This window comes from Bacillus inaquosorum (assembly GCF_023238325.1).
Lineage (GTDB): Bacteria > Bacillota > Bacilli > Bacillales > Bacillaceae > Bacillus > Bacillus inaquosorum.
Genome location: NZ_CP096592.1, coordinates 2,073,809 through 2,189,151 on the forward strand (window position 1 = coordinate 2,073,809; position 115,343 = coordinate 2,189,151).

At 39.4% G+C, this 115,343-nt stretch carries 105 protein-coding genes, 1 tRNA gene, 19 pseudogenes and 1 riboswitch (2 of these 126 running past the window's edge); of the genes and pseudogenes, 34 read left to right on the top strand and 91 right to left on the bottom strand.

Features of this window, described 5'->3' with window-relative positions; all coding sequences use genetic code 11:
- The 5 genes from M1M80_RS10085 to M1M80_RS10105 form a co-directional block, all read right to left on the bottom strand.
- A protein-coding gene (locus M1M80_RS10085; protein WP_060398945.1) for a non-ribosomal peptide synthetase crosses the window boundary here: on the bottom strand, positions 1-21 show its beginning. 7,659 nt of this gene lie to the left of the window's left edge; only the first 21 of its 7,680 coding nucleotides appear in the window; its start codon is at positions 19-21; its stop codon lies off the left edge, out of view.
- A gap of 24 nt (positions 22-45) precedes the next feature.
- On the bottom strand, positions 46-7,731 hold the full coding sequence (locus M1M80_RS10090; protein ID WP_134980948.1) for a non-ribosomal peptide synthetase: 7,686 nt from the start codon (positions 7,729-7,731) through the stop codon (positions 46-48).
- Positions 7,732-8,101: 370 nt separating this feature from the next.
- Positions 8,102-9,580 (bottom strand): D-alanyl-D-alanine carboxypeptidase/D-alanyl-D-alanine endopeptidase, encoded by a 1,479-nt coding sequence (gene dacB / locus M1M80_RS10095; protein ID WP_060398738.1) that lies wholly within the window; start codon positions 9,578-9,580, stop codon positions 8,102-8,104.
- Between the two features lie 34 nt (positions 9,581-9,614).
- A complete protein-coding gene (galM, locus tag M1M80_RS10100; protein WP_060398739.1) occupies positions 9,615-10,592 on the bottom strand; it encodes an aldose 1-epimerase in 978 nt (325 codons plus the stop codon).
- A 132-nt stretch (positions 10,593-10,724) separates the two neighbouring features.
- Entirely contained in the window at positions 10,725-12,116 is a 1,392-nt protein-coding gene (locus M1M80_RS10105; RefSeq protein WP_060398740.1) for an MATE family efflux transporter, read from the bottom strand.
- A 286-nt stretch (positions 12,117-12,402) separates the two neighbouring features.
- On the opposite strand from M1M80_RS10105, the gene iseA reads away from it, so the two are divergent.
- Complete coding sequence (gene iseA / locus M1M80_RS10110; RefSeq protein ID WP_003241937.1) at positions 12,403-12,948, top strand: DL-endopeptidase inhibitor IseA; 546 nt, start codon at positions 12,403-12,405, stop codon at positions 12,946-12,948.
- An 88-nt stretch (positions 12,949-13,036) separates the two neighbouring features.
- Here iseA and M1M80_RS10115 read toward each other — a convergent pair.
- The 3 genes from M1M80_RS10115 to M1M80_RS10125 all read right to left on the bottom strand — a co-directional run bounded on the left by M1M80_RS10115 (position 13,037) and on the right by M1M80_RS10125 (position 14,254).
- Positions 13,037-13,109, bottom strand: a tRNA-Arg gene (locus tag M1M80_RS10115).
- 52 nt (positions 13,110-13,161) lie between these two features.
- Complete coding sequence (locus M1M80_RS10120; protein ID WP_060398741.1) at positions 13,162-13,707, bottom strand: site-specific integrase; 546 nt, start codon at positions 13,705-13,707, stop codon at positions 13,162-13,164.
- A gap of 316 nt (positions 13,708-14,023) precedes the next feature.
- Positions 14,024-14,254 (bottom strand): excisionase family DNA-binding protein, encoded by a 231-nt coding sequence (locus tag M1M80_RS10125; RefSeq protein WP_019258566.1) that lies wholly within the window; start codon positions 14,252-14,254, stop codon positions 14,024-14,026.
- A gap of 184 nt (positions 14,255-14,438) precedes the next feature.
- Here M1M80_RS10125 and ggt point away from each other — a divergent pair, with 184 nt between their 5' ends.
- On the top strand, positions 14,439-16,202 hold the full coding sequence (gene ggt, locus M1M80_RS10130; protein ID WP_060398742.1) for a gamma-glutamyltransferase: 1,764 nt from the start codon (positions 14,439-14,441) through the stop codon (positions 16,200-16,202).
- Between the two features lie 190 nt (positions 16,203-16,392).
- Here ggt and yofA read toward each other — a convergent pair whose 3' ends face one another.
- Positions 16,393-17,256, bottom strand: a complete 864-nt coding sequence (gene yofA / locus M1M80_RS10135; RefSeq protein ID WP_060398743.1) for a LysR family transcriptional regulator YofA — start codon at positions 17,254-17,256, stop codon at positions 16,393-16,395.
- Between the two features lie 122 nt (positions 17,257-17,378).
- Here yofA and M1M80_RS10140 point away from each other — a divergent pair, with 122 nt between their 5' ends.
- A complete protein-coding gene (locus tag M1M80_RS10140) occupies positions 17,379-18,368 on the top strand; it encodes a zinc-binding dehydrogenase (protein WP_003241927.1) in 990 nt (329 codons plus the stop codon).
- A 57-nt stretch (positions 18,369-18,425) separates the two neighbouring features.
- Here the strand turns inward: M1M80_RS10140 and gltD are convergent, their stop codons facing one another.
- Together gltD and gltB are read right to left on the bottom strand one after the other, a co-directional pair.
- Complete coding sequence (gene gltD, locus M1M80_RS10145; RefSeq protein WP_003241925.1) at positions 18,426-19,907, bottom strand: glutamate synthase small subunit; 1,482 nt, start codon at positions 19,905-19,907, stop codon at positions 18,426-18,428.
- A 16-nt stretch (positions 19,908-19,923) separates the two neighbouring features.
- Positions 19,924-24,486: a glutamate synthase large subunit gene (gltB, locus tag M1M80_RS10150; RefSeq protein ID WP_060398744.1), complete on the bottom strand. Its 4,563-nt coding sequence runs from the start codon at positions 24,484-24,486 to the stop codon at positions 19,924-19,926.
- 146 nt (positions 24,487-24,632) lie between these two features.
- Between gltB and gltC the strand changes: the two genes are divergently transcribed.
- Positions 24,633-25,535, top strand: coding sequence for a glutamate biosynthesis transcriptional regulator GltC (gene gltC, locus M1M80_RS10155; protein WP_003241922.1), 903 nt, complete (start codon positions 24,633-24,635; stop codon positions 25,533-25,535).
- A 54-nt stretch (positions 25,536-25,589) separates the two neighbouring features.
- Here gltC and proB read toward each other — a convergent pair whose 3' ends face one another.
- The 4 genes from proB to M1M80_RS10175 form a co-directional block, all read right to left on the bottom strand.
- Positions 25,590-26,705: a glutamate 5-kinase gene (gene proB, locus M1M80_RS10160; RefSeq protein WP_003241920.1), complete on the bottom strand. Its 1,116-nt coding sequence runs from the start codon at positions 26,703-26,705 to the stop codon at positions 25,590-25,592.
- Entirely contained in the window at positions 26,702-27,595 is an 894-nt protein-coding gene (gene proC / locus M1M80_RS10165) for a pyrroline-5-carboxylate reductase (RefSeq protein ID WP_080030916.1), read from the bottom strand. The genes proB and proC overlap by 4 nt, the downstream gene beginning before the upstream one ends.
- A 148-nt stretch (positions 27,596-27,743) precedes the next feature.
- A complete protein-coding gene (gene rtp / locus M1M80_RS10170) occupies positions 27,744-28,112 on the bottom strand; it encodes a replication termination protein (RefSeq protein ID WP_003220337.1) in 369 nt (122 codons plus the stop codon).
- 298 nt (positions 28,113-28,410) lie between these two features.
- On the bottom strand, positions 28,411-29,127 hold the full coding sequence (locus M1M80_RS10175; protein WP_060398745.1) for a 3-ketoacyl-ACP reductase: 717 nt from the start codon (positions 29,125-29,127) through the stop codon (positions 28,411-28,413).
- A gap of 150 nt (positions 29,128-29,277) precedes the next feature.
- Here M1M80_RS10175 and M1M80_RS10180 point away from each other — a divergent pair, with 150 nt between their 5' ends.
- The 3 genes and pseudogenes from M1M80_RS10180 to M1M80_RS10190 all read left to right on the top strand — a co-directional run bounded on the left by M1M80_RS10180 (position 29,278) and on the right by M1M80_RS10190 (position 31,001).
- Positions 29,278-29,583 (top strand): DUF948 domain-containing protein, encoded by a 306-nt coding sequence (locus M1M80_RS10180; protein WP_060398746.1) that lies wholly within the window; start codon positions 29,278-29,280, stop codon positions 29,581-29,583.
- Positions 29,584-29,651: 68 nt separating this feature from the next.
- Positions 29,652-30,424, top strand: a pseudogene (locus M1M80_RS10185) (hypothetical protein).
- Positions 30,425-30,467: 43 nt separating this feature from the next.
- Positions 30,468-31,001, top strand: coding sequence for a GNAT family N-acetyltransferase (locus tag M1M80_RS10190; RefSeq protein ID WP_060398748.1), 534 nt, complete (start codon positions 30,468-30,470; stop codon positions 30,999-31,001).
- A gap of 259 nt (positions 31,002-31,260) precedes the next feature.
- Here M1M80_RS10190 and M1M80_RS10195 read toward each other — a convergent pair whose 3' ends face one another.
- The 3 genes from M1M80_RS10195 to M1M80_RS10205 form a co-directional block, all read right to left on the bottom strand.
- Positions 31,261-32,505 (bottom strand): MFS transporter, encoded by a 1,245-nt coding sequence (locus M1M80_RS10195; RefSeq protein WP_029316838.1) that lies wholly within the window; start codon positions 32,503-32,505, stop codon positions 31,261-31,263.
- 94 nt (positions 32,506-32,599) lie between these two features.
- Positions 32,600-34,063, bottom strand: coding sequence for an FGGY-family carbohydrate kinase (locus tag M1M80_RS10200; protein ID WP_060398749.1), 1,464 nt, complete (start codon positions 34,061-34,063; stop codon positions 32,600-32,602).
- 17 nt (positions 34,064-34,080) lie between these two features.
- Entirely contained in the window at positions 34,081-35,106 is a 1,026-nt protein-coding gene (locus M1M80_RS10205) for a 2-hydroxyacid dehydrogenase (protein ID WP_080429019.1), read from the bottom strand.
- Between the two features lie 92 nt (positions 35,107-35,198).
- Positions 35,199-35,290: riboswitch (SAM riboswitch) on the bottom strand.
- A 147-nt stretch (positions 35,291-35,437) separates the two neighbouring features.
- Between M1M80_RS10205 and M1M80_RS10210 the strand changes: the two genes are divergently transcribed.
- Positions 35,438-37,480, top strand: a complete 2,043-nt coding sequence (locus M1M80_RS10210) for a molybdopterin oxidoreductase family protein (protein ID WP_060398751.1) — start codon at positions 35,438-35,440, stop codon at positions 37,478-37,480.
- A gap of 109 nt (positions 37,481-37,589) precedes the next feature.
- Positions 37,590-37,883, top strand: coding sequence for a hypothetical protein (locus M1M80_RS10215; RefSeq protein WP_060398752.1), 294 nt, complete (start codon positions 37,590-37,592; stop codon positions 37,881-37,883).
- Between the two features lie 112 nt (positions 37,884-37,995).
- Here M1M80_RS10215 and M1M80_RS10220 read toward each other — a convergent pair whose 3' ends face one another.
- Both M1M80_RS10220 and M1M80_RS10225 read right to left on the bottom strand, forming a co-directional pair.
- On the bottom strand, positions 37,996-38,295 hold the full coding sequence (locus M1M80_RS10220) for a hypothetical protein (RefSeq protein ID WP_060398753.1): 300 nt from the start codon (positions 38,293-38,295) through the stop codon (positions 37,996-37,998).
- Between the two features lie 85 nt (positions 38,296-38,380).
- Positions 38,381-39,307, bottom strand: a complete 927-nt coding sequence (locus tag M1M80_RS10225) for a sugar phosphate isomerase/epimerase family protein (protein ID WP_060398754.1) — start codon at positions 39,305-39,307, stop codon at positions 38,381-38,383.
- Positions 39,308-39,633: 326 nt separating this feature from the next.
- Between M1M80_RS10225 and M1M80_RS10230 the strand changes: the two genes are divergently transcribed.
- Entirely contained in the window at positions 39,634-39,756 is a 123-nt protein-coding gene (locus tag M1M80_RS10230; protein ID WP_003241887.1) for a hypothetical protein, read from the top strand.
- Between the two features lie 57 nt (positions 39,757-39,813).
- A complete protein-coding gene (locus M1M80_RS10235; protein WP_003241886.1) occupies positions 39,814-40,107 on the top strand; it encodes a YozQ family protein in 294 nt (97 codons plus the stop codon).
- Between the two features lie 112 nt (positions 40,108-40,219).
- On the opposite strand, the gene M1M80_RS10240 is transcribed toward M1M80_RS10235, so the two are convergent.
- Positions 40,220-41,905 (bottom strand): methyl-accepting chemotaxis protein, encoded by a 1,686-nt coding sequence (locus tag M1M80_RS10240; protein ID WP_060398755.1) that lies wholly within the window; start codon positions 41,903-41,905, stop codon positions 40,220-40,222.
- Between the two features lie 310 nt (positions 41,906-42,215).
- On the opposite strand from M1M80_RS10240, the gene hpaB reads away from it, so the two are divergent.
- The gene (hpaB, locus tag M1M80_RS10245) at positions 42,216-43,667 is read left to right on the top strand and encodes a 4-hydroxyphenylacetate 3-monooxygenase, oxygenase component (RefSeq protein ID WP_060398756.1); all 1,452 of its coding nucleotides are present in this window, start codon (positions 42,216-42,218) and stop codon (positions 43,665-43,667) included.
- A 51-nt stretch (positions 43,668-43,718) separates the two neighbouring features.
- Here the strand turns inward: hpaB and exlX are convergent, their stop codons facing one another.
- Both exlX and M1M80_RS10255 read right to left on the bottom strand, forming a co-directional pair.
- Positions 43,719-44,417 (bottom strand): expansin ExlX, encoded by a 699-nt coding sequence (gene exlX, locus M1M80_RS10250; protein ID WP_060398757.1) that lies wholly within the window; start codon positions 44,415-44,417, stop codon positions 43,719-43,721.
- 272 nt (positions 44,418-44,689) lie between these two features.
- Positions 44,690-45,367 carry a YoaK family protein gene (locus M1M80_RS10255; protein ID WP_032732316.1) on the bottom strand — a complete coding sequence of 226 codons (678 nt, stop codon included), beginning with the start codon at positions 45,365-45,367 and terminating at the stop codon, positions 44,690-44,692.
- 173 nt (positions 45,368-45,540) lie between these two features.
- Between M1M80_RS10255 and M1M80_RS10260 the strand changes: the two genes are divergently transcribed.
- Entirely contained in the window at positions 45,541-46,578 is a 1,038-nt protein-coding gene (locus M1M80_RS10260; RefSeq protein WP_060400026.1) for a polysaccharide lyase family 1 protein, read from the top strand.
- Positions 46,579-46,804: 226 nt separating this feature from the next.
- Here M1M80_RS10260 and M1M80_RS10265 read toward each other — a convergent pair.
- The 3 genes and pseudogenes from M1M80_RS10265 to M1M80_RS10275 all read right to left on the bottom strand — a co-directional run bounded on the left by M1M80_RS10265 (position 46,805) and on the right by M1M80_RS10275 (position 48,985).
- Positions 46,805-47,406: pseudogene (locus tag M1M80_RS10265) on the bottom strand (SDR family oxidoreductase).
- 272 nt (positions 47,407-47,678) lie between these two features.
- On the bottom strand, positions 47,679-48,071 hold the full coding sequence (locus M1M80_RS10270) for a hypothetical protein (protein ID WP_050556908.1): 393 nt from the start codon (positions 48,069-48,071) through the stop codon (positions 47,679-47,681).
- A gap of 194 nt (positions 48,072-48,265) precedes the next feature.
- Complete coding sequence (locus M1M80_RS10275) at positions 48,266-48,985, bottom strand: NPP1 family protein (RefSeq protein WP_060398758.1); 720 nt, start codon at positions 48,983-48,985, stop codon at positions 48,266-48,268.
- A 241-nt stretch (positions 48,986-49,226) separates the two neighbouring features.
- On the opposite strand from M1M80_RS10275, the gene M1M80_RS10280 reads away from it, so the two are divergent.
- On the top strand, positions 49,227-49,898 hold the full coding sequence (locus M1M80_RS10280; protein WP_060398759.1) for an SOS response-associated peptidase: 672 nt from the start codon (positions 49,227-49,229) through the stop codon (positions 49,896-49,898).
- Positions 49,899-50,285: 387 nt separating this feature from the next.
- Here M1M80_RS10280 and M1M80_RS10285 read toward each other — a convergent pair whose 3' ends face one another.
- From M1M80_RS10285 to M1M80_RS10295, 3 genes are all read right to left on the bottom strand, one after another.
- Positions 50,286-50,588 carry a hypothetical protein gene (locus tag M1M80_RS10285; RefSeq protein ID WP_060398760.1) on the bottom strand — a complete coding sequence of 101 codons (303 nt, stop codon included), beginning with the start codon at positions 50,586-50,588 and terminating at the stop codon, positions 50,286-50,288.
- Between the two features lie 208 nt (positions 50,589-50,796).
- Positions 50,797-51,975: an oxalate decarboxylase gene (gene oxdD, locus M1M80_RS10290; protein WP_080429020.1), complete on the bottom strand. Its 1,179-nt coding sequence runs from the start codon at positions 51,973-51,975 to the stop codon at positions 50,797-50,799.
- A gap of 83 nt (positions 51,976-52,058) precedes the next feature.
- Complete coding sequence (locus M1M80_RS10295) at positions 52,059-52,547, bottom strand: DUF4944 domain-containing protein (protein WP_060398762.1); 489 nt, start codon at positions 52,545-52,547, stop codon at positions 52,059-52,061.
- A 236-nt stretch (positions 52,548-52,783) separates the two neighbouring features.
- Here M1M80_RS10295 and M1M80_RS10300 point away from each other — a divergent pair, with 236 nt between their 5' ends.
- The 3 genes from M1M80_RS10300 to M1M80_RS10310 all read left to right on the top strand — a co-directional run bounded on the left by M1M80_RS10300 (position 52,784) and on the right by M1M80_RS10310 (position 54,559).
- Positions 52,784-53,899 (top strand): Rap family tetratricopeptide repeat protein, encoded by a 1,116-nt coding sequence (locus M1M80_RS10300; protein WP_060398763.1) that lies wholly within the window; start codon positions 52,784-52,786, stop codon positions 53,897-53,899.
- The gene (locus M1M80_RS10305; RefSeq protein WP_032732313.1) at positions 53,896-54,018 is read left to right on the top strand and encodes a PhrK family phosphatase-inhibitory pheromone; all 123 of its coding nucleotides are present in this window, start codon (positions 53,896-53,898) and stop codon (positions 54,016-54,018) included. The genes M1M80_RS10300 and M1M80_RS10305 overlap by 4 nt, the downstream gene beginning before the upstream one ends.
- A 178-nt stretch (positions 54,019-54,196) precedes the next feature.
- Positions 54,197-54,559, top strand: a complete 363-nt coding sequence (locus M1M80_RS10310; RefSeq protein ID WP_060400027.1) for a hypothetical protein — start codon at positions 54,197-54,199, stop codon at positions 54,557-54,559.
- Between the two features lie 97 nt (positions 54,560-54,656).
- Here the strand turns inward: M1M80_RS10310 and M1M80_RS10315 are convergent, their stop codons facing one another.
- From M1M80_RS10315 to M1M80_RS10325, 3 genes are all read right to left on the bottom strand, one after another.
- Complete coding sequence (locus M1M80_RS10315; protein ID WP_003241855.1) at positions 54,657-54,851, bottom strand: hypothetical protein; 195 nt, start codon at positions 54,849-54,851, stop codon at positions 54,657-54,659.
- Positions 54,852-54,893: 42 nt separating this feature from the next.
- Positions 54,894-55,388 carry a hypothetical protein gene (locus M1M80_RS10320; protein WP_060398764.1) on the bottom strand — a complete coding sequence of 165 codons (495 nt, stop codon included), beginning with the start codon at positions 55,386-55,388 and terminating at the stop codon, positions 54,894-54,896.
- 103 nt (positions 55,389-55,491) lie between these two features.
- A complete protein-coding gene (locus M1M80_RS10325; RefSeq protein ID WP_060398765.1) occupies positions 55,492-56,403 on the bottom strand; it encodes a VanW family protein in 912 nt (303 codons plus the stop codon).
- A gap of 371 nt (positions 56,404-56,774) precedes the next feature.
- Here M1M80_RS10325 and M1M80_RS10330 point away from each other — a divergent pair, with 371 nt between their 5' ends.
- From M1M80_RS10330 to M1M80_RS10340, 3 genes and pseudogenes are all read left to right on the top strand, one after another.
- Entirely contained in the window at positions 56,775-57,257 is a 483-nt protein-coding gene (locus M1M80_RS10330; RefSeq protein WP_060398766.1) for a DUF2975 domain-containing protein, read from the top strand.
- A 10-nt stretch (positions 57,258-57,267) separates the two neighbouring features.
- A pseudogene (locus M1M80_RS10335) lies at positions 57,268-57,524 on the top strand (helix-turn-helix domain-containing protein).
- 91 nt (positions 57,525-57,615) lie between these two features.
- Complete coding sequence (locus M1M80_RS10340; RefSeq protein ID WP_060398767.1) at positions 57,616-58,389, top strand: DUF817 domain-containing protein; 774 nt, start codon at positions 57,616-57,618, stop codon at positions 58,387-58,389.
- 171 nt (positions 58,390-58,560) lie between these two features.
- On the opposite strand, the gene M1M80_RS10345 is transcribed toward M1M80_RS10340, so the two are convergent.
- The gene (locus M1M80_RS10345; RefSeq protein WP_060398768.1) at positions 58,561-59,433 is read right to left on the bottom strand and encodes a LysR family transcriptional regulator; all 873 of its coding nucleotides are present in this window, start codon (positions 59,431-59,433) and stop codon (positions 58,561-58,563) included.
- A 101-nt stretch (positions 59,434-59,534) separates the two neighbouring features.
- Here M1M80_RS10345 and M1M80_RS10350 point away from each other — a divergent pair, with 101 nt between their 5' ends.
- Both M1M80_RS10350 and M1M80_RS21680 read left to right on the top strand, forming a co-directional pair.
- Positions 59,535-60,413: a DMT family transporter gene (locus tag M1M80_RS10350; RefSeq protein WP_060398769.1), complete on the top strand. Its 879-nt coding sequence runs from the start codon at positions 59,535-59,537 to the stop codon at positions 60,411-60,413.
- Between the two features lie 344 nt (positions 60,414-60,757).
- Complete coding sequence (locus M1M80_RS21680; RefSeq protein ID WP_019258611.1) at positions 60,758-60,988, top strand: membrane protein; 231 nt, start codon at positions 60,758-60,760, stop codon at positions 60,986-60,988.
- Between the two features lie 182 nt (positions 60,989-61,170).
- On the opposite strand, the gene M1M80_RS10355 is transcribed toward M1M80_RS21680, so the two are convergent.
- From M1M80_RS10355 to M1M80_RS21685, 4 genes and pseudogenes are all read right to left on the bottom strand, one after another.
- On the bottom strand, positions 61,171-61,623 hold the full coding sequence (locus M1M80_RS10355) for a YoqH family protein (RefSeq protein WP_019258613.1): 453 nt from the start codon (positions 61,621-61,623) through the stop codon (positions 61,171-61,173).
- A gap of 329 nt (positions 61,624-61,952) precedes the next feature.
- Positions 61,953-62,858 (bottom strand): CPBP family intramembrane glutamic endopeptidase, encoded by a 906-nt coding sequence (locus M1M80_RS10360; protein ID WP_060398770.1) that lies wholly within the window; start codon positions 62,856-62,858, stop codon positions 61,953-61,955.
- A 270-nt stretch (positions 62,859-63,128) separates the two neighbouring features.
- A complete protein-coding gene (locus M1M80_RS10365) occupies positions 63,129-63,761 on the bottom strand; it encodes a type 1 glutamine amidotransferase family protein (protein ID WP_060398771.1) in 633 nt (210 codons plus the stop codon).
- A gap of 101 nt (positions 63,762-63,862) precedes the next feature.
- Positions 63,863-63,940: pseudogene (locus tag M1M80_RS21685) on the bottom strand (nucleotide-binding domain-containing protein); the annotation flags it as partial.
- A gap of 180 nt (positions 63,941-64,120) precedes the next feature.
- On the opposite strand from M1M80_RS21685, the gene bla reads away from it, so the two are divergent.
- Complete coding sequence (gene bla / locus M1M80_RS10370; protein WP_080429103.1) at positions 64,121-65,044, top strand: class A beta-lactamase; 924 nt, start codon at positions 64,121-64,123, stop codon at positions 65,042-65,044.
- A 53-nt stretch (positions 65,045-65,097) separates the two neighbouring features.
- Here bla and M1M80_RS10375 read toward each other — a convergent pair.
- The 6 genes and pseudogenes from M1M80_RS10375 to M1M80_RS10395 all read right to left on the bottom strand — a co-directional run.
- Positions 65,098-65,352, bottom strand: a pseudogene (locus tag M1M80_RS10375) (SMI1/KNR4 family protein); the annotation flags it as partial.
- A 171-nt stretch (positions 65,353-65,523) separates the two neighbouring features.
- On the bottom strand, positions 65,524-66,144 hold the full coding sequence (locus M1M80_RS10380; RefSeq protein ID WP_003241828.1) for a lytic polysaccharide monooxygenase auxiliary activity family 9 protein: 621 nt from the start codon (positions 66,142-66,144) through the stop codon (positions 65,524-65,526).
- 1,226 nt (positions 66,145-67,370) lie between these two features.
- Positions 67,371-67,473: pseudogene (locus M1M80_RS21690) on the bottom strand (PEP-utilizing enzyme); the annotation flags it as partial.
- 706 nt (positions 67,474-68,179) lie between these two features.
- Positions 68,180-68,692, bottom strand: a complete 513-nt coding sequence (locus M1M80_RS10385) for a GNAT family N-acetyltransferase (RefSeq protein WP_060398774.1) — start codon at positions 68,690-68,692, stop codon at positions 68,180-68,182.
- Between the two features lie 309 nt (positions 68,693-69,001).
- Positions 69,002-71,614: a phosphoenolpyruvate synthase gene (gene ppsA / locus M1M80_RS10390; RefSeq protein ID WP_060398775.1), complete on the bottom strand. Its 2,613-nt coding sequence runs from the start codon at positions 71,612-71,614 to the stop codon at positions 69,002-69,004.
- Positions 71,615-72,089: 475 nt separating this feature from the next.
- A pseudogene (locus M1M80_RS10395) lies at positions 72,090-72,416 on the bottom strand (hypothetical protein).
- A gap of 100 nt (positions 72,417-72,516) precedes the next feature.
- Here M1M80_RS10395 and M1M80_RS10400 point away from each other — a divergent pair.
- On the top strand, positions 72,517-72,867 hold the full coding sequence (locus tag M1M80_RS10400) for a DUF2200 domain-containing protein (protein WP_060398776.1): 351 nt from the start codon (positions 72,517-72,519) through the stop codon (positions 72,865-72,867).
- A gap of 67 nt (positions 72,868-72,934) precedes the next feature.
- Here M1M80_RS10400 and M1M80_RS10405 read toward each other — a convergent pair.
- A pseudogene (locus tag M1M80_RS10405) lies at positions 72,935-73,092 on the bottom strand (T7SS effector LXG polymorphic toxin); the annotation flags it as partial.
- Between the two features lie 92 nt (positions 73,093-73,184).
- On the bottom strand, positions 73,185-73,739 hold the full coding sequence (locus M1M80_RS10410) for an SMI1/KNR4 family protein (protein WP_060398777.1): 555 nt from the start codon (positions 73,737-73,739) through the stop codon (positions 73,185-73,187).
- A 143-nt stretch (positions 73,740-73,882) separates the two neighbouring features.
- Between M1M80_RS10410 and M1M80_RS10415 the strand changes: the two genes are divergently transcribed.
- The gene (locus M1M80_RS10415; RefSeq protein ID WP_134980950.1) at positions 73,883-75,319 is read left to right on the top strand and encodes a flavin monoamine oxidase family protein; all 1,437 of its coding nucleotides are present in this window, start codon (positions 73,883-73,885) and stop codon (positions 75,317-75,319) included.
- Between the two features lie 159 nt (positions 75,320-75,478).
- Here M1M80_RS10415 and adhP read toward each other — a convergent pair.
- A pseudogene (adhP, locus tag M1M80_RS10420) lies at positions 75,479-75,662 on the bottom strand (alcohol dehydrogenase AdhP); the annotation flags it as partial.
- A gap of 385 nt (positions 75,663-76,047) precedes the next feature.
- Entirely contained in the window at positions 76,048-76,689 is a 642-nt protein-coding gene (xynA, locus tag M1M80_RS10425; RefSeq protein WP_060398779.1) for an endo-1,4-beta-xylanase XynA, read from the bottom strand.
- A 293-nt stretch (positions 76,690-76,982) separates the two neighbouring features.
- Here xynA and M1M80_RS10430 point away from each other — a divergent pair.
- Positions 76,983-77,577, top strand: a pseudogene (locus M1M80_RS10430) (ATP-dependent DNA ligase); the annotation flags it as partial.
- A 65-nt stretch (positions 77,578-77,642) separates the two neighbouring features.
- Here M1M80_RS10430 and M1M80_RS10435 read toward each other — a convergent pair.
- A pseudogene (locus tag M1M80_RS10435) lies at positions 77,643-78,026 on the bottom strand (hypothetical protein).
- Between the two features lie 721 nt (positions 78,027-78,747).
- Positions 78,748-79,488 carry a tyrosine-type recombinase/integrase gene (locus M1M80_RS10440; protein WP_248596942.1) on the bottom strand — a complete coding sequence of 247 codons (741 nt, stop codon included), beginning with the start codon at positions 79,486-79,488 and terminating at the stop codon, positions 78,748-78,750.
- A gap of 674 nt (positions 79,489-80,162) precedes the next feature.
- Here M1M80_RS10440 and M1M80_RS10445 point away from each other — a divergent pair.
- Complete coding sequence (locus M1M80_RS10445; RefSeq protein ID WP_060398780.1) at positions 80,163-81,179, top strand: hypothetical protein; 1,017 nt, start codon at positions 80,163-80,165, stop codon at positions 81,177-81,179.
- A 318-nt stretch (positions 81,180-81,497) separates the two neighbouring features.
- On the opposite strand, the gene M1M80_RS10450 is transcribed toward M1M80_RS10445, so the two are convergent.
- The 5 genes and pseudogenes from M1M80_RS10450 to M1M80_RS10465 all read right to left on the bottom strand — a co-directional run bounded on the left by M1M80_RS10450 (position 81,498) and on the right by M1M80_RS10465 (position 82,651).
- Entirely contained in the window at positions 81,498-81,890 is a 393-nt protein-coding gene (locus tag M1M80_RS10450) for a hypothetical protein (RefSeq protein WP_248596943.1), read from the bottom strand.
- 42 nt (positions 81,891-81,932) lie between these two features.
- Entirely contained in the window at positions 81,933-82,055 is a 123-nt protein-coding gene (locus M1M80_RS21545) for a hypothetical protein (protein WP_266131951.1), read from the bottom strand.
- A 17-nt stretch (positions 82,056-82,072) separates the two neighbouring features.
- A complete protein-coding gene (locus M1M80_RS10455; RefSeq protein ID WP_060398781.1) occupies positions 82,073-82,204 on the bottom strand; it encodes a hypothetical protein in 132 nt (43 codons plus the stop codon).
- Between the two features lie 10 nt (positions 82,205-82,214).
- A pseudogene (locus M1M80_RS10460) lies at positions 82,215-82,429 on the bottom strand (hypothetical protein).
- A 3-nt stretch (positions 82,430-82,432) separates the two neighbouring features.
- Complete coding sequence (locus tag M1M80_RS10465) at positions 82,433-82,651, bottom strand: hypothetical protein (protein ID WP_060400029.1); 219 nt, start codon at positions 82,649-82,651, stop codon at positions 82,433-82,435.
- 26 nt (positions 82,652-82,677) lie between these two features.
- Here M1M80_RS10465 and M1M80_RS10470 point away from each other — a divergent pair, with 26 nt between their 5' ends.
- Positions 82,678-82,857: a DUF8096 family protein gene (locus tag M1M80_RS10470; RefSeq protein WP_003231000.1), complete on the top strand. Its 180-nt coding sequence runs from the start codon at positions 82,678-82,680 to the stop codon at positions 82,855-82,857.
- A gap of 132 nt (positions 82,858-82,989) precedes the next feature.
- Here the strand turns inward: M1M80_RS10470 and M1M80_RS10475 are convergent, their stop codons facing one another.
- From M1M80_RS10475 to M1M80_RS10525, 11 genes and pseudogenes are all read right to left on the bottom strand, one after another.
- Positions 82,990-83,397, bottom strand: coding sequence for a UPF0715 family protein (locus tag M1M80_RS10475; RefSeq protein ID WP_060398782.1), 408 nt, complete (start codon positions 83,395-83,397; stop codon positions 82,990-82,992).
- 97 nt (positions 83,398-83,494) lie between these two features.
- Complete coding sequence (locus M1M80_RS10480; RefSeq protein WP_060398783.1) at positions 83,495-83,770, bottom strand: hypothetical protein; 276 nt, start codon at positions 83,768-83,770, stop codon at positions 83,495-83,497.
- Positions 83,771-83,812: 42 nt separating this feature from the next.
- Complete coding sequence (locus M1M80_RS10485) at positions 83,813-84,166, bottom strand: hypothetical protein (RefSeq protein WP_026014427.1); 354 nt, start codon at positions 84,164-84,166, stop codon at positions 83,813-83,815.
- Between the two features lie 118 nt (positions 84,167-84,284).
- Complete coding sequence (locus tag M1M80_RS10490; RefSeq protein WP_060398784.1) at positions 84,285-84,926, bottom strand: DUF3885 domain-containing protein; 642 nt, start codon at positions 84,924-84,926, stop codon at positions 84,285-84,287.
- 193 nt (positions 84,927-85,119) lie between these two features.
- The gene (locus M1M80_RS10495; protein WP_060398785.1) at positions 85,120-85,347 is read right to left on the bottom strand and encodes a helix-turn-helix domain-containing protein; all 228 of its coding nucleotides are present in this window, start codon (positions 85,345-85,347) and stop codon (positions 85,120-85,122) included.
- Between the two features lie 91 nt (positions 85,348-85,438).
- Positions 85,439-85,875: pseudogene (locus tag M1M80_RS10500) on the bottom strand (hypothetical protein).
- Between the two features lie 89 nt (positions 85,876-85,964).
- On the bottom strand, positions 85,965-86,348 hold the full coding sequence (locus M1M80_RS10505; RefSeq protein ID WP_060400030.1) for a UPF0715 family protein: 384 nt from the start codon (positions 86,346-86,348) through the stop codon (positions 85,965-85,967).
- 96 nt (positions 86,349-86,444) lie between these two features.
- Complete coding sequence (locus tag M1M80_RS10510) at positions 86,445-87,386, bottom strand: bacteriophage abortive infection AbiH family protein (protein WP_060398786.1); 942 nt, start codon at positions 87,384-87,386, stop codon at positions 86,445-86,447.
- Between the two features lie 125 nt (positions 87,387-87,511).
- The gene (locus tag M1M80_RS10515; RefSeq protein ID WP_248596945.1) at positions 87,512-87,667 is read right to left on the bottom strand and encodes a hypothetical protein; all 156 of its coding nucleotides are present in this window, start codon (positions 87,665-87,667) and stop codon (positions 87,512-87,514) included.
- Between the two features lie 389 nt (positions 87,668-88,056).
- Complete coding sequence (locus tag M1M80_RS10520) at positions 88,057-88,278, bottom strand: hypothetical protein (RefSeq protein WP_060398787.1); 222 nt, start codon at positions 88,276-88,278, stop codon at positions 88,057-88,059.
- Positions 88,275-88,727, bottom strand: coding sequence for a hypothetical protein (locus M1M80_RS10525; protein WP_154599140.1), 453 nt, complete (start codon positions 88,725-88,727; stop codon positions 88,275-88,277). The genes M1M80_RS10520 and M1M80_RS10525 overlap by 4 nt, the downstream gene beginning before the upstream one ends.
- Positions 88,728-88,731: 4 nt before the next feature.
- Here M1M80_RS10525 and M1M80_RS10530 point away from each other — a divergent pair.
- Positions 88,732-88,875: pseudogene (locus M1M80_RS10530) on the top strand (phage holin); the annotation flags it as partial.
- Positions 88,876-88,930: 55 nt separating this feature from the next.
- On the opposite strand, the gene M1M80_RS10535 reads toward M1M80_RS10530, so the two are convergent.
- The 8 genes from M1M80_RS10535 to M1M80_RS10570 form a co-directional block, all read right to left on the bottom strand.
- Positions 88,931-89,377, bottom strand: coding sequence for a disulfide bond formation protein B (locus M1M80_RS10535; protein ID WP_060398789.1), 447 nt, complete (start codon positions 89,375-89,377; stop codon positions 88,931-88,933).
- Entirely contained in the window at positions 89,374-90,642 is a 1,269-nt protein-coding gene (locus M1M80_RS10540) for a SunS family peptide S-glycosyltransferase (protein ID WP_060398790.1), read from the bottom strand. Before M1M80_RS10540 ends, M1M80_RS10535 begins: the two co-directional genes overlap by 4 nt.
- Complete coding sequence (gene bdbA / locus M1M80_RS10545; RefSeq protein ID WP_060398791.1) at positions 90,642-91,055, bottom strand: disulfide bond formation protein BdbA; 414 nt, start codon at positions 91,053-91,055, stop codon at positions 90,642-90,644. The genes M1M80_RS10540 and bdbA overlap by 1 nt, the downstream gene beginning before the upstream one ends.
- Positions 91,052-93,172 carry a sublancin transporter SunT gene (gene sunT, locus M1M80_RS10550; RefSeq protein ID WP_060398792.1) on the bottom strand — a complete coding sequence of 707 codons (2,121 nt, stop codon included), beginning with the start codon at positions 93,170-93,172 and terminating at the stop codon, positions 91,052-91,054. The genes bdbA and sunT overlap by 4 nt, the downstream gene beginning before the upstream one ends.
- Before the next feature lie 57 nt (positions 93,173-93,229).
- A complete protein-coding gene (gene sunA, locus M1M80_RS10555) occupies positions 93,230-93,400 on the bottom strand; it encodes a bacteriocin sublancin-168 (protein WP_009967544.1) in 171 nt (56 codons plus the stop codon).
- A gap of 298 nt (positions 93,401-93,698) precedes the next feature.
- Positions 93,699-94,016: a sublancin immunity protein SunI gene (gene sunI, locus M1M80_RS10560; RefSeq protein WP_060398793.1), complete on the bottom strand. Its 318-nt coding sequence runs from the start codon at positions 94,014-94,016 to the stop codon at positions 93,699-93,701.
- Between the two features lie 101 nt (positions 94,017-94,117).
- Complete coding sequence (locus tag M1M80_RS10565; RefSeq protein ID WP_060398794.1) at positions 94,118-95,362, bottom strand: Y-family DNA polymerase; 1,245 nt, start codon at positions 95,360-95,362, stop codon at positions 94,118-94,120.
- Positions 95,355-95,687, bottom strand: coding sequence for a YolD-like family protein (locus M1M80_RS10570; RefSeq protein WP_060398795.1), 333 nt, complete (start codon positions 95,685-95,687; stop codon positions 95,355-95,357). The genes M1M80_RS10565 and M1M80_RS10570 overlap by 8 nt, the downstream gene beginning before the upstream one ends.
- Positions 95,688-95,797: 110 nt before the next feature.
- On the opposite strand from M1M80_RS10570, the gene M1M80_RS21695 reads away from it, so the two are divergent.
- Positions 95,798-96,199, top strand: coding sequence for a hypothetical protein (locus M1M80_RS21695; RefSeq protein WP_409196892.1), 402 nt, complete (start codon positions 95,798-95,800; stop codon positions 96,197-96,199).
- Between the two features lie 370 nt (positions 96,200-96,569).
- Here the strand turns inward: M1M80_RS21695 and M1M80_RS10580 are convergent, their stop codons facing one another.
- Together M1M80_RS10580 and M1M80_RS10585 are read right to left on the bottom strand one after the other, a co-directional pair.
- The gene (locus M1M80_RS10580; RefSeq protein ID WP_248596946.1) at positions 96,570-97,403 is read right to left on the bottom strand and encodes a hypothetical protein; all 834 of its coding nucleotides are present in this window, start codon (positions 97,401-97,403) and stop codon (positions 96,570-96,572) included.
- A 351-nt stretch (positions 97,404-97,754) separates the two neighbouring features.
- The gene (locus tag M1M80_RS10585) at positions 97,755-98,003 is read right to left on the bottom strand and encodes a hypothetical protein (protein ID WP_248596947.1); all 249 of its coding nucleotides are present in this window, start codon (positions 98,001-98,003) and stop codon (positions 97,755-97,757) included.
- Between the two features lie 593 nt (positions 98,004-98,596).
- On the opposite strand from M1M80_RS10585, the gene bsrG reads away from it, so the two are divergent.
- Positions 98,597-98,713: a type I toxin-antitoxin system toxin BsrG gene (gene bsrG, locus M1M80_RS10590; protein WP_060398796.1), complete on the top strand. Its 117-nt coding sequence runs from the start codon at positions 98,597-98,599 to the stop codon at positions 98,711-98,713.
- A gap of 656 nt (positions 98,714-99,369) precedes the next feature.
- Here the strand turns inward: bsrG and M1M80_RS10595 are convergent.
- A pseudogene (locus tag M1M80_RS10595) lies at positions 99,370-99,498 on the bottom strand (SMI1/KNR4 family protein); the annotation flags it as partial.
- Between the two features lie 270 nt (positions 99,499-99,768).
- Here M1M80_RS10595 and M1M80_RS10600 point away from each other — a divergent pair.
- Entirely contained in the window at positions 99,769-100,377 is a 609-nt protein-coding gene (locus tag M1M80_RS10600; RefSeq protein WP_060398797.1) for a tail fiber domain-containing protein, read from the top strand.
- A gap of 100 nt (positions 100,378-100,477) precedes the next feature.
- On the opposite strand, the gene M1M80_RS10605 is transcribed toward M1M80_RS10600, so the two are convergent.
- The 8 genes and pseudogenes from M1M80_RS10605 to M1M80_RS10635 all read right to left on the bottom strand — a co-directional run bounded on the left by M1M80_RS10605 (position 100,478) and on the right by M1M80_RS10635 (position 107,257).
- Positions 100,478-100,669 (bottom strand): immunity protein YezG family protein, encoded by a 192-nt coding sequence (locus M1M80_RS10605; protein ID WP_248596980.1) that lies wholly within the window; start codon positions 100,667-100,669, stop codon positions 100,478-100,480.
- Between the two features lie 330 nt (positions 100,670-100,999).
- Positions 101,000-101,598: pseudogene (locus M1M80_RS10610) on the bottom strand (SMI1/KNR4 family protein).
- A gap of 55 nt (positions 101,599-101,653) precedes the next feature.
- Complete coding sequence (locus M1M80_RS10615; protein WP_060398798.1) at positions 101,654-102,112, bottom strand: YrhA family protein; 459 nt, start codon at positions 102,110-102,112, stop codon at positions 101,654-101,656.
- 12 nt (positions 102,113-102,124) lie between these two features.
- Positions 102,125-102,928 (bottom strand): annotated as a pseudogene (locus M1M80_RS21700) (HNH endonuclease signature motif containing protein); the annotation flags it as partial.
- 540 nt (positions 102,929-103,468) lie between these two features.
- Positions 103,469-104,010: pseudogene (locus M1M80_RS21705) on the bottom strand (T7SS effector LXG polymorphic toxin); the annotation flags it as partial.
- 94 nt (positions 104,011-104,104) lie between these two features.
- Positions 104,105-104,356, bottom strand: a pseudogene (locus tag M1M80_RS10625) (SMI1/KNR4 family protein); the annotation flags it as partial.
- A gap of 134 nt (positions 104,357-104,490) precedes the next feature.
- Entirely contained in the window at positions 104,491-105,432 is a 942-nt protein-coding gene (locus tag M1M80_RS10630; RefSeq protein WP_060398799.1) for an EndoU domain-containing protein, read from the bottom strand.
- Positions 105,404-107,257, bottom strand: coding sequence for a S8 family serine peptidase (locus M1M80_RS10635; RefSeq protein WP_060398800.1), 1,854 nt, complete (start codon positions 107,255-107,257; stop codon positions 105,404-105,406). Before M1M80_RS10635 ends, M1M80_RS10630 begins: the two co-directional genes overlap by 29 nt.
- A gap of 196 nt (positions 107,258-107,453) precedes the next feature.
- Here M1M80_RS10635 and M1M80_RS10640 point away from each other — a divergent pair, with 196 nt between their 5' ends.
- Positions 107,454-108,338, top strand: a complete 885-nt coding sequence (locus M1M80_RS10640) for an endonuclease I family protein (protein WP_060398801.1) — start codon at positions 107,454-107,456, stop codon at positions 108,336-108,338.
- A 26-nt stretch (positions 108,339-108,364) separates the two neighbouring features.
- A complete protein-coding gene (locus M1M80_RS10645; RefSeq protein ID WP_080429024.1) occupies positions 108,365-109,360 on the top strand; it encodes a S8 family peptidase in 996 nt (331 codons plus the stop codon).
- A gap of 398 nt (positions 109,361-109,758) precedes the next feature.
- Here the strand turns inward: M1M80_RS10645 and M1M80_RS10650 are convergent, their stop codons facing one another.
- The 7 genes from M1M80_RS10650 to M1M80_RS10680 form a co-directional block, all read right to left on the bottom strand.
- A complete protein-coding gene (locus tag M1M80_RS10650; protein WP_060398802.1) occupies positions 109,759-109,968 on the bottom strand; it encodes a bacteriocin-like WGxF protein in 210 nt (69 codons plus the stop codon).
- A gap of 13 nt (positions 109,969-109,981) precedes the next feature.
- Positions 109,982-110,602 (bottom strand): ATP-binding cassette domain-containing protein, encoded by a 621-nt coding sequence (locus tag M1M80_RS10655; RefSeq protein ID WP_060398803.1) that lies wholly within the window; start codon positions 110,600-110,602, stop codon positions 109,982-109,984.
- The gene (locus tag M1M80_RS10660) at positions 110,599-112,770 is read right to left on the bottom strand and encodes a DUF1430 domain-containing protein (protein WP_060398804.1); all 2,172 of its coding nucleotides are present in this window, start codon (positions 112,768-112,770) and stop codon (positions 110,599-110,601) included. The genes M1M80_RS10655 and M1M80_RS10660 overlap by 4 nt, the downstream gene beginning before the upstream one ends.
- A 93-nt stretch (positions 112,771-112,863) precedes the next feature.
- Complete coding sequence (locus tag M1M80_RS10665; protein ID WP_060398805.1) at positions 112,864-113,121, bottom strand: lactococcin 972 family bacteriocin; 258 nt, start codon at positions 113,119-113,121, stop codon at positions 112,864-112,866.
- Between the two features lie 534 nt (positions 113,122-113,655).
- Positions 113,656-113,988: a chaperone CsaA gene (gene csaA, locus M1M80_RS10670; RefSeq protein ID WP_060398806.1), complete on the bottom strand. Its 333-nt coding sequence runs from the start codon at positions 113,986-113,988 to the stop codon at positions 113,656-113,658.
- A gap of 64 nt (positions 113,989-114,052) precedes the next feature.
- Positions 114,053-114,778, bottom strand: coding sequence for an AraC family transcriptional regulator (locus M1M80_RS10675; protein WP_080429025.1), 726 nt, complete (start codon positions 114,776-114,778; stop codon positions 114,053-114,055).
- A gap of 14 nt (positions 114,779-114,792) precedes the next feature.
- Positions 114,793-115,343, bottom strand: the 3' portion of a protein-coding gene (locus M1M80_RS10680) for a GNAT family N-acetyltransferase (protein WP_060398808.1). 193 nt of this gene lie beyond the right edge of the window; the window shows 551 of its 744 coding nt (coding positions 194-744); its start codon lies beyond the right edge, outside the window; its stop codon occupies positions 114,793-114,795.

Sequence of the window (115,343 nt, forward strand, 5' to 3'; positions counted from 1 at the left end):
AATCTGTGCCGCTTGTGCCATCAATTCCACACACCTTTTCAAAAGTTAAAGATCTTTCACGAGATCTTCGATGCTAGATAATGCAGACAACGTTAATTCCTTATTGCTGAAATCACTCAGCGTTTTTTCGCGTATTTTTTTCTGAGAACAATGCTCAATCATCTCGATAAGATGCCTGTGAAAACGATCCATAAAACACTTAATTGAGTGTTGGCTGAACACTTGGGTGTATACCGCTTTTACTTGAAGCCGTCCGTCTGTAATAAGAGCATTGATGTCCAGCTCATACTCTCGTTCTCTCCCACCCGCTATTTCGTAACGAGGCCGGTAAAATGATAATTGAAACGTTTCAGCTTCCTTCTCTTCGCTGAATTGGCCGAGATAATTAAAGCTGACCTCAGGCTCTTTATACTGCAGTTCTCCTATCTGTGTTAACAATCCGTAACCAGTTCCTTTGTTCGGTACCCTTCTCAGCATATCTTTTGTCGTCTTAATTCGGTATGCGAGCTGATCCTCGAAAAGCTCGGGAATACTCATGTCCAGCAGAATAGGATAAATGGAAGTAAACCATCCAACTGTCCGTGAAATATCAATGTTTGGCACATGCCCCTCTCTACCGTGTCCCTCAGTGCTGATCACGATTTGGTCATGCCCTGTCCATTCAGAAAGCGCCATTCCTAACGCCGTAAGCAAAAGTTCGTTGGCATCAGTGCCATAGGCTTGCTGGGTTTCAAACAGCAATTTTTCAGTCCAGTCCCCGGATAGTACAAACGCCGCTGTATCGCTGTTCATTTGCAGTCTTCCCGGCACATTTTCCGTGTCCTTAGGCAGAAAAGCAGTGTGAGCGTCCAAAATTGATTGCCAATATGATTTTTCTGCAAGCAATTGTTTGCTTTCAGCAATTTGTGCAAGACCATTGGCGTAGGACAAATAAGAATCCGTTTTTGGCGGTAATTGGATCTCTTGTTTTTCTAAAGCCTGCTGGTATGCTGCAGCTAAATCCTCAAGCAGTATTCTCCAAGAAACGCCATCTATCACAAGATGATGAAGCGCAATCAGCAAATGGTCCCCTTCTGCCGTTTTAAACAAACCTGCTTGCAGCAGAGGCCCTTTTTGTACATTCATTTTGCTTTGAATGCCGATTTCCTCAGCGGCTAGTTTTTCATCAAGCTGAGTCCTTTCCAGTGATTCTTTTGTCCAGTCTGCTATGTGAAGGCCGAACAGTTCATGATCCTTGTGATTCATTCCGCGATTATACTGAACGACATGGCCGTTTTGATTTCGTTGAAAAACCATGCGAATTGCATCGTGATGCTCGGTTATTTTACGCAGCGCCCGACGAAGTGCATTAGTATTGAATCCTTTTTCACTGAAAAGTATGACGGACTGGTTGTAATGGTAGTGAAAAGCATGAACCTGTCCGAAAAATCTTCGCTGAATCGGAGCGAGATCAGCTTCACCTTCAGCAGGTCCCTGATCAGCTTGAGATGCCAATGGTGTGATATGTCCGCTTAGCTCCTGAATCGTTGGATAACGGAATAAGTCACGTATTGTCATGCTCCAGCCTTCAGCGGCCAGTCGCGCTGCCACTTGTAATGCTTTTATTGAGTCTCCACCAAGCTCAAAAAAGGAATCGTGAATGCCGACTCGAGCAATGGACAGGACATCTTCCCATATTTCCGCTATCGTTTTTTGTATGTCGTTAACTGGTGCCGTATATGGACGTGTGAACACATCATTTGGAGCCGGCAAGGCGTTTTTGTCCAGCTTTCCGTTTAGGGTCAGCGGCAGTTTTTCTATAGGAATCAGATGCGCGGGAATCATATATGCCGGCAGCTCCTTTGTTAAAGCAGCACGGAGAGTATTCGTATTGACGTCTGAAGGCACAATATATGCTGCTAAACCAGCATGTCCATTCTTATCATGCTGAACGGCAACAGCAGCTTCTCTGACCAGCCCGGTTTGAAGCAGAACACTTTCAATTTCTTCTGTTTCAATTCTGTATCCATTTATCTTCACCTGATAATCCATTCGGCCAAGAAGCTTGATCGTTCCGTTTGGAAGCCAGCAGGCTCGATCACCGGTTCTGTACAGCCTTTCTCCGGAGACAAATGGATTTTCTGTAAATTTCATTTGCGTTAAGTCAGGTTTATTATGATAGCCTTTCGCAACACCTGCTCCGCTGATGCATAGCTCGCCGGCAACGCCAATCGGCTGAATTTGATCAGTCTGGCTGAGTACGTACATGTGTACATTCGGTAGCGGGCTGCCAATTGGGACGTTATCTCCCGTATACTCTTCTCCCATCCTTGTTTCATAGCAGCTGGAATCGATCGTTGCTTCTGTGACGCCATAACTATTGATAATGCGCATGCTTTGTCCAAAGCGTTCTGTCAATGTTTTGAAATCTTGAGCTTTCACCATGTCGGAACCAAGAATCAATATGTCTAAATCAGGAAGCTTGAGCTTGTTACGGTATACATACTCCATAATTGGGATAATGAGAGCCGGCGTTGACTCCATTATCGTGATTCGCCGAGAGTTCATGATTCCATATAATTCAGCAGGTTCCAGCCGCTTTTCATCCGGGCAAACGATTAGAGTCCCGCCGTTGATCAATGTTCTCGCTAAATCTCCTGAAAAGACATCAAATGAAAAGCTCGCCATTTGAAGCAGTCTGACAGGCTTCTGATCCAGTTCATAAATTTGCCGCCAAGCAAGAGCTGCATGGGTAAAGTTCCGATAGGTGACAATAACGCCTTTAGGCGCGCCCGTAGTTCCTGACGTATAAATGATATATGCTACATCCTCAGGAGCAGGAGATAAGTCAAGGTTGCAGCTGTTTTCTTCATAAGAGCTCTCATCATCAAGGCAGATGTGAGATATATCACATTCAGATGAGTTTGAAATCAAATGCTTCAACTCCTGCTGCAAAAGAAGAATGTCTGCTCCGCTATCACGGAGAAGGTATTCAATTCTAGCTTTTGGATAATGTGAATCGATTGGGATATACACTCCGCCAGCTTTCATCACTGCTAGGATTCCAACAATTGCATCAATGGACCGCTTGGCTAAAACAGCCACAGTTGGCTTCGTCCCTTTTCTTTTTTGCAACGTCCGTGCCAGTCGATTGGCTCTTTCGTTTAGAAGCCGATAACTAATCTGTGTTTCGTCATCAATAACAGCTATATGTTCTGGTGTTTCTTCAGCTCTCGCTTCAAATATGCGATGAAAAGGAACATCTTTTTGAGAAAATTCAATTTGAGTTTTGTTGAATTCAAAGACTATATTTTGTTTTTCTTGATGACTAAGAATGTTTATTTGTGAAAGGTTTGTTTCAGGATTAGAAAGTGCCGCATGCAGAAATTCGATAAAATGAGCTGCCCAGCGCTCAATCGTAGCTTTCAGGAATACTTCCGTACTAAATTCCAATTCGCAGCAAATGGCTCCATCTGTTTCCGTTGCTATTAGTGTGATATCGAATAAAGAAATGTGATGTGCGAAATTGGCGGGCCGGACTTTTATCTCTTCCAGATCCATGTCCTGCTTTTCCATATTTTGAAGGATAAACATCGCATCAAAAACTGGATTCCGGCTCATATCCCGCGTCAATTTAAGCTTGTCGACGAGCTCTTCGAACGGATAATCCTGATGCTCGTAGGCTCCCAATGCTGTCTCGCGCACTTCCTGCAAATACTGCACAAACGGCTTCCCGCCCTCCGGGCGTGTCCGCAGCGCCAGCGTGTTCACAAACATGCCGAGTATCGGCTCAAGATCCTTGTGCGGCCGGCCGGCGATTGGTGATCCGACGATGATATCTTCCTGTCCGCTTAAGCGGGACAATAACGCTGTGTAAGCCGCTAGAAGCACCATGTACAGTGTGCTTCCGTTTTCCCGTGCCAGCTTATGAAGGCCTGATGCGGCCTCTTGATCAAGCGTAAATGAGACCTTGTCACCTGCGAAGCTCCGCGCCGGCGGGCGGGTATGATCAGCCGGGAGATCCAGCACCGGCAGCTCGCCCTCGAGCTGCTTCAGCCAGTACGCCTCCTGCGTCTGGTACGCATCTCCTTTTTTAAATCCTTCCTGCCATACGGCGTAGTCTTTATATTGAATGTGAAGCGCCGGAAGGATCCGGTTGTTGTAAAGCTCTCCGAATTCCCGAATCAGAATATTGACGGAAACACCATCTGAAATAATGTGATGCATATCAACCAGCAACAGGTGCCGCTCATCTGATACCTTTACGATTTGGGCACGGAACAGCGGCGCTTGGCTGAGATCAAACGGCTGAATAAACGAGGCTGCGGCTTCCTGTTCGGTTTGTTCGCCGAGGACTGCTGTCTGTAGTGTAAACGGCACCTCGTCATGGATGCGCTGCACCGGCTCGCCGCTTTCGTCCTGTTCGAAGGATGTCCGAAGCGACTCGTGGCGCTCGATCAGCTCTTTGAAAGCCCTGTCCAGCCTTTCGGGGTCCAGCTTCCCTTCCAGCTCTAACACAGCCGGCATATTGTAGCCTGTCCCTCCGTCCTCCAGCTGCTGAAGGACATAGATCCGTTTTTGCGCGGAGGAAACCGGATAGGCCTCGCGCTTTTCAGCCGGTTTCATCGCTTCATATGGACTGTCCGTTCCTTCACGGATAACGGAAGCCAGCCCTTCTACCGTCGGATGGGCAAACACATCTTTCAGCGGCACCTGTACATCGAATTCTTTGGCGATCCGTGAAACAAGCGCGGTTGCTTTTAAGGAATGTCCTCCGCGATCAAAAAAGTTGTCGTGAATCCCGACAGGGCCGTTTTTCAGCACGTCCTCCCACAGCTGGGCAAGCTTCATCTCTGTCACATTTCTCGGCGCCGTGTAGGTCTCCTCATCTGCCGCTCCGTCAGGAGCTGGCAGGGCGTTTCGGTCAAGCTTTCCGCTTGGCGTAACCGGCCACTGTTCCATCTCTATCATATGAGCTGGGATCATGTAGCTCGGCAGCAGTCTTTCAAGCTGCGTCCGCACTTCGTTTCTTCTTAGTCCTTCTGTATAGGCGCATAATTCCGGGTCGCCGCTGTCTGTCCGAACGGTAACGGCTGCCTCTCTGACGCCTTCAATGCTTCTAAGCGCTGCTTCAATTTCTCCAGGCTCGATACGGTAGCCCCTGATTTTGACTTGATCATCCAAACGGCCGAGGAATTCAACATGTCCGTCAGGAAGACAGCGCGCCACATCCCCGGTTTTGTACATGCGTTCACCCGGGTAAAACGGGTCCTCAAGAAAACGCTCCTCCGTTAATGCCGGCCGATTCAAATAGCCTCTGGCCACACCCGATCCGGCAATGTACAGTTCGCCGGCGACCCCGCAAGGCTGTACGGCTAAATGCGGATCTAAAACATACAAACGCGCACCGGGTACGGGTTTTCCAATCGGAATCCGCAAGCGATCCCTGTCCCGCTCTGGGTCCAACACGTAAAATGCCGCGTCAACCGTCGCTTCTGTCGGCCCGTAGCCATGAATCAGCGATACCTGCGGCAATAAAGAAGCAAAACGGGCTGCCACATGGGGCGCAAGCGGTTCACCTCCGGCGAATACACGCTTCAGGCTTGTCCCGTCACTCAGCCTTTCGATTTCCGCTTGATCCAGAAAGCTGTTCAGCATAGCCGGAATAAAATGGGCCGTTGTAATACTTTCCTGATGAATGGCTTGTACGATCAATGCCGGGTCTTTTTCCCATCCGGGCGGAAGCAGATAAGCCGAAGCGCCGGAAAGGGACCACCAAAACAGCTGCCACACAGACGCATCAAAGGAAAAAGAGGTTTTCACCATGACAATGTCATCTTCCTGAAGCGGAAACTGACGCTGCATGCCAGTCAGAAAGGAAACAGCCTGGCGGTGCTCAACGGCTACCCCTTTTGGCTTCCCGGTGGAGCCCGACGTATAGATGACATAGGCGAGAGAACCGCCGTCAGCAGGAGTAAACACATCGTTTTCTGCTTTTTCGCTCGCAAGAGATGCCATGTCCACTTCAAGCATCTCTCCGGAAAAGCTCGGTGCGGAACATCCCGGCTGCGTCAGCAAGAGCGCGGCCCCGCTGTCTTTCAGCATGTAGCTCAGCCGCTCCTCTGGATATGCAGGATCAAGCGGCAAATACGCCCCGCCTGCCTTCAAGACAGCAAGTACAGCTATCAGCATTTCAGGTGACCGTTCAGACAGGACACCGACGATGCTTTCCTTCGTGACGCCGCGTGCCGCGAGGCGCGCAGCCAGCCGGCTGGCATACATGTCAAGCTCAGCGTACGTCAGCGAACCGCTGGAAAAGCGGATGGCTGGCCGCTCCGGTGTGAAAGCCGCCTGTCGTTCAAACAGTCCGTGCAGGGTCGGGGCTTCAGGCGAAACAGCTTCCGTCTTATTAAACTCATACAACAATTTTTGTTTCTCTCTTATATTAGTCATATCTAATTCTTTTATGAAACTGTGCGGATGTTGAAGGGCGTTTTCCAGTAACGTAAGCAGATGGTTCTGTATTCGCTTAATATCATCAAGAGAAAACAAGGTATTTTGATAGTCGAAATTTAATTGAATAGTTCCTGTGTCTGTCCGTTCCTGTATTTGAACAGAAAGCTCGTTCGCGGTGTATCCGCTGAAATAAAGCGCCGTTTCATAGTCAAAACCGTCTGCATTGTGCCATTGGAGCGGTTGATACTGCATAGATATACCGATAAGGTTGTGTAAATCCTTCTGTTCTTTTCTTAATTCATTTACCAGCAAATTATAAGGAAACCGTTGGTGACGCATAACGGAAAGCTGTTCCCTGCCTACTCTGCGGACAAAGGATAGAAAGTCCGCGTCAGGATCAACCGTTATTCTGATGGGAAGAGAACTGACGAACATGCCGAGCATTTCTTTTTCAGCCTTTGACCCTCTGTTGCCATAGTAGGTGCCGATGGCAAGGTCTTTTTTAGAAGTGATCCGGCTGATGCATATGTAAAATGAAGCCATAAATAAGGAAATGATATTGATCTTTTGTTCTTCGCAAAAGATTCGAATCTTTTGCCCTAGATGAGGTGAAAGGGTGATGGTATCTCTGGATGCGGATGTGCTCTGTTTTTGTAAAGACGTCTGGCCGGCTAACGAGTGGTATTCCGGCGGATTCTGAAAGGTTTGAGTCCAAAATAAACGGTCCTTTGCAAAACGTGAAGACTGTAAATATTGACTCTCTTTTTCGATGTAGCTCAAGTAAGAAGGTTCAGGCTGATCGGGTAAAGGATCTTGCTTTTTCATTTTTTGATAAAGATCTATAATTTGATTTCCCATCACGTTTAAGGAGATGCCGTCCATTATAATATGATGGAATTTAGCAAACAGCCAAACCTCATGATTGTGGATTCTAAGGAGATAAAATTGATAAAGAGGCGAGTTGAATAGTTTAAATGGGATTCTCGCTTGTTCTTGTATCCATTGCTCTATTTCTATCATTTCAACATTTGAAAAATCTATTATTCCCAGTGAAGTATATTTATATTCAGTAAGGTACAATCGCGGCTCAAGCTCTTCTCCTTCTAACAGATGAAACCTGATGGCGTCGTTGCGGGAGATGGAATGATTCAGCGCGCCCTCTAGAACATCAAGATCAATATTGCCTCTGAATTTCACACAGGCCGTAAGATTGCAAATGCTGGTACCTGGCTCCAGCAGTTCGGTAAACCACACTCTCCTTTGGGCATGGGTTAAAGAATAAGTATGTTGGCTCAACGGATTCCCTCCAGTTCTCATAATAAGAGAGTAAGAAAAAAGTAGAAAAATAACAATAAAAGAAATTATATGACTATATAATCCATATATGCACTATATTAACGGATATTTTTTAAAGTACAATAAAAAATATTAAATTTTTATAACATTTTTTTGAATATAGTATTATTTCTTTAGTTTTGGTTTCTTTCTTCATCAAATTTTTTAATATAAAGTGATAAAAGTATCATTCTGATTCGGGTCTTACACACTAATTTTTCAATTGTGCTAATTTGCTGTTGCGCGTAATCTTTCTATTTGTTGGCAGATGCGACCGGAATATTATTGAAGACATAAAAAAACCTGTTTTCCTTGGAAAACAGGTCTGACGCTATGATTGATTTGCCAAGATGACAGCGATTTGATCCTCGATATCTTTTCCATCCTCGTCATCAATCAATCCGTTCAAAAGAATAGAAAAAACAAGGGTTTTTCCGCTCTTGGTTTCTGCGTACCCGGATAAAGAGCTGACTGTGCTTAACGATCCGGTTTTTGCCCTTACCTTTCCTTGTGCAGGAGTGTCTTTCATCCGGTTCCTCAGTGTTCCGCCTATCATCCTGTCACTATTGCCCGCAACCGGCAGAGAATTTAGATAAGCTGAGAACCATTTCTCATCTTGAATGTCATATAACAGCTGTGAGATTTGATCTGAGGATACAGCATTAATATGGGAGACACCTGATCCGTCTCTTAAGACAAGTGATTTGGGATCAACACCAAATTCCGGAAGCGCATTGTTTAATACTTCAAGTCCCTTTTCCCAGCTTCCTTCTTCTTTTTTCACTTTCCCCATCTCTTTTACGAGCACTTCGGCATGTCCGTTATTGCTTAATTTCATAAACGGCACAAATAGTTTTGACAGAGGCATTGAGCGATGAGAGATTAACACGTCTGAAAAACCGGGCGCAGTGCCTGTCTTGACGTGCCCTTTTACAGTAATTCCTTGTTTTTTTAGTGCCTGCTTAAATAAATCCAAAGCGTATCCAGCCGGCTCCCAGACAGCAATCCATTCCTTTGTCTTGCTTGCGTCAACCGGTACGCTCCCTTCAATTGTGATCGTGTTTGTTCCATGCTCTCTTTCGATCGTGAGGTCTTTCTTTTGGCCAGCCGCAGTCGTTTCGGCATCGTTCTTAATCGTTACATAATCCGTCTTCGGAGATACAGAAACGGCAGGCTTTTCCCCCTCTTTTTTACCCGGGGTGATCTCTACAATCACAGTGCCTGCATCATAATCTTCATTCGGAGACGCTGTTAAAGCGGAGATTTGCGCGCCGTAATATGTGTATTCATCACTCCACGGCATATCAGGCGATAATCGGATGTCATCATACCACGTATCATCACCGATCAGATTGCCTTTGATCTCTTTCACGCCGGATTGTTTCAATTTCTCAGCCATTTCTTCAAAATCAGATGGTAAAAGTGTCGGATCTCCTTTCCCTATCAAATAAAGGTTTCCATTCAGCTTTTTCCCTTTAAATTTGCCATCCGTCCGGACCTCGGTTGTAAAGGAATAGTCCTCTCCGAGAATAGAAAGTGATGCGGCCGCTGTCAAAAGTTTTAAAGAAGAGGCGGGCCTCATTCGGATGTCTCCTGAATGCTCATATAGAACAGCGCCTGTTTCCGCAGAACGAACGGTGATGCCGGCCATTGCGCCTTCGAGTGCAGGATGATCAGCTAAAATCTTATCGATCTGCCCGGCAAGTGCACCTTGTTTTTCAGCCGCTTGCGCAGCCTGATGCATATAAGGTACCGAAGCAACGACGAAAAGCAGCAAAACAGCAACATAAAGCTTTATGCTTTTTTTCATTTTTTTACCCCGCCTCTCTGCGCCTCATCATGGGCTATTGATGATTCAGTTCAATGGTGATACTGCTTTTGGCTGTCGTTTCTTCTCCCGGCTCCAGCACTTGTACACCAGTGAGTGATGGAGACACATTAAGATTCACAGCGTTTGTCACCCATGTGTAAGGTTCAGGGCATAAATATCCCTGCTTTCCGTCCGCGTTGTATACAACCCAATGTTTAAATTGTTCATCTGCCTTATAAATAATGCTTATATGTGCATGCTGATGATAAATGACTGCCTGATTTTCTCCACCTCTTTTCTGATAAGAAGATAAAAAGACATCATCCAGCTGCTGGCTGCGTAAATCCATCCCTTCATGCAAGGCTTCTTTATTCGGTACATCCATCAGTTTCCCGGTCGGCAGCAGGCGCTCATCCAACTCCCATTGCTGATCTGCTGTCAGGGAGAATAACGAGCTTTCTTCTGGAAAAACAAATGTAGTATGATAGCCGATTCCCCATGGAAACGCTTCCTTTCCATTGTTCATGACCGTCGCATGTTTAAATAGAGTATTCCCCTTTAGCGTGTATGTCATCCGAACGACGGCATGATGCGGAAATTGCTTATACACATGGGGAAGCTCTGAAAGGTCAATTTCAGTTTCAACGATCACTTCTTCATCAGTTTGCTTCATGGTCACTACGTTCCATTTTTCCTGATAAAGAAACCCATGAAGATGGTTGTGTTTATCCTTTTCATTGATATCAAAATGATATGTTCTGCCCCGGAAACTGAATGTACCGTCACTTATCCGGTTAGGCGGAAACAGGATCGGAATGCCATACAATGTTGGTGTATCATGAAAGCTTTCTGCTGTTTCCGGTTCACGCAAAAGCTGAAGCTGTGTCGTTTTGTCCACAAGAGAAATAACGTTGCTCCCCCACTCGGGAACGACAATCATTTCTATATGTTCGTTGCCTGCTTTGATGGCAGGTGTTCCTAAATACGTAATCTTCTCAATATCGTTTGCCATGTGTACTCAACCTCTCCTTGATTCATTGCTTGTATAAGAATTCAATGTAATGTGCCATATTTCCTCCATTTATGTTTTCTCTTTATCAAACAAAAAACACCGTTCAAATGTTGAACGGTGTGATTCGGGATGCTATTGGATGAGACGTGTAATCTGTTTCTTTTTCCAAACGAATTGATAATACCCATAAATCAACAGCAAGCTGACGGCAAACGCAGCCGGATAGCCAACCCAGACGCCGAGTATTTCAAGATTTGTGTAGTGGGAAAGTACGAACGCGACAGGCACCTCTACTCCCCAGATGGCAAAAATACTGATAACGGTCGGCCATAAAACCGTTCCGCTTGCCCGCATCGTCGCAGAAATAATTTGGGCATTTCCAAAGAGTAAGTAACTCCACAATGTAATCATCAAGAGACGGTGCGCAATGTAAAGCGTCTCTTGTTCTGTTAAAAATAATCCTAAAATCTGATGTGAAAAAACATAGATCAGAATGATCAGCACACCGCCAATGATATAATTCAGCCAAATCCCGACACGAATTACCTGTTTTAGGCGGCCAAACTCGTTCGCTCCGATCGATTGCGCGGCGAATATAGACACCGCAATACCAAGGCTGACGGCCGGCATCTGCACATAGCTGGCTACCTGGTTGACCACGCCGTATGCAGCTGTCGCACTAGAGCCATAATGGTTGACGAATGAAATAACCGCTATCTCTGATAATGAGACGAGAATCATATTGATGCTTGATGGAATCCCGAGGCGCAGCAGGAGAGCCAGCAGTTCTTTATCCATTTTCAAATAACGGCGCACTGTTTTATCAAATTGCAGCGGATGGTTTCGTTTTCGCAAATACACCATTAACACAATAAAAGTCGCAATCGTGGAAATAACGGTTGCATATGCGGAGCCGTATATGCCCAGTTTCGGAAAACCGAACATGCCAAGGATCAAGACAGGCAAAAGCGCTATGTTAATGACCGTGCTCACAATCAGCGTATAAAAAGGTGTCTTAGAATCCCCTGTTCCGCGCAAAAATGTTGTATAAGCGAAATATAAAAACATAAACGGCATCGCGTAAAATAAAATACGTGCATAGCTGGCGCTGACATGAATTACATTTTCAGGCGTGCCCATTAAACGAAGAATATCCAAGGTGAAAATACTGCCGATGACGGCTAACACAACTCCTAATAAAAACGTAAACGTGAGCGTCGTCCCGACAACAGCCTTTAACCGTTCCTCATTTTTCGCCCCGTAGGCTTGTCCGATCAGGATTGAGCTTCCTGAACCGATCCCAATTGTAAATGAGATTAAAAGAAAAAATAACGGGAAAAAGGATGATACAGCTGCAACCGCATCAACACCAAGCCATCTGCCTACAGCCATCATCCCGACTAGCTGGCCGACTGATTGCAGTACATTGCTTAGCAGCAGCGGAACTAAAAAGAGTGACATAGACCGCCAGACAGATGGATTGCTTTTCTTCTGAGTTAAAAGTTGTTCTTGTGATGTTTCCATATTGAAAGCTCCTTTATTTGCATTCGTTTGTAAACATGATCCTATTCTTTTGACAAAAACAGGATATGTAACATGATATTATTCATCACTGTACATATGAAACCCTTCCCGATTCTTCTAATTTTACACATCTTTTTAGCTTATGAAGAATAAACTAGCAAGTAACAGCCTATTTCCTTGTGAGTAAAAGAATAAAAAATAATTTATGCAAAAGTATTGTAATCTATCCGTAATTATTGTAACATTTGTAACATAAGAGAAAGAGATTTTGAAGGAGTGAACTACAATGAAAAAATGTTTTCTATTTCTAACAACTATTGCACTTATTCTGTCATTAAGCACAAATGCATTTGCGAAAAATACTTCAGGTGATTTATCACAAAAACAAGCACTGCAGCTGGCGTTATCAGCAAGAGAGCATTTTTGGAACACAATGAGCGGCCACAATCCAAAAGCGAAAAAAGCAGTTTGCCCATCAGGCACTTTTGAGTATCAAAATCTTCAATACGTGTACATGTGCAGTGACCTAGGCACTAAAGCAAAAGCAGTGAATTACTTAACTCCTATTTTCACAAAAACAGCAATCGAAAAAGGCTTTAAAGACTATCACTTCACTGTTTCAAAAGGAAAACTAGCCGTGCCAATCGGCGACGGTGACAACCTTTTAAATTGGAAAAAATCAACTGCTAAACTGATCTCTAAAAAAGGCGGCACAGTCACATACGAATTTACCGTTCCTACTTTAGACGGATCACCTGCAGCGAAACGGAAAGTGACATTTGTAAAAGAAAATAAAAAATGGAAAGTCAATCAATTTGACGCAGTTATATAAGAAAAAACGCCCTGCATAAGCGGGCGTTTTTTTATTTGGCATAAAGAAAGACAACAGGCCAAAAGCCCATTGTCATTTTGTCATATAACGCTCTAGGAGAGATTCGAACTCCCGACCTGCAGTTTAGGAAACTGCTGCACTATCCGCTGTGCTACTAGAGCTTTTGGTATTTATATAGTAGCTCTGATGATAAATATTTTCAAGCGGTTTGTATTAAAGTCCTCCAAAAACCTTATACGCGGCCCTTGTCGTATCTTCATCAATACCGATATACCGCATTGTAATCGAGGGTGATGAATGATTTAGTATTCTCTGCAGCTCGGCAATGTCTTTTGTCCGCTGATAAAAATGATAGCCGAACGTTTTCCGCAGCGTATGCGTCCCTATCTCCTCGAGTCCGCACGCCGCGGCGGCCTCTCTTAAAATTCTGTAGGCCTGAATGCGGGAAATCGGCTTCCTGGTCCGGACAGATTTAAAAAGATATTCGTTTTCCTTCATGTCTTTCGTATACTCGTATATTTCGTGTTTCAGCGATTCTAAAATCAGAATCTTCCTTTTCTTTTTCGTTTTGCTTTCAGTCGCCCATAAATGATCTTTATTTTTAACATCCTTCACTTGAAGCGGCAGAATATCAGAAATGCGGAGCGCGCTGTTGATGCCGAAAATAAACAGAAAATAATCCCGCTTGTTTTTGTTTAGCAAATACTGTTTTACATCTTGAATTTTTTCTAAACTGCGAATCGGCTGTACAATATGCATCCAAAAACTCCTTAAAAACCGTTATGTAACGTTTTGAGGTCTATGTTACTATTATAGCTGAAAAACGTTGAAAGTCAAAGTACGGAAGCGTTTATGTAACATAATATACATAGTGTTACATAGGCTGATGAAAAAGCTTTTCAGAACCTCCTCCCTTCTAAATGAGTTTTAAAGCCTCTTATAAAGCTTTTAATCTATTTGATACATATTTCCCTATCTATCATCAAAAAGCCTCTTAGAACAAAATCTGACGCTTCGGTTTTTTCGCTGTTTTGAAAAAAGATATACAAAAAAAGACACAATTTGAAATTGTGTCCTAGTCCTCATCCTTTACATCGATATCTTCCGGGATTGGTTCATTTAAGATTTCCTGCACGAGTGCTTTGTAATTCTCCAGCTGTTCGATATGTGTTTTGAACTGCCCCTTATAAATCAAAAATTGCTCACCGTCATGAACGGCTCTGATTTTTCCTCCCTGCACCAAACTTTTAATATAATCCTCTGAAAGATTTGTATATTCTGCTGTTTCTTTAATCGTTAAATACATATAGCAGTCCTTTCTTAATCCGTATGCTGATTCTAATATAGCACATGGCTCATAACAATATAATCAATTTCACACAGAAAAGCGGGTGAATGTTCTATATAATATACCATTTGTCACTTGTGAAAACGCTGTAATTTTTTTACGCTAAGATTGTAACATAACAGCTTCATATAGGAGGGAGAACATGAAAAGAACGTGGAACGTCTGTTTAACAGCTCTGCTTAGTGTTCTGTTAGTCGCTGGAAGTGTCCCTTTTCACGCGGAAGCCAAAAAGCCGCCCAAAAGCTATGACGAGTACAAACAAGTAGATGTTGGGAAAGACGGCATGGTTGCTAGCGCACATCCTCTCGCTTCGGAAATCGGTGCTGATGTACTGAAAAAAGGAGGAAATGCCATTGACGCGGCAGTTGCCATTCAATTTGCGCTCAATGTAACAGAGCCGATGATGTCAGGCATTGGCGGCGGCGGTTTTATGATGGTGTATGACGGAAAAACAAAGGATACAACGATCATTGACAGCCGTGAACGCGCTCCAGCAGGTGCAACTCCTGATATGTTTCTCGATGAAGACGGCAAAGCGATTCCTTTCTCTGAACGTGTGACAAAAGGTACTGCCGTCGGTGTTCCAGGTACGCTGAAAGGGCTGGAAGAAGCTCTGGATAAATGGGGAACCCGTTCAATGAAGCAATTAATCACCCCTTCTATTAAACTCGCTGAAAAAGGCTTTCCGATTGATTCGGTGTTGGCGGATGCGATTTCTGATTATCAGGAAAAGCTGTCACGGACTGCCGCAAAAGATGTATTTTTGCCAAATGGCGAGCCGCTTAAAGAAGGCGATACACTGGTTCAAAAGGATTTGGCAAAAACGTTTAAGCTCATTCGCTCAAAAGGCACTGACGCTTTTTATGAAGGAAAATTCGCCAAAGCGCTTTCTGACACTGTACAGGATTTCGGCGGATCAATGACGAAAAAGGATTTAGAAGATTACGACATTACAATTGATGAACCGATTTGGGGAGACTATCAAGGCTATCAAATCGCCACTACTCCTCCTCCAAGCTCTGGCGGTATTTTCTTATTGCAAATGCTGGAAATACTTGATGATTTTAACCTTTCACAATACGATGTCCGCTCATGGGAAAAATATCAACTGCTTGCTGAAACGATGCATTTGTCTTATGCCGACCGTGCGTCTTATGCAGGTGATCCCGAATTTGTAAACGTTCCTCTCAAAGGCCTGCTTCACCCCGATTATATTAAAGAACGCCAGCAATTAATCAACTTAGATCAAGTCAATAAAAAACCGAAAGCCGGTGATCCTTGGAAATACCAAGAAGGATCAGCAAACTATAAGCAAGTCGAACAGCCGAAAGACAAAGTAGAAGGCCAAACAACCCACTTTACAGTTGCCGACCGCTGGGGAAATGTTGTTTCCTACACGACGACAATTGAACAGCTATTCGGAACGGGTATTATGGTCCCTGATTACGGCGTCATTTTAAACAATGAACTAACAGATTTTGATGCGGTTCCAGGCGGAGCCAACGAAGTACAGCCAAACAAACGGCCTTTAAGCAGTATGACCCCGACCATTTTATTTAAGGATGATAAGCCTGTCCTCACCGTCGGATCTCCTGGCGGGGCCACCATTATTTCGTCCGTTTTGCAAACCATTCTCTATCACATCGAATATGGCATGGAATTAAAAGCAGCTGTTGAAGAGCCGAGAATTTACACAAACAGCATGAGCTCTTACCGCTATGAAGACGGAGTTCCTGAAGATGTTCTCAGCAAACTAAACGGCATGGGCCACAAATTCGGCAAAAGCCCGGTGGATATCGGAAACGTACAAAGCATTTCTATCGACCATGAAAACGGCACTTTTAAAGGCGTAGCTGATTCAAGCAGAAACGGCGCGGCGATCGGCATTAATTTAAAACGGAAATAAAAGGAAAAAACTGTACTCACTTCAATTGAGTACAGTTTTTTTGTATGCGACCTTTATATAAGAACGGAAATAACCTCCTCCTGCCTGATAACAATCCGAACGCCTTTAATACGGTTTGGTGATACTCCATATGCCGGCTTTCTTGACAATCGGCTACGTTCTTAGTTCAGCTTATGCAGCGTAACAGTCTTCATCTTTTCATTTCGTTTACCTCATCAATAAATGTCTGAAACGCACTCGTCATAAAAAAGTCTTTTCTGTATATAAATACGATCTCTAAGTCTTGATACGCTGCTGGCAGCTGATGAATATACACATTTGCACCATGGGTAGAGCAGTCAACAGCGGACTTCGGAAGCAGCGCCGTACCCAAACCGGCGGATACTCCTCTTAAAATAGCTTCCAATGTGCCAAACTCTATGATTTTTTGATTTTGAATACCTGCTTCCTTCAGCAATCTCTTGACCCTGGCACGATGAGAACAGCCAGCTCCAAAAAAGAGCATCGGCTGCCGAAGCATGTCTTCTGCCGTCCCCTCCCGTGATGAAATCAAAACCAATTCATCACGGGAAACAGGGATTTGTCTGATATCCGTTTGCTCAACCGGTCCGTATACAAAAGCGCCATCAACCTTATGATTAAGAACCTGTTGAATCAAATTGTGTGTATCAGCTGTGTTCACTGATAAATCAACTTCAGGAAAACGCCTGAGGAAGGAGGCCGCATGCTCGGGCAGATGCGTTACCGCTGTTGTTTCCAACGATCCGATCCGCAAAGGCCCTTTCGGATGCTGGCCCACCTGTGCCGATTTTTCAGCTTTGTCCAGCAGTGATAATACTTGCTCTGCGTATTGCAATAGGTTTTCTCCGGCAGCTGTCAGCTTCATCCCGCGATTCGTTCGATGAAAAAGTTTGATCTTCAAATCTTCCTCAAGGTTATGTATTCTGGCTGTCACATTGGATTGAACATAATTCAGCATTCGGGCTGCTTTCGTTATACTTCCTTCACGGGCAACAGCCCGAAAAATCCTTAAATCTCCGCTTTCGACAGGCACTCACCTTCTTGCTATGATAAAAAGTGATATCGGCTATCATATTTGTTCATTTTACTCGAAGAAAACCGCTATGTAAAATATGTAAAGATATGAAAATACAATTCAATGAGGAGGCAGACAGCATGAAAGCTGTAATTCACAACGGAAAAACCGGACTTCAGGGGTTATCCTTTCAAGACGTTCCATCAAAAAAGCCTGGATACGGAGAGGTAAAAGTCAAATTAAAATCTGCAGGTCTAAACCATCGCGACCTGTTTCTTATGAATAACAAATCTGAACGAGATCCTCATGTGATACTGGGCTCTGACGGCGCCGGTATCATTGAAGAGGTTGGTGAAGGCGTGAAAAACGTTGCTGTTCAAACAGAAGTAATCATTTTCCCGACATTGAACTGGGATTTGACAGAGAATGTGCCGCCTGTTCCGGAGATTTTGGGCGGCCCTTCTGACGGAACGCTTGCTGAATACGTGATCATCCCTTCACAAAATGCAATCAAAAAACCTTCTTATTTATCCTGGGAAGAAGCAGGCGTTTTGCCTTTATCCGCTTTAACCGCATATCGGGCCCTGTTTACAAAATCCCAATTGAAAAAAGACGAGCATCTATTGATACCCGGCATCGGCAGCGGTGTTGCAACCTACGCTTTATTCATGGCTAAAGCGATCGGGGCGAAAGTAAGTGTGACCTCTCGCAGTGAGAAGAAAAGAAAAAAAGCGCTGCAATTAGGTGCTGATTACGCATTTGACAGCTACAGCAATTGGGATGAACAGCTGCAGGGAGAAAAGGCTGATGTTGTTCTTGACAGCATAGGCCCCGCCCTCTTTTCGGAATACTTCCGCCATGTTAAACCGAACGGCCGTATTGTCAGCTTTGGGGCAAGCTCAGGTGACGACCTCAGTTTTCCGGTGCGCTCTTTATTCTTTCCTCAGATCAATGTATTGGGAACCTCGATGGGGAGCTGTGAAGAATTTCATGATATGCTCGCTTTCATTGAAAAACATCAGCTGCGCCCTGTACTTGACCGCACATATCCTTTAGAAAAAGCGTGTGAGGCATATACCAGAATGCAGGAAGGCAGACAGTTTGGCAACATCGGAATCGTAATGGAATAAAAAAAAGAAACCGGCTGGCAATCAGACCGGTTTCTTTTATATAATAATCCCCTTTATTTACGGAAGAACTGAACTCCCCATCAAATATCGATCCACTTCGCGCGCTACTTCACGGCCTTCATTAATCGCCCATACGATTAAGCTTTGGCCTCTTCTTGCATCCCCTGCGGCAAATACGCCATCGATATTTGTTTGATAATCCCCATATGCTGCGCTGATTTTGTTATTTACAGAATTGACACCGAACTGTTTCAACAGCGGCTGTTCTGTGCCTTCAAAGCCGATAGCGATAAAGACAAGCTGAGCAGGCCATACTTTTTCCGTCCCGGGCAGCTCGCGGAACTCGTATTTTCCGTGCTCATTTTTCACTTTTTCCATTTGGATGGTATGAAGCTCTTTCAGCTTTCCGTTTTTATCCGCAACCATTTTTGTCGTTTGAATGGAGTATTCTCTCGGATCTCTTCCGAATTTTGCTTCCGCTTCTTCATACGCATATTCAAGCGTAAAGACGTGCGGCTGTTCAGGCCACTGATTGTCATTCGTGCGGGCTGGCGGAAGTTTCGGGTGTTTGCCGAATTGGTGCACACTTTTAGCTTTTTGTCGCAGAGCAGTAGCCACGCAGTCAGCTCCTGTGTCTCCGCCCCCGATTACGATGACATCTTTTCCTTTTGCATCAATAAACTTCTTGTCTTTAAAGTTAGAATCTAAATAGCTTTTTGTTGCGAGTGTCAGGTAGTCCATCGCGTAATGGACTCCTTTTGAGTTGCGTCCTTCAATTAATAGATCCCGTTGTTTTTGTGCGCCTGTGCACAGAATCACAGCATCAAATTGCTCTTTCAGCTCATCAGCTGTAATGTCAACGCCAATTTCTGTGTTCGTGACAAAATCAATTCCTTCTTGCGTCAGCAATTTAACCCGGCGTTCTACAATGCCTTTCTCAAGCTTCATGTTCGGAATGCCGTATGTTAAAAGGCCGCCCGCTCTGTCTGAGCGTTCAAACACAGTGACGGAATGCCCCGCTTGATTCAGCTGGTCAGCACTCGCCAGTCCGGCCGGGCCTGATCCAACGATGGCCACTTTTTTGCCTGTTCGTTTTTTAGGAATTCTAGGCTGAATCCAACCATTCTCAAATCCTTTGTCGATAATGGTCCGTTCGATATTTTTAATGGATACGGCCGGGTCTGAAATCGCTAATGTACATGATCCTTCACAAGGAGCGGGACATACCCGCCCTGTGAATTCAGGAAAGTTGTTTGTTTTCAAAAGGCGTTCCAATGCTTCTTTCCATCTGCCCCGGTAGACAAGATCATTCCATTCAGGAATTAAGTTGTAAATCGGACAGCCGGATGTAAATCCGTTAATGTCTGCACCGATCTGGCAAAACGGTGTACCGCAATCCATACACCGCGCCCCCTGCCGTTTCGATGCTTCTTCTGAAAAAGGAGCAGAATATTCTTTCCAATCCTTTAAGCGAGTGAGAGGGTCCCGCTCAGCAGGTTTTTCTCGTTTGATCTCCATAAATCCAGTTGGTTTCCCCATGTTCCTCTCCCCTTCCTTACTGTACTACCGCTTGTTTTTGTCCCGATGACGCTGTATTCTGCTTTGGCTTCGTGTTGGCTTCAAATGCGTACATGACAGCTTCTTCATCTGATAAGCCTGCAGCTTTTTGCTCTTCGATACTTGCGAGCATTTGTTTATAGTTTTTCGGAATGACTTTGATGAATTTTTTCACGCTGTCTTCCCACTGATCAAGCAGGTCTGTAGCTTTTTGGCTGTTTGTATACGCAGCATGTTTTTCAAGCATTGCTTTGATTTGCTGGGTTTCTTTTTCATCCTCTAATGATTCAAATAAAATCATCTCAAGGTTGCATTTGCGTTTAAACGCTTTTACATCTTCGGCCAGTACATAAGCGATTCCGCCGGACATACCTGCCGCGAAGTTTTTGCCTACATCTCCGAGTACGACAACACTTCCCCCAGTCATGTATTCACAGCCGTGGTCGCCAATACCTTCTACAACCACGTTCACACCACTGTTCCGAACGGCAAAGCGTTCACCCGCACGTCCGTTAATATATGCTTCTCCGCTTGTCGCGCCGTAGAAAGCTACGTTGCCGATAATGACGTTGTCATCTGAAGCGGAATTGAATCCTTCCGGTGACTTGACGATGATTTTTCCGCCAGAAAGCCCTTTTCCGACATAATCATTTGAGTCTCCGTCCAAATAAAGCGTCATCCCTTTAGGAACGAAGGCTCCAAAGCTTTGTCCGGCTGATCCGGTAAACTGCAGCTTGATCGTATCTTCAGGAAGCCCTTCTTCTCCGTAGCGTTTCGAAATTTCACTGCCTGTTATCGTTCCGGCTACACGGTTTGTATTGTTGATTTGAATAGAAACATCCGCTTCTTTTCCAGACTCGATGGCTTCTTGTACGGCCGGGAGAATCGCTGTAATATCAAGTGATTGATCAATCTTATGATTTTGCGGCGATTGGAACGTCCGTACGCCTTCAGGCTGATAAAGAAGTGTAGACAAATCAAGCTGGCTTGCTTTCCAATGCGCCTTCGCCCGTTCACTCACATGAAGTACGTCAGTGCGTCCGATCATTTCATCAAATGTCTTGAAGCCTAACGCAGCCATGTACTCACGAACTTCTTCAGCAATGAACAGCATATAGTTCACAATATGATCAGGATCGCCCATGAACTTTTTGCGAAGCTCTGGATTTTGTGTCGCTACACCGACAGGACATGTATCCAAATGGCAGGCACGCATCATGACACAACCGAGTACAACTAACGGAGCCGTTGCGAAACCGAATTCTTCGGCGCCGAGCAAGGCAGCCATCACAACGTCTCGGCCTGTCATGAGCTTTCCGTCTGTTTCTAATACAACACGGTCACGGAGTCCGTTTAGCATTAACGTTTGATGTGCTTCGGCAAGGCCAAGCTCCCACGGAAGCCCTGTATGTTTAATACTGGTTTTCGGAGAGGCACCTGTACCTCCGTCGTAACCGCTGATCACAATGACATCTGCGGTTGCTTTGGCAACACCTGCAGCGATTGTGCCAACGCCTGCTTTTGACACCAGCTTTACGCTGATTCTTGCGTCACGGTTGGCATTTTTCAAATCGTGGATCAGCTGGGCTAAATCCTCAATCGAATAAATGTCGTGGTGCGGCGGCGGTGAGATTAATCCGACACCAGGCGTTGATCCGCGGACATCGGCAACCCAAGGATATACCTTGTTGCCAGGCAGCTGTCCGCCTTCACCCGGCTTAGCGCCTTGCGCCATTTTAATCTGCAGCTCATCTGCATTAACAAGGTAATGGCTTTTGACACCGAAACGTCCGGATGCAATTTGTTTGATCGCGCTTCTTCTGTCATCGCCGTTTTTATCTGGAACAAAGCGTTTCGGATCTTCTCCGCCCTCACCGCTGTTGCTTTTCCCGCCAAGACGGTTCATTGCGATTGCTAAAGCTTCATGCGCTTCCTTACTTAAGGATCCAAATGACATCGCACCCGTTTTAAAGCGTTTGACAATCGATTCAGCGGATTCAACTTCCTCCAATTTCAGAGGCTTGCGGTCTCCGTCAAATGCGAACAAGTTCCTTAAAAATCCAATGCGCTCTTCATCTGCCGCTTTTGTATATTGTTTAAACAGATTGTAATCATTTCTTCGGCACGCCCATTGCAAGGTATGAATCGTTTTTGGGTTAAACGCGTGATGCTCTCCGCCGTTTCTCCATTGGAAGTCACTTCCCGGTTCAAGCGTTTTGCTGTAATCATCCTGATACGCTTCCCGGTGGCGGCGCTGCGCCTCTTCTGCAATTGTGTTCAAGTCGATGCCGCCGAGCTGTGATGCAGTTCCTGTGAAATAGCGGTCAATCACATCGCGGCTGATTCCTACTGCCTCAAAGATTTGGGCGCCTCTGTAGCTTTGTACAGTTGAAATCCCCATCTTGGACATGACTTTTACGACACCTTCAGTAATGCTTTTTCCATATTTGCTGACCGCTTCTTCATAGCTAATATCTAAACGGCCTTCATCAATTTCCTGCTTGTAAGTCGCATAAGCGAGATAAGGATTAATCGCATCCGCACCATAACCGATTAAAGCTGCAAAGTGATGCACTTCACGCGCTTCTCCTGATTCCACAATAATGCTGACTTTTGTACGCAGCCCCTTGCGGATTAAATGCTGATGCAGCGCGCTGACTGCCAGAAGCGGCGGAATTGGTGTCAGGCGTCCGTTCATCTTTTTGTCTGATAAAATTAACAGGCTTACACCTTGGCTGATGGCTTTTTCTGCCTGTGTGAACATGTCCTTTAATCCGCGTTCAAGATCCTCTGAAAACAGCACATCGATTTTTTGGCTTTTTAAATCAGGATGAACAATCGTTTTTAATGCATAAAACTGTTCATTGGATAAAACAGGTGTATATAGTTTAATCCGGCGAACGTTTCGCTCACTTGGGTGAAGAAGATCCCCTTCTGCACCTAGCCAAGTCATCGTAGATGTCACAAGCTGCTCACGAATCGCGTCGATTGGCGGGTTCGTTACTTGTGCAAACAGCTGCTTAAAGTAGTTAAACAGTGATTGCGCGCGGTCTGACAGAACAGCAAGCGGCGCGTCATTCCCCATTGAACCAAGAGGATCTTTGCCTTCTTTAATGACAGGAATTAAATATTTTTGGATATCTTCATATGTGTATCCGAATGCCTTCTGACGAGTAAGAAGATCTGTAAATTGTTCTTCCTCTCTTGATTCCGGATCAGGATTTACTTGGACAAGCTCTTCCTCAAGCCACTTTTGGTACGGGAACTCAGTTGCAATTTGTGTTTTGACTTCTTCATCTGAGATAATCCGGCCTTCTTCCAGGTCGATTAACAGCATTTTTCCAGGTTCTAGACGGTTTTTATATAAAACGTTCTCCTGTTCAACTTCAATAACGCCTACTTCAGATGAGAAGATAATATAATCATCTTTTGTTACATAATAACGGGCCGGACGGAGACCATTCCGGTCAAGGATCGCACCGATTTGTTTTCCGTCAGTAAATGAAATGGCTGTCGGTCCGTCCCAAGGCTCCATTAGGGAACTATGGTACTCGTAGAACGCTCTCTTTTCCTTAGACATATGCGTATTTTCCGTCCATGGCTCAGGAATGAGCATCATCGCTGTATGTGCCGGTTTGCGTCCAGCCATTACAAAAAACTCAAATGCGTTATCCAAAATGGAAGAGTCACTGCCGTCAGCATTCAGAATCGGAAGAATCTTGTTCAAGTCCTCACCGAAGCTTTCAGAAACAAATTGCTGCTCACGCGCTCTCATCCAGTTAATGTTTCCGCGAAGGGTGTTAATTTCACCGTTATGAACCAAATAACGGTTTGGATGCGCTCTTTCCCATGTAGGGAATGTGTTGGTGCTGAAACGTGAATGGACAAGTGCAAAAGCAGAAACGAATGCTTCATCTTGCAGATCAGAATAAAACGCATCAACTTGTTCAGGTGTTAAAAGGCCTTTGTAAACAATGGTCTGGCTTGAAAGACTGGCAAAATAAAAATCAAGACCTTCCGTTACTCCCCAGTTTTCAGCCTGTTTACGAATGACATACAATTTTCGTTCAAAAGACAAATTGTCCTTCAGATCAGAACTTGCGCCGATAAATACTTGACGGACAAACGGACAGCTTTTCTGTGCCACTGTTCCGATTTTTCCGACATTTACAGGTGCAGTTCTCCATCCAAGAACGGCTTGGCCTTCTTGTTCAATCAGTGCATTGATTTGCTTTTCGATTTTTATTCTTTCATCTTCCTTCTGTGAGAAAAAGACCATTCCTACCCCGTAACGCCCTTTTTCCGGCAGATTGATGTCTTTGCACTCTTTCCTAAAGAAAGCATCAGGGATTTGAACCAGTAAGCCGGCTCCGTCTCCTGTATCCGGGTCACTGCCTTGACCTCCTCTGTGGTCTAGCTGGCAAAGCATCTTAAGCCCCTGTTTGACGATGTCATGAGTCTGCTTGCCCTTTAAGTGCGCATATAGGCCGATTCCGCATGCATCATGTTCAAATTCAGGACGGTAGAGACCTTGAGCTTTTGGCATTTGATTGTACGTCATAATTCCTCTCCCCCGATCAATTTCCGATAATACCGGTCATAAAATCTTACAACTCTATAATCATTGTAGGTTTTCAAAACGATATAAACAATATATAATTTAGATCAAAAGAATCTCAAAATGAGATAGATGGATGTGAGACAAACATGGAGCTGCGCCAACTGCGCTATTTTATGGAGGTGGCTGAACGTGAACACGTTTCAGAAGCTGCTGATCATTTGCATGTGGCCCAATCAGCAATCAGCAGACAAATTGCAAATCTTGAAGAAGAATTAAATGTGACTTTATTTGAGCGTGAAGGGAGAAATATCAAACTCACGCCGATCGGAAAAGAATTTTTGATTCATGTGAAAACGGCAATGAAAGCCATCGATTATGCGAAAGAACAAATTGATGAGTATCTCGACCCGCATCGCGGGACGGTAAAGATCGGCTTTCCTACAAGCCTCGCCAGCCAGCTTTTGCCGACTGTGATTTCAGCATTTAAAGAAGAATATCCGCACGTAGAATTTTTGCTGCGACAAGGCTCCTATAAGTTTCTGATTGAAGCTGTCAGAACCCGCGATATTGATTTGGCCTTATTAGGGCCGGTGCCGACGAACTTTCCGAACATAACAGGAAAAATTTTATTCACAGAGAAAATTTACGCGCTTGTTCCATTAAATCATCCGCTTGCCAAACAAAAAACGGTTCATTTAATCGATTTACGCAATGACCAATTTGTTTTGTTTCCGGAAGGATTTGTGCTTAGAAAAATGGCAATTGATGCTTGCAAACAAGCCGGTTTTGCCCCTCTCGTTTCTACAGAGGGTGAGGATTTGGATGCCATTAAGGGCTTGGTGTCCGCGGGAATGGGCGTTACCCTTCTGCCTGAAAGCACGTTTGCTGAAACAACCCCTCGTTTTACTGTGAAAATTCCAATTGAGTTCCCTCAAGTGAAACGGACTGTCGGAATTATTAAACCTAAAAACAGAGAGCTTGCGCCGTCTGCGAATGACTTTTATGAGTTTGTCATTCAATTCTTCTCTAAGCTGGAGCAGTATCAATAAAAAAACGAACCCGAGCTTCTATAAAGAAGCTTCGGGTTTTTTGCTCTTGTCAGATTAATATACAGGCAAAGATAAATCCACATGGCACACAAATGCTTCCTGATCAATTACTGCTTTGTTCATCAGCTCTTTTTTCTTATCGAGTTCTTGAAGCTGTACAGAAGAATAATTGACGATTCCGAGCCCGATTTCTGCCCCTTGAGAATCCATCAGCCGAACAACTGATCCGCTTTTGAATTTCCCTTTAATCTCCTGTACACCGTCCAGATATAAACTCGATTGCCCGTTTGTTATTTTTCGTGAATAATCATCTGATAAAATCATTTCACCTTCTGGGCCCGAATTAAAAGCGATCCACTGCTCTTTATGGTTTAACGGAAGCGTTCCCTCTGCTTCAAAATAGGTGCCTTCTGCCTCTTGATGAACAGCTTTATATAGAATATCTTTTGCATCTGCCTGACCAAGAAATCCTTTAATGCCAGAAGCCATTACGATTTTAAACGCATCAAGCTTAGAGCGCATGCCGCCGGTACCGACGCCGCTGCCAGTATCACCTGCGCACGCTTCGATGTCAGGCGTTATCTCACTCACCCGCTGCATCCTTTTTGCTTCTGGATTTGTGCGCGGATTGCCGTCATATAAGCCATCAATATCTGATAAAATCACAAGCATATCCGCATCAATTAATCCGGCGACTTTTGCCGCTAGTGTATCATTGTCGCCAAACTTGAGCCGATTGACGGTAACTGTGTCGTTTTCGTTTATAATTGGGATGATGCCGCGTTCGAGCAGTACATTCATTGTATTCCGGACATTGTTATATCGATATTCATCAGAAAAATCGTTTCTCGTAATTAAAATTTGGGACGCAACATAGCCATGCGCCAAAAACAGCTTTGAATAAGCCTCCATCAGCAGGCCCTGGCCGATTGAAGCTGATGCCTGTTTTTCTGGAAGCTTCTCGGGTCTTTGGATAAATCCGAGCTTCCGATATCCTGCCGCCACTGCGCCTGAAGAGACCAAAATCACTTCATAGCCGGCGTCTTTAAGTTTGGCGATCTGGTCGACCAACGCTTCTAATTTTCGAATGCTGATTTCTCCATGAAGGCTTGTTAATGAACTGCTCCCAATTTTCACAACGACTCTTTTCATGTTAGTATCGGACGTCACTTTATCACTCCTGATAGCGGGGCAGCTGTTTTTTCGATATCGTCGCTGATTTCCTTTGAACGCATAGCCGCATGCTTGATCGCTTGAGAAATGGCTTCTCCGCCGCCGCTCTTTTTCAAGGCTTGCAGCCCGGCAGCTGTCGTTCCGTTCGGTGACGTGATATTGTCCCTTAAGACCTCAGGCTGTTCGCCTGTTTCCATGAGCATTTTTGCGGCACCCAAAAGCGTCTGTGCTCCGATGCTTCGAGATAACTGTTTATCGAGTCCTGCTTCCTCGCCTGTCTTCTCAATGAATTCCATTAAATAATAAAAATACGCGGGGCCGCTGCCGGCAATTCCGGTGAAAATGTCCATTTGATTTTCTTGAATTGTATAGACTTCACCCATGCATCCGAGCAATGCTTCGGCCAGCTTTTTCAGGTCTTTTGACACATACTTGCCAAGCGCAATGGCCGTTGCAGAAGCGCCAATCATACTGGATGTGTTGGGCATCACTCTGACAACCGGCTGTTCATTAAGCAATGATTGTTCAATATAAGAGGTGGTTATGCCGGCAAGGACCGACAATATTAATTGATGGGGTTGAATACGTGATTTTAGTGATGACAGAGCGCTTTCAGCGTCTTTTGGCTTCATTGCCAAAATGAGTACATCCATGTCTTCAATACAAAGTTCATTGGGCGTAGCGCCAGTAATTCCATATTGAAGTTCAAGTTCAGCTAATCGCTCTGTATTGCTGCGGTTTGTAACGCAGATGTTTTGTTTCGGGATTTTGTTGGCACGAACGATACCTGATATCATTCCTTCCGCCATAGATCCTGCTCCTATAAAGGCTACTTTCTTTTGATCAAAGATCGGTAACATCTCCTTTGTTCGCTTTTTTGTTCGCATTTTCACACGTTTAAAATGTTACCACGTGAGGAAATGATGTCAAGTTTGAAGGTCATCATTGATTTGTATTGTTTCTTTTCGACAAATATGTATAATGAAAAGCAGAAAACACCCGATGCATACTGCTGTGCCGGGTGTTTGTTTATATTTAAAAGTTATCTGAGAGCGCTTTTTCAATCAGTTTTTTACAGCGGTCCAGCTCAACTTTCAGCTGTTTTTTATATAGTTTGGCAGCCTCGTAATCTTTAAATTGATAGAGGACGACTTCCTGGAGCTTAGCCCCTTCTTTTTTTACTTTGATTTGTTTTAATATCCCGTCATCAAGAAGCTCATGCAAAGATCGGTATACTTCTGTATGATTTGGTTTAAAACCAATCTCTTTAAATTCAGACCTAAGCACTTCAAGCAGCTTCAATCCGTAGAGTCTCTCTTGCTCTGTCATCGTTATCATATAAAGTTTTAAAAATGCGCGCTGTTTAACTAAAAAACCAGTTGAACTTCTTTTTTCTTCTTTCATCATATGCACTCCTTTCTCTGTCAACTGAGAACACTATGTACTAAATATTCAATTTTAATCTATTGGTTTCCTTCTTTATATTAAAGACTGATAATCTGAAAATCTAATGTTAGCTGTTTATATGTGGAGCGGAATATAAAATAATAAATGAACATTTGGTACATAGTTTATTTAGTTCTATTATAGCTGATTTTCACTGTTATCTTCAATTAAAAACGATTGCTGGTTTTCACGTCTTCTTACCAGTGCGGATTACATTCAAATAAAAAAGCCTGTCGCAAGACAGGCTTCTCATTTTTTAGGGATTTGTTGACCATAATCCCGCTGTTTTGATGAAAATTCGCGAATCTAATTTCAATTGTGCCACCATGTATTCAGCAAGATCTTCTGGCTGCATAACCTTTTCAGGATTACCGTCTGTTAAGTTCAATTCGATAGACATATCACTAGCGACAGTGCTTGGCGTTAACGCACTGACTCTAATATTATGCTTTCTCACTTCTTGCATAAGAGACTCAGTTAACCCGAGAACCGCAAATTTAGAAGCGCTGTAAGCACTTGTCACAGCTGCTCCTCTTTGGCCCGCTGTAGAAGAAATATTAATGATGTCTCCGGCTTTGCGTTCGATCATTTCCGGAAGCACCGCGCGAGTGACATGATACACACCCATTAGGTTGACTTGAATAATATCTTCCCACTCATCAGCTGACAGATCTAAGAAACCGCCAAATTTGCTGATTCCAGCGTTATTAATGAGGATATCGATATCACCGAGCTGTTCTTTCACTTGAGCTACAGCTTGATTAACCTGGTCGGCATCTTTTACATCTGCAGCAGCAAATGCAGCTTTTACACCAAGTGCTTTAACTTCTTCAGCCACTTTTTCAACATTTGCGGCAGTCCGGCCGATTAACCCGATATTCACGCCTTCTTTCGCAAGCGCAAGAGCTGTTGCTCGGCCTATCCCTCTGCCTCCGCCTGTGATAAGAGCAGTTTTATTTTGTAAACTTTGCAATTGAAGCACCCTTTCTTTGTTTACATATGTACGATATCACATTATAAGTACAACAAATCCAATACGCAAATCAAACGACCTGTGCAAATATCATTTCTTTTGATTAAAAAAGCGGAAACAGGGTAATGACATAAGAAAAGGAGTGAACATATGGTTATTGTTTATATCAGCATCGCCGTATTGGCTATTTCTACTATTTTCTTAGGGGTTAATGTGATTCAAAACAAGAAAAAAATAGATCCCGCACTAAAAGAGCTCACCTCTGTTACGCAGGCAATGCAAAAACAAGTCGAAGGATTAAAGACGGAGGCGGAGCTGCTGACGCAAAAACAAAAGAAGATTCAGCAGGATGTCCAAATGAAAAAAAACGTATTTCAACAAACAACAGCTGAAGTGAAAGAAGTTCCTCAAGCAGTCAAAGAGGTGTGGAAGGCAGGACATTTAAATAGCAGATAAAGATGAATGATATCCCGTTGTTACGATCAGAATGGACAATGGGGTATCATTTTTAAGGAGGACTATGCATGATTGTAAACCGCCGCTGCTTAAAGGAGTTCGCAGAGAAACTACATTCTCTTCCTTCATCTCCTACAAAGACCGATTTACTCATTTCTCCATTTCGTCTCCATCAAGAAAACGAACTTGGCATCTATTATTCACCTCATAATGAATATATCAATCGTGCTGCCACAATTGTGATTACGGGAATCACGCCGGGGTTTTTTCAGATGAAAACAGCATACGAAACAGCCGCAGAAAGTCTGCGGCGCGGCCGGTCTCTTGAGCAAATGGCGGTAGACACGAAAAAAGCAGCAGGTCTCTCCGGTTCGATGAGGCATAACCTGATCAACATGCTGGATTTATGCGGGCTGCCGCAGGCTTTAGGCATTCAAAGCGCCTCACAGCTTTTTGGAGACTTGCGGCATATGCTTCATACCACTTCTGTTATCAAATATCCTGTCTTCTTTCAGCTAAAAAACTATACCGGCTACAGGCCGGCTATTTCTCGCTCTCCTATCCTAAGCACCTATGCTTTTGAGCACTTCCCTGCGGAGCTCAATAAATTGACAGAACCGGCTCTTCTCATACCGCTGGGAAAAGCAGCCGAAACAGTATGTGATACACTGATCAGCCAGCACTGCATCCGGAATTTGTTTTGCCTTCGCGGCTTTCCCCACCCATCAGGCGCAAACGGCCATCGTTTGAAACAATTCAACAAAAACAAAGAGCAACTAGAAAGACAAATTTGTTCCTTTGCTGCCTCAGGTTTGATTTCACTATAGAAAAGAGGAAATAAAAGGGATATCATAAACGAAAACACAAACTTGGGGAGTGGTTGAATGTTTCCTGTTTTAGAAACGGATCGGCTTACACTTAGGCAAATCACAGATCAAGATGCAGAAGCCATTTTTGTTTGTTTTTCAAACGATAAGGTGACACGCTTTTACGGACTTGAAAACATGAAATCTATAGAACAGGCAACTTCAATGGTTCAAACGTTTGCCGGCCTTTATCAAGAAAAGCGCGGTATACGGTGGGGAATTGAAAGAAGAGACACTAAAGAATTGATCGGAACAATTGGCTTTCATGCTTTGGCCCAAAAGCATAGGCGTACAGAGATCGGTTATGAAATCATCCCGGCGCATTGGCGAAACGGATTTGCATCAGAAGCCATTTCAAAGGTTGTATCCTATGGATTTTCTGCCCTTGGACTGACGCGTATTGGCGCAGTTGTATTTACCGAAAATGAAGCATCAAATCGCCTGCTCGTAAAAATGGGATTTCAAAAAGAAGGGATCTTAAGACAGTACATGTATCAAAATGGAGTCCCTTATGATACAAATGTGTATTCTATTTTAAAATCAAGAGAATGAACGGACGGCATTCTCTCGATCTGCATGTACATCCCCTTCCCTTTAAATGTCCGATTCAGGACCTGCACAAGCTATGACATCTTGATTCTTGATCACTTCCTTCAAGATTTTCACCTCTTATACTTATATAACTTACAAAGTAAATAAACTTTGAAACAAGTAAAAAAGATGCATAGTGGTAAATGCTGTTGTAAGCATGGAAATCCTTACATTACTGAATACATGATAAAAAGCGCCCCTGAAACAAGGCGCTTTCTGATTAAGATGCATATTGAGGAGACGTTTCCTCCTGTACTGCTTTTTCCTCAGGTATATGAATGCATTTCGTCATGACCGCACTCGCAAGATAAAGGATCGCAAAGATCCAGACAACACCTTGCGCCCCGATGAGACCGATGAACAGCCAAGCGAGCGCAGGGCCGACAAACGCTGATAAACCTGCAGCCAAATTCAATACAGACATGGCCGCTCCTTTGTCTTTTCCGGCCACCGTCGGCACAATTGCACCAATCGGCACATAGCCTGCCAGCAAACCTCCCCAAATAAAGCCGATCACGCTGACAACCGCTAAACTTCCGCCGGAGAAAACAGGTGCATAATATAATAGGACGGTGAAAATGCCGCAGCCGACTCCGCCGAACCAAATAACGGTATTTTTCCAGCCGAACTTATCGCCGACAATTCCAAAGATAAGGTTGAACACAATATTCCCCAGAAAAATCGTTCCCCAAATCTGCAGCCACACATTGGTTGAAATTCCATGCTGAGCCATGTGCATCGGCAAAAAGACTGGGAAACCATATGTACCAATGCTGTTGATAATTCTGATGATTCCGCCTGTAAGCACCCGCGGATTCGTAAAAAGAATGGTAACTCCTTTTAAAAGCTCCTCAGCTGTTTCTGATCTTTTTCTTTTCTTCTTTTCAAAACGGTCTTTATTGATAAACAATGCGAAGAATGCACCAAGACATACCCAGAAAATAGAGCTCCAAAGCGTATTCAAATAACCGAACGCTTTGATCGCGTAGCTTGAGTACCAAGCACCGAACACAAACATGCCCAGGCAATACGCAATCCAAAACCAGCCGACAGCGGTACTAAGCTTGTTTTGCGGTGTTCTGTAGATGACCCATGTCAAGAAAGAATAAGCAAAAAGCGGGTAGCCTAACCCTTTTACAAAGTAAGTCACATACATCACAGGAAGGTTCAGCTGTTCAAATCCAAACACGATAAAGGCAGCTGTACCGATCACATAAAACAACAGCCCCATAAACATCGTCCGTTTTGCGCCAAATGCTTCAAGACATACACCCGAAAACCAAGAAGCTATGGCAAGCGCAATCCCGTAAATGCTAAAAATTGAAGCGGATTGCTGAACGGTAAGCCCGTTTTCGATCAGAAAAGGGCTGAGCCAGCCTTGTTCAAGCCCGTCTCCCATCATAAACAAAACTACCCCTAAAAACCCCCAGGCAAGCCGCTTTGGTATTCCAATTTTATCAAACATATCTGTCTCCTCCTTAGATGCTAATATCAATTACCGTATTACCTCATTAAAGCTGAAAATTAGATAATTCCTCAAAACAGCAGCAAATGCCGCCTTATAACAACACTTTGCTTTCTGAACCTGAAAAAAAGCGCTGCGTTTGCTTCCATTCCTCATATAAAGCCAGTTCGGCCTGACAATCCTGCGGTTCTATTACCCGGACATTTGCTGACATCTCTTCCGTCAATTGAAAGGTTTCATTGCAAATGACTGCAGCCCCTACGACAGATGCCTGATGATATCCCTCTTGGACATAGATTTTTTTCTGAAGAAGGTCCGCGATATATTGAGTGAGCGCTTTGCTTTGGAATCCTCCTCCGCACACCCAAACATAGTCACGTTCAAACGGAGTAACCTCTGTTAATATATCAAAGTTCCATTTGATCGAAAATGCGATCTCTTGCAGCGCCGCACGTACAAAATGTGCTCTTTTTAAATGCGCTGAAAGTGGGGCATCAAAAAGAAAACCGCCTCTCGTTAACGCATTCTTTTCTGCCGATAAATAAGAACCGAGAGCCGCCACACATGCATTGTCTTCTTTAGCAATTGCAGAAATCTCTTCCTCCATCACTTCGTACGATTCATTCGGGTAAAAAATCTGTTTTAATTTTTGATAATTCAGGCCGGTAATTCCCGGATTTGTTTCCACAAGCCATTGGCTATGTTCTGTATGGCAGTTCAGCCAGGCTTTATGTTTTGTGTCGTCATGATCAGCAGTAATTTTGGTTATTGGCGTTGTTGTCCCAGATACGATGACGATGTCCTTAAGAGCAGCGCCGGTGCTTTTCACAGCCAGCTGTGTATCTCCGCCCCCTGCTATAACCTTTGCATGTATAGAAAGGCCTAATTCGGACGCATACTCATTTGTTATCGTTCCAATCGCTGTTCCCGCTCTTACAAGAGGCGGAAGGATTGATGGGGAGAAGCCGAATATGCCGCACATCTCTTCTGACCAAGTGTTTTGCTTCACATCAAACAGCAGGGTTTCGGTTGCCTGTGAGGGTTCATATGTCAATATTCCGCTCAGCTGGTACGTTACCCAATCACTGATGCTTGTAAAGCTTGCCGTTTTTTCCCATAAAGAGGGCTGGCGTTCTTTTAAACCATAAAGCTTGAGCGCAGAAAAAAGTGCGGTCGGCAGGCGGCCTGTGCAGCTGTATATCTCTTCCTGATTGGGTATGCTCTCCTCCCACTCACGGCCACGGTTATCAATGTTCGGCAGCCCTAGAAAAGAGTCGCCGTTCTGATCAATCAGAACAATCCCCTGTCTTTGACTCGTCGATGTCAAACCTATTATGTCAATATCATGCGAACGGGAAAGCGCACGTTTTGCCAATCTCATGACTTGCTTCCACAGCACCTGAGGAGAAAAATAACGGCTGTCCGGGTAAAGCGTCTCGGTGGCATACACGATGTCCTCCCGTTCAACCGTTTGAACACTGCCTGATACACTCACGATCGCTACTCTCGCATTGCCTGTGCCGATATCAAAAACGAGATAGCCTTTTTGTTTTTTCATTCCGTTAGCCTCCTTTCTTATGCCTCTGTTTTTAGCTTATCTTTGTTATACAATGTCGGAATATTAAGAGTTTTTTCAACCTTCCATTTTTTGAGGGCTTCATTCAGGATCGTCACGTGATGATCCTCCACTTCAAAGGTTGCTCCAGCGAGATGCGGTGTTGCCAGAACATTAGGCAATGAAATCAATTTGTAATCCGATTCCTCTGGAGGTTCATGATAAAAAACGTCTAAAATGGCTCCTCTGATTTTATGTTCTTTTAATACAGATAAAAGATCGTCACGGTTTACCACAACCGCTCTTGAAGTATTGACGAAAATCGCACTCTCTTTCATCAGATCTAAATATGCCCGATCAATCAGTCCAAGTGTTTCCTCGGTACGAGGCAGATGGACAGAAACGATATCACTGTCTGAAAAAACCGTTTTAAGAGATACTTTTTCATATTGAGGATGATCGTCTTGTACGTATGGATCGTAATACTTTATTTTACAGTCGAACGCAGTCAGCAGTTTTGCAATCCTTTGACCAACGGCGCCAAACCCAACCATGCCGACCGTTTTTCCCGTTAATTCATTTCCTTTAAATTTGACATAAGCCTGCAGGTAATCACTGTCCCACTTTCCATCCTTCAGCCATTGATTCGAGGTGCTGGTATGGCGGAGAAAGGAAATCACATTACCGATAAACATTTCAGCAACGGCTTGCGCATTCCGCCCGGGTGTATAAAAAACGGGAATGCCTCTTTTTGATGCTGCGGCCACATCCACATTGGAGGGCATTCCCCTGCACACACCGACAAATGAAAGTTCGGGAACAGAAGCAAATACGCTGTCTGTTACTTGATCAAGCTCAGTAATCAAGCCTTTTGCATTTGTTTCTTTTAATAGCTGAATGATTTCATCTTCCCGGTATGCCCGGCCTTGCTCCTTCCAGGTGTGATAAGCAACCGAGCCGAACAATTTTTCAAGCTCTTTGCGTCCTTCTTCGTTGTACGGCGCTGTAACCAAAACCGTCATGGTGCAAAACATCCTTTTCATCATATTTTTTCATAAAAAAATCTCTTTCCGAAGATGGAAAGAGATTCATATATAGGCGTGCCCTGTTACAGACAGACGCCGGTATAAACCTTGCTTTCCTATCTTTCAAGCTGACGCTTGCTGGAATTGGCACAATAATGTTGCCGAGGTTTCATAGGGCCAGTCCCTCCACCTCTCTGGATAGAAAATGTTGAGTATGTAATTTTCAGAATGAAGAATACGTTTATCATAAAGAAGTCTCAGATTGATGTCAATCTCTTTTTTCAGAATTGACGTTATCATCCGAAATGTTATAATTCTTACAAAATATCTAACTAGAGAGAGGAACTGGGCCATGAAATCTTTTGCAACACAACAAAACGGCATTTTCAAATCCGTTTGCTCGCTTGACTGCCCGGATCAGTGCGGATTATTAATACATAAAAAAGACGGAAAAATTGTGAAAGTGCAAGGTGATCCCGACCATCCTGTTACGGCCGGAAACATATGCAACAAAGTCCGAAACATGACGGAGCGCATCTATGATGAAAAGCGGCTGACTACACCGCTTAAACGGACAGGTGCGAAAGGTCAGGCGATATTTGAACCGATTTCTTGGGATGAGGCAATTGATACCATTACCTCCCGCTGGAAACAGCTGATTGATGAAGAGGGAGCTGAAAGCATACTCCCGTACAGCTTTTATGGAAATATGGGAAAATTAACAGCTGAAGGTATGGACCGCCGCTTCTTTTACCGCATGGGTTCAAGTCAGCTCGAACGGACAATTTGCAGCAAAGCGGGATCTGAGGGCTATAAATATACAATGGGTATAAGTGCGGGAATTGATCCTGAGGAAACCATTCATACGAAACTATTTATTTTTTGGGGAATCAACGCGGTCAGCACAAACATGCACCAAATTACAATCGCCCAAAAAGTACGAAAACAGGGTGCCAAAATTGTCGTGATTGATGTGCATAAAAATCAGACAGGGCGTCTCGCCGATTGGTTTATTCCCATAAAACCCGGAACCGACAGCGCACTTGCCCTTGGCATCATGCACATTTTATTTAAAGAAAACCTTCATGATGAAGCATTTCTGTCTGAATACACGGTCGGCTATGAAGATCTCCGTGAACACGTGAAACAGTATGATCCGGAAAAGGTGTCACTGATTACCGGTGTCAGCACTGAAGATATTTATCAGCTGGCAAGAATGTACGGCGAATCCTCCCCTTCTTTTATCAGAATCGGAAACGGAATCCAGCATCACGATAACGGCGGGATGATTGTAAGGACGATTGCCTGTCTTCCGGCAATCACTGGCCAATGGCTGCACAAAGGGGGCGGCGCAATTAAGCATAACAGCGGAATTTTAGAATATAACACGAATGCCTTGCAGCGGCCTGACTTACTGAAAGGGCGCACACCGAGATCGTTTAATATGAATCAGCTTGGCAAAGTGCTTTTGGAAACAGATCCGCCTATTCGCTCTCTTTTTATTTACGGGACGAACCCGGCCGTTGTCGCGCCGGAAGCGAACAAAGTCAGACAGGGCTTGCTGCGGGAAGACCTATTTACTGTAGTTCATGATTTGTTTTTGACGGAAACGGCTGCATACGCAGACATTGTCCTGCCTGCAACATCCGCTTTTGAAAATACCGATTTTTATACCTCCTACTGGCACCATTACATTCAGCTTCAGCAACCGGTGATTGAGAGATATGGTGAAAGCAAGTCTAACACTGAAGTGTTCCGATTACTGGCTGAAGCAATGGGATTCACAGACCAAGAGCTCAAGGACTCAGATGAAGAATTGATTCGCCAGGCGCTTGATCATCCAGATAATCCGTATTTGGCGGAGATTGATTACGATTCACTTACTAAGCACTCATTTATGAAAGCGAAACGCAAAAAGCCGCTGTTTCCAGGCAAACTTCCGACTCCAAGCGGAAAAATAGAATTATATTCAGAAAAAATGAAACAAGACGGTTTCCCGGCATTACCGACATATACGCCTCTTGTATCTGATAATGAACATCCGTTTATGTATGTTCCGGCGCCAAACCATAATTTCTTAAACTCAACGTTTTCCAACAACGAAAAACACATCAGGCTTGAAAAGACGCCAAAGCTCTTTATCAATACAAAAGATGCTGATGAACACGGAATCGTTGATGGGGATCCTGTACGAATTTGGAACAGCCGGGGAGAATGCGAGCTGACCGCTGCAGTCGGGGAACAAGTGCTGCCCGGTGTTGTCGTCAGTCAAGGATTATGGGCGGATGAACCAGGAAAAAAACAGCTTGTAAACGCGCTTACCCCGGATCGCTTATCCGATATGGGCGGCGGCGCCACCTTTTTTTCAGGACGCGTGCAGATTGAAAAAGCATAAACGAAAAAACCGCCCAGAACATGTTCTGGCGGTTTTTTTTTGGTTGATAATGAAACCCGGAGTATGCCAAGCCCGTATAACATAACATCGACATAATGGAGGCATGCATATGGACGTTTTTTTAGGAATCGGTATTGCTTTGGCTGGCTATTTTATCGGTGAAGGCTTAAAGCAAATGAACCATCCAAAAGCATATGAAAAAAGTGATACCTTGCTTATAAAAGAACGAGATATTTACTTTTACATCGGACATTTTTTAGGAATAACGACAACTGAGGCAAAACAGTTAGCCGGAGACATGACAGACATTCCTTACATTGAAATAAACGGAAAAAAGTATGTACAGAAACATATGTTAAAAGAATGGACATTCACATTAGTTGAGAAACATCAGGGTGAATAAAGCAAATCTGAGAAGAGCGAGAATCATTGTCACGCTCTTCTCAGTTCAGCTGTATAGATTGGCCACCACCAAAACTTTGCCCATAACCGGTGAAAAACCCCTCAAGCCACAATCAATGTTCTTTCCTCAAACGGCTCAATATGCCCTTTCCACACCAGTACCTGCTGATTGATAACGTATGCTTTCGTAGCGCTTTCAACATGTTATTGATAATCCCCCAAACTGCGCCTTTATCTGCGGATCGAACACAGTTTTCCACAATTATGTTCCGAAAATCTGAATAGCAGCGTTCCGGAGAAACATGCAAATTTATACCGAACTCTTTCCCACGTACCGGAATGATATCAAATGCGCCTGCAACTAATTGGAAGTCATGATCACGCAATGCCGCTGGAGCGATGAATGTATCCAATTTGACTTCCCCGGCCGCCTCCTACCATTACCCAGCGTATCGGTCTTTCCCCCTTTTTTTCGCCACTAATCATTCTGGTTCCCTATCACTCGTAACCAACACTTTTTAAATAAGCAATGCTTTGACTGACATCTCTTAAACTAGTATCAGAGTTTCTCGGATCACGTTCCTGTTCGATGGTAATGTAGCCGTGATAATGAATGTCTTTCAGCAATTTATGAATGGAATCATAGTTAATGATTCCTTGGCCGATCGGACACATGACTCCTTTTGCGCAAGCATCAAAAAAGCGGATATGCTCCCCCATCACCTGCTGATATACACTTTCATCAATGTCTTTAAAATGGATATAGTCGATACGGTCCGCACATTCTCTGAGCCACTGTTCCGGATCCATCTTTGAATAATACAAATGCCCTGTATCAAGACAAAGACCCGCAATGTCGTATGGGATATCCTTTAATAATTGCTGAATTTCATCCTCAAACTCAATATAGCCCCCTGCATGAGGATGGATGACGGCCCGCACGCCATATCGCTTCCAAGCCCGTTCCGCAATTGTCCGAATATGAGACATCATACGGTTCCAATCCTTTTTAGATAACCGTTTCGCTTGATCAGGGTGCCCCGCCTTGTAATCTCTTTCGTCATGCCCCCAGTCAATCAGGACCAAATAAGGCGGTGTAAAGTGGCCGTCCTTTTCCTGAAAAGAGAAAGGGAGTTTTGTCATAAGAGAACATATATCGTCTGCTTGCTGCAGCAAGTTTTCTAAATGAGACGCTGTTACTAAATCATCGAAAATGGTACCGGCAATAATGGACAAATTGTTTTTAGAAAGCTCAGCTTGAACCCGCTCGATATCCATCGGAATATAACCGTATGGACCCAGCTCGATCCCTTTATAACCAGCTTGTGATGCTTCCTGCAGCACTCTCTCCCATGGGGGAAGAAACGGATTTTTCGGATCGTCAACGCCCCAGCAGCACGGCGCGCCAGCAATGTGAATACTCATCCCCAACACCTCTATTTTTAAATTATTGAATAAAGCGCTTTCTTTTAATGGATAACATATTGGTTGAAAAGCACATTTATTTGATTTTCCTCTTTTTCAAATGTTTTGTACAGTGTTTTTCCAGCTTTATAATGCATCCTGATATACGCAGTGTGCTAACAATAGGTTTCAAAAATACCTTTACCCATATTAAATAATATGACTGACATGAAACTTACTCTCTTGCCTAAATGGGAAGAGAACGAAAAAAAGCGAATGAATACCTGCCTAACAGACAGAATAAGAAGAGTTGATATTTCAATACTTTTCGTAAAGGGGTGAAACCAATGAGTAAGAAAGGCATTCAAAATTCAAGTATTGAACAAATAAGAAATGACCATGAGACTGAAACAGCTTTTAAAGCAGATGATCCTAAAAAACATGGTTCCGATCCTAAAAGAACGAAATAAGTTTTTGGCCTTAATGGCATAGACACCGCAAAATTTCAATAGTCTGGAGTGAGTAAAGTGGCTCAAAAAAATGGAGCAGACAGACCGGATGATTACAAAAGATTTTCTTCATTAGACAAGGAATATGATTTTCAGCAATCTTTAAATGAAAGTGGTAAGACAGAGAATGTAAACGCTGATACTCAAACTCATAATAAAGAAAACATTAATGACACCACGGATGTAGCTGGAAAATATTTTGATCCCTCGGACTATAAAGGAACCACGCAATTGGAAAAAGGATTGGCTGAAACTCATGAACAAGTCAGCGATGACTATTTTGAAGGGACAATCGATCAAAATTTGGACTAGTTTTTATCAAACGAGGCTAAAAGCATGTTAGCTCCGTTTTTAGAAAACAACCGCAGGAAGGTTAGTAAAAACCCCACCGAATAAGATGGGGTTTTTACGTCATGTAACCACATTAAAATTTAAAACGATTAATGACGGTTTGAAGTTCTTCCGCTAATTGGGATAGAGATTCTGCAGCATAGGAGATTTCCTCCATTGAATTAAGCTGCTCCTGTGAAGATTTTGCAACCGCTTCTGTATTTGCTGATGTTTCTTTTGTACCAGCGGCCAATGTATGAACTGTATGCTGAATGACTTCAACGCCTGATGTAAGCTGCTGTGTTGCCGCTGCCACTTCTTGTATTTGAGAAGTGACCTGTTCCACCAGGTTCAGTATTTCATTGAAATTTCCTGTTGTCTCTTGAGAAAGAACAATACCTGAGCTCACATTTTCTTGAACAACCTTGATGTTATTCACCGTTTCAATGGATTCATTTTGGATAGTTGTTACCACCGATTGGATGTGGTTTGCAGATTTATTCGTTTCATCAGCTAATTTCCGAACTTCTTCTGCCACCACAGCAAATCCTTTTCCTTGCTCTCCGGCTCTGGCCGCCTCGATCGCTGCATTCAGAGCTAATAAATTTGTCTGCTCGGAAATATTTGTGATCAGTGAAGAAATATCGCTAATCTCAGCTGTGCTCTCTACCAATGCCTGCAATCCATTGCCGGCTGAATCTACAGATGTATCAATGAATTTCATCTGATCTAACATTTTGTTGACGGATTTAGACCCTATTTCAGCCTTGTCTCTCATCGAAGAAGAAAGATCCGCTATGTTACCTGTATTTGAAGCAACAGATGATATACTGTCTAATAATTCAGTAATGGATTCCGCACTCTTTTCAGTCATTGAGCTTTGCTTCACATTGCTGTCGGCAGCCATCTGCATTGCCCCAGAAATTTGTTCAGAAGTTGATTTGGATTCTTCCGCGCTTGCTGATAATTCTTCGGAAGATGCGGCGACTTGTTCAGATGAGCTGCTGATCTGCTTTACAATTTGAATTAACGATTGGGTAAAAGAATTGAAAGATTGAGCAAGCTGACCAAATTCGTCTTTATTTTTAACAATGACTTTTTTCGTTAAATCAGCCTCTCCGTGAGCAATTTCCTCCAGCTGCTTATTCATACTTCTCAATGGAACCATAATGGACTTTAACAGCAATAAGCTTAAAACAATGCCTGCCATTGCTGATATCCCTGTGACAATGATGATGAACCATTGACTCATTTTCCCATTGCCGCGTATTTCGCCTTTTAGATCCTTCACCTCTTGATCCAGGCGATCTGTCAGTTTATCGACAGCCGGATCTACAACGTCTTTTCTTAGCGTTCTTTCTTCTCCAAAATGGATGGTTTCTGCTTTTTTAGGATCTGAAGAGTAGGCTGTTAATACTTGCTGATTTAAAGCTCTATACTGAGTGAAACTTGTTTTAATGTCTTCAATATTTGATTGATATTTCTCTTCATCAATCAAGCCATTGATCCGATCAAGGCTCTTTAAGACATCTTCTGCTTTTTCCTTCATTCCCTCGTCATATTCTTTGTCTCCGGTGATCAGGAAGCCTCTTTCATCATTTGATAACCCGGTCAATCGATATTGGATCTGCTTCATCTCTTTTTGGAATTCCATTTTGTCTTTAAGTTCTTCATTCTTTTTTACAGTAGAAGAAATCATAAAAACAGAGGAGCCTCCAATTCCAATCATTGAAACAACTAATATTGATATAATCCCCAGCAATTTTGTTTTCACTTTCATGTGTAGTTTTCCCTTTCTGCACGATGTAATGATTGACATAATAATGTTCAAGCGTTGGCATGCAATTCGCTTACGCCCATGACAATAATATCGACATGTTTTATAAAATTTTATAGTGATGTCTTACTCGGTAAATAAGCCAATTCTTTAATTTGCTGACTTGTCTGCGTAGTATTTGAATTTCTCTTTTTCGCTTTTTCTATTAAGGCATACTAAAAAAGGCTTTTCCTATCTCAAATTGGCTGAACAGGCTGTTCTTTCGAAAATATAATGACAATACGCAGTATGATTTGAAGGAGCGAAACGTCAAATGGGGATCATCAATGGAAAAGAATTCATTGACCGATTGAATAAACTGCAAAACGAAATATGGTATGATGGCGAAAAAATAAAGGGTAACATTTCTGATCATCCTGCATTTAAAGGAATAATCAAAACCAAAAGCTCGCTTTATGATTTGCAAACGAAGGATGAGTTAATAAATGAAATGACTTATTGCCTTCCTGGAGAACATGACCCAATCGGTCTCTCATATCTTCAGCCTAAAACCAAGAGTGATTTGAGAAAAAGAAGGAACATGATTGAACATTGGGCTAGACATACTCATGGAATGATGGGGAGAAGTCCGGATTATATGAATACGGTCATGATGAGCTTTGCATCCTCAGCAGAGCTTTTAAGAGATAAAGAAAATTGCTTTCCGGAACATATACTAGACATGTATAAACAAGCTGCTAAACACGATCTTTCCTTTACCCATACATTCATTACTCCCCAAGTGAACCGGTCACAGTCCTATTTTGGCTTCAGTGAAAAACCAATATCTGCTAAAGTCATGGATAGGACCGAAAAAGGATTAATTGTACAAGGCGCGCGTCTGCTTGCAACCCAAGGCGGGTTAACGGATGAAATCCTGGTTTTTTCGGCACCTAAATTTTTCTTTGAAACAGATGAAGCCTTTGCTTTTTCAATTCCATCTAATACAAAAGGCGTTAAATTCATCACAAGAGAATCATTTGTATTAAGCGAATCATCCTTTAATCATCCCTTAAGCTCAAGGTATGAAGAAATGGATTCAATCGTTGTTTTTGATCAGGTACTAGTGCCATGGAATCGTGTGTTTTTTTATGATAATGTTGAAGCAGCTAAAGATTTTATGACAAAAAGCTCCTTTCATGCCTTTACCTTTCATCAGGTCGTCATTAGGCAAATGATAAAGGTTGAATTTCTATTAGGAGTTGCACAGCTTCTTGTCGACACTATTAATGTTTCTGAATATCAGCACATACAAGAAAAACTCTCTGAAATCATTGTGGGGTTGGAAACCATCAAAGCACTCATTGAGAAATCAGAAAATGACGCTCAGTTAGATGAATTCGGCTATATGCGTCCCAGTTTGATTCCTCTTCAAGTCATCAGTACGATCATTCCTACTCTATATCCTCGATTCACTGAAATTATTCAGTTAATTGGCGCTAGCGGAATGGTGACGCTGCCGACAGAAAATGCGTTTGACTCAGAGATACGGGAAGATCTTGATCAATACCTCCAAGCAACCAATACAAACGCTGAAGAACGTGTGAAAATTTTCCGCTTGGCTTGGGATTTAACAATGAGTTCATTCGGAACAAGGGAAACTCACTACGAAAGATACTTTTTCGGAGATCCTATTCGGATTTCAAGCAGACTGTATACAAGTTATCCAAAGCAGCAGCAAGTGAACATGATTAAAGCGTTTTTACATGCGGATGTTGATGATTGATATCTATTCATACTAAAAAACAGCGGGAAAAGGTCCGCTGTTTCGTATTTTTTATTCAGGAAACTGTACATGTCCCGGCACTGTATATGCATTGGACGTTCCGCTTTCAGGCAGCTTCGGAATCGTGTCTTTCACAACTTTTCCGCGGATGTCAGTGATTCTGACTGTGAGAGAGCCTGTCCCTAAATTAGTGCTGACAAAATGGTTATAGTCCATTTTCTCCATGTTGATCCATTTTCCGTCTTTATTATATTCCATTTTCATAACAGGATACTTGTGATTTCTGACTTGGATTGCAGCCCACCACCTGCTGCTGCCTTCTTTGATCCGGTACGTGAAATTGCCCGTGATTGGGGCTTTGACAACACGCCATTTAATATTGATTTTTCCGTCTTTGATATTACCGATTTTACGGAAGGCATTAGGTGACAGATCGAGCGCTCCCCGAGCGCCTTCAGGGTATAGATCGGTAACGTAGACAATTGTTTTTCCTTTTGGCCCTTGGACTTCCAAATAAGAACCTGCAAGTGCCGCTTTTACTCCTCCGTAATTGAGATCTGCCGGATTTATTGCAGTAATCTCCATATCAGAAGGAATGGGATCCAGCAGGAAAGCTCCTCCTGAATAACCTGACCCTGTATACGTTGCATAGCCTTCATGCAGGTCATCAAATGCTGCCGAAGCTTGCGGTGAAAAACAAAGGATCATCAACAAAACCATGCCAACAACTGCACTTATTTTCTTTTTCATACATGCCCTCCTCAATCCAGACTTTAAATGAGAATCATTATCATTGTAAGACTCAATCCATCTGGTTTGAAAGAGGAAATAGATTCATAGATATTTTATGACAGATTCACTATCATTCATATATCCAAGGAAGTGTTTGATGAAAAAATCAATACGAATGAATGAGTATGCTCATCCGCCGAATGACTTGTTTTTATTTGCTGAGCTATATTCTTATAGCAATAACCGAAATAAAACGAGTTTTTGGCCTGACAACAGCCAAGCAGGAAAAATTATTTTTCCCCGCTCAGTTTTAACTTAGCTGTCATCATGATGCCAAATATCAGCACGATCGGAACCCAAATGATGATGTAATAAAAATCAGGCTCAGCTAAAGCCACAATAATAGCCCCTACACAATATAAGATAATGGCCAGCGCTCTTAACACAGCATCTCTTAAAAATGTCTTCTTCTGCTTTTTAAAAAACAAACGGCCGGACAAATCCTCTAACAGAGAAGCCAATGTTCCGGTCAACACAGTTGAAGAAATACCTGCGATCCCCAGCTTTTTGGCTGCTATTGTTTGAATCCCCATGGAAATGCTCAAGAGAATAATAAGGATGTATACAGGAACAAAAGACGAATAAAAAGAAAGACAAGCAAAAACAAATAAAATGAATGCTTCAAGTGCAAGCGCTTTTGTCACAGCAGAAGGCCAAAGGGTATTTTCTGCCTTTCCGACCATCAGTGTTGAAATAATCACGCCGCATATAAATCCGATTAGCGCAGTCAAAGAATTAAAAACAGTGACCTGAAGGGATTTGCCGATGGCCAACCCCAATAATACAATGTTTCCAGTCATATTAGCTGTGAACACATGTCCCAAGCTTAAATACCCGATTACATCCACAATGCCAGCTGTTAAACATAAAAGCGAAAGCAAGGTGTTTCGATAAGCTGCTGCAGTCAACGGTGTATCAATCCTTTCCTATTTCAATTAAAAGTGTGTCTTTAAAACGCGATCGTATATTTTTAAATAACCCGGCTTTAATTTAGGAAGATAGAACCTATTATTCCTTTCCATTAACTGTAATAATAATCCCCACGAGGAAATTTATTAAAATTGAAAGGGAGCATATTATGATGAAACGATTTTGTTTATGGTTGGCCATGTTCAGTTTGTTATTGGTTCTTTTGCCTGGAAAAGCGTTAGGCGCCGTCGATTTTCCAAATACCTCAACGAATGGCCTTTTAGGATTTGCGGGAAATGCTAAAAATGAAAAAGGCATTTCTAAAGCGAGCACAACGGGCGGAAAAAACGGTCAGATTGTTTACATTCAAAGCGTAAATGATTTAAAAACCCATCTAGGAGGATCAACTCCGAAAATTTTAGTGCTTCAAAATGATCTTTCCGCATCTTCGAAAACAACAGTCACCATTGGTTCAAATAAAACACTCGTAGGCTCATATGCGAAAAAAACGCTAAAAAATATTTATTTAACAACTTCATCTGCCTCTGGAAACGTCATTTTTCAAAATCTGACTTTTGAACACAGTCCGCAGATTAATGGAAATAATGATATCCAGCTTTATTTAGATTCCGGCATCAACTATTGGATTGACCACGTCACATTCTCAGGCCACAGCTATAGTGCAAGCGGAAGTGATTTGGACAAGCTCCTGTATATCGGAAAATCAGCAGATTATATCACGATCAGCAACTCAAAATTCGCGAATCATAAATACGGTTTGATTTTAGGATACCCAGATGATTCGCAGCATCAATATGACGGCTATCCCCACATGACAATCGCCAACAATTATTTTGAGAACCTGTATGTAAGAGGCCCGGGTCTTATGAGATACGGATACTTTCATGTTAAAAACAATTACAGCAACAACTTTAACCAGGCGATTACGATTGCCACAAAAGCAAAAATATATTCCGAATATAATTACTTTGGAAAAGGCAGTGAAAAAGGCGGAATCCTCGATGACAAGGGCACTGGTTATTTCAAGGATACAGGCAGCTATCCGTCTCTCAACAAGCAAACCTCTCCGCTGACTCCCTGGAATCCCGGATCTAATTACAGCTACCGTGTCCAAACGCCGCAGTATACAAAAGAATTTGTCACGAAATACGCCGGATCACAAAGTACAACACTGGTATTTGGCTACTGACATAAAAGAGGCCTGCGTAAAAAAAAAAACGCCGAGCCTCTTTTTTACTTATAGGCTATTTTTAAGCGGTCTTGTTCCCTCCATCAGATTGGATGAAGGTACTGAAACAATTCCTTTTGCTCCTCTTTATGACTTTTTCACGATAACTTCTCAACGGTTTTTATTATACCAGTTTGATACAAGTAAAAAGAATTCATATTATAAAGTTTCAATATATTGATTTTTATCATCTATAAACGAGACCGCCATCAGTTAATATGGCTTGACCTGTAATGTAATCTGAAGCATCTGAAGCTAAGAATGATACCAAATTAGCAACGTCCTCAGGTGTTTGATATCTTTTAAGGGCTATTTCCGAAGAAAATTTTTCAAAAGCTTCTCCTGGCTGCAAATCATCACTATGTTTCACCATTTCTTCATCAATTCTGTCCCACATTTTTGTTTTTGCGACTCCGGGACAATATGCATTCACTGTTATGTTATACTTCGCCAACTCTTTAGCAGCTGAATGTGTAAAAGACTTCACCGCATGCTTCGTCGCTGAATATGTGCCCAGCATTTCAAATGACTATTGTTTACAAAAACATCTAAACGGCCAAACTGATCTACTGTTTCTTTAACCAAATTGAATTGGTCATCACGTTTTGATACATCACCTTTCACACCAATCACCTGAAAGTGTTTCTCTTTAAAATCTGAAACCGTTTCATTTAGCAATGCTTCATTGATATCATGCAGCACTACACGAAAACCATCTTTACATAATCTCTCTGCGATGCCTCTCCCTAATCCGCCTGCAGAACCTGTAACTATCGCCGTCTTGGACATAAATATTCCCCTTTCGCAATGAGTTAACGTGACTATATATTTATTTTAACAAATAAATTTTTCTCCACATCATGTAAACTGCTAAGGTTTGCTCTTATTTAAAATCATTCGTCCGAACTTGCTCCCACCCCAATTGCCATATCAGAGGGATGATTATGCCGGGCATGCTTTTCTACGCGTAAAAAACATTTCAATCAATGTCCTTTTCATCTTATCTTTAGACACGTAAAAAAAGGCCAAGTATTAGACCGGCCTTAACGCTCAATCTTTTATTAATATTCATATAACTCATCAAACTGATAACCATATAAACCTTTAACTTTCACTTCTCCACAGCCCTGATCTTTCGTTAACTCTAAATAATGATTCTTGTACGGCATCGCTTCTGCTTGATCAGTTGCGCTGAAATCGAAATGGTTGCCTGTGAAATCTTTCTGACTTAGCGTGATTTCATTTCCTGATAAAGAAAGGCGAAACAGTCTAGCATGAATTGTGCATCCTTCCGCATCAAAAATTGTGAATCTGTAGCCGAACTGAGACGGAAACCTATTTGGATTTGAATCATCGGACATCATGAACTCTTTTTGGTTTTCTGTCATCGTAAAGCTTACTTTTTCCTCATTTTTTACAATAGCTGCTGAAGCATTCCCTGCACTGATTGACATAAAAAACAAAGCTAAGATTAACGTGAAGAACTTTTTCACTTAGATTCCCCCAAGCCTTTTTATTTCAATATATTGGAATATTAAGCTTTGATCAATATAAACTTTGATAAATAAGTCTTTAGGGTCAATTCACACATCCTGTAATGAAAATGCTGAACTAATCTAATGATTAATCCAGCATCATACTTCATTAATTATCTAAACCATGCCTTCATTACATGATTCGTGAAATTGGGATCATTAAAAGGAACATTTGCTTTACCGAAATCTGTTATATTTAAAGCATTTCTCGCTGCCGGAGTTAAGTCTTCCCACCCGATTAATGGTTGAGTGCCCCCTGCTGCATGATCACTAATATGTAATTCATGGTTTAAGGGCCATGTGCTGTCGTAAGCAATTAATGGATGTGTATCCTTCATATTGCTTTCATTCGGTTGAACATTTGTAAATTTTCCGTGTCCAGAGTATGCAATTGATAAAACTTGTGGATTTTGATTAGCAGGATTGTCGACCCAAACTACGATGCCTTCCCAGTCATGTCTATGACCCAAACTTGGAGAAGCCTCATCCTTCGGAAAATACCAAGAATACATGATGGCCCACACGCCATTATACCAAGTTGAACGTGAATAAACTTGTCCGGTATGTTTGCTGCAACCCCCTTCAGGCGCTCCAGTCGGCTGTAACCCGCCACTCGTATTGCCTTGTGCGTCTACTGCCGGAAAGGGCACACAGCCGCTATAAACCTTCAAATACGGCTGGAACCGTTTTGCGGCTTTTTGAGAAATAGTAGTTGGGACAACTTCATTGAACCCTACTATTTTGTCATGATCAATGACAGCAGCATCAACTGTTGGAACTAAGCTGATAAAAGCGAAAAATGACATCAATACAGCACACACAATGTTCTTCATTTCACTTTCCTCCTTATCGCATTCGTTATGTAAAGTCTAAGCTGCAAAGTCATTATACAAATAGTGGAATCTCTATTCAATCAAGTTTACAGAATCTTAAATCAATAAACATAATCGGTACTAGCCTTTCCTTTTTTATCATTGACCGTTTTCAACCGTTAGCTTGCAGAGCATTTCGCCTTTTTGATTTTCATCTATCCAGCCTGTACAATATTCAAAAACCCCAAAAAGGATGATGGACATGTGCGGCAGGTTTACTTTATTCTCTGCATTTGAAGATATTATTGACCACTTTGACATCGATCAATTTTTACCTAAAGACGAATACCATCCAAGCTATAATGTCGCTACATCACAAAGCATCCTGGCAATCATCAATGATGGATCAAATAATCGCCTAGGCATGATTAGATGGGGTCTTATTCCTCCCTGGGCAAAAGATGAAAAGATCGGCTATAAAATGATCAACGCACGAGCTGAAACATTACCCGAGAAACCGGCCTTTCGAAAACCGCTTGTCAGCAAACGCTGCATCATTCCAGCCGACAGTTTTTATGAATGGAAACGGCTTGATCCCAAAACCAAAATTCCGATGCGGATCAAGCTGAAATCATCTGCTCTTTTTTCGTTTGCCGGCTTATATGAAAAGTGGAAAACAAACCAAGGGACCCCTCTTTACACCTGCACAATCATAACAACTAAGCCTAATGAACTCATGAAAGATATACATGACCGAATGCCGGTTATATTGACTCATGATCATGAAAAAGAGTGGCTGAATCCTCAACATACAAATCCTGATTATCTGCAAAGCTTACTTGTGCCTTATGATGCTGATGACATGGAAGCATATCAGGTTTCATCATTAGTGAACTCCCCTAAAAATAATTCACCTGAGCTTCTTGTTGCATAGAATCGTATGTAATGATTGAATTTCTATATAATAAGATTTTGTAAATAAGCTTTAGTCCTTAGTGCCGATCTATTCCAGTTTTAATGAATATTTAGTACACAGATCATTTAGTTGTTTAATACGATTGATAATTTCATTACTGAAAAATAATATTATTATGTAAACCGTAAATAAATAAGCAATGTAAACCCCTTTACAACAGGGTTTACATTGCTTATTTAAACTTAACCTTTGCAGAAAATCGCTTTATTGATCAGCTTTGTCAGAAAAATAACTGAACCACATTAAACTTATGAAGCCTGCAGCACCTATGATTGTAAATATGATATAAGCCCATGTGGGTAAATCCATACACTTCCCCTCCTAAGAAATAAATTAAGGGATTTTTTATCTTAGGCCTTCTTCTTTCTTTTTCTTGTCCAATTTAATACTTATGAAAATGTTGATTATTGCAGCTGGGACATATAAAAATCCTACTCCCAGAATGCCTAAAATTGTACTTAAACTTACTATGTAGCGTTTGGTCATCACTTGACTGTCAATTAAAATAAGAAGTGTAATCAATCCAGCTAAAACACCTGCAAACCAGGCATTGCCAACAGCGTAAGAATCATCTAGCACTCCTAGTAATTGTCCAAAGATTGAAATTCCAAGAGCGGTAATACTGGATAATATCGTGAGTGCTTTCATTCTCGCCTCCGTAGTCAATTAGATAATGTTTATCATTTCCACATAAACATTTTAAAGATCATAACAATACTCGGCAAGCGAAAAACCCTATATAACGTATCTTACATAGGGATTTAATATCAGTGTATCGTATTCTAATGAACATTCACCCCTACTGCAGCTTTTAACGTAACAATAGTGAAATCCGTTGTGTGATCGGTTAACTTCTTTACGTGCTGGGATATTTCACAACAGGCACTTTCTTCTTACGCAGCGAATCGAGCATCACTGATCCAGCCTTCAAGTTGCCTTGCACTAATTCTTTAGGCGTCAATGCCATCCACTGATTGAGTGACACGTCTGCATAGCGGTCACTTTTGAACATTTCTAAAAACCATAACGTTTCTGTACCAGTGTTTTGTATATAATGTCCAGCATTGGAAGGCACGTATCCAACGTCGCCTGCTCTATAATCAAATGTGCGCGCAGTCCCATTCCCGATAAATACTGTCATGCGTCCCTGTCCTGTCAAATAATACTGCCATTCATCGCTATTGGGATGCCAATGAAGCTCTCTCATCGCGCCAGGCTCAATCTGAACAAGTGCAGCCGCTATGTTTTTTGAAATCGGGAAGTTAGAAGAGTCCACAATTCGTACGCTCCCCCCAGGCGTTTGAATGGGGGTTTGATTTAATAACTCGTATTTGAAAGTCAAGGGGACTTTTCCGTAAGGTGACTGAATGTCTTCACTGGCGACTGATCCCGGCACATTTCCTTGATAAATATAGACTTGTTCTGAAGGAAGAGAGTGAAAAGCATTCTCTGGGACACCAAAATTTCCAGACAGAACATCTTTTGGCGTGTGTGCAAGCCAATCTGAAATGGTTAATGTTGAAAACTCAGAAAAGTTTCCATCATCGAAGACAAGCAGAAATTCGCAATGTTCTAATCCTTGAATGGAATGCGGAATTCCTGCGGGAAAGTACCAAAGATCGCCTGGACCAACATCAGCAATGAAATTTCGCCCCTCTTGGTCAACTGCGGTGATGCGGGCCCGTCCCAAAAGCATATAAGCCCATTCCGCTTGTTTATGCCAATGAAGTTCACGTACGCCTCCCGCAGTTAAGCTCATATTTACTCCTGCAATTGCGGTCGAAATCGGAAGCTGCCTGACGGTGATTTCACGTGACCAGCCGCCGTGATCTAATTTCATCGGAGCATCTGAGAATGAAAATCTCAAGTTCGGAATCATACCTTCGTCTGTAACAGGCGGAACAAGTATATTTGGATTTTGAATATCTCGCATCATATTACGCGGGCCAGCATCAATAGCCCCGGCTCCATCACTTCGAATAGGCTGCGGCACGTTTCTGTCTTCATGATTGATTGGTTGTTTTTCCAACAGCAAGCACCTCGTTTTAGAAATTAACAAGATTTTATTCCAGCCTATGCATGATCTTATATGGCTGTGCCTAGAATTCAGCAAATAAGCTATCTTTTATACCATGGATTCTTATGTAATTTGATTTCTTCTGTCTGTTCTTTCCGGCCTGTCTTCCACTCTACTTTCACTAAGACATCATGTCCTATCACTTCATCTTCAGGCATATAATTAAAGGTAGCGATATGGTCCTCCATGTGTCCTCCACCTTGCATTTCTTCACCAGTGTATTCTGATAAGTCGTACTCATCTATGTTATCATCTTGATACTTTTTGCCATCTACATACAGAGTAATTCTTTCAACAACAGTCCTTTTCTCGTCTTTCTTACTTCCTTGCCAATACAAATTTAGAAAGTAATTAGGTCCAATTGACGTCTTGTCTGATTTTTCAAGGTTAGAAACCCACAGTCCGCTTCTTCCGCTGCCTTCATATTTCACTTTGTTTCCTGAGATCATTACAATGATTGCTACGATGCAGATTATTAAGAATGCAGCAATCATCAATAGCCATTTTTTAATGTTGTTCTTTTTTCTCATGATTTTCCTCACTTCCCTCATACTTAGTAGGAAAATGGGGTCAAAATGTTACTGATAAGAACTTAAATTAAAGCGTTATAGGGGCAAGATTAAAACTTATAAACATGCTCTTACATGCATTTTTTATTTCATTGAGTCAATTACCTTCAAAATGATTACATTCTTTAACAAAATCCCCTATGATTGTGGTAATATCTTTGTGAGATATTTTTGAATTTTGAGAAAGAGGGGTTTAGATGAGCAAGATTGCTTCAGAAGTTGTTGCTACTGCGCTTAATGATTGGTACATTGCTATAAAGAAACAGAAGGTTAATGAATCAATCAAGTATTACTCAGAAATAAAAAAACAATTTGATGATATGGAAGAAGATCAGGAGGTTCTTGCATATTACAGTTTATTAGAAGAAAGACATAAGATGTTGTTACACTCATCGCGAGGAGAACCATTACAAAAGCACACTTACTTTACTGAAGACAATCAAGCCTTTATTAAGAAAACCAACGACAAATTGGAATACAATTTTTATTTATTTGAAGCCATGTACGAAGCGTATAACAAAAATTACGATCGAGCTATTAATTTATACGGATTAGCAGAGAAAAAACTTGCAGAAATTCCAGATGAGATCGAAGCAGCAGAATTTTACTCCAAAGTCTCCTACCTTTACACTCTCGTTAAACAAAGTGTTGTATCGCAACACTACATAAAAAATGCCATCGCTATATATAAGCGATACCCTGATTACAAGTGCAAACTGGCTGTATCATTAATGATTGCAGCAGCAAACTATGCTGATATTAGACGATTTGAAGAGTCAGAAGAATATTATCTGGAGGCAATAAACATTGCTAAGGAAGTAAAAGATGAATTTTTGAAAGCACAGTTATATCACAATCTCAGTATCGTTTATTCTGACTGGAACAAATCCAATGAGTGTATTGAGTCTCTTGAAAAGGCTTTAGAAGAGGAATCTTGGGCAGATTCAATTTATTATATCCATTCAATATTCATGATGATTAAAGAACAATTTAAAATTGACGAAAAAGCGAAAGCCATTCATTTTTACAATAAAGCACAGGAAAGACTCATATCAATGGAGAATAACATATACGAAGCCAAAATCAGCATCTTATACAACCTTTATTGCGGTGAATTAAAAAACAACTTTAAAAATTGCATAGATCATATTGAATTTTTGAAACAACAAAATGACCTTGAAAGTGTTGATGAATTATCTTACTTAGCCGCAAAAAGATTTGAAACAATAGGTGCTTTTGAAGAGGCTGCAAGCTTTTTCAATGAAAAGATTTGGGCTGAACAGAAAATGAATCAGGTGGAGGGAATCTTATGAAAAAACTAGTGCTTTGCGTGTCTATTTTAACTGTGATATTAAGTGGAGCAGCTTTAACGCAATTGAGTACAGATTCACCATCTAGCATCCAAGTTGCTGAAAGGCCGGTCGGAGGTTAAGGAAAAGATCAATGAACTATAGCCCACCTTATGAGAGTGGGCTTTTTGTTTTTTATCACTCCAAACTCCCTACATCTTAAGGCGAATAAGTATAATTAGACCCATTAATTCTTATCAAGAGAACCACAAAGTGGTAAAATGTTATCATGACTTATTAACAGATAAAAGAGGGATTAATTTGAGAGAAAAATTATATTCATGTTTAATTTGCGGATATAAAGGATTAAGTCAAAATCCTTTATATAAAGGCGAGTATCAAAAAACGTTTGATATTTGTCCATGCTGTGATTTTGAGTTTGGCTACAGTGAGGATCATGATGTCAGATTAGGCTTTATTGTAACTCCGGATCATTTAATCGAGGCTGCATTTCAATTGTATCGTAAACAATGGATTGAGTCTGGTATGAAAATTGCTCATCCTGAAGATATTCCTGAAGAATATAAAAACGGTGATTGCCTAAAATTTGAAGTTTTGTTGAAACAATTGAAAAACCTAAATCTTGACATAGAAAATTTTGAAATTGACGGCTTTCATGTTTAACTGCGTTGCATGTTTTTCAAAGGTGTAACTGTCTTTTTCTTTGTAATTTTAAGCTGCAGGAAATGATCCAGCTGCTTGGTCATTTCGATACCTTTCTTTATTCGTATTCAATAAAGACTTTGTGATCATCGACAAACATTTCACTTCCATCGGATAAGTGTATCCAAAAAGCTTCCTCTGGTTCTTCTCTATAGTCATAAATCGCAGTAACTTTGACGTTCGACTCATCTTTGATTGGTTTTCCAACTGTTATTTTCGTTTTTTCCTCTGGCAAAGTAATGGATCTAATCATCAACTCTCCCCTTTCCTTTCTGGAAATATGCCGCTCTAAAGCCTAATTAACGCCATCTTCAGTAAATTTAAAGGTTTGTTTTAAGTGGCGTCCTTCTTTCCCCTTTTGTGTCCAAATAATATCAACTTCTAATTCAGAAGCCTTATCTGCCAGCATAAAATGCTTGAACCTCAGCGGCGAACCATCGTTTAAACTGTCAGCTAACGTTTTAGAATCTTCTTTTTGTTTTATACAATTTTCATCAGGACAACCAAAAAGTGAAAACCTTGTGATTGAATCAGGGTCATTTCTATACAGTTGCACATCCACTGTAGCTGCTTTTTCCCCTATGTTTTTGACTTCCAAGGAATATACTTTATATTCCCCGTTTTGAGGGCTCGCAAATTCCTTTACATTCTTTGCTTCACTTACTTTTACTGACCACTGGTCTGTTTTTTGTGTAATGGGCAACACCGTAAAAGTCAGGGCTTGCGCTTTTGATTGAACAAAGGTAAATCCAAATATTAAAACACATAAGGAAAAGAATACCCTTTTCACTTTTTTATCCCTTCTTTCTTTTTCATTCGCTTTTCAATAAAAGTGTGTCTTAGACATGATGTTGAGCAGTTTACAAGCTCTTAACCATCTAAGGGTATGTGCCTTACCGCTCGTCATTTATTTCTTTCGGTATCTGAGATGGTGCTTTAGGAACTTTTCGCAGTTTGTTATTGATCACATCAGAAGAGTAGAGCGTAACAACCATACTCCCCCCACGCCGTTTTGCCCGAATGAGTATTGGTTGATTATATTGGTTTTGAAAGAGAAAGTCCGGACCTCCCCAGCTTACTGTAGCATCACGTCCGGGAGGAACATATGGCACGCTTCTTGTATGAGAATAGCGCTGAACAATTCGCAGCCCCGCACGATCAACAGCATTAAATAGTGTTGATGATACCTGACAAATTCCTCCGCCCACGCCTTCAGATAACTCACCTTTAACGATAATGGGCGCACTCTTATAGCCTTTGTCCCGTGTTCTCATTCCAACAACTTGATTAAATGAAAACGTCTCATTAGGAAAAACAACATGGTTGTCAATTGCTTTAGCAGAAAGTGAAATATTGTGGGAACGGCTTTCATTGCTCGAATTAAAATAAGTTACGTACTGACCGAGCTTCTGCGTACTGATGTGAGCAAGCAATTCGCTGTCAACTTTCGGATAAATATTCAATTCAGGTACTTCTACCTTGGAGGGGCCTTGACCATAGAAATAAGCATAAAACTTTTCCATAAACGCCTGTTGATACAGTTTGTAACCAACCCTGCCCGGGGTGATGCTCCCCTGATCGTTAACTGCAGCATTTATCGGCTCACGGTAAATTTGCTGATCGAGCTGCAAGATGAACTTACGGTACTTTTCATGGTCAATCAGCGGCGTACCGGGAAGAGGCATCGTAAAGTTTTCACGGTTAACAGTGGCAATCGTCCGTCCCTCTTGTGTGATCGTTAAGCTGTCAGGCTGTTCGCTCGGCTGAGCCAATAATAATAGGCCAGTGATCCAAATTTGTATCATAAGTCGGTTTACCTCCCGACCATTAGTATGAACAGCAGCTTATCCTTTGATGTATTTCTTCCCATCGTTTGTTTGAATATTTAGATGCTGATTTACTTATTTTTAAGCAATAAAAAAACCCTCATAGAGAGCTATATCTTTAAGTGTTCACATCAATTCCCCGAGCTCACTGAAACACACGGTTTAAATCGTTGAACAAGTTTAAAATGATAGAGCATCTCCCTCGCATGAGGATGCCTTTTTGTGACTGTCTAAAATAAAAAGATCATTTTATAACAACAATAAAATAATCCTTTTCAATATTTTTTTATTGTAAAACGATAAATCGTGTGTTAAATTCAATTTGACAATAAATAAGTGAGGTGCTTTTTATGAATCGAGTGTCAACACTCTTTTTAAAGATTGCTGTTATTCTAATTGGAATTCCGATTCTTGCTTTGTGCATTTTTGTGGTGCCTAGGATAGCCAATTATACAGCAGAATTATTTCCAAATATGGCTTATATACAATATCTCGTTTTCATCTTTTTGTATGGAGCGGCGATACCTTTTTACTTTGCTCTTTATCAAGCGTTTAAGCTTTTAAGCTATATCGACAAGAACAAAGCTTTCTCTAAAATTTCTGTAAGAGCTTTAAAGAATATTAAATACTGTGCGGTCACTATCAGTATCTTGTTTGCGGCAGGCATGCCATTCTTTTATCTCATGGCCGAGGTAGACGACGCCCCGGGTATCATTGGCATCGGATTGGTCATTATTTTTGCTTCAATGGTGATAGCAGTCTTTGCTGCTGTTCTTCAAAAACTTTTAAAAGAAGCGATTGATATAAAATCAGAAAATGACTTAACGGTCTGAGGTGATGAACATGGCAATTATTATCAATATTGATGTGATGCTTGCTAAAAGGAAAATGAGCGTAACAGAGCTTTCGGAGAGGGTTGGCATAACGATGGCTAATCTTTCTATATTGAAAAACGGAAAAGCAAAGGCCATTCGATTATCAACCTTAGAAGCGATTTGCAAGGCTTTAGAATGTCAGCCAGGAGATATTCTGGAATACCGAAATGAAGAAGACACACAGGATTCATAAAGAAAAAATATTTATCATCAAAAGAAAAATAAAGTGATTTGGCGGTGATCCTATGGACGTAACCCTATGTCCATCTAAGCGTGCCTTACATATATCCAGAAAAAAACTTTGGAGGCACACATCATGAGAGCCCTAAAACAACTCGTTCGTTTTGGTTGGGAACAGGCCCTTTCATGTTTGTTTCCTGTCGTTATTTTTGCCTCTTTGGCTATTACACAAATCATCCCTCTTCCCTTCTTGCCGCGGTATGACTGGCTGCTCATCATCTGCGTTCTCATGCAGTTGTGGATGGTGCGTTCCGGTCTTGAGACACGGGATGAATTAAAAGTGATTACCTTGTTTCACCTAATTGGACTTGCTCTTGAACTTTTCAAAGTGCATATGGGCTCCTGGTCTTATCCAGAAGAAGGATATTCCAAAATGTTTGGGGTGCCTTTATATAGCGGCTTCATGTACGCAAGTGTAGCCAGTTATCTATGCCAGGCGTGGAGAAGGCTTAATGTTGAACTGGTCAAGTGGCCGCCGTTTTTTCTAGTTGTACCGCTTGCGGCTGCGATTTATTTGAATTTTTTCACCCACCATTATTCGATTGACATTCGCTGGTGGTTATCTGGACTTGTCATCATTGTCTTTTGGCAATCATGGGTCATATACGAGGTGAATGGAACTCGCTACCGTATGCCGCTTGCACTTTCTTTTGTGCTCATCGGATTTTTTATATGGATAGCCGAAAATATCGCAACCTTTTTCGGGGCTTGGACATATCCAAACCAAACCGATGCATGGAGTCTCGTTCATCTAGGAAAGGTGAGTTCATGGCTTTTATTAGTGATTGTTAGCTTTCTTATAGTTGCAACGTTAAAACAAGTAAAGGAACAGAATCCCATAAAGGCATAAACTGCCAATTTTCATAACTGTTAAAACCCTTTTTAAAAAGTCTTGGTCCTGCGAATGGCAGGGTCAAGACTTTTTCAGGTTGAAGCTCTCCTAGCGCACAAAGGAAAAAGCAACGTTCGAATTATTGCTTTTTTCTATGATTGATCGCCTTATGTTTTTTTGTGTACGGATTTAAATCACGTCTGCTTTCAAGACCTTGATAAACTCTTGCGCCGCCGGCGTTATTTCATCAAATGAATGCGCGATAACGCCAATATCGCGGGTGATCCGCGGAAAGATGTCTTTTTTGATCAATTGATGCGGGACAGATGACAGTGTAAAGTTTGAAATAATGCCTATGCCCAAGTTGTTTTTAACCATATTGATCAAGGTTTCGGCATTTTGCACAGTTAAGTTTTCCTTTAATTCAATGTTGTGTTGCTGAAACGTGTTTGACATCGCAATTTCATGACCGCCTTTGCAAAAAATAAGGTGATCTTGATATGTTTTGAGGTCGACATGCTTTTCCTGTTTTAATTCGTCATATTGCGGCGGGATGACAGCCACCATATAGTCTTTGCACAATAGTTGATGGTCAAACGGTTCAAATGGAGATGCTGCGACCCCAATATCAACCGTCCGATCCTCGACCCATCCTTTGATTTGATCAGAGGTCCCTTCGACCCATTCTATGCGGATCAGCGGGTAGTTTGATCTGAATGCCGCAATCGCCTGAGGCATGATAATTGTTGAAACAGCAGGAAATGAACCGATTTTCACCTTCCCGCTTAACAGCTTGTTTTCCCGGTTGGCTACTTGATATATTTTGCTTTCAATCCCCTTCATTTGCCTCGCCAGCAGCAAAATTTCCTTTCCGACATCAGTCAGCATTAAACCATGATGTTTATCTCTGATCAATAATTTCAGCTGCAGCGAGCTTTCCAGATTTTTAATCGCTTTGCTAACCGCTGGCTGAGAGATGAACAATTCTTTTGCCGCTTCTGTAATATTCAATTTCTCCCCGACTTTTACAAATATGTGAAGATGGTTCATGTTCATAACCATTTGGTTATACCCCCGATAATAAAAATGTATTTCAGTTATATATAAATGTAACATATGATAGAAACCAGCACGAATATTTAAACAAGAAAGGCGGCTTTATAATGGTAAAAGTCATGCTGGGAATTATATCTGTCACACTTATTTGGGGCTATACTTGGGTAGCGATGAAAGTAGGAATACATGACATCCCCCCGTTTTTGTTTTCGGCTTTGCGCCTGTTCATCGGGGCGGTTCCTTTATTCCTCATTCTCTTCATTCAAAGAAAGAAACTTTCAATAGGAAAAGCACATGTCAAAAGCTATATCATCATGAGCCTGCTAATGGGTCTGGGCTATATGGGGATCTTAACGTATGGAATGCAATTTGTTGATTCAGGAAAAACCTCTGTTTTGGTGTATACGATGCCTATATTTGTTACGGTGATCAGCCATTTTACATTAAACGAAAAAATGAATGTGTATAAAACGATCGGGCTGATAAGCGGCTTCTTCGGACTTTTATTTATATTTGGAAAAGAAATGCTGCATGTCGATCAAAGCGCTTTATTTGGAGAACTATGCGTCCTTGCAGCAGCGCTTAGCTGGGGAATCGCGAATGTGTTTAGCAAGCTTCAATTCAAGCATATCGATATCATTCATATGAATGCCTGGCATCTTCTGATGGGAGCCGTCATGTTATTGGTTTTCTCCTTTATATTGGAACCGGTCCATTCAGCCAAGTGGACATATCAGGCGGTATGGTCATTGGTGTTTAATGGTTTGCTTTCTACCGGCTTTACATTTGTCGTATGGTTTTGGGTGCTCAATCAAATCGAAGCGTCAAAAGCATCCATGGCACTAATGTTCGTTCCCGTATTGGCTCTATTCTTTGGATGGCTGCAATTGCACGAACAGATCACCATAAACATCATCATCGGCGCAATGCTGATATGCTGCGGCATCTTTATGAATACATTTAAATTTTCACGTCAGAAAGTGTGAATGCATATACATTTCTCGTGAGTGATATTTAGTAATAACAATTTGCCAAAGCCTTTAGAGAAAATGAAAGATTTTTATACAACGTTTTTCATAAAACCGAAAACGACAAATACATCAATTCAAAAAATAATTTGAAACTATTTCATACAGCTTCAATCAGGAACCCGGCTTGAGCAAATAAGACGGTCGGATCTGATGCAGGGAAAATGAAAAAGAGCATGTAAATTAATGCTCTTTTTGTTTTAAATTTATTTAAAATACTTCTTTATCTTGATCCCTTTGCCTCTCCAATAAAAGAATGTAACGTGTTAAGGTTTAATAAAAACTTCATTAGGAGTGGTTCTTTGCTTAAAGCTTCAAAAATTTTTATTTCATGTGCAGCTTTGATACTATGTGTGTATTCTCTATATAGTCAAAGTGAATTCCTCTTGGTTTCTCTCCAAGTATTAGTTGCACTTCTCTTTGTTTTAGTGGGAGTGGAATCACTTTCAAATAAACAAACAAGGTCAGGGTATTTGTTGTTCGGATCAGCGGCCTTTATACTTGTTGTGAACGTTGTAAAATACGTGATTTAAGTTAAACAAAGGAATGTGGAGTCCCAGAACCAATACATTACCGCAGCGACAATGCTCATTATCGATTCTTCGCTTATCGGTTTTTCAAAAGTTATTTTTGCATTCTCTTCAGGCAAAATAATCGATTTAATCATTCACTTCATTCCAAGTTTGTTTTACACGGTTGCGTCCTCAAGTAACTTCTAATTACAAGATTCAATATTACTCGTTAGTACACTTGGCCCCAACTTTTGAGTTCTAGAATGAGAAAGACGTACTTGAACTTTAACATTCTTCATTTCGGCTGTAATTAAGTCAAATCTTCCCGCCCAACTAGGGCTCTCTTCCTCAGGAGTAGGATAAAGTTTAAACCGCCAACTAATTTCACCGGGTTTAGAAGCAAATCCTTCATAACTGTCGTAATTTCCATAAGAAGATGGTTCGGGAAGGTGGACAGCAAGAATGCTTATATTCGTTCTGGCAGCACTCGGTGGATTTAATTGCACCTTATAGATTAATGCCACACCTTTTGCATTTTTAAGGTTTTGATCCACCGGTTCCAGTATTACACTACAAGGCATTGAATTAGCATTTACTTGAGTTGGATAAGCAACAACAGCAGACAATAAGGATATAACTAAAATAAATCGTTTCACTGGATATCCCTCACAATTTTTTTAGTTAATTTCCCTTATTTCTGGATTGATTATTCAGTAGCTCGATGTTCACAGACTTTATCCATTATTTTGTTTATGTACAAATCCATTTATTTTCTTTTAACAATTATTTCGACTTCATCATCTTCAATAAGTTCAAAACTGCTTGGCACTTTGTATTCTGTTAATATATCGATTCCGGTTCATAACTCACCTGCATCATGCATTACGAATTTTCATCTTTTACACACCATACTTCATTATCATTTTATAAACATAGTCTAGTTGATTAAATTCGGAAGGATTAGAACTGAGTCAATCTCAAATAATTAAACATCTTGGTCATCTCTCTTATTCTTGTTGTGCCTTTGAATAGTATTTCGGCGAGCTATTACTGCAGGTATTAATAGCAGAGTACCGACAATAAGCAACATAAAAAAGATCACAAACAACGCTCCTGTACCCGGCACAATTTCTTCATAGGTAATAAAGCGTTCATCCCCCTGCAGGACGAAGAACCGAGAATTTTCGAGAAAGGCTAGATGAAAGGCTATAGACGTCCATAAGCTTCCTGTTACAATGCGCAGAAGTTGAAGGATGAATCCAAAAGACAACAATAAAACAATGTAATCTAATGTGATAGCAGGTGATTCAATTCCTGCTATATATTGCAAACCACTTACAGTTAACGGTGAAAGCACAAACAGGATCGGCTGAAGGAGTAAAGTTATGAAACAGTTAAACCGCCTGTTTAGAGCATTGTACACCGTCCCACGAAAAGTTAATTCCTCTGGAAAAGCTTCATAAAAGAAAGCGATAATCATGTTTAAGAGCAATACTGTAACCAAATGGGCAGAGAAGTGAAATTGTGCAACTTTGATCCAGCCCAATAAATGGGCAATAGTGAATCCGGATCCGGATAGAATAATCACATACATTGCTCCCATAGTGACTTTCGGAATGGCTTGCCGCCACCCAGACAGTCCGATAGAGTAGAATGGTCTACTAGAAAACCGCTTAAGAAGAATGTAGAGCAACGGGACAGTCATTAATGTCACTAAACCTGCTTGGATACCTTGCTGCAAAAGCTTGGAAGCTCCTGCTTGGCGGACCATTGAACCTATTAATGTAGCAAAAAACAAAGCAAAAACCAACGTTCCCCAGCTGAGCAAGATAGTTACCAACCATTTTGGATGATTGTTTTGTTTTCCGCTTTGGGTATGATGAAGGTGCATTTGGATACCCCTTTCACATCTTTATATAAGCACTAAACAAAAAAGCAAATTGTGCAACTTATATTTAAACTTTATTATCTCGATACGTTCCAGATGCAGTTATTGTTTCAAATTTCTGCATCACCCTACTTCCTTCTGATTAAATTCAGCATAAAAAGCGATCTGCTATTATATGATTTCCTAATAAAAGGACATATAACAACATTCCAGGTTATTTAAAAACTATAATAAAAAAATGCCCCATAAGTTCAGGGGCATTTGGCAATGATTCTATTCATTTATTGTATTCATTAACTCGAAGAAATATTCAGGTTTATGGGTCTTATTTAGCTTATACCATGAATGCAATGTATCCGGTGCAAATACATCTAATTTTTTCAATACTTCCATCGCAAATTCCAGGGGAGCTATTCCTGATGCAGTAACCAAATTTTCATCAGATACTGCAGGTCCCTTCTCATATAATTTTTCTCCTTTATAAGTAGGACAGACCATTTTCATATACTCTAAGTCATTGCTTGTATGCTTTCTAGAATCTAAGTATCCATAATTCGCGAGGCCTTGGGTTGCACCACAAATGGCAGCAACAATCGTGCCAAGCTCTAAAGCTTTACCAACTTTTTTCAAGATCGGTTGATGAGTATCTTCTCCCCAAGTATTCCCTCCGGGTAAAATTAAGAGATCTTTACTCTCAAGCGTACACTCATCAAGGGACATATCTGGTTTTATGCTGAGCCCTCCCATTGTCGTAATCATTTCTTTATTAACTCCTACTGTAACTACTTTTAAAGGGGCTACATCTTTTTTGAAATATCTCCCTGAGTTTAGTTCAGCAATCAAATATCCATATTCCCAGTCTGACATTGTATGAAATACATAAAGATAAACTTTTTTTGTTTTCACTCATAACACTCCAATCCCAATTGATAAAGCTCATTAGAATGACTTCGTGCCCATCCTTTTAAATAATGACATATGGGTGGCAATAGGAACATTATCAAATCTCATGCTACACCTAACCTATTATCAATGATGTAACATTTCACATAATGTTTACCTTTAAAATTGGTGTTTTCTATTTTCTTGTTCCTCGTTACCCTAGTTCTTTTAACATATTAAAAATAAGAAAACGAAATGAATGAAAAGAGTTTTGTTAAACTAACTGTCATGAGGAACATTTCATAGAAATATATCGATTTTACTCCTATTTTTGTGGTATGAATAGAAGGTGAATACAAAATCAATTGAATTAGGAGGCCTTGATTAATTTGAAAAATAAAGCGACATTAAAACTTGGAATATGTATTGGACTTTTATGTTTAAGCCTTACTGGTTTCAAACCCTTTGACGGATCAACGCATGCTGAAGCAAAAGCCATAGAAGACACAAAAATGACAAACCGTATAACTATTAAAAAATTTGTTCAACTTGAGAAAAAATTTGATGCCAGGCTTGGCGTTTATGCAATTGACACAGGTACAAACAAGACTATCGCCTATCGGCCGAATGAACGGTTTGCTTACGCATCAACCTATAAAGTTCTAGCCGCAGCTGCTGTCCTGAAGAAAAACTCAATTGAAAAACTTAATGAAGTCATCCACTACAGCAAAGACGATCTTGTTACATATTCTCCAATCACAGAAAAACACGTAGATACAGGCATGAGCCTGAAGGAAATCTCAGAAGCTGCTATCCGTTATAGCGATAATACTGCTGGGAACATATTGTTGCAACAACTTGGCGGCCCTAAAGGTTTCGAAAAGTCACTGAAACAGATTGGGGATCATGTAACCAAGGCTAATCGATTCGAGACGGATCTAAACTCTGCAGTTCCTGGGGATATTCGTGACACAAGCACCGCAAAAGCACTAGCAACCGACCTTAAAGCTTTCACTGTGGATAACACTCTCACGACTGATAAGCGCACGATCTTAACTGATTGGATGCGGGGGAACGCTACTGGTGACGAACTGATTCGGGCAGGCGCTCCTATAGGGTGGGAAGTCGGCGATAAATCTGGAGCCGGAAGTTACGGAACACGAAATGACATTGCTATCGTTTGGCCGCCTAATAGAGCTCCTATTATTTTGGCAATCCTATCAAACCGGTTTACGAAAGATGCTCATTATGATAATGCTCTTATTGCTGAGGCTGCAAAAGTCGTCCTTAACGATCTCAAATCGTAGATGAAGACTCCTTTTTGGAGTCTTCTTATTCTGAAAACTAGTTTATAATACTCTTAGTTATTCGGACTCACTTCCCAATATTTCGTCCCGTTTAAAGACACTAACGTGTCAAACCATATCTCAAAATTGGAATCTAAGTTAACCGCATCTTCAATATCATCAATTGAATCTAGATATAACATATAACCTAATCCTTTTTTGTTTGTGTCAATGACATATCTTCCATCATAATGATATCCAATTAGGACGTATCCCTCGGGGAAATCTTGAACTCCATTGTAATCAATAATTCCTTCTGTGCTAAGTAATGATTCTGTAACTTCCATACTCAAACACTCTGTGTTCTCCCGGTTCCGTTAATTTCCCTTCGTTGCTACAGTCAACACTTCACTAGCTGGTGATGGCTTACCTGATACACTTATCGCTTTTTCCGTATAGTCATAACTGTTGTTAGCTATTAAAACTGTAGAGGTTCAATATCATCGTATTAGGTTTACATCAATTACGTTATAAAAGGCATTAGAGGTATCCGCAACATCCCACACCCCTAGAATAACATGATAACCACTGCGATCAGTTGGTACATAAATCTTATGAGATAGATTAGTATCAGCCTTTGAACCATCGTGATCTACAGTTCCAATTAACTCAAACTCATCCCTTGTTAAAGGTTTGTTTGGATTCCAATCTTTCTTGGTTATATAATAGTGCCACTTTGATGTTGCGTGAGGAGCAGTATAGTGCCAAGTAAAGGTGTTTAGACCCCCACGTATGTTTTGTTTTACCCAATGATCTGCAGTCTGCCTGTCTAACCCAAAATCAATTTGACCCGAGCCTCCATTGGCTGATGCAATTTTCCCATCTGGTGGACCCGCGGACGGAAACCCTTTTGGTCCTTCTACCGATTGAGGATTATCAACTACGGAACCATATTTCTGAGTAGCTGCCGTCCAACCAATTATTTGTTTTTCTAATGATCCCATATACGCTCGACTAGCAGGTTCTTTTATATACCCGTGTGCAGATACATCACCTGCAAATAAAGTAGCACCAACACCTAGAACAGCAGTTAGAACAGCACCTTTGATAAAACCCTTCATTACTACCTCATTCCTCCCTTTATTGTAAAATTTTTCTCTTTCCTACTATAATAATTCATTACATGTGAGGTAATCTCCTTCTTTATTTTTGTTGACGTTTAAAGAACTTCATGTTCCCCGGCTTCTTTGTTCTTCAGCTTATTGACAAACACTCTTTGCATACAGCTTTCCATTTCAGTCACAGATACCGAACACTTTATCAATCTCTTTTTGATCTTTTGGCAACTCTATAAAACACTTATCATCTCTAATATCATTTAACCCCATTTTCGTTGAGATCCGCTTTTCACATTGTTTACACTTTATTTGACCTCACCTTATTTTCTGATTAAAATTGTTGTTTTTATTGAGATTCCTCATTAAAAAAAGCGCTCTGCTTTCTGCTGCAGATGCGCTTCATCTCTCAATATATGGACATATACCACCATTCCAGATTATTCGTACTTAATAACTCTATCTTCTAGTTGCTGAATCTTTCTTAAAAGCTTCTAACTGCTCAAACTTTTAAAAACTAAGACGGTATACCTCCAATATAATTACAACATAAACTAAGAAAATCCTATAACATTGTTTTTCGGGTTTGCAATGGAGAGGAAAACTTAACAAGTCTTTTCGAATTCGAAATAAAATAATAGTTTTATATTATTTTATGCGGAAAATTTTTGATGAAAGATTAGCATTATTTATAGAAGAAATGAAAGAAATACTCAGCAAATATCCCGACCTTCCCAAAATTTAAATGGCTATCATCCGGGACATTTATAAAACCAATCATAAGAAAAATGCAACCGTTTATCATTGCGCTCTTTTACTATCAATTTCCGCTGAATGCAAAAGACAAGATGCTTTGATACTTCTATAAGTCTTTCTTTTTAACAGAAACCGCAGATATAGCAGCAGAAATAACTATCCGCTCCGCTTCTTATACACTCTCTGTAACATGGAGAATTAAAAAAGGGAGGTCGTTCATATACATAGGGGGAGCTTCCTGGATAAGTCCATGGATAAGGATTATATTCTTGTCGCTGATACAAATGGAAAGACGGGTAATAATACAACATGTTCAACTCCTTTTTCAGTTTCCAATATTATACTTATCTATACCCTTTTTAGGTGATTGTCTCTGTATAATTGGGTGGTTGCCTAGTGGATTTTTATTCTGCAAAATCATGGGTGCATGTTCTATTTGACATTGCAGCTGAACTTAAAATCCATTCATCAAGATATAGAATTTCACATAATCTTACCGCACCATTCACCCTGATCCTCTGGCCATCTTTGATTTCTTCCGATGCGTTCTCTACTCCCGACGACGGCTGGGAGATCGTATTAAAAATCCTCAGGGCATGGCGTTATACCGGACGATTTTATATGTACCCTTCGTGATTAAAAAATTATATGTATTTAATTTCTGATGTAATTACATCTGGCTCTTTCACAGTTGCCTCAAACATACTTTGCATTGTCCCCGCACAAGCTGTGAACCCCTGATTAGTGTACTTAACCTTCTCGTGGTAGCAACGCCATATGTCAGTTTATAAGGGCTAATTTATTCCTCGAGAGCTCCCACAAAGAATGCGTCATAAGCGAATTGAGTAATGGTAAAGTAAATTGTATCTAGTAACGATTCAACGTTTACATAAAAGCCGATCTTAACTAATTGAATCATCCTTGGCTTATTTTTAATATCAATTAAGTAAGTCTCTGATGGGCAGTTTCATTAGATTATTTTCCACCCTCTTCTTTGATGTGTTTTTTAATGCTGCGAATGCTTCATTATTTGAAAAAAAAGAGATCATAATCTGAAATGGCTTTAAAGCATTAATTACCTCGAAAATCTCATGTCCTCTGGATCATCCATATACCTTGATTAGTGAACTCACCTAAAAACAATTCGCCAGAGCTCATTGAATCCGATTAAGTACCACTACCATATTGCTTTATTATGGTGATATTTTGTTTGTATCGCCAATGTTGCTGTATTCAATAAAAGAACCTTTTGTTGAAGAAGTAAGACTTAAAAATTTTTAAAAGATCATTTCCACTCTTCTTTTAAAATAGCGTAATAATATTCATCCCACCATTCATTGCCTTTGGGAATACATTTTTTAAAAAAGCCTTCTCTTCTCATTCCAATTTTCTCCATAACTCGGTATGATGGAATATTCTCAGGTTGACACGTAGCTATAATCCTATGTAAGTTCATTTCTTTAAAACCATATTCCAAGATAGCTTGTGCTGCTTCAGAAGCATACCCTCTATTTTGATATTTTGGATTAAACACCCATCCAATCTCATATGTATGTTCACCAAAATACTTTAAAAAAACAATATGCCCTATAAGACAACCTTCATCTATTAGTACTACTGGAAATTTTTCAGCGTTATCACCTTTGTTTTCAATTACAAATTCTTTTGCATCTTCTTCAGTAAAAACCCCTTCTGGTATATACTTCATCACATTAATATCTGATGTATACTCATATACAGCTTGCCAATCTTTGAATTCAAATTCACGTATCAGTAACCTTTTTGTTGTTATATGCATTAAAGTAACTCCCATCAAAAATACTTAAACCCAATCTTTATTTCGATATTAAGACAACAATAACCTCTTTAATTACTATCCTTATTCAACAATATGGCTCCTTACTTGAACAACTCAAGAAATTTCTGATAGTGAACAGGCAACGGAATATGATTCACCTTAATAAAACCCCACCCTTTTCTTTATTGGGGAGGGGTTTTTCGTTTTTAAGATAATATTAATCTTCCTATGCTAATTCCATCAGCCTGCAACTCCTAGTTAGGGGCATATGGGGGGGAATATCTGATGGCTCGCTACACACATCAGCCATTATAATATTTCAATGTAGCCTTCTGTTCCATGAACACGAATTCGTTGCCCATCTTTTATCAGTCGGGTAGCATTTTCAACTCCAACAACTGCTGGTAAGCCATATTCACGCGCTATAACTGCTCCATGAGTCATTAATCCACCAACTTCGGTGACTAGGCCTTTTATGGATACAAACAACGGTGTCCAGCTAGGATCAGTAAAGGAGGTCACTAAGATATCTCCCTCTTCTAGAACAGCATCTTCCATGTTTAAGATGACACGTGCTCGTCCCTCTATAACTCCGGACGAAACGGGTAGACCTACAATGGCTTCGGATGGGAGATTTTCTCGTTTGTACTGACCTACAATGATTTCACCTTCAGACGTGATAACACGTGGTGGTGTTAGTTTTTCGTATAACTTGTACTCGTCTTTTCGTTTGCTGATGATCTGGTAATCCAGTTGATTTGTACGTACGGCTTCGTGAAGTTCTTCAAACGTAAGATCGAATATATCTTCTTTTTCATGAATAACGCCCGCTTGTACGAGACGTTCGGCTTCTTTCAGTAAAGCCTGCTTATAAACGAAGTAGCGATGAACCATGCCGTATTTTGGATATTCCCGGTAACCGCTAAAATTTCGGATCAGGTCGATCATCCGTTTTGTTTCTTTGGCTTTTTGATCACCATCCGGTAATTGCTTCAATCGATCTAATAACTCTAGCTCTTTTTGTAAAGCTTCCTGTCGCCCTTGCTCAAATTTCCGATGGCTGGCATTAGGCTTAAAGTTTTTGATGTTGCCCAGAATCAACGGGACAAGTGTAATAGGTTTCTCGCTCCAACGAGTTCTAGAAATATCGATTTCCCCGACACATCGCATTCCGTATTTGCTGAGATAATCATAGATAGCGTCTCGGGTTTCCTGTCCACCATCCAACTTAAGAAGTTCATCTAAAAAGTGATCATCTTTTACATGTTGTAAATAATCAATGACTTCCGGATAAGGACGAATCACATCTGCGACATCTAATAGCGCCAGACCCATTTCCGAAGTAATATTGTTGGGGACAGATTGAGAAAGCGTATCTGCTGCGTTTTTTTCACCCAACCATTCGTTCATTTTTTCATTGATCCATGTTGAAGCATTCATAGCAGCCATAATCACAGCCGAACTTTGCGGGTCAAACAAAATCTTCTTTAATTGCTGAATATCTTCCAAGATAAAATCAAATAAATCGGATCCTGATTTAATTTGGATGTCTTGTTTTAACTCTTCTGTCGATATTTGACTGCGCTTAATCAGATCAGAAACGATGGTGGGGTCGTTTTCGATTAGTACTTGAGATCCCGCAGACGACATACTTTTATTACTTTTACCGGGACTCTGTTCTTTTTGATCATTTGGTAATGATTTTATAAAGTCTCGCTCTACGATGGTCATAAGTGCGTCTTTTAAGAGCGGATCGTGTTGTCCCATGCCATTTAATAAAAATTCTCTGCTCTCAGGTGATGCCAGATTATGTGTGACATCAACAAATAACCTTCCACCAGCTTTACGCATAGGTGCAGAAGTCGTCAACAGAAAAAAAGACAATCCCAGTGGTTTTATGGGATCCGTCATCATTTGTTGATGACCGACAGAGATATAGACGTGATTTTCCTGATCATTCGCTTCAGGGATCGGATATAAAGTCGTGATTGGCCGACTCTGGACAATATAAAAAGTATCGTCAACCAAACACCATTCGATATCTTGCGGCTGGCCGAAATGAGCTTCGATCTGTCTTCCGATGCATGCCAGTTGTAAAATTTGTTCATCAGTCAGTGTTTGGGTCTTTTGCTGATCAGGATCGATCTGTTCTATTTCTGTTCCGCCTTCTTTTCGTCCATAGATAGCCAATTTTTTGGCTGCTATCCTCTTATCGACGATTTGCCCATCCTGTACTTTATAACAATCGGCAGATGCCAAGCCAGAGACCAGTGCTTCACCAAGTCCAAAACTGGCATCGATGGATAACACCTTTCGGTTGCAAGTAATTGGATCAGCGGTAAATAAAATCCCCGAAGTCTGCGGGAAAACCATCCTTTGAACGATAACGGATAAATAAACCTGGCTGTGGTCAAATCCATTTTGCATACGGTAGATCACCGCGCGATCCGTAAATAGGGAAGCCCAGCATTTGCTGATATGCTGCAAGATGGCATCGACGCCGATGATATTTAAATAGGTATCTTGTTGACCGGCAAAAGAGGCATGTGGTAAATCTTCAGCAGTCGCACTAGAACGCACTGCATAAGCATGTTCTTCCCCAAACCGGGAGATATTGTAAGCAACTGCTTTCACAACATCGGAAGGAATTTCCGCTTTTATAAGGATTTCCCGAATCTTCCCGCTGATTTCAGCGATTTGATCTCGATCTTCTACTTTTAACATGGTTAGCTGATCCAACAAAGCATGATACGTTTCGTTTTGTTCGATGGCTTTTTGAAACCCCACGGTTGTAACACAAAATCCTTCGGGTACTTGGATCCCTTCAATTTTTGATAATTCTCCCAAATTTAACCCTTTTCCGCCAACAACCATAAGCTGTGTTTTTTCCATTTCCTGAAAACCGAGAACCACTGAACTCATTCTACATCTCCCCTTCAAAAGAAATTGACAAGAGCTTCCCAGCATGATATAATTAAAATATATAATGGATATCTATGTGCTTTATAAGGAAACAGACGTAGTCTGATTATATCAGCGTGTCTGTTTTTGTGCAATATAAAAAGAACCTGAGTAATTTTACCAGGTTCTTTCTTAATTTCCTGCTACCATTAATCACATTAAAAAACTTGGTTCGCGCCGACTCCGTTACTGCATAATCCCCTAAGGAAATCCTGAAGTTGGGTTCTTTTGAACTAACTTGCTTTGTTAGTTGAGTCCTTATTTATAAATTAATATTCCGACTTAGTTTTTGTATACGGAACTTCGAGTTATTTGAGACTCATAGTGATTAAAATACATAGCCTGGATATACTTATTACGAGTAATAAGTCCCGATCCCTTATAGGAACTTTATTCTAGAGAAAGAGCAATAAAAGTATTTACAAGAAAAAGATGATCAATAATCAAAACAACATCCAATTTTTATACTAGGTATTGTTTTCGCTTCGTTCCGCAACAACCTATTATCTTTGTTAACCATACCTAAGCTTTTTTGATAATATCTAATACCTGCGAATCCATTACAGAAAGGCTGCCTCCACCATTCAATCTCGATATCCAATAATCTAAAGACTTATTTAGGTCAAGTGAGCTTTTTAAGTTTTTCACAGAATTCACTAAAACCAATGGATCTACTAGGAGCTGTGTTATTTCCCCTAGCCAATCTGCAAAATGCTAAGAATTTTGGATCTTTAGTGATATCATAATTAGCTGTGCTAATCACCTTGTTCACTCTCTTTCAAGACGTCTGCAAACGGCTACTTTGTTTGTACTTAATATGTTTCGTGATATATTAAAGAAAACCATACAAGTGAGGATGTATCATGACAAAACATCAGATCTATACAATGAGTGTCGCAAGGGTCTATCCCCTTTATGTTACGAAGGTGGAGAAAAAAGGACGTATGAAAACAGAAGTCGATGAAATCATCCGTTGGTTGACAGGATATAGCCAGGAAGAGTTAGAAGCGCAACTGGAAAAACAGGCAGACTTTGAGACCTTCTTTGCGGAAGCCCCCCAACTGAATCCTTCACGAGCTTTGATCAAAGGTGTGGTCTGCGGTGTCCGAGTGGAAGACATCGAAGAACCAACTATGCAGGAAATTCGTTATTTGGATAAACTGATCGATGAGTTAGCAAAGGGAAAAGCGATGGAGAAGATTTTGCGGAAATAATAATTAAAACGAATTCCGTATATAAAATATAAATGAAGGTGTTTTATTATTGAATCGGCAATAATCTGAAAAATGCTTTGATGTTGTCAGCACCCACTGTCATCCTGGTCAGCTACAGCTTTAAATGCTTTTCTGAGCGTAACCATTTGTGACCTTAGTTCCTTATACTCTTTGGTTCTTTTTATCCGCTTCAGAGAGTAAAGATTCAGCTTCAAATACCTTCATATCATTCTCCTTCCAGCCTATTCTATGTAAATTTTACCACAATCATCAATAACAGAAAAAGACAGCCAAATCTGACTGTCTTATACATCGCACTATCTTGTTCTATAATAATTTTCTGCGGTATAATAGCGCCATTCCCAAAAAGCTTCTCCATTGGAGAGTATATACCGGTCTAGAAATATCTCAAAGTTTAAATTTAATGGTGTATACTCACCTATTTCAAATATAAAGAGGTAGTTGGGATCACCTTTATCCAATTTACCTTTGTCGATCATCAAATGGCAACCTTCTAATAAGTGACCAATTGGGATACCATTGATGCCTTCAAACAAATCCTCATATTTTAATTCTTCTTCAATCTCTTCAAGGCTAAATAAATGAAGTCCTCCACCTATATTCTCCCTATCAGCAAGAATCTCAAAAATTTTTGCACCATTATGTAGTGTAATAAACTTTTGATAATCATCTGGAAGTGTAAGCTGGTACTTAACCTCAAAGTTTTGAACTTCCTTAAGGGTTGCTTTGTTCGGTGAAAATGTAACAAGGCACTCCATGATATCTCCCTCAGAACAAAACAATTTAATGGCTCCTTTTTCATCTAAGAGACTTTTCAAACCGTTTACTGTCTTATGAACAAAGTTAGCCAAATACATCACCCCATTATTATTCTTGTAACGAGAATAAATATCCCTTTTGGCATACAAATTCCAAAAGATATGAACAGATCGTGATAGACGCCCTTTTCATTGAATATAATGCAATAAATTCAAAAAAGAGGTGCCTCCCAAAAGTGAATTCTCTAATGAATGAAGACATGATGAAGATTATTAGAAATGGCCTTAGCGCATCGCATCATCCAAAGCATATTATTGTTGTGGGAGCTGGATTGGCCGGGCTTGTATCAGCATCTTTGCTAAAAAATGCCGGTCACAGAGTGACGATTCTTGAAGCGAGCGGCAGAGCTGGCGGCCGTGTCTGCACTTTGAGATCTCCCTTTAGTGATGGTTTGTACTTGAACGTTGGTCCGATGCGCATACCGAATAACCATTTGCTAACCTTAGAATATATAAAAAAATTCAGTCTGCCAACAAATGTATTTATCAACAGAACCCCAATGGACATCATTTATACGAATGGAATCCTAACACGTCTCCATATTTTCGAACGAAATCCTCAAATATTAAGATACCCTGTTGCACCGAACGAACAAGGGAAATCGGCTGAAGAGCTAATGCTTTCTGTATTGCAGCCAATATTAAATTTTATTAATCAAGATCCTGCAAGAAATTGGCGGATTGTTGAAAAACAATACAAGAATGAATCGTTAAGCTCATTCTTAAACACTTTCTTTTCATATGGAGCAATCGATATGATTGGTGTACTTTTGGATATGGAAGCGTATATGGGTATGTCCCTTGTTGAAGCGTTACGGGAATCAATCTTTTTTACATCGCCATCTCACTTCTATGAGATAACAGGCGGCATGGATCGACTTCCTCATGCGTTTCTTCCTCAATTAAAAACAAATATTCTATACCATCAAAAAATGATGAAAATTTCTCAAAATGAGAACAGCGTTACGATCCATTGTCAGCATCAACAAACAGCAGAACATGTAGCGTTCACAGCTGATCTTGCTATTATAACTATTCCTTTTTCAACATTGCGATTTGTAAAAGTCGAACCATACCATTCTTTTTCTTACTATAAACGGAGGGCAATCCGCGAACTAAACTATATAAGCGCAACAAAAATCGGCATAGAGTTTAAAAGCCGATTTTGGGAAAAAGCCGGGCAACGCGGCGGTAAATCAATTACTGATCTTCCGATTCGATTTTCGTATTATCCAAGCACTGGTATTGGAGCAAATGGACATGCTGTTGTTCTGGCGAGTTATACATGGGCAGATGAGGCACTGATGTGGGACAGTCTTTCAGAAGATGAGCGTATTCAGTATACTTTACTCAATTTATCTGAAATATATGGCGATATTGTATGGTCTGAATTTGTGTCCGGCGCCTCTTTTAGCTGGAGTCAGAACCCTTATTCTGCGGGGGCCTTTACAGCTTTCGAACCAGGACAAGAATTAGAGCTTTATCCTTATATCCCTGTCCCTGAGGGAAGAATTCATTTCGCTGGAGAACATGTCTCACTCACTCATGCGTGGATGCAAGGCGCGATTGAATCAGGAATACGTGCCGCTTATGAAGTCAATCGTTTACCTTAAATCAGGCTGGCATCTTGTGATAAAGCTGATTGAATCAAGAATCTTGAAGGAACGAGGAGGCCTTCAAAGAGCTCTTCATTTTAAAAAGAATGAAGACCAAAGGCTGCCGATAATGAATCGACAGCCTTAATAATCTAGGACTCTCTTATTTTTTATCTATTACTCAGTAAAATCTATAACCATACGGCCGGTAACTTTGCCTTGTTCCATTTCATCAAATATATCATTAACATCTTGGATTGGACGCTTTGTCACTTTAGGTACAACCTTACCGTCTGTAGCAAATCGGAAAGCTTCCTTCAGGTCTTCTCTAGTACCTACTAATAGAACCTACTACTTGAATCTGCAGCTAAAGTATTGAGGCTAAGAGGTGCATTAAATTGTTAGATGAAGAAGGATTATGTGAAGGTATCTGTTGAGAGCAAGCGCTGACTACAAAAAAATACCGCTATTAAACAAAAAATTGATAGCATTCTCATTTTATAGGGTAAGTTTTAAAACCTGATGGAGAATACCCTACCTCCAGCAATGCCAAGGCCGTTCGCCTAGCAGAAAACGACCTTTAACCATTACTAACGATTTTAATAATCATTTACTATACCCGAGGCATATATTGGGATTCCAACTAAAAGACCGTCGCCTCTTAGTAACTCACAATAACAATGATTATAAAATTTCTCATGGAACGATCAGCAGCCCGTTAGCTACCCCTGATTAAAGATGATCTGTTACCACACTGTTACGTTAGAACTTCCACTACTTTGATATCCCTCTGTCGCTAAAACTTGGTAAGACCAATTACTACCCAGATTCATTCCATGACTCTTCCATGCGTTAACATGATTGCTGAAAGTGATTGTAGCGTTGCTTCCAGTTGGTCTCTTCGACTGGCGAACACTCCAGTACTGCGTAAAAGTAGTGCTTGGGCCATCAATAGAAGGTGCGTTATAACGTGTAGTTGTATATATGTCATATGTACCCCCATCACTGTTTACAGTACCTTTATACGTTCCAGTAGGTCTATAAGTACCCCATGAATCCACTACATAATATTCTATGAGAGGAGATCTCGTCCAACCATATAAAGTCAAATATCCATTGCCATTCGGCGCCCAAACTCCTGCATTATAGTTTATTGTCCTAAATGGCGAACCTGTAGTCCAACCTTTACCAACAACGAAATTTCCGGTATTAGACCAATTAACACTGTAATTCCCGCCAGACCCATTGACAGCGTTTACTATTCCGCCCCCATCAGTCCAATTTTGCCAGTAGTCTGTGCTAGCTGCAGAAGCGGTTGACGAAAACAAGCTAATACTCATTAAAGCTGCCGTTAATCCAACTAAGAAATTCTTTTTAAACTTAAACATATGTTACCTCCTATAATATTTTTTCTGACTTTAACTTGAGGTAGCACTCGTATATATTTAAAACATTCTTAATTACTAACGCCAAAGCTTTTGATCGTCCCCTTCAATATAATACCACGAATTCAAGAATAAATATTGAGAATATTTGTAATTTAATTATAAATACCTAAAAATTACATTATAAGTAGTCTTGTCCCGCCAGTCTGATCCTTTTTTCGTAGAATCACAATTCTTGATGGAGTAATATCTGTAATTAATCCCCATTAAAACCATTTCGTATAAAGGAGATATACATTAGAGATTGTGAAGTCATTGTAGCTGCTTCAGGTGGTGCTCCTGACTTTGAAACGTTTCATGTCCAAAAAATCAGCTCATAAGATTGTTTACTGTGTCTTCGATGTTATCTACAAAGACGGTCAGTCAATTGCTTCTAAGCCGCTCACTGTGCGTAAGACAGTTCTGAACTCACTTGAACTGAATCATCCAAATGTTTGTGTTATCGAAGGAATACAAGGTAACGGACTCGCTTACTTCAATCTGGTCAAAGAAATGAACTTAGAGGGAATCGTACTCAAGAAATCTGACTCCTCTTATGAAATTAATAAACGTTCAAATAATTGGCTGAAAGTGATCAATTATGATTACACTGAAGTTCTCATAACCGGCTATACCAAAAAGGATAATCTGTCTTATCCTGATGGAACTGCAGCTGGGTTTATGGAATTTATGCCACATGCAGAGCGAACTAAGTTCCACTCTATGAAACAAGTAAAGTCTGAATCTGACGAATATGTATTTATTGATCCTATCTTATGTAAAGTTAAGCACAGATTTAAGACTAAACATGGTAAACTCCGCATCCCTTCCTTCGAATCCTGGAGAGTATAATCTCTCCGTTACATAACTCCTTAGTGCAAAACCCTTTAAAGTTGAATGAAAATCTAGTACATGGATCAATTAGTTTTCATCCATTCATCGAAGCTATAGGGATAATCGACAGTCTTTATAAACCTATTTCTTTTGCCTTCTGACGGGTTTTCATACATCCCTCATAGCTGTAAGCCCAAATTTCTTTATAATCTCTTAATTCACCGGATTTCCCTGTGGGTGATGAAATGTCTAAAGCTATTGATTAGCTCCCACATATTACCGCCATGTGAAAACCCATTTGCTCTATAGCCTAATTGGTATGGCTAAACGTCTTCCCCTGTGTAATCATCAACGAAGAACAGCTTTGTTTTAAATCTGAAATAAGCTACACGATCCTTTGACTTACAAAAGAAAATACGTATATCAATGCTTCCGATAAGCTTTATCAGGTCGTTAATATCATTCATGCATTTTATTTGCTCTTGATTTGGTAATATAGTTTTTATAACTATTTCACTCACAATTAAAAAGTTACCCTTGCATTCCTTCAGCCGCCATGCTATATTCATATAGCGATGAGCTGAATTGTGTAAGCCGATGTACATGCCCTTTGCGGCACACACGAATGTGGCATGGTAAAAGAGGTACTACAAAGCCTTACACAGCGTAGCTCATCGCTTTTTTATTTCTGTCAGGTCACAGGTAAGGTCACGATTTTAATAACAAATCCATCTTATCTGCTGCTTCTAATTGCATTGATGGAAGAGCGTGACTCTATGTTCCTAATGTTTGCTTAATATCTGAATGCCCTAACCTCTCTTGTACTATTTTTGGACTCACACCAATACTGATTAAATAAGTAGCATGTGTGTCTTAATGCATGAGGTTTAATTTTAGGTAATCCCAGCTGTTTACGTATTGAGTGAAATCCCCTTCTCCAATTACATGGCAGCAACCAATCCCCCATTTTCGTACATACCACTAAGTCTAGATCATTGTATTTAGTTCCTGCTTCTTTCTTGTGTCCTGCTCAACCAACCTTTTATGTTTCCGTAAGCTTTCACATAGTGACTCAGGTATATTAACGTTTCTGTATGAGTTAACTGTTTTAACTTCTGGTTCTAACCCATAGTTACCTTTATCATCTATCCTACATAATGTTTGGCGTATTGTGATATACCGTTTTTCTCAGTTAATACTCTTCCATTCTAACCCCAGTACCTCACCCATTCTCAAACCAGTCTTAATGGATATTTCATAAGCAATGTAATGTCTTGATGGGCGTTTAAGTTTTGAAGTATCCAGGAAACGTTTAATTTCTTCAGGAGTCCAAGTCTCCACTATGCTCTTTTCTCTTGGTAAGTTCAATTCATCAAAGATGGCCATATCAATTTTTCTTCTTCGTGATGCCTTTTTGAATATGCTTCTGGTTACCTGTACTGCTCTTCTTACTGTGTCAGCTGATACTTTAGGCTCAAAGTGGAGTGTGTTTATGTGTTGCTGCAATACTTCCTCTGTGATCTCATCGAATTTGTATTTCGATAAATAAGGAAGAACATTGTATTGAAGTATCTCTCTATAGTTGTTAAATGTACTTGGTCTAAGTTTCACTCTTTTTGATTCTAACCAGGATTCGGCATACGTTCCAAATGATTCAGATATCTCCGGTAAGTAGTTCTTTTCTTCTTCAACCTCAAGAATCACCTGTTTAAGTACCTCTTGAGCTTCTTTATAAGTCTTAATCCCTTTTCTTTTACGCTGAATCCTCTTTTTTGTTATTGGATGCGTTCCACCTGAATAAACAAAATAATATGTTCCTGTTTTATCGTCTTTTGCATCTGCTTTATGTGCCATCTGTTTGTTAGTTGTTTTGTCTTCACCTGCCTTTGCAATGAGCGAGACTAAACCATCTGAATTCACAAATGTCATTAGACCGTCTGGTTTCACTAGTGCGCCAATAAATTATGAACTTAAAGGTTCAAATGCTTTTTACACTAAGGAATTTAACGCAGATAGAGCTAAAGTAAATGTAACTACTAAACCTAGTTCTGAGTTTTGGGATAACCAAACTATCAATGTATCACTTCAATATTTGAATAAAAACACAGGAAAGAGTGGGAAACAGTTGCAGCAAGCTATAATGCTGGTAACAAAGAAGATACATGCGCTCTCAATATCGCATACAATTAGTTTCATATATACCTAGCACCAAAATCGGTGAAAGGTACTCTTGTTTATTACACATGGTAGGTAAATATAAAAAATCTCCTGTCTGTTAATTGAGACGGGAGATTCTTATTTTAAAGTCCAACAAGTCCATATTGTATTTTTATCTAGTCTTATTATCTTGTTTATTTTATTAAAAAGATGCTTTTAATTAAATAACTTCGTTTTGAGCTTCTCCCTCTCTAAGTACCGTTATAAACTATTATAGAACATTTGAGGGTATTTGTGTATTAAATTAAAGTGAGTTAGGCTAGTTTCCCAGTGAAGATAACAGGAGATTAGTAGTTAACATTTCCCATTTTAGATGGATTATATTGACACAATTAGATAATAAGTTACAATTAACTTGTGAAAAATTCACAAGGAGGAGATTTTAAATGAAAAAAATTGTATTACTTATATTTAGCCTGTTTATGGCATCTACAGTTGCTATTATCCCAGCATCTGCAACAACTTATCAGCTTAATTTTACTAAGAGTGGAGGTAACTATCTTTATTCAAACAATGTTGAAACGATTCTAGGTTCTGAAGTGTCAAGTAGTCCTTATGGCAAATACACAGTAGAACATTCTTTATCCGCAAACAATGAATACACTGCTGAGTTTTACCATCACAACAATGCATCAACAAATCTTACTTTTGGTATTGCCATTAAAAATAATAATACAAAATCTGCTCAAGTAAGAGTCTTAGGAAAGGCAGTAAATGCCGGTTCGCAAACTTTAGATACCGCTACGCTTACTACAAGAGATTTTGGTAACAGCACCAATGATCAGTACATTACTATTCCAGCTGGACAAACAGTGGTTTTATTATCTAAAGATGTTACGGCACCTTATATAGTCGATGGTAAAGTTAGTTTTGTTCCTACTGCAAGCAACATGAAGGCACGTATCTTTTATATGAAGACCTCTAATTATAATGTAAATAGCATTTTTGGTTTACCTAAACAAACAACTTCGGATTACCAAAAAGTATCTGGAGTTTTCCCAACTTGGAAGCGTTACGCAACTGTTGATGGAAACATATTCTATAATAATACCTTCTATTTGTCCTCGTACAGTTGGGTTGGGAACCAAAATGAATATGATACTCCAATTAGTTACATTGGAAAATCCAATCTTGATGGTAACTATGGTGTGCTTTATGACTTACAGTTGAAAAACGCCGCTGGCAAGAGATTAAAAATTACTCCTTATCTTAATGAAAAAGATCCACGAGCTGCAGGGCAACTAGTTCTTTGGACATCCTCTACAGGTTGGTATCGTACTACTAGTATCAACCACACTAGTGCGATTAAATATTGGGTTATGTCTATTCCAGCAGATCAACATATCAAGTATATGTTGCCAGGTGGTAACTATGGGAACGTTAAGTTTGATATTATCGACTAAAAACAGAGTATAAATATCAAGTAAACTAATCATGCAAGTTATAAAAATAGATATTCTAAAATTTTATTATTGGCTCCAACCAGCCATAGTGATTAGAGGGCTCCCTCGCTCTCTAATCACCCCTTTGTATCCCCTTAATACTTTTTATATTTATCTCTTCAATTAGGCAGCTTTCCAGCTATTTAGATATACGTGTAGCAAACCTACAAAATAACATGCTTTTGTGTTAACTCACTCCAATCATAATCAAATTCCTTATCTGTATACACAGTCTGACAAAGAACTAAAGATTCTTCATTTCCCTTTGCTAGAGTTAAATTACTTTATGACACCATTACTCTTTAAATTACTCATGAGTTCAGGATTGTCATGTTCTACATGATAAAAGAACACCTCATCAACATAATTTTCAACATCCCAACTTTTTATGCCCCATTCATTTGTTGTAATTAATATAATTTTTCTTGAGTTAGTTTTTTCAATTTCCCTCAACAATTTTACAAATCTCTCTGAGTTATCTAAAGCTCCTTGAACAGGATAGTATAAAGTGAACGTAGATTCATTTCCACTTGGATTTGATCTTGTCCGCCCTTCATAACTATTGATTTTGACAATCATTCTACCCAATTTATAAGTAGTTGTGGATTTTACGGAGCTAGGTAATAAACCCTCCTCAAACGCCCTATTTATCGATCTTGCTACATCGTTCATTTCATTGCTAGTTCTTATAATTCCTTTATTAAATATTTCATTTCAACAAAAAAGGACTACTCTTACCTTAGCGTCATTATCGTACCCTCTTACAAGTAATACTTTTTTTGTTTCATCTTCTAAAGATTTCATCACATTTTCAATAGCCTTGTCTCTATCGTTCAAAATAACCCCTCCATATATTAAAGCCGCTTCCATTCAACATACTCAAACCGTTTCTGATACAAATCTTCAAGTATGGCAGCCCATTCAATCCAACCTTCGGCAACAATGCTTTTCTTTTTCCCGTCTTCCATCCACTCTATCCAATACACCTGAACACCCCTAGCGTTTTACGACTTGAATTTCCCTTACTTCACATTGGACATTACACTTTGTTTTGAGCTCACTTGCTACCTCAATGACTTCTAACATATTATGCAATTTAGAAGCGCCGTGGAGGTCGTTAGATGTCAAATAACCGTCCTCATCTAACTTAAATGATTGAAGTATTCCTTGTTTTCAAACTGCAGTACATAAAAATAATCAATCAAAGGCATAAATCAACCTCTTTTAAATAATTTTGTAATCCTCATTGCTAATGGCAGCAAACCAATTAACATGAAAAAAGCAATCGCATTAAGCTTATTTTTGAAAAACAGGCTGGCCAAATTCCTTTCCATGCCCGTTGCTGTTTCTTTATCCATGAGTTCTTTAAACTCTTCATCATAGACCTGATCAACAAAAATAAACTTAATGCCAGTCAACAAATTCTTGAGTATGTTGAATAAATTATGTAGGTGATCTTGTGGAAGAGAAATACGAAACAAACGGGTATGATACTTCAATCGTATATGATTACAAAGAGTATCCTGATGTAAAATACGGTCGCTGCGACAATTGCGATTACACTTTGTTCAAAAGCTCTGTAAAAAGCGGTATATTCTTGCGTGAGTGTCGACGATGCGGTATGAAAAAGAGCATTTAGTTTAATGCTCTTTTGTTTAAAACACTTCTTTTATCTTGATTCTTTATGCTCTCGAATTAATCATGTTATTTTGGATACTTGCCTGCTTGGATCAGCAGTGTTTACTTGGTGTAAACGGTGTGAAACAATAATTTAATTCAGTTCCTGATTCTTTATAAACACTGAATCCCAGAACCAGTACACCGCCGCTGCTACAAAACTCAAATAATAAAAGTTCACATGTTTAACCTCAGTAAGCACATAAGATGGATCACTCGCTAAAGAAAACAAGAATAATGCGATTAGCGCTACTACGATATAAATCAATAAGTACTGCACACTGAATTTCTTTACTTTTTTTCGAAGTAATATTTGCAATGGAACAGCAAATATTGTATATGGGATAAATGCATATAATGGTATGATAAAAATTGTTATCAGCATCCAAGGTTCAAAATTGGAGTAAGCAAAACCATAAAACCCAATGATAATTCCGTATGTAATGCATGAAAGCGCTAGTGTAAGACCGTATCTAACCAAATTTTCTTTATTAATGCTCAAAACTCTTAACCTCCAAAACAATAACTCACTCTAATAAAAGAATTGTAATTAAATTATGCAATTGCTCAAGACCTTCATCAATTTTGCCATATTAACTTTAAACTCCAAATAACAAAGTCCCGCCTATAAACCAGAAAAAAGGAAATAGGAACATAATTGTATTTAGGAATATCCCATATACAGCACACCGTTTATTTGCCTTTATTGAGACCAAAGCCAAGATTATTCCTATAGGGGAAAGCATTAGTGGAAAAAACACCGGCATACCTTGCCATGGAATTGAAATAACTCCCGTAAAAAAATTAATAATTAAGATAGCTGAGATAATTGGAATAGTGATTGAAAAAATAGCTGCAGCTTTTTTAACATTCATATTGAAGGCAAGTCTCCGTTCTCTTTAAAATCGTAGTTTTATTTAGTCTTGAGAAAGTTTGTCAAAATCTCTTTCTTTCATTTCAGGTAAAGTTAGATTAATCCCTAACATATTTATTAATTCTTGTACATATCTTTTAATTGCAAGCATATCAAATGGAAAATCGAAATCAAATTCCTCTTTAACGCTTAGAATATCCATTGAATACGAACAATTATGCTTCATACCCAAAAGATCATCATTAAAGCTTAGTACATCTTTATATGATTGATCAGATAACTCAAAGTGAGTAACTAAATAAACACTAATATGGTTACCACCTTGAGAATCAAAATCCTCTAATCTTTCCTCAAGCACTAATAAAAATGCAGATCTCTCATCATCACTTAAGACCAACTGAAAAAATTCTAAGTTTCTTAGTTTCAATAACCGTTTAAATCTTGTATGTAGTGCCCCCATAATCTAATTCTGCCTTTCCTGGTATAAATCGTTTTAGAAAGAGTATTACATGTATTTATATGTATTTATATTCTTCTACCCAGTTGTGATATTTTTCATAAAGTGGACGTATTCGTTTGAAATCAAGAGCTATGACTTCACATCCTCGGTCATCATAGATAAAGAAAATAATGTCTTTTGTAATGTTCACAAAGAAAACATCAGGGTAATCAATAGAGTAACCCCCGAATCTCGGTTTCAATGGAAAATCTTCATTACTGGCTGCTTTAAGTAGTTCAGTTACATGTAAGTCTCGAGGTTTGCATAACAAGGAAAATTGTTGCATCTCGTATTCTTCAGCTTCATCTATCTGAAACGGATAGGAATATGTCTTTACTTGAATTTGATTTAAATAATTTTTACACTTTAGAAACGGTTGATACACCTTCAATTTTTTTATAAATTTGTCGTTGGTTTTGTGCTTATACATATTCGTCACAAGGAATATGTCATCGTTTTGTTCAAATAATTCATTGAAAATGGTTGAGATTTGCTCATATACAAACCGAAATCTCTTAAGATTCAATTCTTCATTCTCTTTGAGTTGGTAAATATTTTCCCCAAGACACAAATGGATTCCTATGCTCCATTGATTATAGATGCTAGGAATTAATTCGAGTCTTGGAAACCTTTCCTCCATATACCCCATTAAATTCATTCACACATTCTCACTTTCGGTTAATCGAATAGCAAATAATTTTGGAATCACTTTTTCCTTTTAAATAACAATTATGAAATAACAAATCATTTTATTTAAATAACAAAATACCCTTTTCAATAAAAGTACGATTTTATGTAGACCTAGAAAACTTGTAATTCTTTCCTAACCTTATAACTTTAGTATACCATTTTCATCCTGAGTGTTCGATATGGTTATGATTTTTTTGGAAAATCAATAACTCATGCAGATCGATGTTTAAATATGTACAGACTTTATCTAACAGCTCTCTTGGATACCGCTCCATTTCATCTCTGTATAGCTTTCTGACAGTCGGATACTTATGATCAATTTCTCTGGATAGCTGCCTGATGCTGATCTTCCTTTCGTCTAATAAGGGCTTTAAATTTGATTTAATCACGTTCTCACCTCTTGGTTATTTCTGATCACTTAAAATGATCATTAAATAAATAATAATGGCCAAGGCTTTTTTCTCCTTGGCCTCGCTGAATTTAATACTCATCAGGCTCTTCGTGTTCAAATCCATAAATACCGTTTATCCAAACATCTCCACAACCTGGATTCTTTGTAATCTCTAACACGTGATTACGATTAGCATCTCCCTCTACTCGATCTGTAGCAGTATAGTCTAAATAATTTCCGGTAAATTCTTTCTCACTACGTGGGAATACCCAGCCAGCAAGAGTAATTCTGCTGATTTTCATATTTAGAGTACAACCTTCAGCATTACGAATTGTGAATTTGTAAAATAACCAAGTACGGTCATAATCCCGATCAAAATAATCTGCCATAGAGAAACTTTCTGAATCCTCACTCATGTGAAAGTTTACATTTTGTACTCTATAGTAAGCTTTGCCTCGGCATTTGGAATACTAAAACTCGACATAAAGCCAAGAAAAATCAAAGTCAGAACGATTAATTTTTTCATTACCTCTCCCCCTTTTTCCAATTATAATATAAATTGGTAATTAAAGGACAGGTTTTTTCTTAATAAGAGGAAGAAATTTTATGACGTTCTTACTTAGCTGCTATCCTTGCCTTGTTTTGCAGAAAAACAGAGTCCCAGATCCAAAAGATTACAGCAAATGATATACTAAATAAGTAAATTTCATATCCCATTAGAAAGTCTATTGTGGTTTTTGGATCAGTAGTTATAGCAAAGATTAACCACACTAAGAAGGAAAAGAATATGTATATGAGTAAATAATTAAGGCTAAACCTTTTTGGATTGCGATTCAAGAAATATTGAACAGGTGCAGCAAAGATTAAATAAAAGATAAAGAGAATAACACTTATTAAAAAGTATGGAATGTAGCCATCATAATCAATGCCCAAAACATAAACAACAGCAGCTGATAACGCAGACAAGATATGAACAATAAAGATCCTTAAAAGTTGCATGTTTATAACCCCTTTCATGTTAGAAGCTTCTTCAACATTGTCTCGACGCCTCCTTAAAATCACTTTAAAATCCATGTTTTATTCAGATTTAGTTTTCTATATTGGTGAGTTTTCTTTTACACTGAACACACTAAATTTACCTTTAAAACCACATTTTTTAATTTTATTCTTAAATAATTCTCCAGTTTCTTCATAATTAAAATCATTTAAAAACCATGTAAGATTCTCTGTATCTAACCTTTTGCAAATTTCTCTAATGTATGGAAGATCAACATCTGAAAACGAAAAACCATATGAGTATACTTTTTTTATATCACCAGATAGTAATTCATAGAATTCTTCTTGTGCTAATTTTATTATTTCTTCTGTATTTTTTCTCAATGCTGAATGAATTTTAGACAATGAATATTCAGATCCTGAAAAAGAATTTATTATTTTTTTGTCATCTTCTCCGTGTCCAATTATTATTTCACTGTTTTGTTGTCCGTGTATTGGGTATACGGGAATGGCACCATATACCAACTCTAATACAGGTGTATAGTTAAAAGTTAAGAAAGTGTCTTTCCACGGGTCCATTAGAAATTCAAAAGATTCTTTTGATTCCACTTCAGAGATATCAATAGTATTAATCCACTCAGAAAACAAATCTTTTATTTTTACAGATGCTAAGTAAAAGTTGGAGGTAGCATCTTCATTTCTATAAGCCATTCTATAATCGGAAGAATCATCATCTTCATCTTCGAATAAAGTTGACATAGAATATAAGTGGTTATCAAAATTTAATCTACCTAGGCTAGCTTCAAAGTCATTCCAATCCTCTCCACTAACTTCTGAGATTATATTGATAAGAAATGCAACAAGTTCTTCTTTGTTAAACTTTAGTGAACCATCAGGCATTTCAGAAGGTTGAATACCAAATGAAGGATCTAACTCTAATGCTTTAGGATACTTCAATAAATAATTGTAGAAATCTTTATACCTTGTTGGTAAACCATGTGCTAAGTCGAAACCATTGCCTATAATAAATAAACTACTCATGTTTTCACTCCTAATTAAGGTTTATTGACATATGCAGTATTAGAGGAATTCACTGTCCTTTTTCCAAAGTGATATGAACAAAAAACTGAGTTACTATCTTCAACTATAAAATATGTATCCTGAATTTAGAAATTTGTATAGCCAGCTGTTTTGAGTATCGCTTTACTCACAATGAGCATATCCATCTGGATATCATAATCTGTTAGAAGACCTAAATCAGTATTAAACGTTGCATGTAATTCAAAGAAAGAATTATCAAATTTGAAGTTTAAGATTTTCATGACCATCCCCCACCGGTTTCCTTTATTATACAGTGAGGCCATAGCTAATTAAAACTGCTGTTTTATTCAGAATTGACACTAATCAAAATATCCAAAAGGAAGGCTTTCTTTTAATAAAGACTGGTGAACTGCGATTACTTCTGAATCATTTTCTTTTTCTTTTGAGCCTTCCAAAAGTTCAAGTGAGACACTATTTAATGCACCATTTACTTTCTTTAATTCAATCCCATCTAATCTTCCTCACTCTCTCTCTTGTACAGCCTATAATCGCCTTCGCCATCCTCGTGTTCACCATCCCTCGATTCACATTTTTAACCATCTCCATCCATTCATTGTGGCTAACCTCTGACATTTTCAATCTCCCCATTCTGTTTAAATATGCATTTTATTTAAACAACTCCAACTAGCTCTTCTATAATGCTAGTAAAATCATCTTGTTTAATCGGTGCGGTAATTTTCTCGTTTTTTAACTTCTTATACCTTATAACCATTCTATTGATCCATATCATATATTCATAAATTTTATATTCATCACCTGGCTTTATTCCTTGAGATAGCATATAGTACCTGAACCTAATCTGGCACTCATCATAAGGAGGAGCAATACTCATGTATTTTGTCCTCCTTGTAAGCATCCCAATGTTGTTTCTTCAATATTCAGTCTCAGAATGATTCTCATAATTTCTTCTTGGAACCCTTCACTGTCTTTTTTAAATGAAAGTTCCGTTAACTTTTTCATATCAGTAAGATTAAGTTTTGGTAATACTCTTTTCAAAAATTGATCTTTTGCTTTTGCAAAGTTTTCTTTTTCTTTTTTTGCCTCTCTCATTGATTTTATGCTTACTACCTTTGTTGATTTAACTTCTTCTTGTACTTCATCTACTTGCTTTGTTTCTTCTGTAATTGGCTGAGGTGCAGGATCTGTAATAAAGCTTTCAACTAACTCAGCTTCACCATTTTTGATTAGTTCTAATGCTTCAACTTTTTTAATTGGGAAACTTCTCATTTGAGCCCAGCTATATCTATAGTATCTGTTTCCTTTTTGTTTAATTAACATCATCTTTAATCATTTATATGATTGTTTATACACAATTTTCACTATCGTCTTCACAACCAGTACTACTACTGCAGCATGGTTCAAAAACAATTACGTAACTACTAAAGGAAAAAAAAAACAAGTTCTAAAAAAAGAGAACTTGTTTAAATAGATTTTTTTCGGATTACCTGTGTAACCCTCCTTTTTACAAGGCGGGTTACTTCTTTTTAATTATAAACATGTTGATTTTGTTTTAATTTCTTGCTTTTGACAATTAATTTTATACCTATACCGAGTATCAGTGCAAAACATACTGAACTCATTAAGGGTAATGTAATAAAGCCTAGATACTCCACTTCAATTTTCGCGCAGCTGTTGGCTCCAATTTCACATACGACACTTTTGCTTTGTGTAAGTTGGATAATATAATGATAAATCGCAATAATTAATCCAATTGATGAAAGGAAAACAACATAAAATATCGAATTCAGATCTTTTTTTATTAAGCCTATTAGTAGGATAATAGGTATAGGATATAGAAATATTCTTTGATACCAACATAAGGCACATGGTTTGAAATGCATGATCTCACTGTAGAATAAACTAGCCATTGTGCCAAAAAAAGAGAGAAAAAACAGGAATAAAAAAAATGGTTTTACATATCTTGTATTCATACTTCAATTCCCTTCAGGACGTATTCAATATTGTGGAGTGAGTTGGCAAGATATTGTTTAATTTCTTTTTTCATATTATCATTTTTAATTTCCCCTGATATTTCTTTTACTCTTTCCCAATTTTCAAGTTGAATATTAAGGCTTAATAAAATTCTTTTAAAGTGATCTTTTGTTGTATTAATAGCACTGTATCTCTCGTCTGTAAGAGCTTTATCAATCATACTGCTTAAAGAAGTAAGTTTATTTTGCATATCTACTAACAAAATAGCAGATCTAAAGTAATCAACATCAACACATCTTGGATATTCAGTTTCCAATATATTCAAATATGAAGTTAAGTCAACATAATTATTCCTCTGCAATAATAAAGTACATAATAGCACTAAAGCATCTATAAAATGTCTTTGATCATTAAATTTTTTATAATTGTTTATTGATTTTTTTAGATAATCAATTGCTTCTTCATCTTTATCAAGTAAATGAAGCTCTCTGCCGAAAAAGAATAACCATTTTGGGTTTTCTGGCTCCAATTTTAACATTTCTTCTGTGAGATTTATATTCCTTCGTGTTTTTGATTTTATATTATTCTCTGAAGGATTATATCCATTGTGGTAAACCTTAAGGTTCACAATGAAATTAAAAGGTAGACTATAGTTATAATTCATAGGTTCTTCGTGTACTTTCCCGAGAAATTTAACTTTACCATTGAGCTGAAACATTCTTCGTGTATCCGAATATAGATGTCCAGTATATTCTTCTATATATGGACTAACTACACAATCAATAGAAAAAAACTCTAAAACTCTAGCTACTTTTGCTATTTTCCCTTTGTTTTCTTCAGAGTATAAATTATCTGCATCAATAAAATAAATCCATTCAGAAGTAGCATACTCTATAATTTTATTTCTAGCATAGGAAAAATCATTCTTCCACTTTTCATATTTAATTTCAACATCAGGAAAATCACGTTTAATAATATCAACGGTATCATCAGTGGAGTATGAATCTAGAACAATAATCTCGTTAAAATCATCTTTAACACTATTTAAACACCTTTTAATTCTCTTGCTTTCGTTATAAACTATAATACCGCATGTTATTGTAGGGGTAACTGCTTTTTCATAACGTGCAACCAAAGATTGAATTGACATCACATCAATATCTTTTTCATATTCCATTATGTTAACCAACAATGACAAATCTGAATACAATAAAGAATCGGGATAACCTTTCTTTAATTCCAAATAAATATCACTAAGTTTCATTATTTATCACCATTTTTTTCAAAGAACTTTTCTATTTGACTTGCGCTTCTATAGCCCTCTAACCGATCTTTTTCTTTGCCATCTTTGTAATAGAGAATCGTTGGAGTTTTATTCAAATTATATTTATCTAAAAAATCAGTATTGTAATTTTCCTTTTCTTCGATATTTAAAGCCTGTACTTTTAACTTTTCTTTTTTAATTACTTCATTTAACTCAGGTTTTATTTCTTGACATGGAGGACAACTTGTCTCATAAACATAAATAAATTTAGGTTTCTTAGAGTCTACTTCTTTTTGGTATTGAGTTAAATTTATATCATTATAAAAAGGTTTTTCGCTACCTGTAGAAACATAAACGAAAATACTAATGGCTGCCGCTATTAAAACAAGAAATAAAACAATCCACTTTTTCATATAGAATACTCCTTATTTTCCGAGTAGCTCGACTCTATAATCCTATTGTTCCTGAATACTAATTTTTTATTGTATTGGAAGTTACTTGAGTCATTATGAGTAATAAGAATAATTAAACAATGCATCCTGTGTAAGTTTTCATAAATCAATTTTGTGTTATCCGGATCAATATTAGATAATGACTCATCTAAAATTAATACTTGTGGTTGATGTAAAATTGCTCTTGCTAATGCTAACCGTTGTTTTTGTCCTGTAGATAGATTGGAACCGTTTTCAGACAATTTGTAACTGTACTGCTTGTCCAATTTACAAATGAATTCATGACATTGGGAAATTATACACGCGTTTTCGATTTCGTCCTGATCAAAATTCTCTCCCATGCAAAGATTCTCTTTAATAGTTCCCTTAAAAAGAAATGGATTTTCGTCAATATATACAATCCTTTTTCTTATTGATAAATGATTGTATCGATTAATATCTAATCCATTTAAATAAATTTTATTATCGGGTACTTTATACAATTTAGACAAACTTTTTGCAAACGTACTTTTCCCAGTACCACTTTCTCCAATAATAAGGACTTTATCCTTTCTGTCTAATATTAAATTAATATCTTCAACTATATAATGCATTGGGTCTGCCCCAATATTAAGATTAACTATTTTTATATTCTGAATAAAATCAAGTTCAGTTAAATTCTCATAGCTATCTTGCTGAACTGGATAGTTTACTACGTCAAAAAATCTTATAGAGGCAACATGTGCCTGCTGAAGATCTGATTGCATACTCAATATACGATCTAGTGAACTTAGCAAAAAGGCTGCTAATGTGTTTATAAATAGCAGTGTCCCTAAACTCATTGAATCATTTAGAACTTGTCTTGTTCCAACCCATAGGATAATTATTGTAAAAGAGTTTTGAATTAATCCTTTTAGTATTTCATTGCTAATAACTGCCTTTGCTACACTAAAGGTTGAATTTAATTGTTTATCATATGTAAGATGAAATTTTTCTAAAAAAAACGAGGTTTTATTTAAAGAATAAACAGTTGTCATATTCTTTAGAAAATTAATTAAAAGGGAGGTAGATTTAGCCTTATCCTCCATCAGCTTTTGATTTTTCTTTTTAAGATGATCAAAAAACATAATCGCTAGACATGAAAGGAGCAAAATCGGAAGAATAATTGTTAAGAAAAGAATATTATTTGTTCTATATAAAATAACTCCTAATCCCAGTATTAAAATTATATCAATTATTGCAGTAACAAAATTAGCACTAAAAAAGTCTTTAATATATATACCATCATTGAATCGAGAAATTACCTCTCCATCTTCTCTGTTTTCAAAAAAATTAATGGGTAATTTTGTTACCTTATTAAAATAAACATTTGACATCTCTTTATCAACTTTGTAAGACAATTTTATTATCAAATATGATCTTACAAAATCGAAGATGCACCTTATTAAGACCATACTTAAGAATATTAAAGTGATTGTGATTAAAGATTCTCTTAAGCTTCTTGGGATAATTAGATCAACCAGAAACTTTATGTAAAACGACCCAGCTACAGCTAGAGCCACAACGAACAAGGAAGTCAATAAAATCACAAAAACGATTAATTTATTTCTCAAAAGTATGTCCTTAAAAAAGTAAGAATGTTTTTGATCTTTTTCTTTTTCAGGAATTGACTCATTGTCAATTTCTAATATAAAGTTTGTGAATTTACTCTCAAAATCCTCTTTTTTTATTTTAGTTATTTTGTCTTTATCAGGATCACTAACAATTAAATAGTTATTTCTAATTTCGTATATTGTTATGTAATGTCCATATTCCTCCCCTGCCAACAAAGCTATACAAGGGAGTTTTATTTGTTTTAGGGCTTCGAATGTCTTATTTTCTTGCAATTCAAGTGGCCTAGTTTTTATCCCCATCTTCTTAAAAATAATAATTAAGTCTCTTAAACTATAGCCTTCCTTATCGCCAATTAGGTCTAGTAAGAAATCAATTCCATAGTTAAGGTTATGAAACTTTAAAACTGACGAGATACAAGCTAGTCCACAATCATGACTATTAAACTGTTTAGTATGAACATATTTCTGTTTCTTTTTCTTATTCAATTTCGATCCCCGCTTTAAATATGAGGGAATATTTAAAATATTCCCTCTACAAATGTTTTATCTGCAGAATTGACGATAGTTTTGACAAGCAACAGCTCCGCCACCACAACCAATTGTACCGCCACTAGCACATTGTAGCCACAACGCAGCACACTGAGCTTTTCCTAATCCACTACCTTTTTGGTTTTCGAGTTCCTCTAGTTTAACTTCTTTGAATAGTTTTTCCATTTGTAAAACCTCCCCATTTGTTTGCAATCCGGATTACATTTTTTAATATAAAGGAAGATTAATCTAAATTCAACCATATTTTTTTATTTTTTTTTGAAAATTATAAGAAAACTTGTTCATAAATTATAGAAAAAAAACCTCTATTACCTATCAATAAACAGAATTGGTTGTAACACACCAAACAAATTGACCATTCTGGATTTATTTTGAATTAATAATGATAAAAATTTAATTAAATTTTTAATAATGATAGATATAAAAAAGTACCTTCTATCGTAAGAAGGTACTTTTCTTATGTTCAAACACTAACCTTTTTATACTTTTGAATAAATTGATGAGCTCCATTTAAAAAAACTAGAAAACGCTTATTTGTAGTTTCAATAACAATTCTATCTGGTTGAGCATATGGCATACCAATTTTATAATCGATATTATCTGCAACTCCATACTTGTCTGACTCTTTAATACTAACTATTTGATTAATTGGAATTTCTGTTTTAGATAAACCAAATTTTAAGACTAAGCATTTTTCATCAAAACTATAACGTGTATTTAGGAAAACAGTAAAAATAAAGAAAAGTGCTAATAAAATGATTATCATAACTACATATTCCATATAATCACTCTTTCTTATGTTTTTATATAATTTTACCATGTTTTTTAACTTTTTAAAACAAAAAAACTTTAAGAGATGTGTTATATAAGTTTAAATTTATCTTAACTTTTATGTCCCCCAGTAAGCCCTGCTCTGTGAAGCGCAGTACCTGAAGGTGTATAAGAAACTGCTCTCAGAATCGCTTTCGATCCATACTTGCTTCTAATCCCATCCATTACAAACCCGAGTCTCCTTCTCTTTTCATTATTCACTTCAAACAGGCTTAACTGCTGATTAACATCATCCTCAATATTTGATAACGTAACTGAAATACTTCTCACTGTTTTACCTGAGTAAAACTTATTAAAGAGCATCAATTTATAAATATCCATTGTGATATTTGTGGGAAGCTCAATTGTTTTGGATCGATGAAACCCACCACCAAGCTCATCCTTGCTGTATCCAATTCCCAGGCTTATTGTTCGACCTGCTTTGTTATGTGTACGTGCCCTTCTTGCGACTTCCTCACAAATCTCCAAAAGAACAGCCTTAATCTCTTCTCTCCTTGTATAATCCCTCAGTAAAATCTGACTCTTACCAAAACTAATCTGACCCTGCATCAACAGAGCGCCTATTTCAGATAAATCTATTCCATGCGCATGATAATACAACTGGTTTCCCATTATTCCGAACTTCTTCTCAAGCAACTCTAATGGAAATTTAGCTAACTGACCTACAGTCGATATTCCCATCCGATTTAGGTTTCTTTCCATCCTCCCTCCTATCCCCCACATTTTAGACAAAGGTCGAACCTTCCAGAGTTTATTTGGCACATCTTCATATCTCCAACGTGCAATACCACTCTTTGTTTTCTTACTCTCCAGGTCAAGTGCAAGCTTACTAAGCAACATATTGTCCCCGATGCCTACTGTACACATCAAACCAAACTCTCTCCACATGCTGCTTTGAATTGCTTTGGCCATTTCTTCAGGATCTTCTTTTCCTACATCTAAAAAAGATTCATCAATTGAATAGGTATGTACACATTTTTCAGGAACAAACCTGTAAAACAGCTTTGTAATCTCAGTCGAAACTCTGATGAAAAGCTTCATTTGCGGATTTACAATGTGTATTCTTGGATCTTCAGGTATCTCAAATAGTCTCGATCCTGTTTTGATTCCAAAATCTTTTTTAAGTGCAGGAGATGCAGCTAACACTACACTTCCCTGTCTCTCCGTATTTCCTACAACAGCAAGATAACATGTTAAAGGGTTAAGCCCCATTGTTACAGCCGATACAGAAGCATAAAACGATTTCATATCGACACAAAGTATATTCTTTCGTGGAAATTGTGAGTAATCAATCATTGTATGTAACTCCTATGATGTTATTCATGTTGATATAAACTGTATTATCGTTCTGGTCTTTTACGTGAAGCTTTTGTTGTTCAAAATTAATGTAATGTACTCTGCCGGTAACATTTTCAACGAATCCGTTATTAAAGAGCTTGAATTTCAATTCTTTATTAAATTCAAGTGCCTCAGAGACGAGAAGATCCATCTCTTCAATTTGTTGGTCATCTAAGGATGGCTTTTCAATTTTTGATACATCAATCAAATCTTGTTTAAGTTGTGTTAAATGTTCTGGAAGCATCATTGATGTCCATTTGATTGTTCCTCGATCCCTAAGCATATCGACTCACTCCTTTATTGATCTAATATCAACAGAACAAATGTTCGATGTAAATGTTGGTAATAAATAAAACCCCCTTATAAAAGGAGGTTAATTAGGAGCAAATCAAGTTGCCATATTACTTTGGTTTCATTGAAAGAAATGTACGACAAAATGCTGTCAAAGTTATCGCAACGCTTCGCTTCTACGATCATCCTCTAATCAAAGTTGCAATAGATTTAGTTAGAATTCCAGATATAAAACATACAACTGTCATGATAGTCACCCAGATTAAAAAAGTTGGCTCTAACCCTATTTCAATTAGCATAAAAACTAAAGAGAGAACAAATATAACTAAAGTTGTTACCCATACTCTTTTGAAAATAAAGTATCCTATTATCCCTAAGATAAATGATACAGTCAGCAGTACAAGTAGTATTAAAAATGCAGGACCCCAAATGAGATATCCTCCTAATCTTATTCATTATGCAATAATTCAAACGTGCAATTTCCCATTCTTTTTTCGCTTTTAATGGTGTTGTATTAACCTTTTTCCCTGATTTTAAATCATAGGAGGTTATTTCTCCTAAGACATTCTCTTTTTGCATGTCAAACCCTTTAATAAGGACGTACATGTTACTATCATCAAATTTAATATCATTCAATAACATTTCACTATTGCCTGCATAGAATTTGAAAGATTTTTTCTTATTTATATTTAGTTTTTCATCAAAAAAGCTAACTTTTCCATTGCATGAGACAGCAACGATCTCATCATTTATTCTCTTTAATTTTGTTGGGATGAATCCATTCTCCATTACAACTTCTTTTTTGTTTTTAATGTCTCCTTATCAATCAATAGTATTTTTGAAGCTTCTTTTTCATTTACATTATCATTAATAGCTAATTAAATGTTCTTTCATCAAAAGTTTGGAATGCATCTTTATCATCTGTAAAATAAACAGTTTTATTTGGAATGGATGCCTTCTTTTCCTGTTTGTTCGTTTTTGGATTAATTGAGATAATGGACATATTCTCTTCATCACTCGTAATTGCGTAAATTTTATTATCTAGAACTTGTGCTGAAACAATCTCTCCATCAAGTTTAATTTGGTTTTTCTTTTGTTTGTCATCTTTCCAATAAACCAATTCACCTTGTAATCCTGAGTCAGTGTACCCAACGTTTATATCATGTAACACATAGTTCTCTGAAATGTTAATGAAAAAAGCTCCTTCATCTTCGGTTGCTTTAGATAAGCTTTTATCATTAAATTTCTTAATACGTCCAGTTTTGTTATTGATCATAAAATGGTTATTGCTTCTGTTTGAAGAAAAAAACGTATCATCTTTATTGGATGATGATGTGCTAAGATTAATTCCGTCCTTTATCATGATACTATCCTCTACTGATCCATCATCTTTATATATTGCTAACTCAGAACCTCTGTCTAATGTGTGTGAAAATCCAACTATAAAATCTCCTTTACTTATATTTTTTAATCCAGTTTTATTGTTGTTCCTTTCTGTCTTATTCCCTGTCGGTTGTAAATCACAAGAGCATGTGACTATAAGAATACTCATCAGAATAAAAAGGGCCTTTAGTCTTTTCATTTTTTCCTCCTTATGAAGCAACAAAACAATCGGTTTTAATCCGATTGTTTTGGCTTTTTCTGATTTGTTTAAATCATCATTTCTGTGGTGAAATATTACCGTATTGTCTGATTTGACTAATTCCATTGGACTAACAACAGTGTCCCATTTAATATTGTCAATGTCGTGTCCTTGGTTTTTCCAAGAACGCCATGCTAGTTGAGAGCAGTAGAATTTTTTTGTTGTTTTTTTGTCAAAGAAGTTTTTATTATATTTCTTTTTGGCGTCAGCCTGTTTCTCTGCATATTTTGCAGCATTTATATATTTATCATTATTTGATTTTCTAACCCATAGCCCATAAACTTTCTTTTTGCTTCCCCAGTTATTAGTATATCTACGAACTCCATCTTGTTTAATTGGGCTCCAATCTTTATGCCAGGCTTCAACTGTTTTTGCTTTATTTCTAGATACAATAGCGGCATGTCCTACACCAATAGACTAGCTACCAGAGTTAACCTCATAACTAACTAAGACATCTCCTTTGGTGCCCAATGACCCTGAGACTTTGTTTTCTGGTTGATATTCAGGTTCGTTCCACTTGTGTAAAACTTCATCAATTTCACCGGATTCTTTCAATTTTTTTATTTCTTCTTGTGACTCATTGTATAAGTCATCTGCATGTTTTTGTACAAATTGATATTCTTCCTTGCTCATTTCATAAAACTTATTAATCTGCTCATCGGTCAAGCCTTCTGCTTTTAACTCTTGGATTTCAGTTTGAACTCTTTGATCGGCAAGACTTGGAACCCATCCGCTTTTGCACTATTACTAAACCCCAGACCAGAAATTAACATTGTTGTAGAGAACATGGTTGCTAATAAATACTTACTCCTTTTCATTGTAACATCCCCTTATCAATTGTTAACTTTTTTTCAAAAATATAGAATCAATGACACTTTTGAGGCACACAACAGAAGGGTTTGTGTGCTTTAATCGAGAGTTACGGAGATGAATTGCGTGTTATCCCAATAACCCCCTTTCCCACTAAATACTTCCTTCATTGACGGTTTCTTTTAATCAGCCTGTCTATTGATTGCTTTATTGTCTTTAATATAAATAAAAACTGGCTCCAAAAATGGAGTACCCACTCTAGTAAAAAAGAAATAAATTGTTTAATATTTGAAATGAAAAAAGAACCTGCATTTTGCAAGTTCTTTTCATATTATCAATTTATTGTGAATTTTTAACGACAAGGGCATTTATGTATAGTATAATATTTCCTGTACACAAGTTTGCTCACCAAGGGAGTCTTGCTCATCCCCTTCGAAAGGGGGTGGAAAATGACTGTTTACGAATCATTAATGATAATGATCAATTTTGGCGGGTTATTACTAAATACCGTTTTGTTAATCTTTAATATAATAATGATTGTAACGTCAAGCCAAAAGAAAAAATAGACCTTCCCTTGAGTTTGGACGCCCGTAGGGTTAGGTCTACTATGTTACATGCAACTGAGCAAGGCCCGTTGATGGGCAGCTTTTTGCACATGCCGGGGTGCTACCAACACCCTGGTCTTTTTTTATTTTATGCACTTCCATTAAGCACATGCAAAAAATAATTATATAATCTAATCATTACCCTAATTATAACCATATAAAAATGGTATTTACAATACTAATGTTTTTTTTGATTAAAACCATTATTTTATTTAGATTGAGGATGCAGGCTCGGACAAGCAACAAAACTTTGTTATTGTGTTAGTCGTATCAGCAGTCCTATTTTAAAGCCCACAGTACAGATACTCAGTCATATGAATATTTCCAACTTGCAAAAAGTGAGATCCAGCAAACAGCTATTTAAATCAAAAGGGAGCCTTCATCAAATCTAGCGCATCTTTATGAGTTTCCAAAGCGTATAAGCACCAAGAGATAATAAACCGACACCTATTAAAAAGGCTAAAATCAAACTGCCAAAGAAATAGAATCCTCCCATGAACCTCACTCCTTTTCAGTATCATATTGCCATTAATGACGTTGATACCTTAATGTATAATATATGAGCTCAGATTCAATAAGTACCAGTCTTTAAAAACTGTCAATTACAATACTTTTGCTTAACTGTTTAGTAAGTCATCATCTAATTCCATGAAAAGAATACCGTCATCCTCTTCATCTGAATCCTCTTCAATTGATAAGCTTTGAATAAAGTCTTCAAATGAATCAGCAATCAAAAAGGTGTCTTTTACTCCATTGTTAAATGTCTTGGGGAGAGAATCGAAATGAAGAAAGCACTGCCACAGATAAAGGTTATCGATTTAAACAAACCTTCAGCAGAAGCGTTGAAAGATATAGCTGATTGCATGATAAAAATAGCCACTCGTTGAGTCGTTTTGTTGAAATTAAAGTATTTAATTATTGACTTTTTGTTCTTCAAATACAATTTTCAAAATATATTGGCAACGAAATCAATTTTTGAATGGTTAAAATAACAATTTAAAAGAGGAGGAATTCAAATGCCAGGACCCCCTGAATACCTTGAGTCTAATCAGTCACTTGTTCCAGCTTTAACTGTCTATAATCATGCGGCGGGAACAGCACGTCTTATCGAAGGCTACGGTGCTGGAGTCAACAACCTTACCTTCCTGGTTAACAGTGATGGTTCAATTTGGTCAAAACATAACTACGAGACAGCAGGTGGCATAATTGCAAGAGGTGCCGCCGAAATTAAAGGTAATCTCTGGGTGGGACGTGACGCCATGGTGACAGGTCGCGTCTTTGCACTCGAGTTCAAGGTCAGATGTGACAAAAACGCAAAGGAGAATTTCTCTAGCGTCAACCCGATTGAGATTCTTGATAAATTAGCAAGCATGCCAATCCAATCTTGGAACTTTAAGGAGGAATCGACCAATGAGCGTCACATTGGCCCGACTGCTCAGGATTTCCAAGCCGCCTTCGGATTAAATGGAGATAATGATACTCGGATTTCAAGCATCGATTTACACGGTGTAGCATTGGCTGCTATTCAAGGTTTAAACAAAAAACTTAAGGTTGAAAATGATGAGTTACATGCGAAATTAGCTAGCCTCGAGGAACGCCTTTCCGCCCTTGAGTCCAAGAGATAAACTGAATGAAGGATTAATCTTAAGGACCAAAAAAAGAGTCCTTTTTCTTTTGATGAAAAATCAACGTTTATTTAACGAGCTCATTTACAAAAAATAGTCCCTAAATTCTGGACAAACCAGTATAGTAAAAACTAACATTTAGTTTACCTGTCCTTTCAAGGCTTAACGTGAATGAATAACACAATTCTTGGTCGCTCTCTTTGAAGACTTCTCGCAGCTTCTCGCTTAGATCAAACAACTTTCTCTTTTTCTCAGTAAAGTCATCTTCATCAAGCGTAAAAACAAAAGGCACTTCCAAGCTTTACTTATAATTCTGTGGGGCTCGTCAGGAGTGTTGTAATAAAAATAAGTTCCCCCTCCTGTTTCTGAAACTTGCGCATAAAACAAAAATTTCTCTCACTGTTCGGTGATCATTTCATTTACTGTTTCTGCAATTTTTTTATATAGATAACTTAGTTCAGTTTCCATTATATCAGCCCCCACATGCCACAAAGAAATTTAATTATATCTTTAGACAATGTGTTTTTAACATCGGTTTTTGGGAAACCTTCAGCTTGAAACAGACGACAATCATCATTTCTTAAAATTTTATATGCAACTCTTTAATTTCTATTGAGGAGAGTTAATTCTCTTTTCCAAAGAGTAATTTTCCAAAATCATTGTCTAAAATCTCAATTTCAACATCGCTAACATTATCATCAGTTTCAACTGGTTCATCAACTAAACTTAGGATAAACTCCTCAAACGTGTTGGCAATCAGTAAAAAGTCTTTCTCAGGATGACTTGATTCATGATCCCAAAACAATATCTTTTCATCATCGATATCCATACATATTTCATTCCCACCTGCAGAGCTTGCAATCGGGATAATATTTCTAGGAAAGCGATCAGAATATGTATCGATCGCTTTCTGAAGACTGTTATGATGGTTCGCTAAACCATAAAAACCCTCTAACAATTGTGTATCATCGTCCTTACCCATCCAAGGATCTTTCTCTATAGGTTTATAGCAAACGTCATACTCAATCTCATCTGATGTTTTTTTACTTTCTAAATAACATCCTCCGTATTCCTTCAAAAAGTCCTTATAATTAGAAGGTAATTGATTACCTATATTCATTTCAATCTCTTTGAGTTGTTCATTTGTATTTTAATGCTGGGATCTATTTTTGCATCAATTGAAAACTCTTTCAACTTTTGTTTGATATTATTGAAGCTCATATTAATCCCCTCCGCATTGCACATCTTTAGCAATGAACAATTGCAATACTTTTGTTTAGTTGTCTAAACTAACTTTCAATGCATCAGCTAGCATGGCGTTAAAATCATTAAATTTGTTCATCAGCGTTCCAGAGGGTTTATCAAGCTCTAAGTATTCATTCTCAATTACATCTAAACAATACCAAGCTGTATCTGAGTCACCAAAAAACAGATATTTTTTCTGCTCATCATTTTCATGCCACTGTTCATTTGTTTCAATAAAACCATAGACTTCTTCATCATTTTCTTCTCCCATTAATTCTTGATCCAATCCATAGATTACCAAGCCATTAAAATCTAATCCATTCACAGTTTGAAGGAATTTTTTATATCCTGAAGGAATCTCATTTACAGGGAACTTTCCTAATACTGCTTCTTCAAAATTTCTTATTTCTTGGTCTGTAACAGGAGAATTTAATTCATCTCCATACTTTGATTCAGTTTTTCGAATTTCCTCTAATATATTTACCCACATAAAACTGCCCCCTTATTTCTCACTTCGATATATCTCACCATTAGGAATAGGCCAATTTATCTTCTTAGTTTCTCCTGGTGTCAAACCTTTTGTTAAAGAGTTTTGCTCATTAGTTATTGCTTTATGATAAGGGTCATTTTTAATCAAAATCAAGTTATCCATGTCGTTAGTGCTACCGTCATCTAGAGGAAGCTTATGGTGAACTTGATATCCTTTTGGATTCAACCCATCCTTCATTCGGGCAATATCCTTATCTGTTAAGCCAGCCTTCTTAAGTTTCTTAACTTTACTGGGATCATTTGATAGACCTTTTAAGAATTGTTTTTTTATAGAACTGTTGAACTTTCTTCTAAGTTTTGCTGTTTCTTCTGGACTTCTCTTTGTGTAGCTAATTTCCTTAACTTTAACACCTTTTAAAAGAACCTGTTCACCTTTTAGTGTTCCTACAAAATCATCGCTACCAGCCGATTTATATAGCACACTGTTCTTCTGGTCTATCGCTTCTTTCAATATTGATGTGTTTTTCACATTATGAGTATTCTCTATATCCTGACGGATACCTGCATACGCCAATCGATTATTATTTAATGAAATAGAATTAATGAAGGTTTTTCCTTTATCAATTCCAGTCTTTACGCTATTAGTAACTGCTTTTTCTCCAGCCCCTAAGACTTTATCAACCTTGGCTGCTCCAGTTGTAGCTAACTTACTTGACCCTTTAAGGATAGAGCCCCCACCTTTTAATCCAACAAGGCTTCCAACAGCATAAGTAATAAAGTGTGCTCTTGAATAGGCATCACCATTGACCATCTTATCATTCCATGAATCAGATAAATCTTTCCATATAATTTTAGCATAAGCCGGTGTTTCAATTATGGCACCAGTCATTTTTAAAAGCTTTTGCTCTTCTGAAAGCTGTGAAAATTCCCAGGTACCAACTGCTAAGTCTTTAGCACCAACTACAGTATCCTTAACGACATCATATGCAGCTACACTTACTCCTTTAATAATATCCCAGGTGATTTCTCCTGCTCCTTCTAGCTGTTTGGCTTGTTCAATTTGCACTGCAAGCTGTACCTGAGCTGGCTCAAGATTCTCGTAGCCTACTTTCTTAGCAATCTCTAAATACTCATCTGGGTCAGACACACCATCATTAAGTTTCTTTTTCAATTGCTTAATTTCACGTTCTTTTGCTTCTTCTTTTTTCACGCTTAAATAAGCTTCTGAATGCTTCTCAATATCGCCTTTTTTCTTATGTATGTCACTTTCTCTGTACGCTTTAGCGTTATAGTGAATCGGAGTGGCGTTTTTTCCTTTGCCTGTTGATTCCTGCAGCTTTTTAAAGTCTTGCTGAATAAATTGTTCGTTTGGTTCTGTTTCAGCGTATTCTGTTTTTAAATCCTCATCAAGCTTGTTTAGCTTATCGATTGTTTTTTCACGTTTGTCATCTGCAGAAGAAAGTTTGTCTTTGAAGTCTTCTGTTGAGAATATTTCAAGGGAAGAATATCATTGATGTCGTTTAATATGTCTTTCATTGCTTTTTTCTGTTCAGACATAATGGATTTTGATTTTGTGTATGCATTGACAAGTTCATGTTCTAAAAAAGATTCTTCTATGTAAGCATCAGACATCTTGACATCTTCAAGTTTTGCAGAAATGCTGCTTAAGAAAGCAATTTTCATGTCAATTAAATCAATCCATTGGTCTGTTACGCTGACATGATCATGATAAAACGCTTTGATGTTGTCTGCACCCTTACCGGAAAACTCGGTGTCATCTAGGTCAGCTACGTCCTTAAACGCTTTTCTTAGCTTAACCATTTGCGACCTTAGTCCCTTATACTCTTTGGTTCTTTTATCCGCTTCAGAGAGTAATGAATCAGCCTCAAATACCTTCATATCATTCTCCTTCCTATCCCTACTCTATGTAAATTTTACCACAATCATCTATTTGAATAACAGAAAAAGACAGCCAAAATGACTGTCTTATACATCACACTATCTTGCTTTCTGCGGTATAGTAGCGCCAATCCCAAAAAGGTTCCCCATTAGCCAATATATACCGGTCTAAAAATATTTCAAAGTTTAAATTTAATGGATTATATTCTAAATCACTTTCAAATATATAGAGATAGTTAGGATCACCTTGATTAATTTTATCTTTATCGATCATTAAATGGCATTCTTCCAATAAGTAGCCAATTGGGACACCATTGATACCTTCAAATAAATCCTCATATTTTAGTTACCTTACCGTCCTCATTACTTTCGGGTTTATCAGCCGCTTTTTCTCTTGAATTATTATCAGAAGAAACGGATTCAGAAGCTGAAGTTACTACTGGTTGTTCAGTTTTTTCCTTGGCTTGTTGTCCCTCCACGTTATCTGCAGGAAGGAACCTCAACCGGACTGCTAATCATAGGAAAAAAGGTTCGTATGCCCCTTCCGCGATTCGCCGTATATACCTGCATATCAAAGCGTTCCCCGTTGATAATGAAATCGATGGTCTCCTCCCTCTCTCTTAGCGTACGCTTAAGGAAGTAAGCTGCGGTCCCAACAGCCATCAGCCCCTCCACACTCAACCCCACAAAAAAACCGCCCTTGGGTCCTTTCACCAAAGGATGCTTGGAACCATTCGGTTGAAGCTTATGATACTTGTACTTTATCGTGATGACCTCCGCCAACCTGCTGTTCTCTGCTCTCCCGACCTCCACATGGTCGAGAAATTCGATGACGTCCTCCATTCGTGTCACCTCATAGGGTCCGTCATTGATGTGATAGTGGTACCAGAAATGATGTCCTCCAAGGCCCCCACGAGAGTTCTCTTCACCGATAAACACATGCTCGAACCCAGACGTGGTGCTCTCTTCATCCAGCTCGAACCAGATGCGCTGAAGCAACTCTTTCCACTCTTTATCCATTATAGTCGAATCAATGAATCGTTCTTCCACAGCAAACCTGCGTACTTCCTCGATCGGCTCCGTGCTAATGACAAAGTCCAGCAAGCGGCTTACTTCTCCTTTCTCGTCGCCGCTGTGGTCTTCGCCCGCATTTCTTTGCCATTCATAGTTGTCATGAAGGTCCTTAAATTTGTTGTAGGATTCCATCTTCCGATTCGGTATATGCACCTGCTCCAATACATTTACTTGACGAATATCATCGGGGTCTCTGTCCTTATTCAGGCTGCAGCCCTCCGGGTACGGATCCATATTCACCACCACATAACCCTCATTCGAGTCCTTCTGGTGGTCACTCATTCCTTTGATAAGCGGCTTGACCCCATTCCCTCTCATATCAGCCTCCCAAATTTGCTGAAAAATCATCTTGTTCCTCCTGAGTAACCGCTGAGGCCAATGGCTGTCTTCCTTCCTTCATGGCTCTAACCGCAGCAACCGCTGCTTGCGCATCGACCCTTCCATGCCCGTAACGAGGATCCCAGCCTTGCTGCCTCGGCGGATTATGGCGTGCCGTTCGCTCCAATATCGTTCGGATCTGATCTATGTCGAGGCTTATTCCTTGAGCTCTTGCCTCCGACAATATAAGGGCAACAACTCCTGTCACGGTCGGGGCGGCCATGCTCGTACCCGACATACCGATGACTCCGTTTCCAGTACGCGAAGACGCAGCGAGAACGTCTCTTCCTGGTACGCTATTCTCTCCTCCTGGCGCGCTAATCTCAGGCTTGTGACGTCCGTCCCTTGTAGGACCTGCACTGGAAAAAGACGAGATTGGTGTATTCGGTGTTTTCGCATCATAGGATCCGACCACGATGCTCTTATGACCGCAGCAGATGGAACCGATCGTATAGTTATTTTCACGGTTCGTGGCAAAGCTGGATTGAATCCCTCTAGTATGTTTGTCCCGTTCGATCCACGCATGGAATTTGCCGTTATTCACGCTGGAGCCGTGAATACGAATCGTCCAGGTACCAGTTGAAACGATTCCCCGGTCTAAATCACAGAAAATCATCGCAACGTTATCCCCATTCAGAGCACTCTTTTCCTGAGATGCGAATATTCGTTCGTCATAGTAGTGCTCGCCAAGTCCTACCCGACAGACTGTTGTTCCTTGTGGGTCGATGACCTCCACCTGAAATGCATCGGAGCCCTCATACCAAACCTCTACCTCGTTCAAGGTAAAATCGGTTGTCGGAATATTCCAGTGGAGATCGATATGCCCATTGCGCGGAACCACCCCTGAGGTATGAATGTTGTCTAAATAGGAGTTGCTTGCCGCTATGACGACAGCCCTTTCCGGTTTCTCTGTCACAAAGCCATCGAGCGCTTGCTCTACCAGCGTAGTACCGTCATGAGGACCACCGTTCGTCCCGAGGCTAATATTCACTACACACGGGCGTTTCCCCGCTTGGTCGAAAATAAACTTTACCGCTTCAATCAAATTTTTGGAATCTCCAAAAGTCCCCAGGTTGCCTCTAGGAATATCCCAATAAGCAGGCTCGACAAAGATGATATCGGCCTTAGTCGCTACTCCGGGTGCCTTATTGTTGCGGCCGTTGCCGGCTGCAATATCCGTCACGTGAGTTCCATGCTCCTCCTGACCGACGGAGTATTTCAGCTCCTCGAAGGGATCACGATCACGATTCCCAAGCGCTTTATTAATCTGCTGGCTGTTGTATACCCGGAAGCTGGTTGTTCGATCGGCCATCACTTCTTGAATTCCGAGGGCGAGTAAGCGGGTCGACCCGTCCGTATGCCGAAAGCTGGAATACGTAAAGTCACAGCCATGATCGACGATACCGACAATCACTCCTTCGCCTCCGTTGCCGATCTGCCCCTGAGCCGGGGATAGGTTGATCTCTCGAGCCGTATCCTTAAGCAACGGCTTCACTGGCTGTGTCCCCTGAAGCTGTACCACTACCGGAGATTGATTGACAGCGGGCAGTGTATTGGCAGCAATATGAGCGGTGACGATTTGGCCGGAGCGATCTGGTGCCGTGGTAATCTTGGTAACGTCCTGAACTCCGGGAATTCCTTGGAATGCTTGGAGATCTGTTACCTTGGCGATAACAGGAATCAAGCTTTCTTCCTGAACCGCTGTATGCAGTCCTTCCGCCTCGAGACGCTCGTTTTTCAACACCACTCGTTGCAATCTGGGATCGAGATTCGATAAATAGTTTTGTTTTGACATCAATATTCTCCTCCATTAACTTCCGTTTATTTCCATCCTCTAGGAAGCACATAATCAGTTTCAGCCAACAGTCCCGACAGGATGCATGTAAATAATTGTATTCTCCATCAAGGTCAGCCCTCATTTTCCCAGTAATTTATTTATATTTATGTAAAGATACTAAGCAAGGATCACATCAAAGGAGGTCAGAACAGACGTGGAAACCACCACACAGCAAGAGCAGGAAAGCATAGCGCATACTAGGGAGCCGCTGATCGCCATGCTCGAAACTAATTTGGGACGAATCCGATCCGAGGAACGAGCGTATTATGATGCTGCACGGGATCAAGAGGACATCAAGAAGTATTATGCAGGAATAAATCCCCATGAAACGGACGGCAAAGCCTTATTCCGGCAACTCTCCGAGTTGCTGAAGAACACACACAGCAAACAGGTACGCTATTCCAGTAGCGATGATTATTTGAAAACGTGGGTCGATTTGCATGCAGACGGCTCCTTGCGAAGCATTTATTCCGGAAAAGAGGCGGAACCCAGAGTTGTTATCGAGGAGAGTCTTACGCAGTTGACAGCGGATGCAACTACAATTACGGGGCATATTGCAGACATCGAGCACGTGGTTCCGCAGTCTTGGTTTCATGAGAAAGAGCCCATGAGAGGAGATATGCATCACTTATTTTACTGTGAAAGAGCATGCAATAGCCGAAGAGGAAACAAGGTGTATAAGGATTTCGCCGATTACAACCCGGAGGAATTCCGTACGGAATGGGTTCGCAATGAATGTGGAAAGGGCGAAGGCGGAAGCAGCGAGCAGAATGGTGTCTTCGAACCGGAATATGGTAAGGGTTTCGTAGCCCGGGCAATGCTATACTTCTTCCTGCGTTATCCCGATGCCATCGAAGCGGATATTCGCAGCAAGATTGATATAAACGTGTTGCTTCAATGGCACAAAAAGGACCCTCCCGGACATTCGTACGAAAAGCATCGCAACCAAGCGATTTTCGACATCCAGGGAAACCGCAACCCTTTGATTGATCTTCCCGAGCTGGCGGAGACCATTGATTTTGGAGTATTTCACCAATGACACTAAAGGAAAGGTTGTGATCGTGTATGTCAGTAGAGAATTGGATCGAGGGTACAGTCAATCTACTACCGTTCCAAGCAGAAGAGGTTACCCGGACGATCAAGGAAATCCCCAAAGGTGTTCAGATGATCCAAGCCCCTCAGTTTTGGGAAAATGGCAGCTATGGACGCGGTGTGACGATTGCCGTTCTCGATACCGGCTGTGATGCCAGACACCCCGATTTGCAAGGCAGAATTGTCGGTGGGAGAAATTTCACCGACGATGACAACGGAGCTGCTGACAAATATAAAGACTATAACGGTCATGGAACCCATGTAGCGGGAACCATTGCAGCTTCCAAAAATGATAACGGGGTTGTCGGAGTCGCTCCGGAAGCAAGCCTGCTGATTCTTAAGGTGCTGAATCGCCTTGGGTCTGGTCAACCGAAATGGATCGTTCAAGCCATAGATCATGCAATTCAGCAGAACGTCCATATCATTACTATGTCGTTATCTACCTCCAAGGATTATCCGGAGATTCACAAGGCAATTCAGCGGGCTGTGGGACAGGGCATCATCGTCGTCTGTGCAGCTGGCAACGGCGGCCGTCCCGAATTCCGCTACCCGGCAGGGTATAATGAAGCTACCTCCGTCGGTGCGGTTGATTTTACTGGCAAAGCGGCCGATTTCCTATCGAGCAACAACGAAGTGGATCTGACAGCTCCGGGGGTGGACATTCTGTCAGCATACCCGCTCGATTTGGTTTCGGATCCGAGCAATCCGTACAAGGTGTTGTCCGGCACCTCGATGGCTACACCTCATGTAGCAGGGGCTTTGGCACTGTTGCTGAATTATTGCCAAGCCTCCGGTCAATTCAACCGACAGCTGACAGAGGATGAGCTGTATGCACAGCTGGTCAAGCACACTGTTCCCTTAGGTACGGATAAATCAGTAGAAGGAAACGGACTGCTGTTCCTTACAGCCCCTAAGCTGCTTGCGGAGTATTGGAAGCAACATCCGCCAGATTTAACCCCCTACATGTAATCGAACGCTAGAATTCTTACCATTTGCATTATGGTTAGAAAAAATATATCAGGGCGTATTCCGTATGGGAGCTTACAGAAGTACTTGAGCATATGAACATGGCTCTGATTAAACCACTGGGAGCCGACGGTGGAGAGACTTGATCAGGTATATGATCTGTCGGCAGAATCGATCATTAAGTACGATCCATTGTAACAAACCGTCTTTTTTGGTTCGAATTTTATAATTTCAGTAGCCGGCGAACGTAATTAAGGTTAATAAAAGAAGCCAGAGAGTATGTGAGGGAACTCTCTGGCTTATAGTGACTGATATGCCAACTATGATACATATACAGGATACTTTAAATTTAAGATGTATTCAAGATAAGATATATTTTATTGTTTAATGACCAGATTGAGTTACGCCTGATATATTCTGCTGCTAGAACCAACATTTCTAAAGAGTAAGGAAGCAATCAAAGCTAAAACAAAATAAACAACTACAAACCCACCCCAGAAGACAAGCGCTTCATCGAATGGAAATCCAAATAGTCTAAAAATAATCCTGTGAACAATACCGGTAATAATAATCAGGATGCTTGTAGAAATTGCAAAAATAATATGTTTCATCAAGAACAACTCCTTACGAAAGATTTATTACTCTATCAGAGCAGTTAGCTATTTCTGGATCATGCGTTACACATATGATTGTTTTCCCCATTTCTTTCAACTGATGGAAAAGAGAAAGAATAATGTTCTTGTTGTACTCATCAAGGTTTCCGGTCGGTTCATCGGCCAGAATGATATCGCATGGTTTTAGAATAATCCTGGCTATTGCTACACGCTGTTGCTCACCACCGCTCAACTGGTATACCTTTTTCTTTAAAAAGCTTTTATCTAAGCCTACCATCTCCAGAGCTTCAGATAGCTTGTTTTTGTCAAAGTCTTTTGCGTATGCTGTGGAGAGCAATAAATTTGTTAATACAGTTTCATTATCCATGAGCACATAGTTTTGAAAGATATATCCTAAATTATCTCTCCTTAACTTCATCACCTCTTTAGATTTAGGATTTTCATAGCCTAAAATCACAACTTTACCTTCATCTGGATAATCTAAGAGGCTGATTATATTTAGAAGAGTGGTTTTGCCAGAACCGCTCTTGCCAACAATAGAAACGAATTCATTTTCCTCTATGTGAATAGAAAAGTTAGAAAGAACTGATTTTCCATCAAAACTTTTGGATATTCTTTTAAGTTCGATCATAATCTGTCTCCTTTTAAAATCTTATTCATGTTTTTCCTGTTCAAATAAAGGCTGAGGAAATACAGAATAATCATCTCAGTACCAATGAACAATACAATCAAGCCTATTAATTCATAGATTTTATAATAAATACTAAAGCAGATTCCTATCAGACAGTTAGACACAGTCGACAATATGATTAAGCTTTTATTTCTAGCCCAGTATGAATATCCAAATATCTCTTTAAGGTACAGTCGATACGCATTTGCACTGTAGTATGACCATATATAAGAGATAAGGAAGGCTACTGACAATATGAGTGTTATAGTTAATCCAATTAGATTCTGGATGAACTGATTTTGAATTCGTGCTATTTGGTCGCTTAATTCTTGATAGACTGATATCGCAGAACCAATCAGCTCTTTTGTATCTGTTTTATCTAAATAAGGGATGATGTGGTCATATGCCATACCTTTTGAGGCATCAGAAAAGAATAAACTTGAGGTTGCATATGCACCTATAACTGATGAATCAACATTATCAGTGAATACAATTGCAATTGGATCAACAATATTGTTTTTATTGTTGCCGAGCATACTATTATAAGTGAAGTATTCTTGATTATTTTGAGTATATATTATTTTGATTTTCAACCGCTCTTTTTTCAGCGTATTTAATGGTTGCTGAATTTCTTTGTTATACATATTGTCTACTTCAACCTTATCGAAGAAAAATTGATCTTTGTAAGCTTTGAGGATTTTTTCTTTATACTTAGCGTATTTTTTTGGAACAAGTAAATTCAATGTGTTTTGATCGAGAGTTAATTGTTTTTCAGTAATCGTTTTTCCGTTAATTCCTTTAATGGTGTTTACTTTTAAATAATTAGGACTGATCGTTACGCTTCTTCCGGATGGTGAATAAATTTCATTTTCTTTGGTTGTATTCAATGTATAGAAATAAACTGGAGTTTTTCCATTCATTTTCAGTATTCCATAGTTTTGAGCATCCATTATAAACGCATCTTTATGTCTTTCTAATTCATGATAAAGCTTTCGTATCTTCTCGTTTTTTTCTCTATCAATTTTTAAATCACTGTAGTTCAAACCTGTATTAGCAAAACCGGTTTTATAAACTGTTTGTGTCTTATTCCAGTAAGATTGATTGTCTAGCCGTTGTTTTAAATCGAACAAATTAGAGAGGGATGAAGCAAAAATATTAAAAAGTAGGATTGTCACAATTAACTTAAAACCCAATGACAGCCATTGAAACTTTTTAAATGGTATGCCGCCTATTATCGTGGCGCTTATATTGCTGTTGTTATATAAAATCAAAGTAACAATAATTGTGTATATCATCATTGAGAATGTCACAATCAGTGCATTTCGCATGTGCATTTTAACGTACACTGATAACCAGTCGTTAAGGTTGAATATAAAAGCCAGAATTACAATGAGAAGGGCGCCGCAAATTATGATCATAACAAGTGGTTTTAAAAACATTTTTGGGAAAGTTAACAGCGATTTGGTTTTTGAATATCCCCATAGCTTCTGTAAGAGAAGTTGCTTGCGATTCTTAATTACGAAATAAAGGATGCCAATAAATAAAATTAGCATGGAAAGCAAAGCTAACAAGAGTAATGCGGTGCTGAACACAGCAGAGTCATTTAAACTGATGTTTTCTTCTATACTGACATCGCCATAGTCTGAGAATAGCTTTTTAGCTTGTTCAATTACATCTTCATCCTCGGATGAAATATAAAATCTATTTCCTAACCCTACGTTGTTTATTTGGTTTAAATTGAAGTATCTGATTTTCCATGTTGATAAAGGGAAATCAATAGTACCAATCAAATTTTTATTTGATTCATTTGCTGTTTTATTGAAATTAGATATAAACCTATCTCCTATTTTGATTGAAGGTTCATTCTTAAGGTTTGAAGCGTAGATATTTAAGGTCTTCTCGTCTAAAAAATTGTATTGAGTAATATTCACGTTCTCTTTTTTTGAAAATCCAGCTATTTCCTTAATGAAATCATCACTTTTAAAGTGTGCTTTGTTGTAATTAATAATTAACGTTTGTTTATTAGAGAATAAAGTATAAAAAACTTGCTTATTCAGAGTATAGTGATAGCTGGATATGTTCATTGAGAGTAAAAATAGAATGAACAATATATAAATCGTTTTCTTCATTGGATAGCCTCCATAAAAAGAAATCCGGTGCCTTATATTCAAGTTTTGACGGCACCGGATGATAGATTATTAATCTCTTTGCTATTGTCTGTTTTATTTCGTATCCCAAAAAGCCCTATTTCCCCAAAGAGTTGAATACACTGAAGCGTAGGTATACCCTTCATCTTTTTTCTTCCATTTAGATGAAAAGAACCTTTCTCCACCAGCCTTCGCACTTGATTTGTGAGTCTTTTTAGTATGATTGTAATTGGATTTAACTTGCCCATCTTCGAAACCGTGATACCAAGTACCGCCACCCGCTTTGGTTTTGGTCAATTTCATGATTTGTATTAAATCCCTTGTTTCATCCAAGTTCACTTCTCCGTGTGTAGCCCATCTGAAGAACTAGCAAAAATGACAGAAGATGATACTAGTAAAGTAGCTCCCAACGCCATTGAAGAAAAAACTTTCTTTTTCAATATAACCTCTCCTTTTTGTTTTCACAAGAAACCAGATCACAGTTACCCCTTGTATTCACCATTAAGTACGTTTTCGTTTGTTTAAAGGCATTTCTGCCTATTCTTAAAATGGTGTTTGAGGTCACAGTTAAGTCACATTCCGTGTTATTGTTGACAAACTCATTATTGTCGAACAATCATCATCATACAGTAATATTTGAATTACTCACGATTAATTTAGACAAAATAAGACAAGCTTTTATAACTATTTCACTCACAATTAAAAAGTTACCCTTGCATTCCTTCAGCCGCCATGCTATATTCATATAGCGATGAGCTGAATTGTGTAAGCCGATGTACATGCCCTTTGCGGCACACACGAATGTGGCGTGTGGTGCATCGCCTCAATACGCAAAGACGTTTGCCTTAGGCAAACGTCTTTTTTATGTTATCCGATTTTTGTGCCGTTTGGGACGGATTGTCCCGGCTGCAGCAGGACGACATCGCCCTGGCTGGGAATGCCGCCGAGCACCAAAACTTCCGATTTAAATCCCGCGATCCGGCGAGGCGGAAAGTTGACGACTGCAATGATTTGCTTGTTGATGAGATCTTCCGGCTGATAACGCTTCGTGATTTGCGCGCTCGATTGTTTCATGCCGATTTCTGCTCCAAAATCAATCAAAAGCTTAATGGCCGGGACTCTTGCTTCAGGAAATTCCTCCGCTTTTACAATAGTGCCTGTCCTGATATCCAATTTCTCAAAGTCTTCAATGACTGCCATATCAATAACTCCTTTTTCTCCTATTATAAAAGAGGGGTATGAGGTTTGTTTAACCAAAGGACCATCATTTTTTATCCGAATATAAGGTATTTCGATATAGCCGGGGCGGCATGCCTGTACTTTTCGTGAACCATCTTGTAAATGAAGATAGATTTTGAAAGCCCAGCGCCTCGCTCACGTTAGTAAGGGTTTCCTTTTTCTCTATCAGCATTCGTTTCGCTTCCTCGAGACGAAGATTGGCAATATAGCTCTGCGGAGACTCCCCGGTCTGCTTCTTGAACCAGCTTGAATAGTAAGCTGGATGGTAATGCTCGATTTCAGCAAGCTTTTTAATCGTTAGCCGCTCAGATAAATGGCTGTGAATGTATGCAATTGAGGCGCAGGTATGGGATTGCAGCTTTTCTTTTAAGTATTGAACGAGCATATGCAGCGAGCTCGTTGTGCCGGCCTTTGCTTCCTCCGTCAGCAAGTACCTGATCGAAGACCAGAAAGGATCGAGCGCAGCTTCAAGGCCCGATCTTGCATGATACTCATCTATTTTCATTGCATGAAGCGGAACATCCAGTACAAGACATTCATTTCTGCCGATTGAACGGAAACGGTGCTCGCACTCCGGCGGAATATATAAAAACCGATCCGGCTTTAATTTCACCTGGCGTCCCTCCGTCTCAAGATCAATACTCCCTTCAAGCGGAAAAAGAAATTGGCTGTACGCGTGCTTATGTGAATGATAAAGGCGTGTATATGTCCGTTTTTCGCAAATAATCTCTTGAAGCGAGTCCATCAGCAAGCCCCTTCCTTTGGTCATTTTTTGATCCGGTAATGGTGTTCCGATATAGGTGAAAATCCGATTTTTTCATATAAAGAAACTGCCACAAGGTTTTCTTTCAGCACTTGCAGATACATGTGCTTCGCTCCGTTGCTGATTGCCCATTCAGTCAACACCCTGATTACTTGAGTTCCCGCCCCTTTTCCTCTATGCTCCTTGGCTACAACGATGTTACTGAGTCCCCCGTAGCCTTCAATGACAGAAGCCGTTCCCACCGCTGTCAGGCTCCCTTGGTCATACATCGTGAAAAAGGTTTTACACGGCGGCATTCGTTCGAAAATGTATGCATAACCTCGATGCCGCTCAGGTGAAAATTCTTCCAATTGAATAAAGTTATCAATCCAAACAGAAGACGGTACCTGTTCCCACTTGTATGTAAATCGGCGATTGTCTTCTGTACGGTTCATAATGTCCCGGCACAATGCAGTCATTTGAAAACATTCATCTGCCTTTTCATATCCGCTGTCTGCCAATGCGCCATCAAGCCCTTTCGGAGATGCATTACTGATATGAAAACAAACAGGCA

Coding starts and splice junctions, on each gene's coding strand:
- dacB (WP_060398738.1), bottom strand. CDS start 9,580: ATGAAAAAAAGCATAAAGCTTTATGTTGCTGTTTTGCTGCTTTTCGTC.
- galM (WP_060398739.1), bottom strand. CDS start 10,592: ATGGCAAACGATATTGAGAAGATTACGTATTTAGGAACACCTGCCATC.
- M1M80_RS10105 (WP_060398740.1), bottom strand. CDS start 12,116: ATGGAAACATCACAAGAACAACTTTTAACTCAGAAGAAAAGCAATCCA.
- iseA (WP_003241937.1), top strand. CDS start 12,403: ATGAAAAAATGTTTTCTATTTCTAACAACTATTGCACTTATTCTGTCA.
- M1M80_RS10120 (WP_060398741.1), bottom strand. CDS start 13,707: ATGCATATTGTACAGCCGATTCGCAGTTTAGAAAAAATTCAAGATGTA.
- M1M80_RS10125 (WP_019258566.1), bottom strand. CDS start 14,254: ATGTATTTAACGATTAAAGAAACAGCAGAATATACAAATCTTTCAGAG.
- ggt (WP_060398742.1), top strand. CDS start 14,439: ATGAAAAGAACGTGGAACGTCTGTTTAACAGCTCTGCTTAGTGTTCTG.
- M1M80_RS10140 (WP_003241927.1), top strand. CDS start 17,379: ATGAAAGCTGTAATTCACAACGGAAAAACCGGACTTCAGGGGTTATCC.
- gltD (WP_003241925.1), bottom strand. CDS start 19,907: ATGGGGAAACCAACTGGATTTATGGAGATCAAACGAGAAAAACCTGCT.
- gltB (WP_060398744.1), bottom strand. CDS start 24,486: ATGACGTACAATCAAATGCCAAAAGCTCAAGGTCTCTACCGTCCTGAA.
- gltC (WP_003241922.1), top strand. CDS start 24,633: ATGGAGCTGCGCCAACTGCGCTATTTTATGGAGGTGGCTGAACGTGAA.
- proC (WP_080030916.1), bottom strand. CDS start 27,595: ATGCGAACAAAAAAGCGAACAAAGGAGATGTTACCGATCTTTGATCAA.
- rtp (WP_003220337.1), bottom strand. CDS start 28,112: ATGAAAGAAGAAAAAAGAAGTTCAACTGGTTTTTTAGTTAAACAGCGC.
- M1M80_RS10180 (WP_060398746.1), top strand. CDS start 29,278: ATGGTTATTGTTTATATCAGCATCGCCGTATTGGCTATTTCTACTATT.
- M1M80_RS10190 (WP_060398748.1), top strand. CDS start 30,468: ATGTTTCCTGTTTTAGAAACGGATCGGCTTACACTTAGGCAAATCACA.
- M1M80_RS10195 (WP_029316838.1), bottom strand. CDS start 32,505: ATGTTTGATAAAATTGGAATACCAAAGCGGCTTGCCTGGGGGTTTTTA.
- M1M80_RS10200 (WP_060398749.1), bottom strand. CDS start 34,063: ATGAAAAAACAAAAAGGCTATCTCGTTTTTGATATCGGCACAGGCAAT.
- M1M80_RS10205 (WP_080429019.1), bottom strand. CDS start 35,106: ATGATGAAAAGGATGTTTTGCACCATGACGGTTTTGGTTACAGCGCCG.
- M1M80_RS10210 (WP_060398751.1), top strand. CDS start 35,438: ATGAAATCTTTTGCAACACAACAAAACGGCATTTTCAAATCCGTTTGC.
- M1M80_RS10215 (WP_060398752.1), top strand. CDS start 37,590: ATGGACGTTTTTTTAGGAATCGGTATTGCTTTGGCTGGCTATTTTATC.
- M1M80_RS10225 (WP_060398754.1), bottom strand. CDS start 39,307: ATGAGTATTCACATTGCTGGCGCGCCGTGCTGCTGGGGCGTTGACGAT.
- M1M80_RS10230 (WP_003241887.1), top strand. CDS start 39,634: ATGAGTAAGAAAGGCATTCAAAATTCAAGTATTGAACAAATAAGAAAT.
- M1M80_RS10240 (WP_060398755.1), bottom strand. CDS start 41,905: ATGAAAGTGAAAACAAAATTGCTGGGGATTATATCAATATTAGTTGTT.
- hpaB (WP_060398756.1), top strand. CDS start 42,216: ATGGGGATCATCAATGGAAAAGAATTCATTGACCGATTGAATAAACTG.
- exlX (WP_060398757.1), bottom strand. CDS start 44,417: ATGAAAAAGAAAATAAGTGCAGTTGTTGGCATGGTTTTGTTGATGATC.
- M1M80_RS10260 (WP_060400026.1), top strand. CDS start 45,541: ATGAAACGATTTTGTTTATGGTTGGCCATGTTCAGTTTGTTATTGGTT.
- M1M80_RS10270 (WP_050556908.1), bottom strand. CDS start 48,071: ATGTCAATCAGTGCAGGGAATGCTTCAGCAGCTATTGTAAAAAATGAG.
- M1M80_RS10275 (WP_060398758.1), bottom strand. CDS start 48,985: ATGAAGAACATTGTGTGTGCTGTATTGATGTCATTTTTCGCTTTTATC.
- M1M80_RS10280 (WP_060398759.1), top strand. CDS start 49,227: ATGTGCGGCAGGTTTACTTTATTCTCTGCATTTGAAGATATTATTGAC.
- M1M80_RS10285 (WP_060398760.1), bottom strand. CDS start 50,588: ATGAAAGCACTCACGATATTATCCAGTATTACCGCTCTTGGAATTTCA.
- M1M80_RS10295 (WP_060398762.1), bottom strand. CDS start 52,547: ATGAGAAAAAAGAACAACATTAAAAAATGGCTATTGATGATTGCTGCA.
- M1M80_RS10300 (WP_060398763.1), top strand. CDS start 52,784: ATGAGCAAGATTGCTTCAGAAGTTGTTGCTACTGCGCTTAATGATTGG.
- M1M80_RS10305 (WP_032732313.1), top strand. CDS start 53,896: ATGAAAAAACTAGTGCTTTGCGTGTCTATTTTAACTGTGATATTAAGT.
- M1M80_RS10315 (WP_003241855.1), bottom strand. CDS start 54,851: ATGATTAGATCCATTACTTTGCCAGAGGAAAAAACGAAAATAACAGTT.
- M1M80_RS10325 (WP_060398765.1), bottom strand. CDS start 56,403: ATGATACAAATTTGGATCACTGGCCTATTATTATTGGCTCAGCCGAGC.
- M1M80_RS10330 (WP_060398766.1), top strand. CDS start 56,775: ATGAATCGAGTGTCAACACTCTTTTTAAAGATTGCTGTTATTCTAATT.
- M1M80_RS10340 (WP_060398767.1), top strand. CDS start 57,616: ATGAGAGCCCTAAAACAACTCGTTCGTTTTGGTTGGGAACAGGCCCTT.
- M1M80_RS10345 (WP_060398768.1), bottom strand. CDS start 59,433: ATGGTTATGAACATGAACCATCTTCACATATTTGTAAAAGTCGGGGAG.
- M1M80_RS10350 (WP_060398769.1), top strand. CDS start 59,535: ATGGTAAAAGTCATGCTGGGAATTATATCTGTCACACTTATTTGGGGC.
- M1M80_RS10360 (WP_060398770.1), bottom strand. CDS start 62,858: ATGCACCTTCATCATACCCAAAGCGGAAAACAAAACAATCATCCAAAA.
- M1M80_RS10380 (WP_003241828.1), bottom strand. CDS start 66,144: ATGAAGGGTTTTATCAAAGGTGCTGTTCTAACTGCTGTTCTAGGTGTT.
- M1M80_RS10385 (WP_060398774.1), bottom strand. CDS start 68,692: ATGCATATAACAACAAAAAGGTTACTGATACGTGAATTTGAATTCAAA.
- ppsA (WP_060398775.1), bottom strand. CDS start 71,614: ATGAGTTCAGTGGTTCTCGGTTTTCAGGAAATGGAAAAAACACAGCTT.
- M1M80_RS10400 (WP_060398776.1), top strand. CDS start 72,517: ATGACAAAACATCAGATCTATACAATGAGTGTCGCAAGGGTCTATCCC.
- xynA (WP_060398779.1), bottom strand. CDS start 76,689: ATGTTTAAGTTTAAAAAGAATTTCTTAGTTGGATTAACGGCAGCTTTA.
- M1M80_RS10440 (WP_248596942.1), bottom strand. CDS start 79,488: ATGACATTTGTGAATTCAGATGGTTTAGTCTCGCTCATTGCAAAGGCA.
- M1M80_RS10445 (WP_060398780.1), top strand. CDS start 80,163: ATGAAAAAAATTGTATTACTTATATTTAGCCTGTTTATGGCATCTACA.
- M1M80_RS10450 (WP_248596943.1), bottom strand. CDS start 81,890: ATGAACGATGTAGCAAGATCGATAAATAGGGCGTTTGAGGAGGGTTTA.
- M1M80_RS10480 (WP_060398783.1), bottom strand. CDS start 83,770: ATGAATGTTAAAAAAGCTGCAGCTATTTTTTCAATCACTATTCCAATT.
- M1M80_RS10490 (WP_060398784.1), bottom strand. CDS start 84,926: ATGAATTTAATGGGGTATATGGAGGAAAGGTTTCCAAGACTCGAATTA.
- M1M80_RS10505 (WP_060400030.1), bottom strand. CDS start 86,348: ATGCAACTTTTAAGGATCTTTATTGTTCATATCTTGTCTGCGTTATCA.
- M1M80_RS10510 (WP_060398786.1), bottom strand. CDS start 87,386: ATGAGTAGTTTATTTATTATAGGCAATGGTTTCGACTTAGCACATGGT.
- M1M80_RS10515 (WP_248596945.1), bottom strand. CDS start 87,667: ATGAAAATCTTAAACTTCAAATTTGATAATTCTTTCTTTGAATTACAT.
- M1M80_RS10520 (WP_060398787.1), bottom strand. CDS start 88,278: ATGAGTATTGCTCCTCCTTATGATGAGTGCCAGATTAGGTTCAGGTAC.
- M1M80_RS10525 (WP_154599140.1), bottom strand. CDS start 88,727: ATGATGTTAATTAAACAAAAAGGAAACAGATACTATAGATATAGCTGG.
- M1M80_RS10535 (WP_060398789.1), bottom strand. CDS start 89,377: ATGAATACAAGATATGTAAAACCATTTTTTTTATTCCTGTTTTTTCTC.
- M1M80_RS10540 (WP_060398790.1), bottom strand. CDS start 90,642: ATGAAACTTAGTGATATTTATTTGGAATTAAAGAAAGGTTATCCCGAT.
- bdbA (WP_060398791.1), bottom strand. CDS start 91,055: ATGAAAAAGTGGATTGTTTTATTTCTTGTTTTAATAGCGGCAGCCATT.
- sunA (WP_009967544.1), bottom strand. CDS start 93,400: ATGGAAAAACTATTCAAAGAAGTTAAACTAGAGGAACTCGAAAACCAA.
- sunI (WP_060398793.1), bottom strand. CDS start 94,016: ATGGAATATGTAGTTATGATAATCATTTTATTAGCACTTTTCTTTATT.
- M1M80_RS10565 (WP_060398794.1), bottom strand. CDS start 95,362: ATGATTGATTACTCACAATTTCCACGAAAGAATATACTTTGTGTCGAT.
- M1M80_RS10570 (WP_060398795.1), bottom strand. CDS start 95,687: ATGCTTAGGGATCGAGGAACAATCAAATGGACATCAATGATGCTTCCA.
- M1M80_RS10580 (WP_248596946.1), bottom strand. CDS start 97,403: ATGGAATTAGTCAAATCAGACAATACGGTAATATTTCACCACAGAAAT.
- bsrG (WP_060398796.1), top strand. CDS start 98,597: ATGACTGTTTACGAATCATTAATGATAATGATCAATTTTGGCGGGTTA.
- M1M80_RS10600 (WP_060398797.1), top strand. CDS start 99,769: ATGCCAGGACCCCCTGAATACCTTGAGTCTAATCAGTCACTTGTTCCA.
- M1M80_RS10615 (WP_060398798.1), bottom strand. CDS start 102,112: ATGTGGGTAAATATATTAGAGGAAATTCGAAAAACTGAATCAAAGTAT.
- M1M80_RS10630 (WP_060398799.1), bottom strand. CDS start 105,432: ATGATTTTTCAGCAAATTTGGGAGGCTGATATGAGAGGGAATGGGGTC.
- M1M80_RS10635 (WP_060398800.1), bottom strand. CDS start 107,257: ATGTCAAAACAAAACTATTTATCGAATCTCGATCCCAGATTGCAACGA.
- M1M80_RS10645 (WP_080429024.1), top strand. CDS start 108,365: ATGTCAGTAGAGAATTGGATCGAGGGTACAGTCAATCTACTACCGTTC.
- M1M80_RS10650 (WP_060398802.1), bottom strand. CDS start 109,968: ATGAAACATATTATTTTTGCAATTTCTACAAGCATCCTGATTATTATT.
- M1M80_RS10655 (WP_060398803.1), bottom strand. CDS start 110,602: ATGATCGAACTTAAAAGAATATCCAAAAGTTTTGATGGAAAATCAGTT.
- M1M80_RS10660 (WP_060398804.1), bottom strand. CDS start 112,770: ATGAAGAAAACGATTTATATATTGTTCATTCTATTTTTACTCTCAATG.
- csaA (WP_060398806.1), bottom strand. CDS start 113,988: ATGGCAGTCATTGAAGACTTTGAGAAATTGGATATCAGGACAGGCACT.